118 protein-coding genes, 4 tRNA genes and 1 pseudogene (1 of these 123 only partly in view) are annotated in these 112,137 nt (G+C 67.4%); 84 read left to right on the top strand and 39 right to left on the bottom strand.

From position 1 onward, the window contains the following. Positions 1–2 precede the first annotated feature (2 nt). From ASD42_RS13110 to ASD42_RS13080, 7 genes are all read left to right on the top strand, one after another. Positions 3–1,055, top strand: a complete 1,053-nt coding sequence (locus tag ASD42_RS13110; RefSeq protein ID WP_056814599.1) for an NAD(P)-dependent alcohol dehydrogenase — start codon at positions 3–5, stop codon at positions 1,053–1,055. A 114-nt stretch (positions 1,056–1,169) separates the two neighbouring features. Then, positions 1,170–2,312, top strand: a complete 1,143-nt coding sequence (locus ASD42_RS13105; protein ID WP_056814596.1) for an AI-2E family transporter — start codon at positions 1,170–1,172, stop codon at positions 2,310–2,312. Between the two features lie 7 nt (positions 2,313–2,319). Further along, positions 2,320–3,051, top strand: coding sequence for a ZIP family metal transporter (locus ASD42_RS13100; protein ID WP_056814593.1), 732 nt, complete (start codon positions 2,320–2,322; stop codon positions 3,049–3,051). Positions 3,052–3,108: 57 nt separating this feature from the next. Then, on the top strand, positions 3,109–4,566 hold the full coding sequence (locus ASD42_RS13095; protein ID WP_056814590.1) for an alanine/glycine:cation symporter family protein: 1,458 nt from the start codon (positions 3,109–3,111) through the stop codon (positions 4,564–4,566). A gap of 15 nt (positions 4,567–4,581) precedes the next feature. Further along, positions 4,582–5,427: a PPK2 family polyphosphate kinase gene (locus ASD42_RS13090; RefSeq protein WP_056814587.1), complete on the top strand. Its 846-nt coding sequence runs from the start codon at positions 4,582–4,584 to the stop codon at positions 5,425–5,427. 74 nt (positions 5,428–5,501) lie between these two features. Further along, a complete protein-coding gene (locus ASD42_RS13085) occupies positions 5,502–6,272 on the top strand; it encodes a DsbA family protein (RefSeq protein WP_056814585.1) in 771 nt (256 codons plus the stop codon). After that, the gene (locus tag ASD42_RS13080; protein ID WP_442938652.1) at positions 6,272–6,835 is read left to right on the top strand and encodes a vitamin K epoxide reductase family protein; all 564 of its coding nucleotides are present in this window, start codon (positions 6,272–6,274) and stop codon (positions 6,833–6,835) included. The genes ASD42_RS13085 and ASD42_RS13080 overlap by 1 nt, the downstream gene beginning before the upstream one ends. Here the strand turns inward: ASD42_RS13080 and ASD42_RS13075 are convergent. The 4 genes from ASD42_RS13075 to ASD42_RS13060 form a co-directional block, all read right to left on the bottom strand. Then, on the bottom strand, positions 6,821–7,465 hold the full coding sequence (locus tag ASD42_RS13075) for a class I SAM-dependent methyltransferase (RefSeq protein WP_056814580.1): 645 nt from the start codon (positions 7,463–7,465) through the stop codon (positions 6,821–6,823). The two genes, ASD42_RS13080 and ASD42_RS13075, sit on opposite strands and share 15 nt — an antisense overlap. Further along, positions 7,462–8,706, bottom strand: a complete 1,245-nt coding sequence (locus tag ASD42_RS13070; RefSeq protein WP_056814576.1) for a saccharopine dehydrogenase family protein — start codon at positions 8,704–8,706, stop codon at positions 7,462–7,464. Before ASD42_RS13070 ends, ASD42_RS13075 begins: the two co-directional genes overlap by 4 nt. 22 nt (positions 8,707–8,728) lie before the next feature. Next, entirely contained in the window at positions 8,729–10,159 is a 1,431-nt protein-coding gene (locus ASD42_RS13065; protein WP_056816240.1) for an ABC1 kinase family protein, read from the bottom strand. 158 nt (positions 10,160–10,317) lie between these two features. After that, positions 10,318–11,004, bottom strand: a complete 687-nt coding sequence (locus ASD42_RS13060; protein ID WP_056816237.1) for a TetR/AcrR family transcriptional regulator — start codon at positions 11,002–11,004, stop codon at positions 10,318–10,320. Between the two features lie 339 nt (positions 11,005–11,343). Between ASD42_RS13060 and ASD42_RS13055 the strand changes: the two genes are divergently transcribed. The 6 genes from ASD42_RS13055 to purU all read left to right on the top strand — a co-directional run bounded on the left by ASD42_RS13055 (position 11,344) and on the right by purU (position 16,238). Then, positions 11,344–12,597, top strand: a complete 1,254-nt coding sequence (locus ASD42_RS13055; RefSeq protein WP_056816234.1) for a DUF445 domain-containing protein — start codon at positions 11,344–11,346, stop codon at positions 12,595–12,597. 113 nt (positions 12,598–12,710) lie between these two features. Next, positions 12,711–13,157 (top strand): helix-turn-helix domain-containing protein, encoded by a 447-nt coding sequence (locus tag ASD42_RS13050; RefSeq protein ID WP_056814574.1) that lies wholly within the window; start codon positions 12,711–12,713, stop codon positions 13,155–13,157. Further along, positions 13,157–13,822: a hypothetical protein gene (locus tag ASD42_RS13045; protein WP_056814572.1), complete on the top strand. Its 666-nt coding sequence runs from the start codon at positions 13,157–13,159 to the stop codon at positions 13,820–13,822. Before ASD42_RS13050 ends, ASD42_RS13045 begins: the two co-directional genes overlap by 1 nt. A 95-nt stretch (positions 13,823–13,917) precedes the next feature. Further along, the gene (locus ASD42_RS13040; RefSeq protein ID WP_235569396.1) at positions 13,918–14,196 is read left to right on the top strand and encodes a DUF2516 family protein; all 279 of its coding nucleotides are present in this window, start codon (positions 13,918–13,920) and stop codon (positions 14,194–14,196) included. Positions 14,197–14,274: 78 nt separating this feature from the next. After that, positions 14,275–15,327, top strand: coding sequence for an alpha/beta fold hydrolase (locus ASD42_RS13035; RefSeq protein WP_056814569.1), 1,053 nt, complete (start codon positions 14,275–14,277; stop codon positions 15,325–15,327). Between the two features lie 20 nt (positions 15,328–15,347). Continuing rightward, positions 15,348–16,238, top strand: coding sequence for a formyltetrahydrofolate deformylase (purU, locus tag ASD42_RS13030; RefSeq protein ID WP_056814567.1), 891 nt, complete (start codon positions 15,348–15,350; stop codon positions 16,236–16,238). 1 nt (position 16,239) lies between these two features. Here the strand turns inward: purU and ASD42_RS13025 are convergent, their stop codons facing one another. Beyond that, entirely contained in the window at positions 16,240–16,767 is a 528-nt protein-coding gene (locus ASD42_RS13025; RefSeq protein ID WP_056814565.1) for a GNAT family N-acetyltransferase, read from the bottom strand. Between the two features lie 115 nt (positions 16,768–16,882). Here ASD42_RS13025 and deoC point away from each other — a divergent pair, with 115 nt between their 5' ends. Next, positions 16,883–17,548 carry a deoxyribose-phosphate aldolase gene (gene deoC, locus ASD42_RS13020; protein ID WP_056814562.1) on the top strand — a complete coding sequence of 222 codons (666 nt, stop codon included), beginning with the start codon at positions 16,883–16,885 and terminating at the stop codon, positions 17,546–17,548. Between the two features lie 16 nt (positions 17,549–17,564). On the opposite strand, the gene ASD42_RS13015 is transcribed toward deoC, so the two are convergent. Continuing rightward, entirely contained in the window at positions 17,565–18,299 is a 735-nt protein-coding gene (locus ASD42_RS13015; RefSeq protein WP_056814559.1) for an LmeA family phospholipid-binding protein, read from the bottom strand. Between the two features lie 105 nt (positions 18,300–18,404). On the opposite strand from ASD42_RS13015, the gene ASD42_RS13010 reads away from it, so the two are divergent. After that, positions 18,405–19,013: a hypothetical protein gene (locus ASD42_RS13010; RefSeq protein WP_056814556.1), complete on the top strand. Its 609-nt coding sequence runs from the start codon at positions 18,405–18,407 to the stop codon at positions 19,011–19,013. Here ASD42_RS13010 and ASD42_RS13005 read toward each other — a convergent pair. From ASD42_RS13005 to ASD42_RS12995, 3 genes are all read right to left on the bottom strand, one after another. After that, positions 18,999–19,796, bottom strand: coding sequence for a hypothetical protein (locus tag ASD42_RS13005; protein ID WP_056814552.1), 798 nt, complete (start codon positions 19,794–19,796; stop codon positions 18,999–19,001). The genes ASD42_RS13010 and ASD42_RS13005 overlap by 15 nt on opposite strands. A gap of 7 nt (positions 19,797–19,803) precedes the next feature. Continuing rightward, on the bottom strand, positions 19,804–20,331 hold the full coding sequence (locus tag ASD42_RS13000) for a DUF2505 domain-containing protein (RefSeq protein ID WP_056814549.1): 528 nt from the start codon (positions 20,329–20,331) through the stop codon (positions 19,804–19,806). 64 nt (positions 20,332–20,395) lie between these two features. After that, a complete protein-coding gene (locus tag ASD42_RS12995) occupies positions 20,396–21,532 on the bottom strand; it encodes a UDP-N-acetylmuramate dehydrogenase (RefSeq protein ID WP_084787082.1) in 1,137 nt (378 codons plus the stop codon). On the opposite strand from ASD42_RS12995, the gene ASD42_RS12990 reads away from it, so the two are divergent. Beyond that, positions 21,531–22,019: a DUF2505 domain-containing protein gene (locus ASD42_RS12990; protein ID WP_056814547.1), complete on the top strand. Its 489-nt coding sequence runs from the start codon at positions 21,531–21,533 to the stop codon at positions 22,017–22,019. The genes ASD42_RS12995 and ASD42_RS12990 overlap by 2 nt on opposite strands. A gap of 174 nt (positions 22,020–22,193) precedes the next feature. After that, positions 22,194–23,327: a L,D-transpeptidase gene (locus tag ASD42_RS12985; protein ID WP_063054499.1), complete on the top strand. Its 1,134-nt coding sequence runs from the start codon at positions 22,194–22,196 to the stop codon at positions 23,325–23,327. A gap of 59 nt (positions 23,328–23,386) precedes the next feature. On the opposite strand, the gene ASD42_RS12980 is transcribed toward ASD42_RS12985, so the two are convergent. Further along, a complete protein-coding gene (locus ASD42_RS12980; protein WP_084787081.1) occupies positions 23,387–24,829 on the bottom strand; it encodes a DHA2 family efflux MFS transporter permease subunit in 1,443 nt (480 codons plus the stop codon). After that, positions 24,826–25,428 carry an NADPH-dependent FMN reductase gene (locus ASD42_RS12975; RefSeq protein ID WP_056814544.1) on the bottom strand — a complete coding sequence of 201 codons (603 nt, stop codon included), beginning with the start codon at positions 25,426–25,428 and terminating at the stop codon, positions 24,826–24,828. The genes ASD42_RS12980 and ASD42_RS12975 overlap by 4 nt, the downstream gene beginning before the upstream one ends. A 169-nt stretch (positions 25,429–25,597) precedes the next feature. Between ASD42_RS12975 and ASD42_RS12970 the strand changes: the two genes are divergently transcribed. Further along, complete coding sequence (locus tag ASD42_RS12970; protein WP_056814543.1) at positions 25,598–26,956, top strand: MFS transporter; 1,359 nt, start codon at positions 25,598–25,600, stop codon at positions 26,954–26,956. Positions 26,957–26,961: 5 nt separating this feature from the next. On the opposite strand, the gene mscL is transcribed toward ASD42_RS12970, so the two are convergent. Next, positions 26,962–27,423, bottom strand: a complete 462-nt coding sequence (gene mscL, locus ASD42_RS12965) for a large conductance mechanosensitive channel protein MscL (protein ID WP_056814542.1) — start codon at positions 27,421–27,423, stop codon at positions 26,962–26,964. Positions 27,424–27,714: 291 nt separating this feature from the next. Further along, complete coding sequence (locus ASD42_RS12960; RefSeq protein WP_056814541.1) at positions 27,715–28,449, bottom strand: SDR family NAD(P)-dependent oxidoreductase; 735 nt, start codon at positions 28,447–28,449, stop codon at positions 27,715–27,717. 90 nt (positions 28,450–28,539) lie between these two features. Between ASD42_RS12960 and ASD42_RS12955 the strand changes: the two genes are divergently transcribed. The 5 genes from ASD42_RS12955 to ASD42_RS12935 all read left to right on the top strand — a co-directional run bounded on the left by ASD42_RS12955 (position 28,540) and on the right by ASD42_RS12935 (position 33,872). Beyond that, the gene (locus tag ASD42_RS12955) at positions 28,540–29,358 is read left to right on the top strand and encodes an alpha/beta fold hydrolase (protein ID WP_056814540.1); all 819 of its coding nucleotides are present in this window, start codon (positions 28,540–28,542) and stop codon (positions 29,356–29,358) included. A 119-nt stretch (positions 29,359–29,477) separates the two neighbouring features. Continuing rightward, positions 29,478–30,491, top strand: coding sequence for an alpha/beta hydrolase (locus ASD42_RS12950; RefSeq protein ID WP_056814536.1), 1,014 nt, complete (start codon positions 29,478–29,480; stop codon positions 30,489–30,491). Positions 30,492–30,881: 390 nt separating this feature from the next. Beyond that, positions 30,882–31,871 carry an alpha/beta hydrolase gene (locus tag ASD42_RS12945; RefSeq protein WP_056814533.1) on the top strand — a complete coding sequence of 330 codons (990 nt, stop codon included), beginning with the start codon at positions 30,882–30,884 and terminating at the stop codon, positions 31,869–31,871. Between the two features lie 151 nt (positions 31,872–32,022). Further along, positions 32,023–33,381 (top strand): D-inositol-3-phosphate glycosyltransferase, encoded by a 1,359-nt coding sequence (gene mshA / locus ASD42_RS12940; RefSeq protein ID WP_200950447.1) that lies wholly within the window; start codon positions 32,023–32,025, stop codon positions 33,379–33,381. Then, positions 33,378–33,872: a YbjN domain-containing protein gene (locus tag ASD42_RS12935; RefSeq protein ID WP_056816220.1), complete on the top strand. Its 495-nt coding sequence runs from the start codon at positions 33,378–33,380 to the stop codon at positions 33,870–33,872. Before mshA ends, ASD42_RS12935 begins: the two co-directional genes overlap by 4 nt. Positions 33,873–33,922: 50 nt before the next feature. On the opposite strand, the gene ASD42_RS12930 is transcribed toward ASD42_RS12935, so the two are convergent. Then, on the bottom strand, positions 33,923–35,098 hold the full coding sequence (locus tag ASD42_RS12930) for a lipase family protein (RefSeq protein WP_082843574.1): 1,176 nt from the start codon (positions 35,096–35,098) through the stop codon (positions 33,923–33,925). Positions 35,099–35,285: 187 nt separating this feature from the next. On the opposite strand from ASD42_RS12930, the gene ASD42_RS12925 reads away from it, so the two are divergent. The 7 genes from ASD42_RS12925 to ASD42_RS12900 all read left to right on the top strand — a co-directional run bounded on the left by ASD42_RS12925 (position 35,286) and on the right by ASD42_RS12900 (position 40,068). Beyond that, positions 35,286–36,179, top strand: coding sequence for an ROK family protein (locus tag ASD42_RS12925; protein ID WP_056816214.1), 894 nt, complete (start codon positions 35,286–35,288; stop codon positions 36,177–36,179). 86 nt (positions 36,180–36,265) lie between these two features. Then, on the top strand, positions 36,266–36,442 hold the full coding sequence (locus ASD42_RS12920; protein WP_228537169.1) for a hypothetical protein: 177 nt from the start codon (positions 36,266–36,268) through the stop codon (positions 36,440–36,442). 27 nt (positions 36,443–36,469) lie between these two features. Continuing rightward, positions 36,470–37,207 (top strand): phosphoglyceromutase, encoded by a 738-nt coding sequence (locus ASD42_RS12915; RefSeq protein WP_056814524.1) that lies wholly within the window; start codon positions 36,470–36,472, stop codon positions 37,205–37,207. 133 nt (positions 37,208–37,340) lie between these two features. Then, complete coding sequence (locus ASD42_RS12910) at positions 37,341–37,688, top strand: DoxX family protein (RefSeq protein WP_056814520.1); 348 nt, start codon at positions 37,341–37,343, stop codon at positions 37,686–37,688. A 190-nt stretch (positions 37,689–37,878) separates the two neighbouring features. Beyond that, positions 37,879–38,013: a winged helix-turn-helix transcriptional regulator gene (locus ASD42_RS35840; protein ID WP_357136881.1), complete on the top strand. Its 135-nt coding sequence runs from the start codon at positions 37,879–37,881 to the stop codon at positions 38,011–38,013. A gap of 130 nt (positions 38,014–38,143) precedes the next feature. Then, a complete protein-coding gene (locus tag ASD42_RS12905) occupies positions 38,144–39,382 on the top strand; it encodes a sensor histidine kinase (RefSeq protein WP_056816211.1) in 1,239 nt (412 codons plus the stop codon). Beyond that, positions 39,379–40,068 carry a response regulator transcription factor gene (locus ASD42_RS12900; RefSeq protein WP_056814516.1) on the top strand — a complete coding sequence of 230 codons (690 nt, stop codon included), beginning with the start codon at positions 39,379–39,381 and terminating at the stop codon, positions 40,066–40,068. The genes ASD42_RS12905 and ASD42_RS12900 overlap by 4 nt, the downstream gene beginning before the upstream one ends. A 73-nt stretch (positions 40,069–40,141) precedes the next feature. On the opposite strand, the gene ASD42_RS12895 is transcribed toward ASD42_RS12900, so the two are convergent. Together ASD42_RS12895 and ASD42_RS12890 are read right to left on the bottom strand one after the other, a co-directional pair. Then, on the bottom strand, positions 40,142–40,471 hold the full coding sequence (locus tag ASD42_RS12895) for a hypothetical protein (RefSeq protein WP_056814512.1): 330 nt from the start codon (positions 40,469–40,471) through the stop codon (positions 40,142–40,144). A 70-nt stretch (positions 40,472–40,541) separates the two neighbouring features. After that, positions 40,542–41,366 carry a hypothetical protein gene (locus tag ASD42_RS12890; protein WP_056816206.1) on the bottom strand — a complete coding sequence of 275 codons (825 nt, stop codon included), beginning with the start codon at positions 41,364–41,366 and terminating at the stop codon, positions 40,542–40,544. 119 nt (positions 41,367–41,485) lie between these two features. Here ASD42_RS12890 and ASD42_RS12885 point away from each other — a divergent pair, with 119 nt between their 5' ends. From ASD42_RS12885 to ASD42_RS12850, 9 genes and pseudogenes are all read left to right on the top strand, one after another. Further along, positions 41,486–42,472: a Ppx/GppA phosphatase family protein gene (locus ASD42_RS12885; protein WP_056816203.1), complete on the top strand. Its 987-nt coding sequence runs from the start codon at positions 41,486–41,488 to the stop codon at positions 42,470–42,472. A 1,820-nt stretch (positions 42,473–44,292) separates the two neighbouring features. After that, positions 44,293–44,526 (top strand): annotated as a pseudogene (locus tag ASD42_RS33795) (hypothetical protein); the annotation flags it as partial. Positions 44,527–44,542: 16 nt separating this feature from the next. Continuing rightward, positions 44,543–45,427, top strand: a complete 885-nt coding sequence (locus tag ASD42_RS12875) for a sugar phosphate isomerase/epimerase family protein (RefSeq protein ID WP_235569394.1) — start codon at positions 44,543–44,545, stop codon at positions 45,425–45,427. 168 nt (positions 45,428–45,595) lie between these two features. Next, the gene (locus ASD42_RS12870; protein WP_056814502.1) at positions 45,596–46,462 is read left to right on the top strand and encodes a thioesterase family protein; all 867 of its coding nucleotides are present in this window, start codon (positions 45,596–45,598) and stop codon (positions 46,460–46,462) included. Between the two features lie 28 nt (positions 46,463–46,490). Further along, the gene (gene proC / locus ASD42_RS12865; RefSeq protein WP_056814499.1) at positions 46,491–47,309 is read left to right on the top strand and encodes a pyrroline-5-carboxylate reductase; all 819 of its coding nucleotides are present in this window, start codon (positions 46,491–46,493) and stop codon (positions 47,307–47,309) included. Positions 47,310–47,453: 144 nt separating this feature from the next. Beyond that, positions 47,454–47,735, top strand: a complete 282-nt coding sequence (locus ASD42_RS12860; protein WP_228537168.1) for a helix-turn-helix domain-containing protein — start codon at positions 47,454–47,456, stop codon at positions 47,733–47,735. 188 nt (positions 47,736–47,923) lie between these two features. Next, positions 47,924–48,025, top strand: coding sequence for a 30S ribosomal protein bS22 (locus tag ASD42_RS33790; protein WP_003402602.1), 102 nt, complete (start codon positions 47,924–47,926; stop codon positions 48,023–48,025). 237 nt (positions 48,026–48,262) lie between these two features. Continuing rightward, positions 48,263–49,297, top strand: coding sequence for an NAD-dependent epimerase/dehydratase family protein (locus ASD42_RS12855; protein WP_082843570.1), 1,035 nt, complete (start codon positions 48,263–48,265; stop codon positions 49,295–49,297). Next, the gene (locus ASD42_RS12850) at positions 49,294–50,310 is read left to right on the top strand and encodes a lysophospholipid acyltransferase family protein (protein WP_056814491.1); all 1,017 of its coding nucleotides are present in this window, start codon (positions 49,294–49,296) and stop codon (positions 50,308–50,310) included. Before ASD42_RS12855 ends, ASD42_RS12850 begins: the two co-directional genes overlap by 4 nt. Here the strand turns inward: ASD42_RS12850 and ASD42_RS12845 are convergent, their stop codons facing one another. Then, positions 50,311–51,336 carry an HAD family hydrolase gene (locus ASD42_RS12845; protein ID WP_371852035.1) on the bottom strand — a complete coding sequence of 342 codons (1,026 nt, stop codon included), beginning with the start codon at positions 51,334–51,336 and terminating at the stop codon, positions 50,311–50,313. It abuts the gene before it with no gap. Between the two features lie 88 nt (positions 51,337–51,424). Here ASD42_RS12845 and ASD42_RS12840 point away from each other — a divergent pair, with 88 nt between their 5' ends. The 5 genes from ASD42_RS12840 to ASD42_RS12820 all read left to right on the top strand — a co-directional run bounded on the left by ASD42_RS12840 (position 51,425) and on the right by ASD42_RS12820 (position 56,925). Then, a complete protein-coding gene (locus tag ASD42_RS12840) occupies positions 51,425–51,706 on the top strand; it encodes a glutaredoxin family protein (protein ID WP_056814485.1) in 282 nt (93 codons plus the stop codon). 207 nt (positions 51,707–51,913) lie between these two features. Then, positions 51,914–52,777 (top strand): redox-sensing transcriptional repressor Rex, encoded by an 864-nt coding sequence (locus ASD42_RS12835; RefSeq protein ID WP_056814479.1) that lies wholly within the window; start codon positions 51,914–51,916, stop codon positions 52,775–52,777. 76 nt (positions 52,778–52,853) lie between these two features. Continuing rightward, entirely contained in the window at positions 52,854–54,326 is a 1,473-nt protein-coding gene (locus ASD42_RS12830) for a glutamyl-tRNA reductase (protein WP_174551958.1), read from the top strand. Then, positions 54,323–55,354 (top strand): hydroxymethylbilane synthase, encoded by a 1,032-nt coding sequence (gene hemC / locus ASD42_RS12825; protein ID WP_056814475.1) that lies wholly within the window; start codon positions 54,323–54,325, stop codon positions 55,352–55,354. The genes ASD42_RS12830 and hemC overlap by 4 nt, the downstream gene beginning before the upstream one ends. After that, complete coding sequence (locus ASD42_RS12820; protein WP_056814472.1) at positions 55,351–56,925, top strand: uroporphyrinogen-III synthase; 1,575 nt, start codon at positions 55,351–55,353, stop codon at positions 56,923–56,925. Before hemC ends, ASD42_RS12820 begins: the two co-directional genes overlap by 4 nt. Before the next feature lie 56 nt (positions 56,926–56,981). Here the strand turns inward: ASD42_RS12820 and ASD42_RS12815 are convergent, their stop codons facing one another. Then, a complete protein-coding gene (locus ASD42_RS12815) occupies positions 56,982–57,260 on the bottom strand; it encodes a hypothetical protein (RefSeq protein ID WP_056814469.1) in 279 nt (92 codons plus the stop codon). 254 nt (positions 57,261–57,514) lie between these two features. Here ASD42_RS12815 and ASD42_RS12810 point away from each other — a divergent pair, with 254 nt between their 5' ends. From ASD42_RS12810 to ASD42_RS12790, 5 genes are all read left to right on the top strand, one after another. Beyond that, the gene (locus ASD42_RS12810; protein ID WP_056814466.1) at positions 57,515–58,693 is read left to right on the top strand and encodes a serine hydrolase domain-containing protein; all 1,179 of its coding nucleotides are present in this window, start codon (positions 57,515–57,517) and stop codon (positions 58,691–58,693) included. Positions 58,694–58,735: 42 nt separating this feature from the next. Then, positions 58,736–59,713: a porphobilinogen synthase gene (gene hemB, locus ASD42_RS12805; RefSeq protein ID WP_056814463.1), complete on the top strand. Its 978-nt coding sequence runs from the start codon at positions 58,736–58,738 to the stop codon at positions 59,711–59,713. Continuing rightward, positions 59,710–60,222, top strand: coding sequence for a hypothetical protein (locus tag ASD42_RS12800; protein WP_235569393.1), 513 nt, complete (start codon positions 59,710–59,712; stop codon positions 60,220–60,222). The genes hemB and ASD42_RS12800 overlap by 4 nt, the downstream gene beginning before the upstream one ends. 212 nt (positions 60,223–60,434) lie before the next feature. Beyond that, complete coding sequence (locus ASD42_RS12795; protein ID WP_056814461.1) at positions 60,435–60,698, top strand: hypothetical protein; 264 nt, start codon at positions 60,435–60,437, stop codon at positions 60,696–60,698. 76 nt (positions 60,699–60,774) lie between these two features. After that, a complete protein-coding gene (locus tag ASD42_RS12790; protein ID WP_131816986.1) occupies positions 60,775–60,999 on the top strand; it encodes a hypothetical protein in 225 nt (74 codons plus the stop codon). Here ASD42_RS12790 and ASD42_RS12785 read toward each other — a convergent pair whose 3' ends face one another. Next, positions 61,000–61,386, bottom strand: a complete 387-nt coding sequence (locus ASD42_RS12785) for a hypothetical protein (RefSeq protein WP_056814456.1) — start codon at positions 61,384–61,386, stop codon at positions 61,000–61,002. Positions 61,387–61,593: 207 nt separating this feature from the next. Here ASD42_RS12785 and hemL point away from each other — a divergent pair, with 207 nt between their 5' ends. From hemL to ccsB, 7 genes are all read left to right on the top strand, one after another. Then, positions 61,594–62,913 (top strand): glutamate-1-semialdehyde 2,1-aminomutase, encoded by a 1,320-nt coding sequence (gene hemL / locus ASD42_RS12780; protein ID WP_084787080.1) that lies wholly within the window; start codon positions 61,594–61,596, stop codon positions 62,911–62,913. A 77-nt stretch (positions 62,914–62,990) separates the two neighbouring features. Then, positions 62,991–63,650: a histidine phosphatase family protein gene (locus tag ASD42_RS12775; RefSeq protein WP_056816193.1), complete on the top strand. Its 660-nt coding sequence runs from the start codon at positions 62,991–62,993 to the stop codon at positions 63,648–63,650. Next, the gene (locus ASD42_RS12770; RefSeq protein ID WP_056814454.1) at positions 63,647–64,288 is read left to right on the top strand and encodes a TlpA disulfide reductase family protein; all 642 of its coding nucleotides are present in this window, start codon (positions 63,647–63,649) and stop codon (positions 64,286–64,288) included. Before ASD42_RS12775 ends, ASD42_RS12770 begins: the two co-directional genes overlap by 4 nt. Beyond that, the gene (locus ASD42_RS34365; RefSeq protein ID WP_131816568.1) at positions 64,285–64,521 is read left to right on the top strand and encodes a hypothetical protein; all 237 of its coding nucleotides are present in this window, start codon (positions 64,285–64,287) and stop codon (positions 64,519–64,521) included. Before ASD42_RS12770 ends, ASD42_RS34365 begins: the two co-directional genes overlap by 4 nt. Beyond that, positions 64,518–65,333, top strand: coding sequence for a cytochrome c biogenesis CcdA family protein (locus ASD42_RS12765; RefSeq protein WP_131816567.1), 816 nt, complete (start codon positions 64,518–64,520; stop codon positions 65,331–65,333). The genes ASD42_RS34365 and ASD42_RS12765 overlap by 4 nt, the downstream gene beginning before the upstream one ends. Next, the gene (gene resB / locus ASD42_RS12760) at positions 65,333–66,961 is read left to right on the top strand and encodes a cytochrome c biogenesis protein ResB (protein WP_056814451.1); all 1,629 of its coding nucleotides are present in this window, start codon (positions 65,333–65,335) and stop codon (positions 66,959–66,961) included. Before ASD42_RS12765 ends, resB begins: the two co-directional genes overlap by 1 nt. 31 nt (positions 66,962–66,992) lie before the next feature. Next, complete coding sequence (gene ccsB / locus ASD42_RS12755; protein ID WP_056814447.1) at positions 66,993–67,949, top strand: c-type cytochrome biogenesis protein CcsB; 957 nt, start codon at positions 66,993–66,995, stop codon at positions 67,947–67,949. Positions 67,950–68,028: 79 nt separating this feature from the next. Here the strand turns inward: ccsB and ASD42_RS12750 are convergent, their stop codons facing one another. Both ASD42_RS12750 and ASD42_RS12745 read right to left on the bottom strand, forming a co-directional pair. Next, positions 68,029–68,679 (bottom strand): hypothetical protein, encoded by a 651-nt coding sequence (locus ASD42_RS12750; RefSeq protein ID WP_056814444.1) that lies wholly within the window; start codon positions 68,677–68,679, stop codon positions 68,029–68,031. Between the two features lie 385 nt (positions 68,680–69,064). Continuing rightward, a complete protein-coding gene (locus ASD42_RS12745) occupies positions 69,065–69,274 on the bottom strand; it encodes a BldC family transcriptional regulator (protein ID WP_056814442.1) in 210 nt (69 codons plus the stop codon). Positions 69,275–69,489: 215 nt separating this feature from the next. On the opposite strand from ASD42_RS12745, the gene ASD42_RS12740 reads away from it, so the two are divergent. From ASD42_RS12740 to ASD42_RS12720, 5 genes are all read left to right on the top strand, one after another. Next, positions 69,490–69,816 carry a DUF4229 domain-containing protein gene (locus tag ASD42_RS12740; RefSeq protein ID WP_056814439.1) on the top strand — a complete coding sequence of 109 codons (327 nt, stop codon included), beginning with the start codon at positions 69,490–69,492 and terminating at the stop codon, positions 69,814–69,816. Beyond that, on the top strand, positions 69,813–70,898 hold the full coding sequence (locus ASD42_RS12735) for a PLP-dependent cysteine synthase family protein (RefSeq protein WP_056814435.1): 1,086 nt from the start codon (positions 69,813–69,815) through the stop codon (positions 70,896–70,898). The genes ASD42_RS12740 and ASD42_RS12735 overlap by 4 nt, the downstream gene beginning before the upstream one ends. A gap of 90 nt (positions 70,899–70,988) precedes the next feature. Next, positions 70,989–71,210, top strand: a complete 222-nt coding sequence (locus tag ASD42_RS12730; RefSeq protein WP_019049431.1) for a hypothetical protein — start codon at positions 70,989–70,991, stop codon at positions 71,208–71,210. After that, a complete protein-coding gene (locus ASD42_RS12725; RefSeq protein WP_056814432.1) occupies positions 71,210–71,785 on the top strand; it encodes a Clp protease N-terminal domain-containing protein in 576 nt (191 codons plus the stop codon). Before ASD42_RS12730 ends, ASD42_RS12725 begins: the two co-directional genes overlap by 1 nt. Positions 71,786–71,848: 63 nt before the next feature. Further along, the gene (locus tag ASD42_RS12720; protein ID WP_056814429.1) at positions 71,849–72,244 is read left to right on the top strand and encodes a phage holin family protein; all 396 of its coding nucleotides are present in this window, start codon (positions 71,849–71,851) and stop codon (positions 72,242–72,244) included. On the opposite strand, the gene ASD42_RS12715 is transcribed toward ASD42_RS12720, so the two are convergent. Both ASD42_RS12715 and ASD42_RS12710 read right to left on the bottom strand, forming a co-directional pair. After that, positions 72,241–73,113 carry a 1,4-dihydroxy-2-naphthoate polyprenyltransferase gene (locus ASD42_RS12715; RefSeq protein WP_056814424.1) on the bottom strand — a complete coding sequence of 291 codons (873 nt, stop codon included), beginning with the start codon at positions 73,111–73,113 and terminating at the stop codon, positions 72,241–72,243. The genes ASD42_RS12720 and ASD42_RS12715 overlap by 4 nt on opposite strands. Before the next feature lie 56 nt (positions 73,114–73,169). Continuing rightward, positions 73,170–73,634: an SRPBCC family protein gene (locus ASD42_RS12710; protein ID WP_056814421.1), complete on the bottom strand. Its 465-nt coding sequence runs from the start codon at positions 73,632–73,634 to the stop codon at positions 73,170–73,172. Positions 73,635–73,746: 112 nt separating this feature from the next. Here ASD42_RS12710 and ASD42_RS12705 point away from each other — a divergent pair, with 112 nt between their 5' ends. After that, positions 73,747–77,367, top strand: a complete 3,621-nt coding sequence (locus ASD42_RS12705) for an AfsR/SARP family transcriptional regulator (protein WP_156677432.1) — start codon at positions 73,747–73,749, stop codon at positions 77,365–77,367. A gap of 54 nt (positions 77,368–77,421) precedes the next feature. Here the strand turns inward: ASD42_RS12705 and ASD42_RS12700 are convergent, their stop codons facing one another. The 5 genes from ASD42_RS12700 to ASD42_RS12680 all read right to left on the bottom strand — a co-directional run bounded on the left by ASD42_RS12700 (position 77,422) and on the right by ASD42_RS12680 (position 82,037). Next, positions 77,422–78,246 carry an ABC transporter permease gene (locus ASD42_RS12700; RefSeq protein ID WP_056814416.1) on the bottom strand — a complete coding sequence of 275 codons (825 nt, stop codon included), beginning with the start codon at positions 78,244–78,246 and terminating at the stop codon, positions 77,422–77,424. Next, positions 78,243–79,229 carry an ATP-binding cassette domain-containing protein gene (locus ASD42_RS12695; RefSeq protein ID WP_056814411.1) on the bottom strand — a complete coding sequence of 329 codons (987 nt, stop codon included), beginning with the start codon at positions 79,227–79,229 and terminating at the stop codon, positions 78,243–78,245. Before ASD42_RS12695 ends, ASD42_RS12700 begins: the two co-directional genes overlap by 4 nt. Before the next feature lie 103 nt (positions 79,230–79,332). Then, positions 79,333–80,457, bottom strand: a complete 1,125-nt coding sequence (menE, locus tag ASD42_RS12690) for an o-succinylbenzoate--CoA ligase (RefSeq protein ID WP_056814408.1) — start codon at positions 80,455–80,457, stop codon at positions 79,333–79,335. 280 nt (positions 80,458–80,737) lie between these two features. Continuing rightward, on the bottom strand, positions 80,738–81,130 hold the full coding sequence (locus ASD42_RS12685; RefSeq protein WP_056814405.1) for a VOC family protein: 393 nt from the start codon (positions 81,128–81,130) through the stop codon (positions 80,738–80,740). Positions 81,131–81,143: 13 nt separating this feature from the next. After that, complete coding sequence (locus ASD42_RS12680; protein WP_056816187.1) at positions 81,144–82,037, bottom strand: 1,4-dihydroxy-2-naphthoyl-CoA synthase; 894 nt, start codon at positions 82,035–82,037, stop codon at positions 81,144–81,146. Positions 82,038–82,178: 141 nt separating this feature from the next. On the opposite strand from ASD42_RS12680, the gene ASD42_RS12675 reads away from it, so the two are divergent. The 3 genes from ASD42_RS12675 to menD all read left to right on the top strand — a co-directional run bounded on the left by ASD42_RS12675 (position 82,179) and on the right by menD (position 85,151). Next, positions 82,179–82,625 (top strand): DUF6918 family protein, encoded by a 447-nt coding sequence (locus ASD42_RS12675; protein ID WP_056814402.1) that lies wholly within the window; start codon positions 82,179–82,181, stop codon positions 82,623–82,625. A 364-nt stretch (positions 82,626–82,989) separates the two neighbouring features. After that, positions 82,990–83,250 carry a hypothetical protein gene (locus ASD42_RS12670; protein WP_056814399.1) on the top strand — a complete coding sequence of 87 codons (261 nt, stop codon included), beginning with the start codon at positions 82,990–82,992 and terminating at the stop codon, positions 83,248–83,250. Positions 83,251–83,519: 269 nt separating this feature from the next. Then, entirely contained in the window at positions 83,520–85,151 is a 1,632-nt protein-coding gene (menD, locus tag ASD42_RS12665) for a 2-succinyl-5-enolpyruvyl-6-hydroxy-3-cyclohexene-1-carboxylic-acid synthase (protein ID WP_056814397.1), read from the top strand. Here the strand turns inward: menD and ASD42_RS12660 are convergent. Beyond that, positions 85,148–85,378: a hypothetical protein gene (locus ASD42_RS12660; protein WP_056814394.1), complete on the bottom strand. Its 231-nt coding sequence runs from the start codon at positions 85,376–85,378 to the stop codon at positions 85,148–85,150. The two genes, menD and ASD42_RS12660, sit on opposite strands and share 4 nt — an antisense overlap. Before the next feature lie 181 nt (positions 85,379–85,559). On the opposite strand from ASD42_RS12660, the gene ASD42_RS12655 reads away from it, so the two are divergent. After that, positions 85,560–86,150, top strand: coding sequence for a TIGR03086 family metal-binding protein (locus tag ASD42_RS12655; RefSeq protein ID WP_056814392.1), 591 nt, complete (start codon positions 85,560–85,562; stop codon positions 86,148–86,150). Between the two features lie 60 nt (positions 86,151–86,210). Here the strand turns inward: ASD42_RS12655 and ASD42_RS12650 are convergent, their stop codons facing one another. Continuing rightward, positions 86,211–86,843 carry a TetR/AcrR family transcriptional regulator gene (locus ASD42_RS12650; RefSeq protein WP_056814388.1) on the bottom strand — a complete coding sequence of 211 codons (633 nt, stop codon included), beginning with the start codon at positions 86,841–86,843 and terminating at the stop codon, positions 86,211–86,213. A gap of 82 nt (positions 86,844–86,925) precedes the next feature. Between ASD42_RS12650 and ASD42_RS12645 the strand changes: the two genes are divergently transcribed. Continuing rightward, positions 86,926–87,969: an aldo/keto reductase gene (locus ASD42_RS12645; protein ID WP_056814385.1), complete on the top strand. Its 1,044-nt coding sequence runs from the start codon at positions 86,926–86,928 to the stop codon at positions 87,967–87,969. A 9-nt stretch (positions 87,970–87,978) separates the two neighbouring features. Here ASD42_RS12645 and ASD42_RS12640 read toward each other — a convergent pair whose 3' ends face one another. The 4 genes from ASD42_RS12640 to ASD42_RS12625 all read right to left on the bottom strand — a co-directional run bounded on the left by ASD42_RS12640 (position 87,979) and on the right by ASD42_RS12625 (position 94,860). Continuing rightward, positions 87,979–92,241, bottom strand: coding sequence for a bifunctional nitrate reductase/sulfite reductase flavoprotein subunit alpha (locus tag ASD42_RS12640; RefSeq protein ID WP_056814383.1), 4,263 nt, complete (start codon positions 92,239–92,241; stop codon positions 87,979–87,981). A gap of 198 nt (positions 92,242–92,439) precedes the next feature. Further along, complete coding sequence (locus ASD42_RS12635; protein WP_056814380.1) at positions 92,440–93,153, bottom strand: demethylmenaquinone methyltransferase; 714 nt, start codon at positions 93,151–93,153, stop codon at positions 92,440–92,442. Between the two features lie 51 nt (positions 93,154–93,204). After that, positions 93,205–94,347, bottom strand: coding sequence for a glycosyltransferase family 4 protein (locus tag ASD42_RS12630; RefSeq protein WP_056814377.1), 1,143 nt, complete (start codon positions 94,345–94,347; stop codon positions 93,205–93,207). Positions 94,348–94,419: 72 nt separating this feature from the next. Continuing rightward, a complete protein-coding gene (locus ASD42_RS12625; protein WP_056814374.1) occupies positions 94,420–94,860 on the bottom strand; it encodes a DUF3592 domain-containing protein in 441 nt (146 codons plus the stop codon). Positions 94,861–94,972: 112 nt separating this feature from the next. On the opposite strand from ASD42_RS12625, the gene ASD42_RS12620 reads away from it, so the two are divergent. Then, positions 94,973–95,470, top strand: coding sequence for a DUF2505 domain-containing protein (locus ASD42_RS12620; RefSeq protein WP_056814371.1), 498 nt, complete (start codon positions 94,973–94,975; stop codon positions 95,468–95,470). Positions 95,471–95,512: 42 nt separating this feature from the next. Here ASD42_RS12620 and ASD42_RS12615 read toward each other — a convergent pair whose 3' ends face one another. From ASD42_RS12615 to ASD42_RS12605, 3 genes are read right to left on the bottom strand one after another with little or no spacing between them, the layout of a single operon-like run. Then, positions 95,513–95,929 (bottom strand): VOC family protein, encoded by a 417-nt coding sequence (locus ASD42_RS12615; protein WP_056814369.1) that lies wholly within the window; start codon positions 95,927–95,929, stop codon positions 95,513–95,515. Positions 95,930–95,938: 9 nt separating this feature from the next. Next, a complete protein-coding gene (locus tag ASD42_RS12610) occupies positions 95,939–96,400 on the bottom strand; it encodes a helix-turn-helix transcriptional regulator (RefSeq protein WP_235569391.1) in 462 nt (153 codons plus the stop codon). A 22-nt stretch (positions 96,401–96,422) separates the two neighbouring features. Then, a complete protein-coding gene (locus ASD42_RS12605; protein WP_056814360.1) occupies positions 96,423–97,688 on the bottom strand; it encodes a geranylgeranyl reductase family protein in 1,266 nt (421 codons plus the stop codon). 145 nt (positions 97,689–97,833) lie between these two features. On the opposite strand from ASD42_RS12605, the gene ASD42_RS12600 reads away from it, so the two are divergent. Both ASD42_RS12600 and htpX read left to right on the top strand, forming a co-directional pair. Next, positions 97,834–98,856: a polyprenyl synthetase family protein gene (locus tag ASD42_RS12600; protein WP_056814356.1), complete on the top strand. Its 1,023-nt coding sequence runs from the start codon at positions 97,834–97,836 to the stop codon at positions 98,854–98,856. Between the two features lie 61 nt (positions 98,857–98,917). Further along, a complete protein-coding gene (gene htpX / locus ASD42_RS12595; protein ID WP_056814353.1) occupies positions 98,918–99,784 on the top strand; it encodes a zinc metalloprotease HtpX in 867 nt (288 codons plus the stop codon). Positions 99,785–99,903: 119 nt separating this feature from the next. On the opposite strand, the gene ASD42_RS12590 is transcribed toward htpX, so the two are convergent. After that, entirely contained in the window at positions 99,904–100,395 is a 492-nt protein-coding gene (locus ASD42_RS12590; protein ID WP_056814350.1) for a YajQ family cyclic di-GMP-binding protein, read from the bottom strand. Positions 100,396–100,570: 175 nt separating this feature from the next. Between ASD42_RS12590 and ASD42_RS12585 the strand changes: the two genes are divergently transcribed. The 10 genes from ASD42_RS12585 to rplA all read left to right on the top strand — a co-directional run bounded on the left by ASD42_RS12585 (position 100,571) and on the right by rplA (position 105,586). Continuing rightward, positions 100,571–100,653 (top strand) — tRNA-Tyr (locus tag ASD42_RS12585). Between the two features lie 240 nt (positions 100,654–100,893). Then, a tRNA-Thr gene (locus tag ASD42_RS12580) sits at positions 100,894–100,966 on the top strand. Positions 100,967–101,025: 59 nt separating this feature from the next. After that, positions 101,026–101,101 (top strand) — tRNA-Met (locus tag ASD42_RS12575). Positions 101,102–101,137: 36 nt separating this feature from the next. After that, positions 101,138–101,308 carry a 50S ribosomal protein L33 gene (rpmG, locus tag ASD42_RS12570; RefSeq protein WP_056814348.1) on the top strand — a complete coding sequence of 57 codons (171 nt, stop codon included), beginning with the start codon at positions 101,138–101,140 and terminating at the stop codon, positions 101,306–101,308. 163 nt (positions 101,309–101,471) lie between these two features. Next, positions 101,472–102,542, top strand: a complete 1,071-nt coding sequence (locus ASD42_RS12565) for a fused (3R)-hydroxyacyl-ACP dehydratase subunits HadA/HadB (RefSeq protein WP_056816184.1) — start codon at positions 101,472–101,474, stop codon at positions 102,540–102,542. Between the two features lie 194 nt (positions 102,543–102,736). Next, positions 102,737–102,809: transfer RNA gene (locus ASD42_RS12560), tRNA-Trp, on the top strand. Between the two features lie 31 nt (positions 102,810–102,840). Beyond that, on the top strand, positions 102,841–103,209 hold the full coding sequence (gene secE, locus ASD42_RS12555) for a preprotein translocase subunit SecE (protein WP_056814345.1): 369 nt from the start codon (positions 102,841–102,843) through the stop codon (positions 103,207–103,209). A 112-nt stretch (positions 103,210–103,321) separates the two neighbouring features. After that, positions 103,322–104,143: a transcription termination/antitermination protein NusG gene (gene nusG, locus ASD42_RS12550; protein ID WP_056816182.1), complete on the top strand. Its 822-nt coding sequence runs from the start codon at positions 103,322–103,324 to the stop codon at positions 104,141–104,143. A 216-nt stretch (positions 104,144–104,359) separates the two neighbouring features. Then, the gene (gene rplK / locus ASD42_RS12545) at positions 104,360–104,794 is read left to right on the top strand and encodes a 50S ribosomal protein L11 (RefSeq protein WP_056814343.1); all 435 of its coding nucleotides are present in this window, start codon (positions 104,360–104,362) and stop codon (positions 104,792–104,794) included. Between the two features lie 78 nt (positions 104,795–104,872). Beyond that, positions 104,873–105,586, top strand: a complete 714-nt coding sequence (rplA, locus tag ASD42_RS12540) for a 50S ribosomal protein L1 (protein ID WP_056814341.1) — start codon at positions 104,873–104,875, stop codon at positions 105,584–105,586. A 75-nt stretch (positions 105,587–105,661) separates the two neighbouring features. On the opposite strand, the gene ASD42_RS12535 is transcribed toward rplA, so the two are convergent. Next, positions 105,662–107,272 (bottom strand): MFS transporter, encoded by a 1,611-nt coding sequence (locus ASD42_RS12535; RefSeq protein ID WP_056814337.1) that lies wholly within the window; start codon positions 107,270–107,272, stop codon positions 105,662–105,664. Positions 107,273–107,688: 416 nt separating this feature from the next. Here ASD42_RS12535 and rplJ point away from each other — a divergent pair, with 416 nt between their 5' ends. From rplJ to rpoB, 4 genes are all read left to right on the top strand, one after another. Then, positions 107,689–108,252, top strand: coding sequence for a 50S ribosomal protein L10 (gene rplJ, locus ASD42_RS12530; RefSeq protein ID WP_056814334.1), 564 nt, complete (start codon positions 107,689–107,691; stop codon positions 108,250–108,252). A 62-nt stretch (positions 108,253–108,314) separates the two neighbouring features. Further along, complete coding sequence (gene rplL / locus ASD42_RS12525; protein WP_056814330.1) at positions 108,315–108,701, top strand: 50S ribosomal protein L7/L12; 387 nt, start codon at positions 108,315–108,317, stop codon at positions 108,699–108,701. A 234-nt stretch (positions 108,702–108,935) separates the two neighbouring features. Further along, complete coding sequence (locus ASD42_RS12520) at positions 108,936–110,015, top strand: ABC transporter ATP-binding protein (RefSeq protein ID WP_056814329.1); 1,080 nt, start codon at positions 108,936–108,938, stop codon at positions 110,013–110,015. 556 nt (positions 110,016–110,571) lie between these two features. Next, on the top strand, positions 110,572–112,137 hold the 5' portion of the coding sequence (gene rpoB / locus ASD42_RS12515; RefSeq protein ID WP_056814323.1) for a DNA-directed RNA polymerase subunit beta. 1,935 nt of this gene lie beyond the right edge of the window; the window shows 1,566 of its 3,501 coding nt (coding positions 1–1,566); the start codon lies at positions 110,572–110,574; its stop codon lies beyond the right edge, outside the window.

The raw sequence follows: 112,137 nt of genomic DNA, 5'->3' as shown, positions 1-112,137 counted from the left end.
CCATGAGCACCGCTGCCGCCTACGCCAAGCCCTCTCCTGACGGGGCCTTCGAAAAGGTCACGATCGAACGTCGTGAGGTCGGTCCCGACGATGTGCTGATCGACATCAAGTACGCCGGTATCTGCCATTCCGATATCCACACCGCGCGCGACGAATGGGGCGGCGCGCAGTACCCGTGCGTGCCAGGTCACGAGATCGCGGGCATCGTCGCCGCGGTCGGCTCGTCGGTGCGCAAGTACCAGGTCGGTGACCGGGTCGGCGTCGGCTGCCTGGTGAACTCGTGCGGGAAGTGTGTGCCGTGCCTGGCGGGCGAGGAGCAGTACTGCTCCAACGGTCCCACCTGGACCTACAACTCGCGCGTCCCCGAAACCGCGCAGCCGGGCGGGTACACGATGGGCGGCTACTCCACCCAGATCGTGGTGGACGAGAGCTTCGTCGTCGCGATCCCCGAAGGCATCGGCCTAGACGTCGCCGCGCCGCTGCTGTGCGCGGGCATCACGCTGTTCTCACCGCTGAAGCACTGGAACGCGGGACCGGGCAAGAAGGTCGCGATCATCGGGATGGGCGGGCTCGGGCACGTCGGGGTGAAGATCGCGGCGGCGCTGGGCGCGGAGGTGACGGTGCTGAGCCAGTCGCTGCGCAAGCGCGACGACGGCCTGCGTATGGGGGCCCACCACTACTACGCCACCAGCGACAAGGAAACCTTCCGTCAGCTGCGCGGCCGGTTCGACCTGATCATCAACACCGTCTCGGCCGACCTGCCCATCGACAGCTACCTGCGCCTGCTCGCCCTCGACGGCACCCTGGTGATTCTCGGCCTGCCGGAGAACCCGATGAGCGTCACCGGGCGCAACCTCGCCGGTTTCCGCCGGTCACTGGCCGGTTCGATGATCGGTGGCGTGGCGCAGACCCAGGAGATGCTGAACTTCTGCGCTTCGCACGGGATCGGCGCGGAGATCGAACTGATCTCCGCCGACGAGATCGACTCCGCCTACGACCGCGTGGTCGCCAGCGATGTCCAGTACCGGTTCGTGATCGATACCGCCACGGTGTAGCTGTCCGGGGCGGCGGTACGCGCGCCGACAGGCTGGTGGGCGCTCGTCCTGGGTACCGTGACATCTGTGGTTGCCCAGGACGAATCCGCTGAACCTGCCGCACGGTCCGGCGACATGAGAACCCTGCCTGCCTTCTGGTCGGTGCGAACACCACCGCGCTGGCTGCCGAGGGCGCTGCTGTACATCGTGCTCGCGGTGGCCGGGTTGATCGCGGCGTTCTGGGTGCTCGGCAAGATGCAGGGCCTGCTGACCGTGCTGCTGGTGTCGATCTTCTTGGCGTTCGCGATCGAACCCGCGGTGAATTGGCTTGCCGCGCGCGGTGTTCGGCGTGGGGCGGGCACCGGCGCGGTGTTCCTGGCCTTGCTGGTGGTGGTCGTCGCGTTCGTGTGGACGCTGGGCGCGCTGCTGGTCAACCAGGTGACCATGCTGGTGGCGAATGCCCCCGACTACGTTCAGGATCTGGTGAACTGGGTCAATTCGACCTTCCACCAGGATATTTCGGGTGACGACCTGACCAAATACGCCTCGGAGTGGAGTTCCACGATCGAGAAGTATCTGGTGGGTCTGGCCGGAAACGTCTGGGGCATCGGCACTGTCGCGATCGGCGCGCTGTTCCAGATGCTCGGGGTGCTGTTGTTCACCTTCTACTTCGCCGCCGACGGCCCGCGTTTCCGCACCTGGGTGTGTTCGCTGCTGCCGCCGAGACAGCAGAAGCATGTGTTGCGGGCCTGGGACATCGCGGTCGAGAAGACCGGCGGCTACATTTATTCGCGGGCCCTGCTCGCGCTGTGCTCGGCGATCGCGCACTATGTCGCGCTGCGGGTGCTCGATGTGCCGTCGGCGTTCGCCTTGGCGCTGTGGGTCGGCGTCGTCTCCCAGTTCATCCCGACCGTCGGTACGTATTTGGCCGGCGCGCTCCCGGTGCTGGTCGCGCTGGTGCACGACCCGATCACCGCCCTGTGGATCCTGCTGTTCATCGTCGCCTATCAGCAGTTCGAGAACTACGTGCTGCAACCGCGCATCACCGCGACCACCCTGGACATGCACCCGGCGGTGGCCTTCGGGGCGGTCGTCGCGGGTGCCGCGTTACTCGGGCCGACCGGCGCTCTGCTGGCGATTCCCGTCACCGCCACGCTGCAAGGTTTCGCGGGCGCGTATGTGCGCCGCTACGAGGTCACCGAAGAGGTGGACGCGCCACCGTCGAAGAAGAAGAAGCGCAAGAAGGCCGAGTCCGAAGCCGCATCCGCCGACGAATAGGCAGCTCATGGCGATCCTGTTGTCCCTGGTGTCGATGTTGTCGACGCTGTTCGGCGGTTTCGTCGCCATGCGGATCGGCGACCGCAAGCACCTGGTTCTCGGCTTGGCCGCCGGGGTGATGTTCGGCGTGGTCGCGTTCGACCTGATTCCCGAGGCGCTCGAACAGACCGACGGCATGTTCCGCGGTATCCCGTATGTGTTGATCGCCGCGGTCCTCGGCTTTCTCAGCCTGCACGTGATCGAGCGGGCGGTCGCCATCCATCGTGGCCACGAGCAGGAATTCGGTACGCACAAGCACGGTTTCGAGTCCGTCGGTCTCCTGGCCGCGGGCGGCCTGATCTTTCACAGCACCCTGGACGGTTTCGGTATCGGCCTCGGGTACCAGGCGGGCGCGGCCGTCGGCATGTCCGTCGCGATCGCGGTGATCTGCCACGACTTCGCCGATGGCTTCAACACTTTCACCATTCCCACCGTCTACGGCAGTGCCCGCAAACGCGCTCTCACCCTGTTGGCCCTCGACGCCGTCGCGCCCGTAGTAGGCGCCGTTCTCGGCACCGTGATCCACGTACCGGAGCACTGGATCGGCCTCTACATGGGCTACTTCGCCGGGTTCCTCCTCTACCTCGCCACCGCCGACATCCTCCCCGAGGCCCACGCGGGCCACCCCTCCCGACTGACCCTGTTGTGCACCCTCTTCGGCGTGGCCGCCATGTTCGTCGTCGCCGCCCTCAGCCACTGAGCAACATGAGGCGCGGCCTGACCGGTCACGGCGCGCGACGGCGGTAGCGTTCGCCGGATGGACACCCTGAACTCGGTGATCGTCGATGTCAACGATGTGTTCTGGAACTGGCTGCTGATTCCGCTGGTCGTCGTGGCCGGGGTGTACTTCACGGTGCGCACCGGCGTGGTGCAGGTGCGGATGCTGCCCGAGATGTTCCGGGTGGTCACGGAGAAGGGGCCGACGGCCGCCGACGGGAAGAAATCGGTGTCGGCGTTCGGAGCTTTCAGTATCTCCGCGGCGGCGCGGGTGGGGACCGGCAATATCGCGGGGGTCGCGACCGCGATCACTGTCGGCGGGCCGGGGGCGGTGTTCTGGATGTGGGCGATGGCCACGGTCGGCGCCGCATCGGCGTTCGTGGAATCCACGCTCGCCCAGCTCTACAAGCGCCGCGAGAACGAGCCGGGGACTTTTCGCGGCGGCCCCGCGTACTACATGGAATACGGGCTGCGGCGTCGTTGGCAGGGGTTGGCGTTCGCGGTGATCATCACGGTGACCTTCGGGTTCGTGTTCAACGCGGTGCAGGCCAACACCATCGTGGCGACCGCGCGGGCGTCGCTGTCGGCGCTGGACGGTGACTGGTTCGCCCTGGTGGTGGGGCTGTGTCTGATCACGCTGCTCGGGCTGGTGATCTTCGGTGGCGTGCGCCGGATCAGCCACATCACCGAGGTGCTGGTGCCGCTGATGGCGATCGTGTACCTGCTGCTCGGCATCGCGGTGGTGGCACTCAACATCACCGACCTGCCTCGGGTGCTGGCCGATATCGTCGGCGGGGCGTTCGGGGTGCGTGAGGTGGTCGGCGGCGGGATCGGTACCGCGCTCGCGCAGGGTATTCGGCGCGGGATGTTCTCCAATGAGGCGGGGCTCGGTTCCTCGCCCAACGCGGCTGCGGCAGCGAATGTCTCGCATCCGGTGAAGCAGGGTCTCGTCCAATCGCTCGGCGTCTACTTCGACACCCTGCTGATCTGCTCGATCACCGCCTTCATCATTCTCACCACCGACCCCGACCTGTCCGAGCGGCGCAGCGCCGACCTCACCCAGAGCGCGCTGCAGGCGTCGCTGGGCGATTGGGCCGGGCACGTGCTCACCGCGGTGGTGTTCTTGCTCGCGTTCAGCTCGATGATCGGCAACTTCTACTACGGCCGCGCCAATATCGAATTCATCACCACGCGTCCACAGGTGCTCACCGCGTTCCGAATCCTGGTGCTGGTGGCCGTCTTCGGTGGCGCGCTCGGCTCGGTGAGCCTGATCTGGAATCTCGCTGATGTGTTCATGGGCGTGATGGCGCTGGTGAACCTGGCCGCGATCATTCCGCTCGGCGCCGTCGCTTTCCGTCTGCTCGCCGACTACCGCGCCCAGCGTGGCGCCGGCGAAGACCCCGTGTACGCGCACAGCGCCGACATCGCCGACCCAGCGGGCGTGCAGTGCTGGCAGGCAACGATTGCGTCGAGCTTGCCCGGTAAACCCACCCAGTAGTGGTAGGCATGGGAAATGGCGAAAACCTGGACCGAACCGGCTGAGATCGCGCTGCGCGCCGACGGTCAGCGCGTCGCTGATCTCGACACCGCGAGCACGCCGGGCTTCACCGGCGGCAAGCGCCTCGGCAAGGAACTGCTGGCCGAACGGGCGACGGTGCTGTCGGTCTTGCAGGAGAAGCTGTTCGCGCACGGTCGCACCGGTGGACAGCACAGCGTGCTGCTGGTCCTGCAGGGTATGGATACCGCGGGTAAGGGCGGCATCGTGCGCCACGTCATCGGTTCGGTCGACCCGCAGGGCGTCGATCACGCGTCCTTCGGCGTGCCGACCGAGGAGGAGTCCCAGCACGACTTCCTGTGGCGCATCCGCAACAGGCTGCCCGCGCACGGTCAGATCGGCGTCTTCGACCGCTCCCAGTACGAGGACGTACTGGTGGTGCGGGTACACGAGCTCGTGCCGCAGGCGGAGTGGGAGCAGCGCTACGACCAGATCAACGCCTTCGAGAAAGAAGTCGTCGACGCGGGCACCACCATCGTGAAGGTCGCCATGTTCGTCTCCCTCGACGAACAGAAGCGTCGGCTGCGCGAACGGCTCGAGCGCCCGGACAAGTACTGGAAATTCAACCCCTCCGACATCACCGAACGCGCCCACTGGCCCGAATACCAGAAGGCCTACCAGGCTGTTCTCGATCGCACCAACACCGATTACGCGCCCTGGTATGTACTGCCCTCCGACAACAAGTGGTACGCGCGCCTGGCGGTCACCGAGTTGCTGATCGCCGCACTGTCGCAGTTGGAACTCGATTGGCCGCCCGCCGACTTCGATATCGCCGAGCAGTTGCGCCGACTCGACGAGTCCTGAAAACGAGCTTTGCGGAAACTCTCAGGTTCGGCCCGCATGATGTTCCCGGTGGGGAGCCAACGAGCGAAAGGCGTGTGACGACGGTGAGCACGGGCAAGAGTCCCTCCGGCAGGAATCCGCTGGCGGCGGCCGAGGCGGCCGACAAGAAGCGCAAGATCGCGATCCAAGTCGGCGTCGCCGCGGTCCTGGTGGCGCTGGTCGCGGCCATCGGCATCGGAATCGCCGTGAACAAGTCCGATTCCGACAAGGAATCGTCGACTACTTCGGCGGCGCAGTTGCCCGCGACGGGCGGGGCGGTCACCGAGACCGGCACGGTCGTGATCGGTAATCCCGATGCCAAGGTCAAGGTGCGCGTGGTCGCCGACCTGCAGTGCCCGGCCTGCAAGCAGTTCGAGGCGGCCAACGGGGAGACACTCGCCAAGGCCGCCGCCGACGGCACCGCGTCCGTGGAGTACCAGATCATCTCCTTCCTCGACAAGGCCTCGACCAACCAGTACTCCTCGCGCGCGGCCAACGCGTCGTTCTGCGTGGCGAAGTCCGATACCACCAAGTACCAGTCCTGGTTGCAGACCATGTTCGAGAAGCAGCCCGCCGAGGGCGGCGCGGGCCTGAGCAACGACGAGCTCATCCAGATCGCCACCGACGTCGGGTACACCGATCCCGCCGTGGCGACCTGCATCAACGACAAGCCGTACAACGATTACATCCAGCAGATCACCCAGACCACGCTGCAGAGCGGCGTGAAGTCGACGCCCTCGGTGTACATCAACGGTCAGCTGAACCAGTCCGACGCGATCTTCACCGAGAACGGCTTGGCCCCCGTGATCGCTGACGCGGCGAAGTGATCACCGCCCCCGCCCGCTCGGCCTGGCTGCTGCTGATCGCCGGGCTGGCGGGCTGGCTGGCGTCGTTCACGCTCACCGTCGAACGGTTCAAGCTGTTCGTCGACCCGAACTACGTCACCTCGTGCAGCATCAACTCGGTGCTGTCGTGCGGGTCGATCATGAAGACCGACCAGGCCGCGGTCTTCGGTTTCCCCAACCCGCTGATCGGCGTCGTGGGGTTCTCGGTGGTGGTGACCCTCGCGGTGCTGTCGGTGGTCGGTATCGGATTCCCGCGCTGGATCTGGGGCGGGCTGTGGATCGGGACCGTCCTCGGCATCGCCGGACTGTGCTGGCTGATCTTCCAGAGCATGTACCGGATCAACGCGTTGTGCCCGTACTGCATGGTGGTGTGGGTGGCCGTGCCGGTGTTGTTCGCGGTGACCACGCAGGAGCTGTGGGGTCGCTCGCGTGGGGCGATGGGGATCCTCGCCGAATGGCGCTGGACCCTGGTGGTGGTGTTCTACGCGGTGGTGCTGCTGCTGGTGTTCCTGAAGTTCCAGGACTACTGGCTAAGCCTGGTCTGAAATCGGCTTGGTGGCGTCCACGTACTGCATGAAACGGTGGACGCGCTGGTCGATTTCGGTCAGGCCCGCCCTGGCGAACAGCTTCGGGAAGATGTCTCGGTCGAACAGGCGCAGACCGCTCAGGCTCGCGGCCAGGCTGCTCGCCGACCCGAAGAGGTTGTCCTCGGCGTAGCTGGTGCTGATCGCGATGCGGCCGCCGGGGGCCAGGACGCGGATCATCTCGCGGGTAGCGACCAGCGGGTCGGGGATCAGGTACAGGGCGCCGAAACAGCAGACGGCGTCGAAGGTTCCGTCGGCGAACGGCAGCGTGCGGGCGTCGCCGCGGACGTAGCCGACGCGAGGGCTCGCGTTGTCGACGGCGGCCTTGGCCAGCATCGGGGCGGAGTAGTCGAGACCGGTGACGAAACCGTCGCGGGTGAGATATTCGCTCAGGTATCGCGTGAAATTGCCTGGGCCGCAGGCAAGGTCGAGCACTTTCATGGGACCGCTCAGGCGCAGCCGATCGACCGCGTCGCGGCGGTCGGTTCCGGTGGTCCGGCCGCTGGCGAGGTAGAACAGCGTGGGTCGCCACGCGTGCTCGTACACCGCCGCCAGCGCCGGGGCGTTCATCGTCTTGCGAGCGAGATTCACTGTCGCGCGACCTCGATGGTCATGCCCGCCTCGCGCAGCCGCGCGGTGAGCGCCTCGCCCATCGCGGAGGCGGGGGTGAGCACGCCCGCCCGCTCGGGCAGGGTGTCGAAGGCCAGGCTCAGGCCGCTCTGGCCGAGCAGCACGGCGGTGGCCTGGTAGCCGGGATCGCCGGTGCCGGAGAAGGTGGCCTGGTACTTGGCGCCGGAGCTGGTGCGGGCGAAGGTCTTCATGGTGAACCAGCCACTGCGGCGGGCCTTTTCGTTGGGGCCGGTGCCGGGCTTGGGCAGGATCCGGTCGAGGAGCTTGCGACCGAGCGAGACGCGTGAGAGGACTGCGCCCGAAGCCATTCCGGCCACGATGCCGCCCGCGATTCCGGCGGCGACCAGCGGCGCGGCGGCCGAGGTACCAGCGTTCATCACCTCGCGGTAGCGGAACTGCTTGCCGTAGGCCCAGCCGAGCAGGCCGTTTGTGCGGCGCACGACCTTGGTGTTGTGCGAGGCCATCACGAACGTGGTAACCCAGCCGTCGAGGCTCGCGTCGATGCTGTCGGCGCGGGCCAGCGCCTGATCGGACTGGCGACCCACATCGGGTTCCATGCTGCGGTCCGGGCTCAGCGAATACGGGTGGGCCAGGATCTTGCCGCGCGAGGAATCGGCCGCGATGTCTTCCATCATCGCGCGGCCGGAGTCGATGGTGCCCCCGCTCGCACCGCCCTTGAGATAGGCGACCAGGGTGGTGTCCTCCAGCTCGCCGGTGTCGTCGGCGATGCTGGCGCGGTAGATCTCGTACACGCTCAGGTCCGACGGAATCGAGTCGTAACCACAGGAATTCACGATCTTCGCCCCCGAGTCGACCGCAGTCTGTTCGAACTTCTCGATGGCGTCGTGGATGAACAGCGGCTCGCCGGTGAGGTCGGCGTAGTGGGTGCCCGCCGCGGCGCACGCGCCGAGCAGCGGCAGGCCGTAGCGCAGGTACGGGCCGACAGTGGTGACCACGACCTTGGTGCGCTCGGCCATCGCCGCCAGCGAGGCCGGATCGCTGGAATCGGCGACGACGAGTTCCCATGTCGCGGCGGCCGGGCCGAGCTCGTCGCGGGTGGCGGCGAGCTTGTCCGCCGAGCGTCCCGCCAGGGCGATCTTGGCGTCGGCCGGGGCCGCGGTGAGCAGGTATTCGGCGGTGAGTTTGCCGACGAAACCCGTTGCGCCGAACAGGATCAGGTCGAACTCGCGGTGCTGCGGCATTGCGCGCCTTTCGAAAAGGTGATCAGGGCTTGGTGGCTGGTGCGCTCGTCTTGCGGGCGCGGGTCTTCTTCACCGGCTTCGGTGGGTGGGTAGTGAGCCAATCGCGGTGGGCCAGGCCGAGTTCGGTGATCGGCGGATCGCCGTAGAGCCATTCCCTGGCGATCAGATGCCAGTTGTTGGTGCTGTCGAGCTGGCCGAGCATGCCGAAGGTGAGGAAGTCGGCGCGGCGGGAGAACAGGTGCTCCGGCGGCAGGTTCTGCTGCTTCATACCGGTGAACTCGCTGGCCCTCGGGTCGACGGCGAGCAGGAACGCGCCGCTGGCCAGTTCGGGGGTGATGGTGAGCTCCTCGTCGACCAGACACCATTCCGAGGCGGCGAGCACGTATTCGAGGCATTCCTCGGCGCCGATCTCCTCGGGCGAATCGATCACGCCGCGGTCGATCATCAACTGGCGCAGGTCTTCGGCGCGATCCTCGGCGGCCGCGCGCAGGCACTGGATTTCGAAGCCGACCAGCTTGGGATCCATCCGGTTGAACAGCCCGAAGTCGAGGAACGCGACCCGGCCGTCACGGGCGAGCAGCACATTGCCCGGATGCGGGTCGCCACAGAACTCGTTGAAGCTGAACAGCGAGCCCACATAGAAGCGGTAGATGATCTCGCCGACCCGATCGCGTTGCGCTGCCGGCATTTTCCGGATCTCGTCGAATCCGTCGCCGTCGATGAACTCGCTGACCAGCACGCGGGTGGTCGACAGCTCGGGCACCGAGGAGGGCACCACGATGAACGGGTGGTCGCGGTACAGGTGCGCGATCTCGGCTTGGGTGGCGGCCTCGGCCTGGTAGTCGAGTTCGCTCTCCATGTTCAGTTTCAGCTCGTCGAGCACCGCGGGGGTGATCCACGGCATCGCCGAGGCCAGCACCCGGCGGAACATGGTGAGGTTCTTCAGGTCCGCGCGCACGGCGGCGTCGACCCCGGGGTACTGGACCTTCACCGCGACGGCGCGGCCGTCGTGCAGGGTGGCCCGATACACCTGGCCGATCGAGGCGGCGGCGATCGGCTCCGGATCGAATTCGGCGAAGATCTCCGCCAGCGGAGCACCGAAATCCTGCTCGATCACCGTGCGCATGGACTCGAACGAGACAGTCGGCGCCGCGTTGCGCAGTACGGCGAGACGCTGCTGGAACCGCTCACGATGATTCTCGGGCACCAGATCCAGATCCAGCACCGACATCATCTGGCCGAGTTTCATGGCCACGCCCTTCATGGTGCCGAGCACCATGACCACCTGTTCGGTGGTGCGGATCATCGACTCCTCGGCCATCCGTGCGCGCACCGCCTCCGAGCGGCCGCGCATCGAGAGCCTGGTCTTCTTCGAGCGGATGACCGAACCCGCCGCGACCGCCCCCAGTTTCGTCCCGCGGGCAAGCCGGGAAGTCGGCACGTTCTTCGCCATCGAGGTACCTCCGTTGGTGCCGACGTGCGCGGCGGTGTCGACGCGCAGCGTCACACGACCACCCGCGGTGACGCAAGCCACAGCGCCCCGCTCGGTTCAGCGTAGCCAACCGCGCGGCGTTGTCGAGCCCGGCTCCCTCAAAGGGAGGGAGAGCCTGGTCAGGGTGCCTGCGGCGGCATCTCGGGGAGCGGATGCGGCTGTGCGGTGAAGATCTCGGGTGAGCCGCCCGCGCGGGCCATGCCCTCGATCGCGCTCCAGGCCATCATCGTGAGGTAATCGATCACGTCCTGGCGAGGCATGGCCTTGTCGGTGGTGGTCCACCAGTGGGTGGCCAGCTGGATGCCGCCGACCAGCACGTACGACCACAGCATCGCGCCCTCGGTGCGGATGCCCTTGGCGCCCGCCCGATCGACGAGCACGGTGGTGACCACCTCGGCGAACAGCCGCTCGAACTCCGCCAGCGAGGACTTGTCGCCCGCGGCATTGCTCATGATGAACCGGTAGACCTCGGGGTCGTCGTCGACGGTGCCGACGTATTCGGTCATCGCGGCGCGCACCAGCTGGTACTCGTCGGCGTCGAGGCTGATCGCGCCGTACACCCGGGGCAGCAGGGTGGTTTCGATGAAGCGCTGCATGGTGGCGTGGACCAGGTCGTTCTTGTCCGCGAAGTAGCGATACAGCACGGTCTTGGACACGCCGATCTCGGTGGCGATCTCGTCCATGCCCGCCTGGCTGCCCCGCGCGCGGATGGCGTTGAGGGTGCCGTCGACCAGCTCCTCGCGGCGGTCGATCTTGTGCTGCCGCCACCGACGTTTGCGGCCGTCGGCTTGGCCGCCGCCGCGCACACTGGCTCGGCTCGACTGCTCGCCGATCTCGACAAGGTCTTCGGTGGACAGAACAGCCCCCTCGTGATCGATGTTGGCGTCTTTAGTCAACAGCTTAGGCGCGCCGGTGTGGGGTGGCGCTCCTTTGGGCCACGTTGGGGCATTTACCACACTCCGGTGCTTACGCGCGCGTACGAAAACCAGGCGGTTCGCCGTGTCGTGGGAGCCGCCACGCGGGGTTGGCGGCGGCGCACTCGCCGCGCGCACAGCAGAATGGGGGCTATGGAGAAATCTCCCGGCAACACGGCGGTTCTCACGCCGCGCACCGAGCCCGCCGCACAGCCCGCCGGCTTCGCGGTGATGACCGACGAGGCGGGCAAAAAACGTGACCTGTTCAAGATGAAGGCGCTGGCGACCAGTTTCCTGGTCGTGGCCAGCGTGATCTACCTGTTGTGCCGCTGGCTCGAATCGCGTGGCGGCGGTGGCGAGTGGGTGGGCTATGTCCGCGCGGCCTCGGAGGCGGGCATGGTCGGCGCACTGGCCGACTGGTTCGCTGTCACCGCGCTGTTCAAACACCCACTGGGTCTGCCGATCCCGCACACCGCGATCATCCGCAAGAAGAAAGACCAGCTCGGCGAGAGCCTCGGCGCCTTCGTCGGCACCAACTTCCTCGCTCCCGATGTGGTCTCCGCCCGCCTGGACTCGGCGCAGATCTCGCTGCGCGTCGGGCGGTGGATGGCCGATCCGGCGCACGCGGTCAGGGTGGCGAAGGAGAGCGCGACGATCCTGACCGCGGTGGTCAATACCCTGCGTGACGAGGACGTCGAGCAGATCATCGACAACACCATCGTCAAGCGGATCGCCGAACCGCTGTGGGGGCCGCCGCTGGGTCGGGTGCTCTCGGAGATGATCGCCGACAACCGGCAGCGGCCGCTGATCGATCTGCTGGCCGAGCGCGCGCACCAGTGGGCGCTGGGCTCACAGGACACGATCGATCGGATCGTGGTGCGCGATGCGCCGCAGTGGGCGCCGAAATTTGTCAATACATTGTTGTCGGAGCGAATTTATCGGGAACTCGTCGAATTCACCTGGAAGGTGCGCTCCGATCCCGATCATGAATTGCGCAAGGCCGCCGATCGCTTTCTCCAGGATTTCGCCGAGGACCTGCAACACGACGACGCGATGATCGCCAAGGCGGAGAAGGTCAAGGCCGAGATCATGGGCCGCGAGCAGATCACCGGAATGGCCGAGGCCACGTGGCGAGCGGCGAAGCGGTTGATCTTGGAGTCGGCCGAAGATCCTGATTCCACACTTCGGCGCAAGGTGGCCGAAAATGTGCAACAGCTCGGCGAGCGCCTTCGTGACGACCCGGAGATGCGTGGCAAAGTGGACGGGTGGATCGATCGCGGTGCTCGTTATCTGGTCGGCAACTACTCCGCGGAGATCACGACACTGGTGACCGATACGGTCGCGCGCTGGGACGCCGACGAGGCGAGTAGGAAGATCGAATTGCAGGTCGGTCGGGATCTGCAATTCATCAGAATCAACGGCACGGTGGTCGGCTCACTCGCCGGCCTGGCGATCTACACCGTCTCGCAGCTGCTGTTCCACTGAACGACCTGGTAGCCGGAGCTGCGTACGTGTCAGCCGACCGGGTGCTAACTGTAGTGCTTGCAATAGCTAGCACCCTGTTCTACTATTGGCCTTACAACGCCAGAAGGTGAGCGATGACAGACCAACCCGAGAGTCGTGTAGCGCACGCGGCTCAAGATATCGGAGGTTTCATCAGGGCACAGCGCGAAGGCGCGCAGGTGTCCCTGCGTCAGCTCGCCGCTCTGGCGGGGGTAAGTAATCCGTACCTGAGCCAAATCGAACGCGGATTACGTAATCCCTCCGCCGAAGTACTCGGGCAGATCGCCAAGGCGCTGCGAGTTTCCTCGGAGGTGTTGTATGTGCGGGCAGGATTTCTGGAACAGCGCCCGCACAGCCCGGTCCGTGACGCCCTGCTGGCCGACACTTCGGTGTCCGAGCGGCAGAAGCAGGTGTTGCTGGAAATCTATGAGTCGTTTCGCCGGGAAAACGGGGAAGAAACCGGCTCAGGGGGGAACGAACGAGACAGTGACGTTTCGTTCACGACAACTGACACTCCGCCACACCAGGAGAATGAAGACTGATGACCGAAAAGACCGCCACTGTCACCAAGCCGCTGTTCGCCACCGTCGGCGCCGGTGATGCCATCTACGCCGCCGTGAACGACGTTGTCGCCGACGTCCGCGGCCGCGTTGTCGCCACCGATGCCAAGGCCCGCGTCGAAGAGGCCCGCGAGCGCATCGCGAACGTGCCCGCCGACGTGCAGGCCCAGTTCGACACCCTGCGCGACCGCATCTCCGGCCTGCCGTCGGAGCTGCCGGAGGATCTCGCCGAGCTGCGCGAGAAGTTCACCTCCGAAGAGCTGCGCAAGCTGGCCGAGCAGTACTACCGCCAGGCGCTCGACATCTACGCCGATCTCGCCGTTCGCGGCGAGGAGACCGTCGACCGGCTGCGTGCCAACCAGGCCGTCGACGAGCAGATCGGTCGCGTCGAGACCCTCTACAAGGATGCCTCCGCTCGCGCCGAGGACGCCCTGACCAAGGTCAACGACCTGCTGGGCCGCACCAAGGCCGAGGCCGAGGCTGTGGCCGACAAGGTCGAGGCCGTCGTCGATGCCGAGGTCGTCGCCGTCACCACCGAGCCCGCTCCGGCCAAGCCCGCCGCCGCGGCGCCGGCTCCGGCCCCGAAGAAGGCTCCGGCCGCCAAGAAGGCCGCTCCGGCCAAGAAGGCCGCGCCGAAGAAGATCTGATTCGCCTTCGCGCATCACCGCTGACAGCGGCCCCGTACACCAGGTGTGTGCGGGGCCGCTGTTCGTATGATGGGGGTGTGAACATGGTGAATGGGATGACCTCGCTGATTCTGCTGATCCTGTGGATCGGCGCCTTCGGCGCGACGGTGTTCGCGCTCATTCACGCTGTGCGTCAGCGTTCGGATGCCTTCACCGCCGTCGACAAGATGACCAAGCCCATCTGGCTGGCCATTCTCGGCGGTGCGCTGGTGTTCCTGCTGATCGGCATCGGTGGGCTGGGGATGCTGTCGTTCATCGCGATCATCGCGACCGGTGTGTACCTGGCCGACGTGCGTCCGAAGGTCGATGAGGTGCAGCGCGGCCCGCGCTGGTAGAAAAGTCGGCCCAAAGGGCTCGCAGGTGAGTGGTACGCGGTGTTACTGTATCTGTCAGTAACACAAAGGAGTGTGCCGATGCGCGCAAAGTTGCCGACGGCTCTGGTGAACCTGGTCGGCCGGGTTTCCACCGTGGTCGAGACCACCCTCGCGGCCCACCGGGCCGACCTGCGGACACGGACGCACGGGATCGCGGCCTTCGATCCGCCGCGGATGCCCTACGACGTGATTCCGGTGGTCACCGCCGATGGCGCCCGCCTGCGGGTGCACGCCTACGGACCGGTCGACGCGCCCGTCATCGTGTTCGCCCACGGCTGGACGTGCTCGCTCGAGTACTGGAACGCCCAGATCAACGCCTTCGCCGGCGAGTACCGCGTGGTCGCCTACGACCAGCGCGGCCACGGCGAGAGCACCAACGGGTACGCCCGCCCGAGCACGAATCTGCTCGCCGACGACCTGTGTGACGTGCTCGACGCCGTGTTGCTGCCGGGTCAGCGCGCGGTGCTGGCCGGGCACAGCATGGGCGGGATGACGCTCATCGCCTGGGCGGGCCGCTACCCCGAGCGCGTCGCCGAGCAGGCCGCCGCGGTGATCCTCACCAATACCGGCGCGCACTCGCTGGTCGAGGTGTCGACCATGGTTCCCGGCCTCAACGTGCCGCTGCGGATTCTGCGCGGCCGGTCGATGCCGACGCCGGACTGGCTCGGCAGGCTGATCCTCGGCACCCCGGTGGTGTTCCCGCCGATCAAGCCGGTGCGCTGGATCTTCGCCCGTCAGGTGATGACCCTCGACACCTCGCGCGAGAAGCTGGACTACGCGCTGTCGGTGGTGCGCGGCTGTCCGATGATGACGCGTTCGCGCTACGGGTTCCTGCTCACCGCGCTGCACCTGGGCGATGACGCGAAGAATTTCTCGGTCCCGACCACCGTGCTCGCCGGCGACCGGGACGACATGACCCCCGCGATCCACGCCGAGCGCCTGGCCGCGCTGTTGGCGGAAGCGGGCACGCTCGCCGGGTTCAAAGTGCTGCCGACCGGGCATCTGGGCAACGTCGAACGCTTCGACCTGTTCAATGCCGAAGTGGCCCAGGTACTCTCCGCCGTCCGCGAGCCCGTGCGCGCCCTCGCCTGATCGCCTGCGAGAATCGGCGGATGAGTTCTACCGCTGTGACCTCGGACGACCGTCGGTTCGTGCTGACCCTCGGCTGCCCGGACCGGCCGGGCGTCATCGCCCGGATCTCCTCGTTCATCGCCGAGTTCGGCGGCTCGATCGTGGAGGCCGGGTACCACTCCGACGGTGACATCGGGTGGTTCTTCACCCGGCAGGCTGTGAAGGCCTCGACGGTGCCGTTCTCCATCGACGAGCTCCGGGAGCGCTTCGCCGAGGTGGCCGCCGAGTTCGGTCCCGAGACCGATTGGCAGCTCCACGATTCCGGTGCGCCGCGGCGGGCGGTGCTGCTGGTGAGCAAGGACGGGCACTGCCTGCACGACCTGCTCGGACGCGCGCAGGCCGGTGAGCTGCCCGCGACCATCGAGGCCGTGATCGGCAACCATCCCGACCTCGCGGGGATGACCGAGGCGCACGGGGTGAAGTTCCACTACGTGCCGTTCCCGAAGGACCCGGCCGAGCGCGGTCCGGCCTTCGAGCAGGTGCGCGCACTGGTCGACTCCCATGATCCGCACGCGGTGGTGCTCGCCCGGTTCATGCAGGTGCTACCCGCCGAGCTGTGCGAGTACTGGGCCGGGCGGGCGCTCAATATCCATCACAGCTTCCTGCCCTCGTTCGTCGGCGCGCGGCCCTATCACCAGGCGTACGCGCGCGGGGTGAAGCTGATCGGGGCGACCTGCCACTACGTCACCGCCGAGTTGGACGCCGGGCCCATCATCGAGCAGGACGTGATCCGGGTCGATCACGCCGACGACGTGCGCGACATGGTGCGCCAGGGCCGTGACATCGAGCGGGTCGTGCTCGCGCGCGGGCTGCGCTGGCACCTCGAGGGCCGGGTGCTCGTGCACGGTCGGCGCACGGTCGTCTTCGAGTGATCTACAGGTCGTAGAACGGTGCGGCGTAACGGAATTCGCCGGTGACGGCGGAGTCGTAGGCCGTGAGCGGGCGGACCTGGAAGTACGGCCCCCATTCGGCCTCGTCGGGCACGATGCCGAGGCGCGCGCCGGGGACGAAACCGAAGCGGGCGTAGTAGTCGGGGTCGCCGACCAGGCCGACGACCGATTCGTCGAGGGCATCGGCGGCGCCGAGGGCGGCGTGGACCAGCGCCGAGCCGACGCCGGACTTCTGCTTCTCCGGATCGACGCCGAGCGGGCCGAGCGCCAGCACGGGGAACGGACCGATACCGGCTCTGGTGAGACAGATGTGCCCCACGACGGTGTCGTATTCGAGCGCGACCAGTGACAGCGTCGGCATCCACGACTCGTCGGTGCGTAGCGTTTCGACGAGGGCGGGTTCGGGTGGTTCGGTGACGGCCGGATCGCCCGCGTAATGCGGGGCGAAGGCGGCGCGGTGAATCGCGGCGATCGCCACCGCGTCCGCTGGGGTCTCGCGACGGATCAGCACAGGCTTAAGTCTCCAGGATTTGGGTAGGCGAGCGCAATGATGTGCGGTCGCCGATGTCCGGATACGGCGATGCCCTCTGCGCCGGACGGTGCCGCGCGTATGCCATGCTCGGCAAATGACTTCCGCGCCGCTGACCCGGGCCGCCGTGGCCGACATGATCGACCACACCCTGCTCGCTCCGGAAGCCACACCGGCCGAGGTCGACGCGTTGATCGCCGACGCGCGCGAACTCGGGGTGTACGCGATCTGTCTGTCGCCCTCGATGCTGCCGGTGCGCGCGCCGGGACTGGTGGTGGCCACCGTCGCCGGCTTCCCGTCCGGCAAACACCACTCGCTGGTGAAGGGCGCCGAGGCGCGGCTGGCCGTGGATCAGGGCGCCGCCGAGGTCGACATGGTGATCGACGTGGGCGCCGCGCTGGCCGGTGACTTCAATGCCGTTCTCGCCGACATCATCACCGTGCGCGAGGCGACCAGGGAACGGGCCGTGCTCAAGGTGATCATCGAATCGGCCGCACTCACCGACGAGGCGATCGTCGGCGCGTGCCGGGCGGCCGAGCAGGCGGGCGCCGATTTCGTGAAGACCTCCACCGGTTTTCATCCGGCGGGCGGTGCGAGCGTGCACGCGGTGCGGTTGATGGCGGAGACCGTGGGCGGGCGGCTCGGGGTGAAGGCCAGTGGCGGGATCCGCACCGCCGAGGACGCCGCCGCGATGATCGAAGCCGGGGCTACGCGGCTCGGGTTGTCGAAATCGGCCGCCGTCCTCGCCGGATTTCCCGAGTAGCCACCGCCTCGCAGGATCAGCAGGTGAACTCGGACTGCTGGCCGGACGGGGCGCTCTCGAGTGCGGTCTTGCCACCTGAAAGGTGCACGTTCACACCGTCATCGGTGACCTTGACCTCCTGCGCGCGCAGGCCGAGCGGATAGCTCTGCAAGCTCTCGGTGAAGGTCTCGACGATGCCCTGCACGAGGTCGGTGGGCAGGCCGATGCCGAGTAGCTGCGCCGACTTCGTCTCCACGACGATGTTGCCGTCGCGGACCAGCGGCTGCACCTCCAACTGGGCGAGGCCGCCGAGCACATCGAGAGTCAGCACTCCGGTGCTCGCCGACGAGCTCACGCCGCTGACCATGGTGCCGAGGGTCTCGCGGATACCGTCGTTGTTCCAGGTCACATCGGCGGTGGAGCTTTCGATGGTGCCGCCGCCTCGGCCCCGGTCGACGAGTTCGATGTCGTTGAATTTCGCGTGCACGACCATTCCGACAGCGGGGCCGAACTGGTTGTCCTCGCTGTCGACGGTGATCGTGCCGACCTTGCCGTCCGCATACGACAGCAGGATCGGGCGCAGGCCGAAGCCCACGTCGATGCTCGAACCCATCTGCTGCTCGAACGCGCCGCTGATGCAGCTCGAGATCTTGTGCCGGGCATAGGCTTCGGTTCCGGCGATGGCCGCGACGAGTAGGGCTGCGACCACGGCCAACGCGATCACCAGAGAGCGCCGACCGATCCTGGGGCGTGGGGATTTTTGTGTGGTCATGGCATCGGATTCTTCCCGATCTTTCTGTGTCCGCTCTGAGGACGTGGTGAAAGCCTTCACAGCAAAATGTGACCTGGCACACTGGACCGGGCGTAACCTGGACCCATGACTGGCGAGGACGCGCGCCGGGTGGCGGGGACAGCGGATCATCGGTGGCGGGTGCTGCGGCGCCTCGCCGGGCGGCACGCGGGCTTCTTCACCACGCGTCAGGTGTTGCGTACCGGCTGCGAATCGCAGGTCAGGGCGGCCCTGGGGGACGGGTCGGTGACCAGGGCCGGGGTCGGGATGATGCGGCTGGGACAGTGGCGGGTGGGGCCGCTGGACGAGTACGCGATGTGGGCGGCGTGGTTCGACGGCGCGGCGGCGGTGTCGTATCAGAGTGCGGCCGAACTCCACGGGCTCGGCAGGTTGCAACCGCGATTTCTGCATCTGTCGGTGTCGGCGGGTCGCCCACCCGTGACGCCGCGGTTGGTGCTGACCCGACGCAAGCTCTGCGGGGCGGACGTGGAGTCGGCCGGGCCGTTTCTGGTGACGACGCCGGTGCGGACGGTCCTCGATCTGGCCGAGACCGAGATCTCGCAGTCGGCGTTGGACGAGGTGGTGGCCGACGCGGTAGCGATCCACCGGTGCGATACCGACGAGATCTGGTGGGGTGGGCAGCAATTGGCGCCGCGCGCGTCGACGCGGGTGCGGCGGGCGTTAAGCCGGGTGTGACGGGGCGACGACGTCCCAGGGCACCGACAGCACGCAGTCGCGCATTCGCCGGTGATACGGGCGCAGCGGGAAACCGTTGGCGCGCAACATCTGCGCAGCTTCTCGCCAGCGGACGCGGGGGCCGTACGGCGCCATGGCCGCGGATCGCTCCCAGGCCTGGTCGGCCGCGGTGAGCAGGGTGTGGATCCGTTCACCGGCAATGTTGCGGTGGATCAACGCTTTCGGCAGGCGCTCGGCGATGTCGGAGGGTCGGTCGACGGTGAAGGGATCCCAGGCCAGCGTCAGGGACAGCGGGCGGTGGCGGTCGAGCAGCACCCAGGCGCAGCGGCGGCCGAGTTCATCGCAGGTGCCGTCGACGAGCAGGCCGTCGGGAGCCAGATTGGACTGGATTCGGGACCACGCGTCGGGGACGGCTTCCTCGGGGTATTGGCGCAGGACGTTGAACGCGCGGACGAGGGTCGGTCGCAGTCCGGCCAGTTCGAAGCCGCCACGGGCGAAGCGGACGCCGTCGCGGGGTTCGACGACGCGGGCCGGGTCGATTTCCAGACCGACCACCTCGAGGTCGGGGCGGACGGTGCGCAGGCGAGCGGCCAGCTCGAAGGTGGTCCAGGGGGCGGCGCCGTAGCCGAGATCGACAACCAGGGGCGAGGTGGCCGCACGCAGTGTCGTGCTGACGAGTTCGTCGTTGACGAGCCAGCGGTCGCTGCGGCGGAGGCGGTTGACGCCCGTGGTGCCGCGGGTGATGGTGCCGACCGGCGGGACGGCCTTGCGGCTCGGGGCCACGGGTGGGTCAGACGGTCTTCTCGGCGGATTCTCGATCCAGGTAGCGCAGGGTTTCCTCCTGCTCGGCGCGGAACAGGTCGACGAGATTCACCAGCATCAGCTGCTCCAGGCGCGGGCCGACCATGGGGATGAAGACCTTGGCGGTGGGGGAGAAGCGCATGGTGGCGCCGGTTTCGGTGGGGAAAAGGCGGATGGTGCCGGTGAGGCTGCCGGGGCCTGCGGGGATCGAGGCGGAGAACTTGCCCTCGGTCTCGTCGTGGTCGAACGGACCCCAGCTCTCCTTGCGGGTGATCACCATGTCCTTGCGCATGACGGTCTGGGCGATCTCGGGGAGCATCTCGCGGGGCAGGGTGTGGTGCAGGACCACGTCGATGCCGTCATCGGAGACGTCGAGGCTGACCACTTCGTTGTTGGGCGCGTACTTGCGCATCTCGGCGACGCGGGCTTCCCAGTAGTCCCTGCTCTGGAGGGCTGCGTACAGCTCTTCGGTGGTGTGCAGGGGGTAGCGAGCGGAGTAGTCCAGTCTGCGTGCCATGGCAGGACACGTTACGTGGTTGGGGTGTGGGCGGCGGGAAGTGGTGGGTTGTCTGTGCTCGGTCCTATAAATCGATGCCGATGGTTACCGGTTCCGGCTCCAACGTCACGCCGAACCTTTCCTGAACGCCCGCGCGGACGGTGCGGGCCAGGGCGACGATGTCGGTGGCGGTCGCGGCGCCGCGATTGGTCAGGGCCAGGGTGTGCTTGGTGGACAGGCGCGCGGCGGCGGCGTCACCGGGGAAGCCCTTCGCGAAACCGGCTCGTTCGATGAGCCAGCCCGCCGAGAGCTTGGTGCCGTCGGGTGCGGGATAGGTGGGCACGGTGACGTCGTCGCCGACGTGCGCGGCGATCGCGGCCAGTACCCGCGGCAACCGCTCCTCGGTGACGACCGGGTTGGTGAAGAAGGAACCGGCACTCCAGGTGTCGTGATCGGCCGGGTCCAGGACCATGCCCTTGCCTGCCCGCAGGCGGAGCACTTGCGCGCGCACCTGCTCGACGGGCAGGGTCTCGCCGTCGCCCGCGCCGAGCGCCTTCGCCAGTTCGCCGTAGCGCAACGGCGCGCTCATCCCGCTCGGATCCAACGCGAACTCGACCGCGAGGACCACGGCGTCGTCGCTGTGCTTGAGCACACTGGTCCGGTAGCCGAAGCCGAGTTCGGTGGGCTCGACCCAGCGCACGTCCCCGGTCTTGCGATCGAGCAGCCGCACCCGGCGCAACAGCGACGCGACCTCGACGCCGTAGGCGCCCACGTTCTGCACCGGCGTCGCGCCGGCCGAACCCGGAATCCCGGACAGGCACTCCAGCCCGCCAAGCCCGGCCGCGACGGTCGCCGCGACGACCTCGTCCCAGTTCGCGCCCGCCTCGGCCACCACGCCGTCGGCGCTCAGCTCGACACCGGTCGTGCCGACCCGGACGACCACGCCGTCGAAGCCCGCGTCGTCGATGAGCAGGTTCGACCCGCCCGCCACCAGCAGGACCGCGATACCGGCCGCATCCAGGGCCTTCACTGTGGCCACCAGGGCCTCGGTGCTCGCGCATTCGGCCAGCAGCGCGGGGCCGCCGACCCGCAGGGTCGTCAATTCGGACAAACGCACCGAATCGCTGACCTTCGCGCCGGTATCGGCAAGCAGGTCACGCAGCTGATCGGAGGACACCACCCGTGTTGTACGCACGTCCGCAGACGGTACCGTGTCGAGCATGGCTACACCTCTGGCGTTCACTGCCGGCTACACGCATTCCGTCGATGCGGTGCGCGCCGCGTACTCCGACGAGCAGTACTGGAAGGCCCGGATCGCCGAGGTCGGCGGCCCCGGTGCCCGGCTCGACGCCTTCGCCGTAGACGGCGACCAGGTCCGCGTCCAGATGGTGCAGTCGATCCCCGCCGATCAGCTCCCGCCCGCCATCACCGCCGTGCGCCCCGGTGACCTGATCATTCCGCGCACCGAGACCTACACCGGCACCGGCGGCATCTTCGAAGCCCGCGTGGACGGCGCCCCCGCGGTGGTCCGCGGCACGGTCACCATGGCCCCCGACGACGGCACCGGCTCCACCACCGCGATCAACGGCACCATCGAGGTGAAGATCCCGCTGTTCGGCGGCAAGATCGAGGCGGCCATCTCGGAGCACCTGATCGAACTCCTCGCCAACGAGGCCGCGTTCACCGAGGAATGGCTCAACCGCCAGTAGTGGTTGTGGTGAGACCGCGCTCACGGGGTGCGGGTCGATAGCTCGGCGTACATTCGATGCGTGAGCAAACATTCGGTAACCGGTCTGTTGCGCGCGCGGAAGAACGCGCGTCGTAGTTCGTCGGCGCCACGCCGTGACATCGGCGTTCGTGGTGGTCGATCGGTGATTGCGGCGATGTTGCTGGCGGTGCTCGTTGTGCTCACCGGATGCACGATCGACCGGCCGGGCAAGGACGCCGAGGCGGCGACGCCGGTCGCGCAGGTGACCATCGCGCCGACGCCGGGAGCCACCGATGTCGATCCGGTCGCGCCCGTGTCGGTGACGGTCACCCACGGCACGATCGACCAGATCGCCCTCACCAATGCCGGCGGCAAGCAGATCACCGGTCAGCTGAGCCCCGACCGCACCACCTACAAGGTCTCCGAACCGCTCGGTTACGGCGCGTCGTACACCTGGGCGGGGACGGCCATCGGGGCCGATGCGAAACCGGTCCCGATCGACGGCACCTTCACCACGATCAGCCCCCAATCGACCATCCCGGCCACGATCAACATCGGCGACGGCCAAGAGGTCGGGATCGGGGCGCCGATCATCCTGAAGTTCGCGGGGCCGGTCACCAACAAGGCGGCCGTGGAGAAGGCGCTCACCGTCACCACCGACCAGGGCACCGAGGGATCCTGGGCCTGGCTGCCCGACGACGACGGCTCGCGGGTGCACTGGCGTCCGAAGAACTACTGGACCCCCGGCACCACCGTGCACGTCGCCGCGAAGCTCTACGGCGTCGACCTCGGCGGCGGCGCCTACGGCGACTCCGATGTCACCTCCGACTTCACCATCGGCCGCAGCCAGATCGTCATCGCGAACGCCCCGAGCCACCGCATGCAGGTCGTGCGCGACGGCGCCACGGTCTTCGACTTCGCGGTCTCCTACGGCGAAGGCAACGAGCCGCGCAATGTGACCCGCTCGGGCGTGCACGTCGTCACCGAGAAGTACGAGGACTTCATGATGTCGAATCCGCCGTACTACACCAACGTGCGCGAACGGTGGGCCGTCCGCATCTCCAACAACGGCGAATTCATCCACGCCAACCCCGAATCCCTCTCGGCCCAGGGTTCGTCGAACGTCACCAACGGCTGCATCAACCTCTCGCCCGGCGATGCTCAGGCCTACTTCCCGACCGCGCTCTACGGCGATCCGGTGGAGGTGACCGGCACCTCGATCGAGTTGTCCCAGGCCGACGGCGACATCTACGACTGGGCCATCGACTGGTCGACGTGGACGTCGATGTCCGCCTTGCCGGCCGGATAGATCCGACCCCTGCCGGCGTGCCGCGGTGCGATGTCCACGGCACGACGGTTCGGTCTGCGCTAGCGGCGGGGCAGGAGTAGGGCCGGGACGAGCGCCAGCGCGATCATGACGGGCGCGATCAGATAGGTGTGCTGGAACGCGTCGGCCAGAGCGGGGGCGAGTTCGGCTCGCTGATCCGCCGTCATGGCGTGCAGCGCCTGGAGTCCACCCGCCACCGGGAGCAGCGCGCCCAGTGTCACCGAGGCCACCGCCGTGCCGATCGCCATCGACGTGGTGCTGATCATGTTCAGCACCGTCGACCCGGCGGGCTGCTGCTCGCGGCTCAGCGTCCGGGTGGCCGTGGTCATCACCGGCATCATGGTTCCGCCGCCGCCCGCGCCCATCAGCACCATCGTCAGGCACAGCGCCCAGTACGGCGCGTCCGCGTCGAGTTGGACTACGAACAGTACGAACCCGGTGAGCGCCACCGTGATCGACGCGGGCAGGTACCGGCCGGGCGGGATCCGATCGATCAATCTGCCCGCCACCTGCATCGTCGCGCCCGACGCCAGGGCGAACGGAATCCCCAAAGCGCCTGCCACCAGCGCTGACTCGTCGCGCACCACCTGGAAGTACAACGGCAGCAGCAACATCGAGCCGAAGTAGCCACTCGCGAACACCGCGAGCAGCACCGCGGAGGTGCCGGTGATCCGGTTGCCGAGCACGCGCAGATCCAGCAGCGGCACCGAGGTGGTCAGCGAACGGCGCACGAACGCGGCGATCAGGCCGATCCCCACCAGCAGCGGCACGAGCACCGCGGGCGTGGCGAACCCGGCACTCTCGCCCGCGGCGGTGACGCCGTAGATGACCAGCGCCAACCCGGGCGACATCAGCAGCAGCCCGCGGATGTCGAGCGCCCGCGGCGGCTCCGGCGTGTCGTCGGGCACCACCCGTACCGCCAGCAGGAGCACCAACGCGCCCAGTGGCAGGTTGATGAAGAACATCCAGCGCCACGACACCTCGTCGATCAGGTATCCGCCGATCACCGGGCCGAGCAGCGGGCCGACCAGAATGGCCAACCCGAGCGTGCTCATCAATTGCCCCAGCCGCTCTGGTCCGGCCGCGCGCAGCAGGATCGTCATGGCGACCGGCATCAACAGCCCGCCGCTCGCACCCTGGATCAGTCGAAAAGCGATGAGTGACTCGATGTTCCACGACAATCCGGCCAGCACCGAGCCGACCACGAACGCGCTGATCGCGATCAGATACAACCGCTTGGCGCCGAATCGGCCGACCAGCCACGCCGAGGTCGGCACCACGGCGCCGAGGGCGAGCGAGTAGCCGGTGGCGACCCATTGGATCGTGCTCAGGCCCGCGTGGAATTCCATCGACAACTTGTTGATGGCGACATTCACGATGGTCTGATCGAGCGTCGCCATGATCATGCCGACCACCAGGACCAGGGCGACCCGCATCGGAGTGCGGCTGGTGGTCGGTTCGACGGTGGTGATCACGGCGGTCACTTCCCGTACGGCTGGGCCAGGCGGGCGGCGCGCAGTGCTTCGCCCCACCAGGTCAGCTGATCGAGCATGGTCGCGGCAGCGGCATCGGCGTCGTTGGGAGCGGTGAGCTCGCCCGCGTCGTCGAATCGGCCCCACGGATTCGGGAAGCAGACCGAGTCGCGGACGGTGACCGCATGGAGTTCGGCGAAGACCGGGCGCAGGTGTTCCACGGCGCGCAGCCCGCCGGAGATGCCGCCGTAGGAGACGAAGCCCACCGGCTTGGCCTGCCATTCGGCGTGGTGGGTGTCGATCAGGTTCTTCAGCGAACCCGGGTAGCTGTGGTTGTACTCGGGTGTCACCACCACGAACGCGTCGGCGCGCGAGAGCTTTTCGGTGGCTTCCGCGACAGAGGGATGGTCGGTGGCGGCGCCGAACGCGTGCGGCAACTCGATGCTCGCGGTGTCGACGACATCGACGGTGACGGTGTCGCGCAGTGCCGCCTGTCGGACGAACCAGTTCGCGATCGTCGGGCCGAAACGCCCCTGCCTGGTACTGCCGATGACGACCGCGAGCCGCAGCGGGCTGATATCGGTTCGGACGTGGTCAACCGTGGCGCTCATGACGTTCCTCTTCGTCGGTGACGGCCCTCGGCCGCCGCTGCGCTCTACCGTCCTACCTCAACTGTCCTCGAGGTCAAGCCGAAGAAGATTTCGGTGGTCCGGGAATACTCACGGCATTAAGCTGCTTATTGCATTCATACGCAGATAAGCAGTCTTGAAAGGGCAGGCCATGACCACCTCGCTGTTCGCTCACCGCGACTACCGACTGCTGTTCACCGCCCAGGTCGCGGCCCTGTTCGGCACCGGACTCACCACCGTCGCGCTCGGTCTGCTCGCCTACGAACTGGCGGGCGGCAACGCGGCCATCGTGCTCGGTACCGCGTTGACGCTGAAGATGGTCGCCTATGTCACCGTCGCGCCGATCGCGGGCGCCTACGCGGGCCGACTGCCGCGCAGGCAGTTCCTGATGGCGCTCAACGGAATTCGTGGCGCGATCGTGCTGGCGCTGCCCTTCGTGGACCAGATCTGGCAGATCTACGTGCTCATCACGCTGCTACAGATCGCCTCGGCCGCCTACACGCCCACCTACCAGGCGGTGCTGCCCGATATCTTGCCCGACGAGCGCGACTACACCAAGGCGCTGTCGGCGGCTCAGCTCGCGGCGACCATGGAAACACTGCTCAGCCCGATGCTGGCGGCGCTGGCGCTGAGTCTGATCAGCTTCCACTGGCTGTTCGTCGGCACCGGTCTCGGCTTCGCGGTGTCGGTCGCGCTGGTGCTGGCCGCGCGTATCCCGAACGCGGTGGTCGGCGAGGGTGCGATCGCCGAACGCCTGGCCTCCGGGCTGCGGCTGTTCGCGGCGACTCCGCGACTGCGTGGGCTACTCGGGTTGAACCTGGTGGTCGCCGCCGCGGGCTCGGTGGTGATGGTCAACACCGTGAACTACGCCCGGGACGTGCTGGGCGGCACTCAGTCCGGCGTCGCGCTGTTGCTGGCGGCGAACGGCCTCGGCACCATGGTCATCGCCCTCGCCCTGCCCCGGATCCTGGACCGCCGCGGCGAACGTCCGGTCATGCTCGCCGGTGCCGCTGTTCTGCTCGTCGGCCTCGCCGCCGCGCTCGCGCTGTCGATCTTGCCGATCGGCGAGTGGCACTGGTCCGCCGCCCTCGCCACCTGGGCCACCATCGGCGCGGGCACCGCGCTGGTCCTCACCCCCACCGGCCGTGTCCTGCGTCGTTCCGCTCGCGCGCAGGACCGCCCCGCCCTGTTCGCGGCCCAGTTCTCCCTGTCCCACCTCGCCTGGCTGATCACCTACCCGATCACCGGCTGGCTGGCCACCACCGCGGGTTTCACCGCCACCTGGGCGACCCTGGCGGTCATCGCCGGCCTCGGCGCCACCGCGGCCATCCGGCTGTGGCCACGCCATGATCCGGCCGAGATCACGCATGTCCACGAACTCGGCTCGGTCGACCCGGCGATCCTGGCCGACGCGATCCAGATCGGGCCACGGCACTTCCAGCACACCCACGCCTACGTGATCGACCCCAACCACCCGCGCTGGCCGAGCAGGACTCCGGCCTACGTCTGAACTGGCTACGCCTCGACGGACTCGCTGGCGCGATCCTTGCTCAGCGCGACGGTCTCGTCGGTGGTCAGACCCTGCTGCTTGGCCAGCAGATCGCGGATCTCGATGAGCAGTTCGGTCTCGGTGGGCTCGGCGTCCTTGGTGGTGCCGAACTTGTTCTTCAGCGACTTCATCGGCAGCATCAGCACGAAGTACAGGACCGCGGCGACCATGAAGAAGTCGATGAACGCGGTGATGATCGGACCGAACGCGATGAAGGTCGCTGGCTTGTCGGCGATCAGCTGAACGCCGAGGCCCAGTTCATTGGTCGAACCGAACACCGCGAGCAGCGGATTGATGAGCCCCTTGCTGAACGAGGTGACCACCGCGGTGAACGCGGTACCCATCACGACCGCGACCGCGAGGTCGATGACGTTCCCGCGCATCAGGAAATCTTTGAACCCACCGAAAACGGACTTGATACCGAGCATCGAACATCTACTCCTCATACTGGCTATCGACAAACGGCCATGTTAAAGATCAGTCGCTCGGCATGGCGAATTCGCAGCAACGCCCGAGCGATCCGCTCCCAGTATCAATTCCCGCCGCCCGCCCCGCTACTCGAACGACCACCGATCTTGGATTCGCCTACCCCGCCCTGGAATTCAGGTACCCGATGGGATGCCGCGCGAAGCAGATCGACCGAAGAGCTCGACGCCCAGGAGTGTCGAGCCTCACGTTTACCGGGCGAGGAGTGGGTCGAGTATGGGTATTCGCCGTCCTCAGGAGCGGCGGGCGAAGGAGCCGGGCCCTGCCTGGTCGCGGGGTTTGACGACGATGGTGTCGAGGTTGACGTGGGGCGGGCGGGTGGCCACGAAGCCGACGATTTCGGCGATGTCCTTGGCGTAGAGGGGGTCGATGCCCTCGTAGACCTTGGCGGCGCGGTCGGCGTCGCCGTCGAAGCGGACCAGCGAGAACTCGGTTTCCACGGCGCCGGGGGCGATCTCGGTGAGGCGGACCGGTTGGCCTAGGAGTTCGCCGCGCAGGGTGCGGTGGGCAACCGCCTGGGCGTGCTTGGCGGAGGTGTAGCCGGAGCCGTTGTCGTAGGTCTGCAGGGCGGCGATGGAGGTGATGGTGACAATCAGTCCGTCGCCGGAGGCGATCAGTTTCGGCAGCAGGGCCTTGGTCACGCGCAGGGTGCCGACGACGTTGGTCTCCCACATCCAGCGCCAGTCGTCGAGGTCGGCGTCGAGGACCGTGGCCATGCCCTTCGCGCCGCCCGCGTTGTTGACCAGCACGTCGACGTGGTCGATCGCGTCGGTGAAGGCGCGCACCGATTCCTCGGAGGTGACGTCGAGTTCGAGCGCGGTGCCGCCGATCTCGGCGGCGAGGCTTTGCACCCGGTCGAACCGACGGGCGCCCACATAGACGTGATAGCCCTGTTCGGCCAGTTCCCGGGCGGTGGCTTCACCGATTCCCGAGCTGGCTCCGGTGACGACAGCGGTGCGAATGCTCATGGTGGTGGATCTTATTCGCCCCGGATTTGCGGGCGCCATGGCTCCGATCACCGTGAGGTCAGACGCAGCGCCGCCGATTAGCCTGTCGGTATGGCTATTCGCGATGCTGTCAGTGCCGATGGAACGAGGATCGTCTACCAGGTGAGCGGTACCGGTAGACCGCTGGTGCTGTTGCACGGGTGGGCGGGGAATCTGCGCTGCTGGGGTGCTGCCGCGGCTGATCTGGCCGAGCGATACCGGGTGATCGCGGTCGACCTGCGCGGGCACGGGTACTCCGACGATCCCGGCGACGGTTATGACGATCCCAAGGCTTGGGCCGGCGATGTGGCCGCGGTGCTGGCCGCCGAGGGCATCGACTCCGGTGCGGTGCTGCTCGGCTGGTCCTACGGCGGGATCGTCGCCACCGACTACCTCGCCACCTACGGCACCTCGGCTGTCGCGGGCGTCGTCTACTGCGGTGCGCCCGCCCATATCGGCCGCGATGTGCCCGGTGCGGCTCCCGGGCCCTCGATGGAGAAGGCGATTCCAGGGGTGTTCGACGAGGCCGCCGGGCGCGCGGTGCGTGCCTTCTCGGTGTTCGGCAATGCCAATACCGGGCCGGGCGCGGACAAGGGCGTCGACGCGCAGCGGTTGTTCGGCGGCAGTCTCGCGACCCCGCCTTCGGTACGCAAGGCGCTGTTCTACCGCACGATCGACAACACCGAAACGCTGCGCGCCCTGGATGTTCCGGTGTTCGTGCTGCACGGCACCGACGACCCGGTGGTCCCGGCGGCCAACGGTCAGTACATCCTCGACAATGCCCCTGACGCCCGCGGTTCCTTCTGGGAAGGGGCCCAGCACGGGCTCTTCATCGAGGACCGACCGCGCTTCTTTGCCGAGGTCAGCGCGTTTATCGACGCGCTGGAGTGAGTTCGGTGCACCCCGCCAGCTCTGAATCGGCAATGTTTCAGAAACATGTCCGAGGCAGGTGAGGGCGACTTACTCTGAGCTCGACGGCCTTGTCCCGCGGCCGGGCATGGAGGTGGCGCATGAGCGTCTTGACGCGTTGTGTGCTGGTTCTCGCGGCGGCCCTGACGTGCGCTGCTCCGGTGGCCGGAGCGAGCCCGGCCACCGACGCCACGCGGCTGATTTCCGTCACGCCGGGTCCGGGCCGGGTCGTCGAGCTGGTGGTGCACTCCGCCGCCATGGCGAAGTCGGTGACCGTGGCGGTGTTGCCCGCGCCCGATGGCACGGCGACGGCGCCGGTGCTGTATCTGCTCAACGGCGTCGACGGTGGCGTCGGCCCCACCGGTGAATGGCGCGACGGCGGCAACTGGCTCACCCGCACCGACGCCGATGCCTTCTTCGCCGACAAGCAGGTCACCGTCGTGATGCCGATCGGCGGCGCGGGCAGCTACTACGCCGACTGGCGGGCCGACGATCCCGTCCTCGGTCGTCAGCGCTGGACCACCTTCCTCACCCGCGAATTGCCCCGCGTCATCGACGCCGAGTTCCACGGCGACGGCGTCAATGCCGTCGCGGGGGTGTCGATGGCGGGTACCGCGGCCTTCCAGCTGGCGCTCGCCGCACCCCAGCTCTACAAGGCCGTCGGCTCCTACAGTGGCTGCGTCTCCACCAGTGGTCCGCAGGGACACGCCATCGTCAATACCGTTGTCTCCGGTCAGAACGGCGACCCTGTGAACATGTGGGGACAACCCGGCGACCCCCTCTGGGCTGCCAACGATCCCTTTCTGCACGCCGAGCGTCTACGCGGCCTCGCCATCTACGTCTCCTCCGGGACCGGCCTTCCCGGTGGGCTCGACACCGTCGACGGACCCGGGCTACACGGTGATTCGATGAAGCTGGTGGACCAGCTGATCGTCGGCGGCGCCCTCGACGCGGTCACCGGCCTGTGCACACAACAGCTCGCCACCCGCTTCCGCGACCTGGCCATCCCCGCCACAATCAACTTGCGCCCCAACGGAACTCACTCCTGGGGCTATTGGCGCGACGACCTCCGTCACTCCTGGCCGCTGTTCGCCGCGGCCCTGCGGGTCGGCTGAGCCTGCCGTCTGCTCGCAGGCCGCGTCAGCCCGCTGGTTCGGCGCTGATCATGAGATGCGAATAACTTTGCATGCTTGTTGTGTCATATTTCGCAATTAGCGGAATAGGTCGAACGGGTCCGACCGGTCTATTTCCGCCGATGAAATCGGGCAACGGTGTGCGCGGATGAGGCATAACAGCGCAGGTAGAGTCGGTGATGTGATTGGTCTGCGGTGCCTATGTGATCGGCCCGTGATTGTTCTGGGTAACCAAGGAGAATGAACGTACAGATTTCGGGTAAGTCTTCTAGGAATCGTCACAGACTTCCGCTGAGATCGTGTGTAGCGTTCTGGAATGTCGTTGGATCGTATGTGGAGAAGAGGATTCGGCGTCGAGAACGGAGTTCGATGATGTTCGGTCGAGCAGTGGGCGCACGGGTTGTAGTGGCCGTGTCGGTCGTGTTGGCCGGTCTTGTGGTCGGGGCGCCCGCGGGCGCGGAGCCGACAGCGCGGATCGAGGATCAGCGGGTCGAGCCGGATCGCACCATCGATGTGGGCGTGTACTCGCCGGCGATGGACATCGTCACCAGGGTGCGGGTGTTGCGGGCCGCGGATCCGAATGCGCCAGCGCCGACGCTGTATCTGCTCAACGGGGTCGGCGGGGGCAGCGACGGCAACTGGTTGGATCGAACCGATGTCGTCGAGTTCTTCAAGGACAAACAGGTCAATGTGGTGATCCCGTTCGGCGGTGCCGGTAGCTATTTCGCGGACTGGAAAACCGACGATCCGGTGCTCGGCAAACAGCGGTGGACCACGTTCCTCACCAAGGAACTTCCGCCCGTGATCGACAAGGAGTTCGACGGCACCGGCGCCAATGCCATTGCCGGACTGTCGATGGCGGGGACCTCGGTGTTCCAGCTCGCGCTCTCCGAGCCGGGGCTGTACCGGGCGATCGGCTCCTACAGCGGGTGCGTGCGCACGAGTGATCCACGCGGACAAGCGATCGTGCGAACGGTGGTGGGCAGCAGGCTCGGCAACGCGGCCAATATGTGGGGCCCACCCACCGATCCCGAGTGGTCGGACAACGACCCGTACCTGCACGCGGAATCGTTGCGCGGCACCGACGTCTACATCTCCTCCGGCACCGGCATCCCCGGTCCGTACGACAGCATCGCCACCACCCAGGGCGACCCGGTGCAGCTGACCATGCAGTTGCTGTTCGGCGCCGGGCTCGAGGCCGTCACGAATCTGTGCACCCAGCAGCTGCGCGATCGGCTGCAAACGCTCGGCATCCCCGCCACGGTGGACATGCGCCCCAACGGCACCCACTCGTGGGGCTACTGGGAGCAGGACATGCACAAATCGTGGCCCGTGTTCGAGGCAGCGCTGCACCGGGCGTGACAGCCACCGCGCTGTCCGAAATCCGCTCGCGCTCCGGCGCCGGATCGGGCAGGCTCGACCGCGACAAGTCCGTGAACTCACTCACGAAGACGCTGTGACGGCCGTCACCGAACCCGGTAGGGGTAACGGTGGCGGCGTCGCGGCGTGCACACTGGAAGGTGTGAGCCAGCGTCATCCCGAACTCTTGCCCCATCGCATCGCGGTGCTATCGGTGCATACCTCGCCGCTGGCGCAGCCCGGCACCGGGGACGCGGGCGGGATGAATGTCTACGTGCTGCAAACTGCGCTCGAGCTGGCCAAACGGGGCACCGAGGTGGAGATCTTCACCCGCGCGACCTCGTCGGAGCTGCCGCCGGTCGCCGAGGCCGGACCCGGCGTGATCGTGCGCAACGTGGTCGCGGGCCCGTTCGAGGGACTCGACAAGCACGAGCTGCCCACCCAGCTGTGTCCGTTCACCGCCGAGGTCCTGCGCCAGGAAGCGCGCCACCTGCCCGGCCACTACGACCTCGTGCACTCGCACTACTGGCTCTCCGGACAGGTCGGTTGGCTCGCGCGCGATCGCTGGCGGGTGCCGCTGGTGCACACCGCGCACACCCTCGCCGCGGTGAAGAACGCCGCGCTGGCCGAGGGCGATACCCCCGAACCCGAAACCAGGGTGATCGGCGAGAAGCAGGTGATCGCCGAGTCCGACCGGCTCGTCGCCAACACCGGTGACGAAGCCCATCAGCTCGTCGACCTCTACGGCGCCTCACCCGACCGCATCGACGTGGTGCCCCCCGGCGCCGACCTGACCCGCTACCGCCCCGGCGACAAGCTCGCCGCGCGCACCGAACTCGGTCTGCGCGCCGACGAGCAGATCGTCGCGTTCATCGGCCGGATCCAGCCGCTCAAGGCCCCCGATGTGCTCGTGCGGGCCGCGGCCGAGCTCCTGAGCCGGGATCCGAGCCGCAAGCTGCGTGTGTTGATCGTGGGCGGGCCGTCCGGTACCGGACTGGCCAAGCCGCACGCGCTGATCGAACTGGCCGCCGATCTCGGCATCGCCGACCGGGTCACGTTCCTGCCGCCGCAGCCCGCCGACAACCTCGTGCAGGTCTATCGCGCGGCCGACGTGGTCGCCGTGCCCAGCTACAACGAATCCTTCGGCCTGGTCGCCATCGAGGCACAGGCCAGCGGCACTCCGGTGCTCGCCGCCGATGTCGGCGGTCTCGGCACCGCGGTTCGCAACCACGAATCCGGCCTGCTGGTGCCGGGGCATCGCACGCCCGACTGGGCCGACGCGCTGGCCGCCCTGCTCGACGATCCCGACCGGCTGACCCGCATGGGCGCGACCGCCGTCGAGCACGCGAGCCGGTTCTCCTGGGCGCACACCGCCGACGGGCTGCTCGACAGTTACGCTGCCGCGATGGCCGGATTCCGCGCCGAACGCGGACCGATCGCCCTGCACGCGGGCGAGACAGGTCAGGCCAGATCACGGGCGCTGTGGCGGCGCCGGACGGGAGCGCGCAGGTGAGCGCCGTTTCACAGATCATCGACGACACGCTGCGCGATCGCGAGATCGAATACACCCGCCACGGTGACGACACGTTCATCGTCGTGCTGCCGGGTGAGCGCAAGCTGAAGACCACGGTGATGCTGACCGTCGGCAAGCACGGGGTTCGCATCGAATCCTTCGTCTGCCGCAAGCCCGACGAGAACTTCGAAGGCGTCTACAAATACCTGCTGCGGCGCAACCGCCGCCTCTACGGGGTGGCCTACACCCTCGACAATGTCGGCGACATCTACCTGGTCGGCCGCATGTCCGCCGAGTCGGTCACCGCCGACGAACTCGACCGCGTCTTCGGTCAGATCCTCGAAGCCGTCGACAACGACTTCAACATCCTGCTCGAGCTCGGTTTCGCCGAATCCATTCGCAAGGAATGGAAGTGGCGCGTCTCGCGGGGTGAGTCGCTGAAGAATCTGCGCGCCTTCGAGCACATCATCGACGACGCCGACAAGGTCTGAAAACAAACGATGCCGGACAGGAGAGTTCCTGTCCGGCATCGTTTCTCAGCTCAGCAGTTGGTCGGGACCGGTTCGTTGCGGAAACGGGCCTCGACGTAGTTCCAGGCATCGGGGAAGCCCGCCACGGCGGCGGTCATGTGCTCGGAGATCTCGACGGTGTTCAGCTGCACCGGCGCACCCGCACCGCACCAGCGGGCGATGGTCTCGGCGACCGGCGCGTACGGGGTGAGGATGTCGTACTTGCCCTGCCAGATGTAGGTGGGTGCGGTCGGCGCGCCCTGGAAGTGCACGAGGCTGTTCTCGCGCAGAACCCCACGTGCCACCTGGCTGCCCAGCAGTTCCTTGGACGCCGCCATCTGGTCGGCATTGCGCAGGGCGCCGTGGAACAGCAGGAAGCGACGGCACGCGTCCTTGGTGAATTCCCGGAACCACAGACCGTTTTCGTTGAGCTGGTCCGACACCGGCACCTGATCGGGGTACTCGCGCTCGATACCCATCGCGGCGGCGAAGGCCAGGCCGAAGCCGGGGTGCGGCGCGAAACCCAGTGCGTCGGCCATCAACTCGAGGTCGGCGGGGATGCCACCGGACACCACGGCCGCGAGCTTCAGCTCCGGCGCGTAGGTGGGCTGCAGTGCGCCCGCCCACGCGGTGGCCATGCCGCCACCGGAGTAGCCGGCGATCGCGACCGGCGAGGAACCCACACCCAGCTCGGCGACCTTCTGCACGGCCCGCACGCTGTCGAGGGTGACCATGCCGCTGAGCTTGGCCGCACCGTAGGCCACCGTCGGGCCGAGGTAATCGGGCACCGAGATCGCCCAGCCGCGCGCCAACGGCAGCATGGCTCCGGGCGCGTCCTGCAGTTCGCCGTTGAACAGCGACTGCGAGGGGTTGCAGCGGGTGCCGATGGAGTTGATCAGCGCCTGGTAGGACACCAGCGGCGGGTTCTTCACACCGACCGGCATGAGCACGGTGGTGATGCCCATGATCGCGTCGCCCGCCGAATTGGTGGAGCGGAACGCGACCTGGTGGCCTTCGGTGCCCGGGTACATCCAGGTGTCGATGTGGCGGGTCCGCACGACATCGCCGGGTGCCAGCGCGCTGATGTCAGCCGGTGCGGTGAAGAACGGATCCGGATCCGGCGTCGGATAAAGCGGGTTCGCACCCGCAGGTGCGGCGAACAAGCCCACCGATAGCAGACTCAACACCAATACAGCGATTTTCGACACAGCTTTCCTTCATCAACAGTAGTGCTGCCCAACGAAACGACCCGACCCGTGCAGAAGTATCTAACGAAAACCGGTGATCTGTACCGACCAGTAGTCAAAGTGTCGCGTGCCACACCTTGTGACGCTTCACATCAGCGATGGGCGCAACCGGCGCTGGTCAGGCCCGATGCAGTAAATAGGAGTGGTGATGGCGGTGCTTGCGCTCGATATCGGGGCGACGAAATTTGCCGCGGGAGTTGTGGACCCGCACTACGGGCTGCACGGGGTGCGCCGAGCGGCCGCCGCCTCGGCCGACCCGTGGGCGACCTGTCGGCAGCTTCTGGTCGCTGTGGCAGGTGACAACGAGGTGAGCGCGGTCGGGATCGGTTCGGCCGGACCGGTCGACGTGCCCGCCGGGGTGATCCGGCCGTTGAACCTCGCGGCGTGGCGGGACGGGTTCGCGATCGTCGAACAGGTGCGGGCGCTGTTCCCGAATGCGGTGGTGCGGTTGGCGATCGACGGCGCGTGTCTGGTGCTGGCCGAGCATCGAGTCGGTGGGTTGCGTGGGGTGGACAACGGGTTGGCCCTGACGGTGTCGTCGGGGGTCGGTGGGGGGATCATCGCCGACGGGCGAGTCGTGATGGGGCGCACGGGCAATGCCGGTCACCTCGGGCACATCGTGGTGCCCGGCGACGACACCGCTTGTCCCTGTGGGGGAGTCGGGTGCGTGGAGGCGGTGGCGAGCGGTATGTCGTCGGTGCGGTGGGCGCGTGCGCGTGGCTGGGTGGGCGGCAGCGGCGTCGAGCTCGCCGAGGACGCGCGTGGTGGTGAGCCGATCGCGCTTGCCGCCTTGGCTCGAGCGGGAACCGCCTTGGGGCAGGCGATCTCGTCGGCGGCCGCGCTGCTGGATGTGGATCGGGTGGTGATCAGCGGTGGGTTCGCGCATTCGGGGGAGCCGCTCTGGGGGCCGTTGCGGGCTGCCGTCGCCAGGCATTCGCGGCTCGAGTTCATCGAGGAGCTGTCGGTGGAACTGTCGACGCTGAGCGAGGGGGCAACGCTCGTCGGTGCGGGGGTGCTCGCGGTCGAAGCAGCCGAGAGCTGAGGCGGTGTGAGGACTCTTCGGTCCGACCGGCGATGCTCTCGGCGCGTTCGTTATGCCTGGTCGTCGGCGCGCGTAGCCTCGATGAGGTGGCTGCCGACTACGTGCCGGGCGATGTCGTCCATATTCCGGAGGGTCCGTTCCAAGGGGTGTGCGCCGTAGTGCGCGAAGTCGACTCGGTGGCGTCGCGATTACAGGTCGACGCGCTGGTCAAAGGCGGACCCTACGAGCTGAGCATCGGCTTCGACGAGGTGGAGTGGGCCTGACATCGTCGAAATGTCAGAATGACCCCTATGACCTACACCCTCGTGCTGCTGCGCCACGGCGAGAGCGAATGGAACGCCCTCAACCTGTTCACCGGCTGGGTGGACGTGCAACTCACCGACAAGGGCATCGCCGAGGGTAAACGGGCCGGAGAGCTGCTCAAAGAGGCAGGCATCCTGCCCGACATCGTCTACACCTCGCTGCTGCGCCGCGCGATCAGCACCGCCGACAACGCCCTCGGCACCGCCGATCGGCTGTGGATCCCGGTCGTGCGCGACTGGCGCCTCAACGAGCGTCACTACGGCGACCTGCAGGGCAAGAACAAGGAGCAGGTCCGCGAGCAGTACGGCCAGGAGCAGTTCATGCTGTGGCGTCGCAGCTACGACACCCCGCCGCCGCCGATCCAGCCCGACAACGAGTACAGCCAGGAAGGCGACCCGCGCTACACGGGCATCGAGGTCCCCGAGACCGAGTGCCTGCTCGATGTGGTCAAGCGGATGGTCCCGTACTGGGAGGACACCATCTCCGCGGAGCTGCGCACCGGCAAGACCGTACTGGTCGCGGCGCACGGCAACTCGCTGCGCGCGCTGGTGAAGCACCTCGACGGCATTTCGGACGAGGACATCTCCGGCCTGAACATCCCCACTGGCATCCCGCTGGTCTACGAGCTGGACGAGAACATGCGTCCGGTGAAGGCCGCCGAGTACCTGGACCCGGCTGCCGCTGCCGCCGGTGCCGCCGCTGTCGCCAATCAGGGCGGCAAGTAACTCCAACGCCTCGGCCCCACCCCGTTCGACGGTGTGGGGCCGTTGTGCTGTCCGGGGCGATGTCACACTCGCGTCGGCTGTGTCGTCACCTCGGTAGATCCGCGAAACGCGCGGTTGCCGAAGGAGTTACGCCATGTTCACCGCCTACGTCATCGTCACCGTCGTCGCCGCACTGTGGGTGGGGTTCTCGGCGTTCTCACTGCTGCGCCGGGCCCCGTTCGTAGTGGAGCCGCTGGTGGAATACGGCGTCCCGCAGACCTGGTGGACGCCACTGGGAATCGCCAAGGCCCTCGGTTCGGTGGGGCTGCTGGTGGGGTTGTTCGTACCGGTGATCGGCGTACTCGCCGCGATCGGGCTGATCCTGTACTTCGCCGGCGCGGTGGTGACGGTGTTGCGGGCGCGCTCGTACAAGACGGTGGCGTTCCCGGTGCTGTACCTGGCGCCGGTCGCGGTGGCGCTGGGGCTCGGGATCGCGGCGTAGTCGACGACTCGGTCTATGGATCTGTTCGCTGATGCGTGGCTGCCGGTGGTGGTGCGCCTGGTGCGCGATGGTCCGCAACGTCACAGCCAACTTCTCGGGGGGCGCGGGTGGGATCGGTCAGGAGACGTTCACCCGAACGTTGCGGCGGATGGAGCGGATGACGATCGTACGCAGGCGGTGGTAGGCCGAAGTGCCGCCACGGGTCGGATACGAACTCACCGAAGCGGGCCGTGATCTGCTCGTTCCGATATATGCGCTCGGCGCATGGGTTGAGCGGCACGGGCCCGCGGTGGCCACCGCGAGGTACGGCGAACCGCCGAACTGACACGCCCGGCGGAGCCTCAGGTGCCTGCCGGGTGAACGGCAAAAGAACGCCATACCAAGTGCCTGTGACCTGCGTGAAACTTCGCCGACCCGCCGACGTTATGTTGGTCCGCACTCGTACGATCAATCTTGTGAGTGTTCCGCAGGCAGTGCTGTTGGCAGTCCTCGCGGCTGTCGTCGGGCTGGCAGTCGGGGGCCTGCTGATCCCGTTCGTCAATGCCAGGCAAGCCGCCCGTACCCAGGAAGACACCGGGCTGACGATGTCGCAGGTGCTCGACCTGATCGTGCTCGCGTCCGAATCCGGCATCGCCGTTGTCGACGAATACCGCGATGTGGTGCTGGTGAATCCGCGCGCCGAGGAACTCGGGTTGGTCCGCAACCGGTTGCTCGACGAACGCGCGTGGGCGGCCGTGGAGAAGGTGCTGGCGACCGGTGAGTCCGCCGAATACGACCTCACCGCCAAGAACCCGCTACCCGGCCGCGGCCGGATCGCCGTGCGTGGCGTGGCCCGCAAACTCTCCCGCGAGGAGACCAGCTTCGTCGTGCTGTTCGCCGACGACGATTCCGAGCAGGCCCGCATGGAGGCCACCCGGCGCGATTTCGTCGCCAATGTGAGCCATGAACTCAAGACCCCCGTCGGCGCGATGAGCCTGCTGGCCGAGGCCATGCTGGAATCGGCCGACGATCCCGAAGCCGTGCGCCACTTCGGTTCCCGTGTGCTCGGGGAATCGCGGCGCCTGGGCAAGATGGTGACCGAGCTGATCGCGCTGTCGCGTTTGCAGGGCGCCGAGAAACTGCCCGATCTGGCCGTGGTCGACGTCGACACGGTGGTGCAGCAGGCGGTCGACCGCTCGCGCACCGCCGCCGAGGCCGCGGGCATCACCGTCAGCACCGACCGGCCGAGTGGGCTGGAAGTGCTCGGCGACGAAACGTTGCTGGTTACCGCGCTGTCGAATCTGGTGGAGAACGCGATCGCGTATTCGCCACAGGGTTCGCATGTGTCGGTGAGCCGGTCGCTGCGCGGCGATCATGTCGCGATGGCGGTCACCGATCGCGGCATCGGGATCGCCAAGGAAGATCAGGAACGGGTGTTCGAGCGGTTCTTCCGCTCCGACAAGGCCCGTTCCCGATCGACCGGCGGCACCGGGCTCGGCCTGGCCATCGTGAAACACGTGGCGGCCAATCACAACGGTGAAATCACCCTGTGGAGCAAACTGGGCACCGGCTCGACGTTCACGCTGCGCATCCCCGCCCATCTGGAAACCGATGGTGACGAGGACGCGGAACAGACGCCGGAGTCCACCACGAGAGAAACCACCGTCCCGCGCACTCTCGCGGGACGAACGAACGGTGTGGAGGCACGCAGATGACGAGTGTGTTGATCGTCGAAGACGAGGATTCGCTGGCCGAGCCGCTGGCGTTCCTGCTTCGCAAGGAAGGCTTCGACGTCACCGTCGTCGGCGACGGTCCGTCCGCGCTGGCCGAATTCGACCGCTCCGGCGCCGATATCGTGCTGCTCGACCTGATGCTGCCCGGCATGAGCGGCACCGACGTGTGCAAGCAGTTGCGCACGCGCAGCGGCGTGCCGGTGATCATGGTGACCGCGCGTGACAGCGAGATCGACAAGGTCGTCGGACTGGAACTTGGCGCCGACGACTACGTCACCAAGCCGTACTCGGCGCGCGAGCTGATCGCGCGGATCCGGGCCGTGCTGCGCCGCGGCGCCGGTGACGAGCTGGATTCGGGCAGCGAGAACGGCGTGCTCGAGGCGGGACCGGTGCGGATGGACGTGGACCGGCACACCGTGCACGTCAACGGTGGTCAGGTCACCTTGCCGCTCAAGGAGTTCGACCTGCTCGAGTACCTGCTGCGTAACTCCGGTCGCGTGCTCACCCGCGGCCAGCTGATCGACCGGGTCTGGGGCGCCGACTACGTGGGCGACACCAAGACCCTCGACGTGCACGTCAAGCGCCTGCGCTCGAAGATCGAGGCCGACCCGGCCAAGCCGGAACACCTGGTGACTGTGCGAGGACTGGGCTACAAGCTCGAAGCTTGATCTCAACTCCCCAACGAAAAGGTCCCGTCGGATTTTCCGACGGGACCTTTTCGTTCATGGTCGAGATGCCTGGCTACAGCACGCTCCATGCCGTGCCGAGGGGGGTTTCGATCTTCTTCAGGGAGACCACTTCGACGCCGTCGAACTGCTTGCAGTCGTAGATCGGCACGTCGGCGCCGTTGCCGCGGCAGCCGATGGGCGAGGAGGTGCCCATCGTGGAGATGATGATGTATTTGCCGTTCTTGGCGGCGTCGATCGCCGCCGGGTCGTTGTAGTTCACGAAGTCGGCCGTGAAGTCCGCGTACGCGGCCGGATCACCGTTCGGTTCGGCATTGGCCAGGCCGGTCATGGAGAGGGTCGCGCCGATCGCGAGGGTCGCTGCGTAGATCGCTTTCTTGGACATGGACAGCTATCCAACCCGAGTTCTGTGACAGATGCACGACCTACAGATGAACCGAATGGTTACGAGGTTTTCACTCCGAGTGATTCGATCCGTGAGATCCGGGGTTCATCCGCTCGGCTTCCACCGTGGCCGGATGCACCGCGACCAGCCCGAGACCCTCGCGTCGGCGGCAGTGCCGGGAGAGTTCGTCGTAGGCGGGCGCACCGAGCAACTCACGCAGCTCCGGGCCGTAGGACTGCCAGACCGGCTTCGCGCCGACGTGGGCGTCGGGGGAGCCGGTGCAGTACCAATCCAGATCCAGGCCGCCCGGACCCCAGCCGCGCCGGTCGTATTCGGTGACCACGGTGCGCAGGATCTGCACGCCGTCGGGGCGCTCCACCCAATCCTGGGTCCGCCGGATCGGCAGCTGCCAGCACACGTCCGGCTTCACTTCCAGGGGTTCGATGCCCTTGCGCACCGCCATGATGTGCAGCGCGCAACCGGGGCCGGCGGCGAAACCGGGCCGGTTGAGGAAGATGCAGGCGCCGTCGAAGCGGCGGGTGCGCAAGGCCGGTTCGTCCTCGAGTTCGTCGAGTTCGAGGTAACCCTTCTTGACGACTTTGCCGTGCTCGGTGGCCTCGCCCATCAGCTGCCAGTCCTCGGGTGTGAGCATCTTCACAGCACCGTTGAGGCGTTTGCGATCGTCCTTGTCGGCGAGGAACGCGCCGTGCGAGCAGCAGCCGTCGTCGGGGCGTTCGGCGATGATGCCCTGGCAGGCGGGCGTGCCGAACACACACGTCCAGCGCGACAGCAGCCACGTCAGATCGGCGACGATCTGGTGCTCGTCGTTTGCTGGGTCGGTGAACTCGATCCACTCCCGTGGGAAATCGAGCTCGACTTCCGGGGCAGGATCGATCTTTCGCCCAGGTCGTAGCCCGGTCTCCGCGGTGCCAGATGCGCCTTCGGTCACAGCTGCTGACGCTAACAGTTCAGTCGCCTGGCCTGTGGTACCGGATCACCAAGTACCGTATTCGTGTGCGGCTTGGTGTTCTCGATGTCGGAAGCAATACCGTCCACCTGCTCGTGGTGGACGCCCATCGTGGTGGCCACCCGATGCCGATGAGCTCGTCGAAGTCGGCGTTGCGCCTGTCGGAGAGCATGGACTCGATGGGCCGGATCACCGAAGAGGGCGAGGCCCGACTGGTCGCGACCATCCTCGAGTTCGCCGATCTGGCCCGCAATTCCAAATGCGTCGAGCTGATGCCGTTCGCCACCTCCGCCCTGCGTGAGGCGACCAATTCCGAGGAAGTACTCGCTCGCGTGCGGTCCATGACCGGAGTCGATCTGCAGGTGCTCACCGGCGCGGACGAGGCCCGCCTGACATTCCTCGCGGTGCGCCGCTGGTTCGGCTGGAGCGCGGGGCGGATCATCAATCTCGACATCGGCGGCGGCTCGCTCGAGCTGTCCAACGGCGGCGACGAAGAACCCGATGTGGCGCTGTCGCTGCAACTCGGCGCGGGCAGGCTCACCAGGGAGTGGCTGCGCGACGACCCGCCGGGCAAGCGCAAGATCGCGGTCCTGCGCGACTGGCTCGACGCCGAACTGGTGGTCCCGTCCAAGACCCTCGTCGAGGCAGGCAAACCCGACCTGGCTGTCGGTACCTCGAAGACATTCCGTTCGCTGGCCCGGTTGACCGGCGCGGCACCCTCGGCCGCCGGCCCTCGGGTGCGACGTACACTGACCAGCTCCGGTCTGCGCCAGCTGATCGCGTTCATCTCTCGGATGACCGCCTCGGACCGCGCGGAACTGGAGGGCGTGAGTTCGGACCGGTCCCAGCAATTGGTGGCCGGAGCATTGGTCGCGGAGGCGAGTATGCGGGCGTTATCGCTCGACAGCATCGAAATCTGCCCATGGGCGCTGCGCGAAGGCCTTATCTTGCGCAAACTGGACTCCGAGCCCAACGGAGGTGGACCGGCCGCGGTGCCGCCGGTCACGCCGGTCGCGGAAGTGGAGTCGGCATGAGCAGTGAGGATTCGAAGCAGCTATCGGTCGCCGAGCTGCTGGCTCGCAATGCCGCGCAGGGGGCCGCGCCCGCTGCTTCCGGCGGCGGTGGACGACGGCGGCGCAGTGGTCGCGGGCTCTCGGTCAATGATCTGACCGGCGAGAACGCGGCGGTGAAGCCGAATTCGCACGCCGCGCCCGCCCCGCCCGCGCCGGAACCCCCGCCCGCCTATGTCCCCGCGCCGACCTACGCACCCGAACCCGCGCCGACCTACGAGCCGCCCGCGAGTTATCAGCCCGCCCCCTACCCGCCGCCCGGCCCGGCCGAACCGGCCTTCTCGCCGATGTCGGGCCCGATCACCCGATTCGATCCCGACGCGGGGTACTCCGCGCCCGATCCACTCGGTCTCGGCGAACAGCGACCGTCGTCGGATCCGTTCGGTCCGTTCCGCGCCGAAGCCCGCGACACCGGCTCTCGCGCGGGCCGTGGTCCGGGTCGGCTCGGCGTGCCGGGCGGGCCCTCGCAGCCGGTCGATCCCGGTATCGCCGAGATGTTCGGCTCCGGTGCGCTGCCCGCTGTCGGTGGCGGCAGACGGCATCGGCCGGACGAGTCCGACGCCGCCCCGTATCCCGAGCCGCCGACGCCGCCCCCGGTGACCGGTGGGCGGGCGGCGCGCAGGCGGGCCGCCGAAGCCGCGGAGGAGGCCAACGAGCCTGGCCCGGCCCCTCGCCCGTCGTTCGACGCGCCGCTGTACGAGGCGGGCATCGACGCGCCGCAGGCATTCATGGGTCGTCCGGGGCAGTCCCGCGGACTGGACGATCTCGCCGATCTCGGCCCGGGCTTCGACAGCCGCTCCGGATCGGGCTTCGACGAGCGTCGGGGCGCCGGATCCTTCGACGGCCGACCCGCGTCGGGGTTCAACGGCCGACCGGGCGAGTCGTTCGACGGCCGACCCGCGTCCGGGTTCAACGGTCGACCGGGCGAGGCGTTCGATCCGCAGCCTGGCGCCGATAGTTGGCCGGGCCCTGAGCCGGCCAGAGGTTTCAACGGGCCGGGCCGCAACGACCCGACGCCGGGTTTCAACGGGCAGCCCCCGGTACCCGGGTTCAACGGGTTTCCGCCGCCGAATGCCGAGGCCACGCAGGCCTACAACCTGGCGCCGGGCGTCGAGGCCCCACCGGCACGCGGTGCGGATCAGCGCCCGTCGCTGGATCGCAGGCGGGGGGAGCCGAAATCCGGTGGGCTGCCGTCGTGGTCGGCGCGCAGGCATCGTCCGGACAAGGCGGCGCCCGCCCCGGAGAGCGGTGGTTTCCCGACGGCCGCGTGGTCGCCGGTCAGCCAGGAGCAGCCGCTGGTGTCCGGGCAGTCGGTGGCCGGTGACCTGCTGCGGCAGCGGGCCGATCGCGGCGACGCCGACGCGCACACCGAGATCGTGTATCGGGTCGGCGCGGACCAGGCCGACGACGAGGACACCGACGACTACGCCGAGTCCGATTACGTCGATCGCGACTACGTCGACAACGACTACTCCGAATCCGATTACGACGACGCGCCTTTCGACGATGACGACGACTACGACGACGACTACGAACCGAAGCCGACCAGGGCGAGCAGGCGCGCCGCGACCAAAGCGGCCGCGGCGAAGGTGGCAGACCGGGCCAGGTCGAAGGTCGCGAACCGAGCCAAATCGAAGACTACGGGCCGCGCCGACTCGCGGACCGCGAGCCGGATGGCAGGCAATCGCGCCGGCGGTGCGGTAGTCAGCCGAGCCGCCCGCGTTTCGGCGATGGCGCGCGGCAACGGCGACGACACCAACCGTCGCCAGTGGATGATCCTCGGCGCGCAGAGCGTGGGCGCGGCGGTCGCCGGAATGTTGCTGTTCAAGGGTTTCGAGACGATGTGGGAAACGCTGCCGTGGGTGGCGCTGGCCCTGGCGATGGTGGTGATCCTCGGTCTCGTGGCGCTGGTTCGCGTCCTGCGTCGCACCGACGACATCTTCAGCACGGTGATCGCCGTCGTCGTAGGCGTCTTCGTGACGCTGGGACCGCTAGCCTTTCTCCTCAGTACCAGCTGAATACAGGGAGTGGGCTGTGGGGAACGCACGAGCGGACATCGCGATCGGCCTGTCGACGGCCTCGGTATATCCGGAGAACACGCAGGCGGCGTTCCGTTATGCCGCCGAATTGGGTTACGACGGTGTGGAATTGATGGTGTGGGCCGAGCCGGCCAGCCAGGACATCGCCACCGTGCAGTCCTACGCCAAGCGCTACGGCGTGCCGGTGCTCGCCGTGCACGCGCCGTGTCTGCTGATCTCCCAACGGGTGTGGGGCGCCGACCCGGTAGCCAAGCTGGAACGCAGCGTGCGCACCGCGGAAGCGCTCGGCGCCGACACCGTGGTGGTGCACCCGCCGTTTCGCTGGCAGCGTCGCTACGCCAGGGGATTCGCCGATCAGGTCGGTGAGCTCGAGGCGCATCACCCGGTCAAGGTCGCGGTGGAGAACATGTTCCCGATGCGGGCCGACACCCTGTTCCGCGACGGCGCGGTGCGCAGGCTGGAACGGCGCGCGGGCCCCGGACGCGCGGTGAGCGCGTTCAGCCCCTCCTACGATCCGACCGACACCGGCTTCGACCACTACACCCTCGACCTCTCGCACACCGCGACCGCGGGCGCCGACGCGCTCGAGCTGGCGCGCCGGATGGGCGACGGCCTGATCCACCTGCACCTGGCCGACGGGCGCGGCGCCGCGCACGACGAACACCTGGTGCCCGGCGACGGCACCCAGCCGTGCGCGCAACTGTGTGAACACCTGATACACACCGGTTTCCGTGGTCACGCGGTCGCCGAGATCAACACCCAGAACGCGCGAACCACCGCCGAACGCTCCGTGCAACTGGCGCGCACTCTCGAATTCGCGCGCCGTCACCTCACCGGTGCGACGCCGGACCCTCAGCCGCGCCACGCCGACCTGCCGTGACCGTGGTGCGGCGGGGACATCGTCTCACCGCCTGGGCGCGGCCGTGATCGCGCGGAGCGGCCCGCCTGTACCGACATGGCCGCGCCCGCGTACGCGGCGCGGAATAGTTGCGGCCGCCGCGTGCTTGTACGCTGTACGAATTGTAGTGCCCCCCGACCAGGAGTGACGATGACGCGAGAACTCGCGACCGACGCGCCGTTCAGCCAGGTTCTCGACCTGACCGAGCTCACCACCACCGATGCCGAGACCGGTCGCTACGCCGGCGTCATCGCGCCCACCTGGACCATCGGCCCCAAGGTGCACGGCGGCACCATGGTCGCGGCCACCGCCGCCGCGGCGACCCGTTGGCTCACCGAAGCCGACGAATCACTGGCCCAGATGGCGCCCATCGCGGGCAGCACCGACTTCCTCGGCGCCCCCGATCCCGGCGAGGTCGAATACGCGGTACACATCCGGAAGAAGGGCCGCCAGATCTGCCTGGCCGACGTCGACCTGATCCAGAACGGCCGCACCCTCGTCCGAACCGCGTTCACCTTCGGCCACCTCGACTCCGCGCAGACTCGCTGGACGGGTCCCGACACCGACATGCCCGCCGAGCCGGGCGATCAGGCCTTCCAGTACACCCCCGATTCGCCGATGGGCAAGATCGTGCACGTGAGCCAGGGCGCCCACATGGTGATCGATCCGACCTGGGGCGAATTCCTGCGCGGCGAGACCGGCCCGCCTCGGTTGCGGCTGTGGATCCGTCCGTTCGACGGCGACGAAGCCGATCCGCGGGCGCGCGCCGCCTTCGCGATGATGGCCGCCGACATCAGCCCGCCCGTCCCGATGAACCTGGGCCACTTCGGCTGGTCGCCGACCGTCCAGATGACCACTTATCTGCGCCGCGTCCCCGCGCCCGGTTGGCTGCGCGTCGTCGCGACCGCCCGTGAGGTCGGTGAGCGGATGTTCGACGAGGACCACCTGGTCATCGACTCCACCGGTGCCGTTGTCGCCCAGAGCCGCCAGCTGGCCCTGATCCCGGCGGCACGCTGAGGCCACCGGGCCAACTAACCTTGTTCTCATGACGAGAATTGCGGTGGTCGGTGGCGGTCGGATCGGTGAGGCGCTGGTGGCCGGATTGTTGGAATCCGGCAGGGCGATCAAGGATCTGGTTGTTGTCGAGCCGGTCGCCGCGCGCGCCGCGCAGCTGGCCGAGCGGTTCAAGGTGCGGGTGAGCGGTTCGGTCGCCGACGCCGTCGAGGGCGCCGACATCGTGGTCATCGCGGTGAAGCCCGGCGTGGTCGACTCGGTGCTCACCGACCTGTCCAAGGCCGATCTCGAAAACGGTCGCGATCAGGTGCTCGTCTCGCTGGCCGCCGGTATCTCCACCGCCCGGCTCGAGTCGAAACTGCCCGCCGGTTTCCCGGTGGTGCGGGTGATGTCGAACACCCCGATGCTGGTTGGGCAGGGGATGAGTGTGCAATCGCCCGGTCGCTACGCCAAACCGGAGCAGTTGGAGCAGGTCGGCGAGATGCTCGAAGCCGTCGGCAAAGTGGTGACGGTGCCCGAGGCGCAGATGGACGCGGTCACCGCGGTATCCGGTTCGGGACCGGCGTATTTCTTCCTTGTCGTCGAGGCGATGATCGATGCCGGTGTCGGCCTCGGTCTCACCCGCGAGGTGTCCAGCGAACTGGTCGTGCAGACCATGATCGGCGCGGCGGCGCTGCTGGACGAAACCGGGCAGAGCGCGGCCGAACTGCGGGCCGCGGTCACCTCACCCGGCGGCACCACCGCCGCTGCGCTGCGCGAGCTGGAGCGTGGCGCGCTGCGCTCGACCTTCACCGAAGCGCTACACGCGGCGAAGCGGCGGTCGGCCGAACAGGGCGCAACGAACGAGTGACGATCGGGTACCCGGTTCGAGAACCGATTTCTCACACCCGTCGCAGTAATCCCACTGGTCCCGCTAAGCTCGTAGAAGCACGTGCGTGTCTGTTCCGCTGGTGGGGAAGCCGGCGGCGCGGGCGTGCCGGAGGTCAATGGTGCCATGATGTCTGCGAACAGAATGTCAAGTAATCCATCGGCGTCGGGCGGTGGTTCGGGTTCGCCCGCACCACGGGTCGGCGCCACCCCGCAAACGGTGATCGGCGGTGGCACTCAATTTCTCACCGTCGCCGAAGTCGCCGATCTCATGCGGGTGTCGAAAATGACGGTGTACCGGCTCGTGCACTCGGGTGAACTGCCTGCGGTGCGTGTCGGGCGCTCGTTCCGAGTGCACGCGAAGGCGGTGCACGACTACCTGGAGACGTCGTACTTCGACGCCGGATGACGTAGTTCGGCCAGGTACAAGGGCGGTTTCGTTGCTGCTCGGGTGCCCCGGTAGCATGGACAACTGGTTCGTGTCCGCCTGCCGGTGGCACCGTTCGTGGTGTCCGGTTGCCCCGGCGGCGCGGACGCCAAACGACGCACGTGAACACCGCGTGTGTATGCCGAGTAGAGAGAACGCGAGGAAACCCTATGGGTTCTGTGATCAAGAAGCGCCGCAAGCGTATGTCGAAGAAGAAGCACCGCAAGCTGCTTCGCCGCACGCGTGTTCAGCGGCGCAAACTCGGCAAGTAAGCCTGCGTGCCTGCGACGAGCCCGTCACCCTTCGAAGGTGGCGGGCTCTCGCTGTGAAAAGCCCGGGTTTGTGAATCTCGCTATGCGGGGACGGGTCGTCCTCGTTAAATGCTTGTAGATCGTGACGGTGAGTGGCGCGAATGCGGCTACTCTGGTACGCGAAACACGATGAGCAGGGGGCTTTGAGTGGGGTCAGGTACGAGTTCCGATACACGGGAACGACACGCGCCGAGAGTTGTGCTGGTCACTGGTGCCAGCCGCTTCTTCGGTGGCAATGTCGCGGCACGCCTAGCTGCCGAACCCGGCGTCGAACGTGTCATCGCCGTGGATACCGTCACTCCCAGCCGTGAGCTTCGTCGAAAAATGGGTAGTGCCGAGTTCGTGCGCGCCGATATCAGGAATCCGCTTATTCGCAAGGTCGTCGAGGGCAACGACGTCGACACTGTCGTGCACGCGGCCGTGCTCACTCGTCCGCCCGCCGGTGGCGGTCGTGCGGTGATGAAGGATCTCAATGTCCTCGGCGCGATGCAATTGCTCGCCGTGTGTCAAAAAGCGCCGTCGGTGCGGCGCGTGGTCGTGCGATCGTCCTCGGCGGTATATGGATGCAGTGCCAAGGATCCGGCGAAATTCACCGAGGAAATGGGCGCGCGCACTCCGCCCGCGGGGTGGTTCGCGCGCGACATGATCGATATCGAGGCGCTGGTGCGTGGAATGGCGCGGCGCAGGCCCGATATTTCCGCATCGATTCTGCGTTTCGCGCCGATCGTCGGGCCGCGCCTGGCCGATCGAGGCGTGCAATATCTGCGTTCGCCGATCACGCCGACTGTTCTCGGTCGCGAAGCCCGACTGCAATTGCTGCACGAGGAAGACGCGGTCGCGGTGCTCGTGCACGCGGCGCAGCGTGCCCACGGTGGCACGGTCAATATCGCCGGTGACGGCGCGTTGGCCATGTCGCAGGCGATCCGGCGGGCCGGGCGCATTGTCGCGCCGGTGCCGTTCTTCGTCTTCCGCACGGTCGGTCGCTCGCTGATGGGCCCGATCATGCGCGGATTCAGTGGCGAACAACCCGACTATTTCTATTTCGGCTGCGGGCTCGACACCACCCGTATGCGAACCGAGCTCGGCTTCACCCCACGCTGGACCACGGTCCAGGCGTTCGATGACTTCATCGCGGGCGCAGCGTTGCGGCCAGTCTTCGATCCGGCATGGATCGACGCCGCGGAACACAAACTGCTCGGCCTCATCGGGGCCGGATCAGGAGCGCATAAATGAACGAGGGAGCGAAAGTCATTCGTCTCGACGTGAATGTCGAGGCCCGACAGCGACCGCAGACCCGGCGATGGCCGGATCAGCCGATGCAGGCGATGCCGGTCACCTCTCTCAGCGAGCGTCGGCCGGGAATGCCCGCGCTGCCGCCGAAATCGCTCACCGACATCGTGCGCGATGCCGTCGGCGAGCAGATCGAACGGACCGCGGAATTCGCGCGCCGCAGGCTCACCGGGGACTACCAGGTGGACGAGTTCGGCTACGACCGGCACCTACTCGAATCGGTCATCCTGCCCACACTGCGACCGTTGTCGGAGTACTGGTTCCGCGCCGAGGTCACGGGCATCGAGAACGTTCCCGCCGTCGGTGGCGCGCTGCTGGTCGCCAATCACGCGGGCACCGTGCCGCTCGACGGTCTGATGCTGCAGCTGGCCGTGCACGACAAGCACCCGAATCAGCGGGCGCTGCGGCTGCTGGCCGCCGACCTCATCTTCGAGATGCCGCTGTTGGGTGCGCTCGCGCGCAAGGCCGGGCACACGATGGCCTGCCACCCCGATGCCGAGCGGCTGCTGCGCTCCGGGCACATCGCGGGAGTGTTCCCCGAAGGATTCAAGGGCGTCGGCAAGAACTACGCCGACCGGTACAAGCTGCAGCGGTTCGGGCGCGGTGGTTTCGTGTCGGCGGCGGTGCGGGCCGGGGTGCCGATCATCCCCGTGTCGATCGTCGGCTCCGAGGAGATCTACCCGAAGCTCGCCGATATCAAGCCGCTGGCCCGCCTGCTCGGGCTGCCGTACTTCCCGGTGACGCCGCTGTTCCCGCATCTGGGGCTGCTCGGCGCGGTGCCGATGCCGTCGAAGTGGTACATCGAGTTCGGTGAGCCGATCGCGACCACGGCGTTCGAGCCGGAAGAGGCCGATGACCCGATGACGATGTTCGAGGTCACCGACCAGGTCCGCGAGACCATCCAGCAGACCCTCTACAAGCTGCTGGCCAAGCGCCGGAACGTGGTGCTGGGTTAATTAGTTGTCGCGGTGGCGGGCTACGACAGCCGCTACCGCTCCGCCCGCCGCGCCGAGTGCCAGCGCGGTGGGCACACCGATCTTCGCCGCCTTGCGGCCGGTGCGGAAGTCGCGGATTTCCCAGCCGCGGTTCTTCGCCACCTCGCGCAGGTCGGAATCGGGGTTGATGGCCACCGCGGTACCGACCAGCGACAGCATGGGGACGTCGTTGTGGCTGTCGGAATAGGCGGTGCAGCGCTTGAGATTGAGACCTTCGCGAATCGCGAGGGTGCGCACCGCGTGTGCCTTGCCCAATCCGTGCAGGATGTCGCCCACCAGGCGGCCCGTGAATTTGCCGTCGACGCTTTCGGCGACCGTGCCGAGGGCGCCGGTCAGGCCGAGGCGTTTGGCGATCACATTCGCCAGCTCGACCGGAGTGGCCGTGACCAGCCAGACCTGCTGGCCGGCGTCGAGGTGCATCTGGGCGAGCGCGCGGGTGCCGGGCCAGATCTTGTCGGCGATGATCTCGTCGTAGATCTCCTCGCCGAGCGCCGCGAGCTCGGCGGTGGGGCGGCCCGCGATGAAGCTGAGCGCCTTCTCCCGGCCCGAGACCATGTCGGAGGAGTTCTCCTTGCCGGTGACCCGGAACTTCACCTGTTTCCAGGCGACGTCGACCAGGTCGGAGGTCTTGAAGTACTTGCGCGCGGCCAACCCTCGGGCGAAGTGGACGATCGAGGCACCCTGGACCAGGGTGTTGTCGACGTCGAAGAACGCCGCGGCGGTGAGGTCGCGAGGGACCTCGGGGCCCGCGTCGGCGCCCTGTTCGGCGAGATCGGCAACGTGCAGCTCGAGCGCCGCGTCGGCACTTGCCTCACCGGCGAGGTTGGCGCGTAGCTCTTCCTCGCTCGGCCCGAACGGGCTGCGTGGCAGCCGTGCGAACTGTTCCTGTAGTTCCTGACCGAGGCGGCTGGGCTGCCACCGCGCAGGGAACTCCCCGAATCGCCCTGCGACGAATCCGGCCCTAGTCACCTTCGAACGTTCCGGCACCAGTACCCTCCGCTAGTCGCGCGAACCATGTCCACAGTAACCGGCTGCACCGACAACTCGCTGAGGGCTCGAGGATTAAATAGGGCTCATGACTAATCCCACACCGACGGTGACCCTGTTGACCCGCGCTGGTTGCGGCTTGTGCGGCACCGCGCTGGCGCAATTGCAGACGATCTGTGGTGATTTCGGTCTCCCGGTAGCCACCTTGGACGTCGACGAAGCCGCGGTCGAGGACCCGGAGCTGCGTGCTGAATACGGAGATCGCCTGCCAGTGGTCCTGTTGAACGGCCGTGAACACAGCTATTTCGACGTGGACGAGCCCCGTTTGCGGGCCGACCTGAGCCGGATCGCTGGTCGCGACGGAAAATGAGGCCGAATTCACCGACTTTGTGAACGCCTGCACAAGCGGTTACGGTGGTGACACGCAATCCGCACCGCCCCTGGCACGCAGCGGCGGTGGCCGGGTTTGTACCGCCCCTATGGCACCGGTCGCGCTCTCGTAATCGCAGCGACCCACACCGGTGAACGAAACAGAGGATCCGGACCGCGATCAGGCCCGGAACGAGGAGCCGACGACGTGACAGAGCAGCACGAGACGCCGAGTGGCGTCTCCGGCAAGGCTCTTGTGCGGGACATTCCGCAGGCCACGGTGACTCGTCTCGCTACCTATCTCCGGGTTCTCGCTGGGTTGGCCGACGAGGGTGTAGTCATCGTATCGAGTGAGGAACTCGCTGTCGCGGCGGGTGTCAATTCGGCGAAGCTGCGCAAGGATCTTTCCTTCCTCGGACCCAACGGTGTGCGGGGTGTCGGCTATGACGTAGCCAAGTTGCGCACCAGGATCGAAGATGTGCTCGGACTGTCACAGGGACATCGGGTAGTGCTGATCGGCGCGGGCAATCTGGGCCGCGCGCTGGTCGGTTACGGCGGATTCGGGGTACGAGGCTTCACCGTGGTCGGGATCTTCGACAACCACCCTTCGGTGATCGGCCAGTCGTACGCCGGTCTCGTCGTGCGCGATGTCGAGCAGCTGACCGCCCAGATTCCGGCGCTGACGCCGACGATCGCCGTGGTGGCCGTGCCCGACGAGGCCGCCCAGGATGTGTGCGACCGGCTCGTCGCCGCCGGACTGCCGTCGATATTGAGCTTCGCGCCGCTGGAACTGCGCGCGCCCGCCCATGTTCAGGTCCGCCGCGTCGACCTGGCGATGGAACTGCAGATGCTGTCCTTCGATGCCGCGCGCAACGACGCGCCCGCGCTGCCCGAGATCGCCGAGGTCGGCTCCAGCCGCGTCGCGCGCCGGGTAGCGCCGCCGAACCACCTCACACATGCCGCGCCGGTCGAACCGGCTCGCGGCAGGCCGTCGCGTCGCACCGCGCCGCGTTCGGTCACGCCCCACTCGGCAACGGAGCCAAGCACCAAGGGATCGGTGATCACGCCATGAGCGAGCGCCAGCGAGCTAAACAGCGACACGGCGTGGGGACGCGCATGACACGACACAGCGTCGGCGAGGTGCGGTCATGAGTGTTCTGCTGGTCGGGATTTCGCATCGGAGCGCCCCGGTATCAGTGCTGGAGAAAGTCGCCATCAGTGAGTCCGAACGGCCGAAACTGGTGGATCGGCTGCTCTCCTCGAGCCATGTGTCCGAGGCGATGATCGTCTCCACCTGCAACCGGGTCGAGGTCTACGCGGTCGTCGACGCCTTCCACGGCGGGCTCGGCGAGGTGAGCGAGCTGCTCACCAAGCATTCCGGACTGCCGCTGGGCGATCTCACCAAGCACGCCTATGTGCGCTACAGCGAGGCCGCGGCCGAGCATCTGTTCGCGGTCGCCAGCGGCCTCGACTCGATGGTCGTCGGCGAGCAGCAGGTGCTCAGCCAGATTCGCAGCGCCTACGCCAGCGCCGACGGTCAGCAGGCGGTCGGACGCACACTGCACGAGTTGGCCCAGCACGGGTTGCGGGTCGGCAAGCGCGTGCATTCGGAGACCGGGATCGACCGGGCCGGCGCCTCGGTGGTGTCGGTGGCGCTGGATCGGGCACGTGGTGTCGTCGGCGATCTCGCCGGGCGGACCGCGGTGGTCGTCGGTGCGGGCGCGATGGGCGGGCTGGCCGTGGCGCATCTGTCGCGGGCCGGGATCGGGCGCATCATCGTCGTCAACCGGACCCTCGAACGCGCACAGCGTCTCGCCGAGACCGGGCGCACCATGCACGGTGTCGATGCCGAGGCGGTCGAGATGTCACGGCTCACCGAGGCCATGGCCGGCGCCGATGTCGTGATCACCTGTACCGGCGCGGTCGGGTCCGTGGTCACCCTGGCCGACACCCACCGCGCACTCGCCGGCCGGGCCCGCACCGACGTCGCCGAGCGGCCGCTGGTCTTCTGCGATCTCGGCCTGCCCCGCGATGTGGAGCACGCCGTGGCAGGCCTGCCCGGCGTCGCCGTCATCGACATCGAATCGCTGCAGCGCGATCCGGCCGCGGGCGCCGCGGCCGACGACACCGCCGCCGCGCGCCTCATCGTCGCCGACGAACTCGCCAAATACCTTGCCGGGCAACGCATGGCGGAGGTCACCCCCACGGTGGCCGCACTTCGCCAGCGTGCCGCCGATGTGGTGGAGGCCGAACTGCTCCGCCTCGATTCGCGGCTGCCCGACCTGGCCGACCCGGCCCGCGACGAGGTGGCGCGCACGGTGCGCCGCGTCGTCGACAAGCTGCTGCACGCGCCGACCGTGCGGGTGAAGCAGTTGGCATCGACGCCGGGCGGCGACAGCTACGCCGAAGCGTTGCGTGAGCTGTTCGAACTGAAACCCGGTGCGGTACAAGCGGTTGCCGCGCCGATGGAGGTCTCCGCGGGCGAGTCCGCGCTGGCCGACGACTTCACCGCAGGCCACCTCGGCGATGGGCCGTCACGCTTGACCGAGTCAAGACCCGACACAGGCAGCATGCGAAACCACGCAGCGCCGCTCGGGCATGCGCAGGAGGAAACCGCATGACCACGACAGTGCAGGAAGAGGACACCGTGACCGCAGGCAGCGCCAGTGCGCCGTGGCGGATCGGCACGCGCGGCAGCCTGCTCGCGCTGACACAGGCGGGCACCATCCGTGATGCGCTGATCGCGGCGGGGCAGCCCGCCGAACTGGTGGTCATCAAGACGCCGGGCGATCTGTCGTCGGATCCGGTGCAGAAGATCGGTGTCGGGGTGTTCACCTCCGCGCTGCGCGACGAGCTCGCCGCGGGCGGCATCGACATCGCGGTGCATTCCTATAAAGACCTCCCCACCGCGCAGGACCCGCGCTTCACCATCGCCGCGATCCCGCCCCGCGAGGACCCGCGCGACGCGCTGGTGGCTCGCGACGGCATGGTTCTCGGCGAATTGCCCGCCGGCGCCCGCGTGGGAACCTCGGCCCCGCGCCGTGCCGCGCAGCTGCGCGCCCTGGGTCTCGGCCTCGATATCCTCCCGCTGCGCGGCAATATCGACTCCCGCCTGCGCAAGGTGAGCGAGGGCGAGCTCGATGCCATCGTCATCGCCCGCGCCGGCCTGTGCCGGATCGGGCGCACCGACGAGATCACCGAATCGCTCGAACCGGTGCAGATGTTGCCCGCCCCCTCGCAGGGCGCCCTCGCGGTCGAATGCCGCAGTGACGACCCGCAATTGATCGAGGTACTCGCCGGTCTGGACGATGCTGCGACCAGAGCCGCGGTGCTCGCCGAGCGTTCGCTGCTCGGTGAGCTCGAAGCAGGCTGCACCGCACCGATCGGAGCACTCGCCGAGATCGTCGAGTCGATCGACGAGGACGGCCGGATCTTCGACGAACTCTCGCTGCGCGCCTGTGCCGCCGCGATCGACGGCTCCGACGTCTTGCGCGCCTCGATCGTCGGCGCGCCGAAAGACGCGGCCGAACTCGGTCGCACGCTGGCGCGCGAACTGCTGGACCTGGGTGCTCGCGCATTGCTGAGCGTCACAGACGAACCGGCGCCCACCGACTTCACTAATTCCAGCCCGATGGAGAACAACCGATGAGCAGCAGCCGAGCTACCAAGAAGCAACCAGGGCGGATCCTTTTCGTCGGATCCGGCCCCGGCGACCCGGCCCTGCTGACCGTGCGCGCCCGTGAGGTGCTCGAGCGGGCGATGCTGGCGTTCACCGACCCCGATGTCGACAAGGGCGTACTCGCCCTGATCGGCATCGCGCACGAGGTGGGCGAAAACGGCGAGAGCCCGGTCGACGTGCGGCCCGCTCTCGGCGAACCCGCCGAGGTGGCCAAAACGCTGATCGCCGAGGCGCGCAACGGTCACGACGTGGTCCGCATCGTCACCGGCGACCCGCTGACCACCGATTCGGTGATCAACGAGGTCAACGCCGTCACCCGTTCGCACATGGTGTTCGAGGTGCTGCCCGGCCTGCCCAACGGCTCGGCCGTACCCAGCTACGCGGGCATCGCGCTGGGCTCCGGGCACACCGAGGCCGATGTGCGCGGCGAGGTCGACTGGTCGGCGCTGGCCGCCGCCCCCGGCCCGCTGGTCCTGCACGCCACCTCCGGGCACCTGGCCGAGACCGCGAGCGCGCTGGTGGAACACGGTCTGGCGCCGCAGACTCCGGTCGCGGTGACGGTGCGTGGCACCACCCGTCAGCAGCGCACGATCGAGGCCACGCTGGCCTCGCTGAACAACGCCGCTTCCGAGCTGGTCGGCCCGCTGGTCGTGACGGTCGGCAAGGAAGTCGACAAGCGCGCCAAGATGTCGTGGTGGGAATCGCGTGCCCTCTACGGCTGGACCGTGCTGGTGCCGCGCACCAAGGATCAGGCGGGGGAGATGAGCGAGCGGCTCGTCACCCACGGCGCGATCCCGATCGAGGTGCCGACCATCGCGGTGGAGCCGCCGCGTAGCCCCGCCCAGATGGAACGGGCGGTCAAGGGCCTGGTCGACGGGCGCTACCAGTGGGTGGTGTTCACCTCCACCAACGCCGTGCGCGCGGTGTGGGAGAAGTTCGCCGAGTTCGGTCTCGACGCTCGCGCCTTCTCCGGTGTGAAGATCGCCTGCGTCGGTGAGGCCACCGCGGAGAAGGTGCGCTCCTTCGGTATCAACCCCGAACTGGTGCCCAGTGGCGAACAGTCCTCCGAGGGCCTGCTCGCCGACTTCCCGCCCTACGACGACGTGTTCGATCCGGTGAACCGGGTGCTGCTGCCCCGCGCCGACATCGCCACCGAGACCCTGGCCGAGGGCCTGCGTGAGCGCGGCTGGGAGATCGACGACGTCACCGCCTACCGCACGGTGCGCGCCTCGCCGCCGCCCGCGGAGACCCGCGAGATGATCAAGACCGGCGGTTTCGACGCGGTGCTGTTCACCTCGTCCTCCACGGTCCGCAACCTGGTCGGCATCGCGGGCAAGCCGCACGCGCGCACCATCGTGGCGTGCATCGGCCCGAAGACCGCCGAGACCGCGATCGAGTTCGGTCTGCGCGTGGACGTGCAGCCCGAGTCGGCACAGGTCGGCCCACTGGTGGAGGCACTGGCCGAGCACGCGTCGCGCCTGCGCGCCGAGGGCTTGCTGCCCCCGCCGCGTAAGAAGAGTCGCCGCAGCAGCAGCCGCTGAACTCGGTAGATACCCCGAAAGCCCGCCCGCGACGGCGGGCTTTCGGCGTATCAGGGTCATCGGCTGTAGCGCAGCAGCGTGCGCACGAGCCGGCAGGTGGCATCCGACGGCGGGCGGATGTCGATCTTCTCGGCGGTGCGTCGGATGGTCTCGTTGGTGGCCTGATTGGGTAGGTACACACCGGAATCCAGCAGCGCGATCGTCAACCGCATGGCCTTGAGCCGACGATTGTGCGTCACGTACCAGCGGCGCGGACGGCCCGCGGGCAGTCGCTTCTTCTCGAGCGGCACGTACGGCGCGGTGATGAAAGTGGTCTGAGCGGCAATGGCGTTCATTCGGCGTCCTCCCGTTGCGTTTGGGTCCCGCCCCCGATTGTCGGAACCCTCGAACACGCTTTCGATTATAGCGAGAGGTGCCGACAGGTTTCGTCGATCTCGCGCGGAAGCCATTGAGCTCCAGTGTCTTTCGATGTTATCCACAGGTTCGCCGTGACAGGTCGGCGACCTCGGCGAAGCACTGCGGGTGGCGATTCGCCGGTAGCTGTCGGACCGCTGTGGTCTAGTAGCGCAACGCAACCCGAGGAGAGGCGATGACGGTGGACGAGATCGACAAGCGGCTCGGCGCGCACGTCGCGGCCGACGAGCTGCTCGGCCTGGCCTGGCTCGTCGCGGTCGGCGACGACGTAACAACCGGCGCCATCGGCCATCTCGACGCCGCGCGCGACGCACCGGTGCGCACCGACACGATCTTCCGGATCTCCTCGATGACCAAACCGCTCACCGCGGTCGCGGCCTCGATCCTGATCGACGACGGTGTCCTCGACCCGACCGAACCGGTCGATCGACTGCTACCCGAACTCGCCGACCTCCGGGTGCTCGCGAACCCCGCCGCCGAACTCGCCGACACGGTCACGGCGAACCGCCCGATCACCGTCGAGGACCTGCTGACCTTCCGCCTCGGCTGGGGAATGGATTTCGCCGACTTCTCACCCAAACCACTCGACGCCGCCTGGAGCGAACTGGGCCTCGGCTGGGGCCCGCCGACGCCCGCGCAGATGTTGCCGCCGGACACCTGGATGCGGCGACTCGGCACCTTGCCGCTGCAATATCAGCCCGGCGAACGCTGGCTCTATCACGTCGGCGCACCCGTCCTCGGCATCCTGATCGCCAGGGCAGTGGGCGCGCCGTTCTCGGAATTCCTGGCCGACCGCGTCCTGCGTCCGCTCGGTATGACCGACACCGGCTTCTCCGTCTCGCCGGACGAGCTGGCCCGACTCGGCCCGCACTACGCGGACATCGACGGCGTCCGTACCGTCTTCGACCCTGCCCTCGGCCAATGGAGCACCCCACCCGCCTTCGAAGGCGGCGGCGACGGCCTGGTCTCCACCCTCGCCGACTACCACCGCTTCGCCCGCATGCTGCGCGACGGCGGCGAATTCGACGGCACCCGCATCCTGTCCGAACGAGCCGTCACCGCCATGACCACCAACCACCTCACCGCCGAGCAACTCGACCGCGGCGGGCCCGCCCCCGACGGCAGCGCGGGCTGGGGATACGGCGTCGGCATCCAGCTGCGCGACCAGCCCGACGGCCCCCGCGCAGGTGCCTACGGGTGGGACGGCGGCCTGGGATCCACCTGGTCCAACGACGGTGCGGCGACGGCGATCCTGCTCACCAACCAAGCCTGGAGTTCGGCGGGCCCCTCGCCGGTCTTCGCAACCTTCGAGCAGATTCTGGGCGAACTGGCCCGCGGTTCCGGCCCGCTGTAGGCGCTGCCACGACCGCCCGGCGAGAGGCGTATTCTGCGGGCTATGACCGCTTTCGACCGCCCGCGGCGGTTGCGTAGGACACCCGCATTACGTCGACTCGTCGCCGAAACCACGCTGCAGCCGCGTCAGCTGGTGCTGCCGATGTTCGTCGCCGATGGTCTCGACGAGCCGCGGGAGATCAGCTCGATGCCCGGGGTGTACCAGCATTCGCTGGACTCCCTGCGCAAAGCCGCGGCGGAGTCGGTGGCCGCCGGGGTCGGCGGGCTGATGCTGTTCGGTGTGCCGCTGTCCGAGGACAAGGACGCGACCGGTTCGCAAGCCAGTGATCCGAACGGAATCCTCAATCGTGGTCTGCGCGCGCTGGCCGAGGAAGTCGGGGACGCGACGGTCATCATGGCCGATACCTGCCTCGACGAATTCACCGATCACGGCCACTGCGGTGTGATCGGCACCGACGGCGCGGTCGACAACGACGCGACCCTGCACCGCTACGTGGAGATGGCGCTGTCGCAGGCCGAAGCCGGCGCCGATCTGCTCGGGACCAGCGGGATGATGGACGGCCAGGTCGGCGCGATCCGGCGCGGACTCGACGCGGTCGGCCGGACCGACACCGCCATCCTGGCCTATGCGGCCAAGTACGCCTCGGCCTTCTACGGCCCGTTCCGTGAGGCCGTCGGCTCGTCGCTGGAAGGCGATCGCCGCACCTACCAGCAGGATCCGGCCAACCGTCGCGAATCGCTGCGCGAACTCGATCTCGACCTCGCCGAGGGCGCCGACATCGTCATGGTGAAGCCCGCGATGTCCTACCTCGACATCCTGCGCGACGTCGCTGATCGCTCGACGGTCCCCGTCGCGGCCTATCAGATCTCCGGTGAGTACGCGATGATCACCGCCGCCGCCGAGCGTGGCTGGATCGACCGCAGGGCCTCGATCCTGGAGTCGTTGATCGGCATCCGGCGGGCAGGCGCGGACATCGTGCTCACCTACTGGGCGACCGAGGCAGCACACTGGCTGTCGTGATCGTTCCGCCGAACAAACCCGAAACCCTTCCCATGCCGGAAGACGTCGGCACCGCCCGTCAATTGTGGTGGGCGATCGCCGGCCTCGGTGTGATCTACACCTTCGCCAGCGTCATCACCATGACCGGGGAGCGCGACGAGCTCAGCAAGCAGTTCCTCGACGAGATGCACAAGTCGGATCCGAACTTCCCGGCATCCACCGTCGACGCGATGGTGCTGGTGGCTTTCGCGCTGACCGCGCTGGTCGGCGTGCTGCTGGCCGGGGTCACCGTGGCCATCGCGCATCAGCTCGGCCGCGGCAAGTCCTGGGCGCGCACGGTGCTCACGGTCGTCGCGATCTGGCTCGGGCTCGGCGCCGTCGCGACCATGTTCGCCTTCTCCGCCGTCGCCAATGCGGCGACGATCGTGGCGGGTGGCTCGGCGATCGTGCAGGGCGTGCTGGCCGCGGGAGCGGCGTTCCTCAGCTACCGGCCGGAGTCGACGAAGTACTTCCAGTCCCACCGGAAGTAACACTGCACAGTGTAAGGTGAGGATTATCACACCGGCGTGGCGCCGGGGGAGCGGAGGCAATGATGCGCGTGGTGATCGAGCAACCACACAGCCTGCGGCGCGACCTGTTGGTCATCGGGTTGATGGTTGTCCTCACCTTGGCCGTCATCGCGCTGTTGTTGGTACCGAGCCTGGTCAGCTGATTCGATCTCGCCCCTGGCAGGATCGCAGGAATGAGACGCTGGATCGCGCTGTTCGAACTCGGCTTCGCCGTGCTCTTCCTGGCCTGCGCGGTCGTCAGCTGGCAGGCGGCGCGGCGCACCACCGAGTTCGTTGGCACCGATGAACATCCCGGCTTCGAGGCCGTGCGCTACGTGCCGCCGTTGCTGTTGCTGGCCTGCGCGCTGGTGACGGTGGGTGGGCTGCTGGTGATCGATGCCCTCGCCAGGATCTACGCCAGATCTGTAGCACGTCGCCACGTCGAACCGATGATCTAGAGGAAGCCGAATTCCGATGTGCGCGTGGGGGTTCGGGACACGAGCCCGCACCGCGGGCTCCCTCGAGGAGGAATCGATGACCAGACTGACCGCAGGAATCTGTACCGTCGCCGCCGCCGTGGCGACGATCGCGCTGGCCGCCGCGCCCGCCCAGGCCGCCCCCGGCCTGCCGCTGACCCCGCTGACCGCCGAGCCGGCCGCCGACGGTTTCGCCCCGGAGACCGGCTCGAGCGGGATCTACAACGGCATCATGTGCCAGCTGCACACGATCTCCGCCGAAGTGCCCTGCATGTACACGTAATCAGTCGGTCCACTGCTGGTAGACGTCGACAACGCGCCCGCCCCGCGTGCCGGGCGCGTTCAGGAATACGGAGACGGTGCCGTCGGGATGGGCCGCCGCCTCCGTCACCACCTGGCGCAAGGTGGCACGGATGCCGCCGTCGGCGTCACGGTACAGATCGGTATCGGTGTGTAGACCCGCGCCGATCCGATTGGGGGGTACGAGCATCGCGGTGATCGCTGGAATCGGCCCCGCCCCGAGTGTCACGGTCTCCTCGTGGCTGAGTTGGGCGCCGATCCGATCGGGCTGGACCTGCGGTGCGAAGGCGGTGGCCGAACCCGCGCCCAGAAGCACTCCCGCCGCGACGAACCCTGTGCCAAGGGCAGTGCTGGTGACGCCGAAACGCATGAAATACCCTCTCGCTGATAGCTGATTTCTCTGCGGCTCAGGTGCTGAGCCGCACGGAGCGTAGTCGCAGGCCAATGGGCCTAGATCGAATTCTTCCGCCGATAGGGGCGGCGTGTCGGGCGTGTCGTCGGTGGGTCGCTGCGGTCTGGGTCACTGTGCTCCACCCTGTCGTCCGGCGTGCCGAGGCGAGCTGAGAGACTGGAATCCGTGAGTCCTACGCAGGTACCGGTTTCCGCCCAGCTCTTCGAGCGGGCAGCCTCGGTGATCCCGGGTGGCGTCAATTCCCCGGTTCGTGCGTTCAATTCGGTGGGCGGTACGCCGCGGTTCATCACCTCCGCGAGCGGCTACACGCTCATCGACGCCGACGGCAACGACTACGTCGATCTGGTGTGCTCGTGGGGTCCGATGATCCTCGGGCACGCCCACCCCGCCGTCGTCGAGGCCGTGCAGAAGGCCGCGACCAGCGGACTGTCGTTCGGTGCGCCGACCGAGGCCGAGATCGAGCTCGCCGAGGCCATCGCCGCCCGCGTCGACCCCGTCGAGCGGGTCCGCCTGGTGAACTCCGGAACCGAGGCCACGATGAGCGCGGTCCGCCTGGCCCGCGGCTTCACCGGCCGATCCAAGATCATCAAATTCTCCGGCTGCTACCACGGCCACGTCGACGCGCTGCTGGCCGACGCGGGCTCGGGCGTCGCGACGCTCGGCCTGCCGACCTCGCCCGGCGTCACCGGCGCGCAAGCCGCCGACACCATCGTGCTGCCCTACAACGACCTCGCCGCCGTCGCCGCCGCCTTCGAAGCGCACCCCGGCCTGATCGCCTGCGTCATCACCGAGGCCGCCGCGGGCAATATGGGCGCGGTCGCGCCGCTGCCCGGCTTCAACGAAGGCCTGCGCGCGCTGGCGCACGACAACGGCGCGCTGCTGATCATGGACGAGGTGATGACCGGTTTCCGGGTCAGCGCGTCGGGTTGGTACGGGCGCGAAGGCGTCGCCGGTGACCTCTACACCTTCGGCAAGGTGATGAGCGGTGGCCTGCCCGCCGCCGCGTTCGGCGGTCGCGCCGAGATCATGAACAACCTCGCTCCGCTCGGCCCGGTCTATCAGGCGGGCACCCTGTCCGGTAACCCCGTCGCCGTCGCGGCGGGCCTGGCGACGCTGCGCGCGGCCGACGCCGACGTGTACGCGGCGCTGGACCGCAATGCCGATCGTCTCGGCTCGCTGTTCGCGAAAGCCCTGACAGAGGCCGGTGTCGAGCATCAAGTCCAGTTCGCAGGCAATATGGTGAGCGTGTTCTTCGCCGAGCGCCCGGTGACCGACTACGCCGCCGCCAAAGCGAGCCAGACCTGGCGTTACCCTGCCTTCTTCCACGCCCTGCTCGACGCGGGCGTGTACGCGCCGCCCAGCGCGTTCGAGGCATGGTTCGTCTCCGCGGCACTCGACGAGGACGCGTTCGACCGTATCGCCGCCGCTCTGCCCGCCGCCGCCCTCGCGGCCGCGGCCGCAACCCCCGAAGGATCCCCAGCGTGAGCTCCGACCAGCCCGACGCAGAATTCGCCCCAGTCCCGGCGGATAGCGACGAGGCGCCTCATCCTGTCCCCGCCGCCGTGCCGCCCGCCCTCGACGACGATCCGTCGACCGTCGAAACCATCGTGCATGTGCTGCGCCACGGCGAGGTGCACAACCCGAACGGCATCCTCTACGGCCGCCTGCCCGGCTTCAGCCTCTCGGTGGCCGGTCGCTCGCAGGCCGGTGCCGTCGCGCGCTCGCTGGCCGATCACGACATCGCGATGGTGATCGCCTCTCCGCTGCAGCGCGCCCAGGAGACCGCGGCGCCGATCGCGGCCGCCCACGACCTGATCGTGCGCACCGACGAGAACCTGATCGAAGCGGGCAACACCTTCGAGGGCCTGCGCGTCTCCGTCGGTGACGGTGCTCTGCGCAAGCCGAGGCATTGGTGGAAGCTGCGCGACCCGTTCACCCCGTCCTGGGGCGAGCCGTACCTGCAGATCGCTCATCGCATGCTCGCCGCGGTGAACAAGGCCCGCGTCGAGGCCGCCGGTCACGAGGTGGTGCTGGTCTCGCATCAGCTGCCCGTGTGGACGCTGCGTCGCTTCCTGCAGGGCCAGCGGTTGTGGCACGACCCGCGCAACCGGCAGTGCTCGCTCGCGTCGCTGACCTCGCTGGTCTATCAGGGCGATACGCTCGTCGACATCGTCTATTCCGAGCCTGCAGGCGCGTCGGACCCGTCGGTACACGGCGCATGACACGCTGGTCCTCATCGGGATCCGCCCGTGGCCGTCGGCCGCGGGCGCTGACCGCCGTTCTGTCCGCCCTGCTGGTGATCATCACCGCGGCGGGCTGCTCGACGGGTACCGATGCGGTAGCCACCGGTGGTGGGACCTTCGAATTCGTCTCACCCGGTGGTAGAACGGATATCTACTACGATCCGCCCGCGACGCGCGGGACGATCGGCACGCTCTCGGGGCCCGATCTGATGAACGAGGGAAAGACCGTTTCGGTCGACGATTTCCCGAACCAGATCGTGGTCGTGAACCTGTGGGGACAGTGGTGTGGCCCGTGCCGCGCCGAGTCGCCCGCTCTCGAAAAAGTCTTCGCGGCGACCAGAGATCAAGGCGTCGCGTTCCTGGGGATCAACGTCCGTGACCATCAGCGCGACAAAGCCCAGGACTTCGTAGTGGACAACAAGATCGAATACCCGTCCATCTACGACCCGTCGATGCGGACCTTGCTCGCTCTCGGCGGAAACTTTCCCACCAGTGTTATTCCGACCACGTTGATCCTGGATCGTCAGCACCGGGTCGCCGCGGTCTTCCTTCGCTCGCTACTGGCCGAAGACCTTCAGCCCGTGGTCGAGCGCATCGCCGCCGAGGAGAAGCAGTGAGCAGCCGTCGTCGTCCAGGAAATCTGACCGCGTGTCGTCCCCGTCAGGGCGCCCGCCGAATGGGTGCGGGCTGGACGGTCGACGACCGTTGGGCCGGCATCGCGACCGTGCCGCGCAGCGTCGCCGGTGCCGGTCTGTTCGATTTCGGCCCCGCTGAACCGGCCGAGACCGAGCGCACCCTGTCGTTGCCGCGCGACGAGCAGCAGGACATGGATACGGACACCGACGAGTGATACCGCTCGCCGCAGTCGGGGATTCCTTCCAGCAGACGGCGGCATCGGGTCCGCTTTTGCTGGCGCTGGGAGCCTGCCTGCTCGCGGGCCTGGTGTCGTTCGCTTCACCGTGTGTCGTGCCGCTCGTCCCCGGCTATCTGTCGTATCTGGCCGGGTTGGTCGGTGCCGAGGCGCCGCCCGCCACCAACGCGCAGGCGAGCACGCTCACCGCGCAGCGCCGTAGCGCGAAGATGCGGGTGGCCGGTGCCGCCGGGCTGTTCGTCGCCGGGTTCACGGTGGTGTTCGTGCTGGCCACGGCCACTGTTTTCGGCGTGATCCAGACCCTCAATGTGAATCGGGAACTCCTGCAGCGCATCGGCGGTGTGGTGACGATCCTGATGGGTCTGGTGTTCATCGGCCTGGTCCCCGCCCTGCAGCGCGACACGCGGATGGAGCCGCGCAGGCTCACCAGCATCCTCGGCGCGCCGCTGCTCGGCGGGGTGTTCGCGCTCGGCTGGACACCGTGTCTCGGGCCGACGCTGTCGGGTGTGATGGCGGTGTCCGCGGGTACCGAGGGCACCACCGCGGTGCGCGGAGTGACGTTGATCGTCGCCTACTGCCTCGGCCTCGGACTGCCCTTCGTGGTGCTGGCCTTCGGGTCGGCCGGTGCGTTGCGCGGGGTCGGCTGGCTGCGGCGCAATTCGCGCACCATTCAGGTAATCGGGGGTTTTCTGCTCGTCGCCGTCGGCGTCGCGCTGGTCACGGGGGCATGGGATCAGTTCGTCAGCTGGGTGCGTGACGGGTTCGTCTCCGAGGTGACTCTTCCGATCTGATGACTGACACGCTGACTACTCCGATCACCCCCACCCCGCCCGTCCGGCAATCGCTGCTGGGCCGGGTCTGGGCCCTGGTCCGCAATTCGTGGCGCGGCCTGACGAGCATGCGCACCGCGCTGGTGCTGCTGTTCCTGCTCGCGCTGGCCGCCATCCCCGGCGCACTGCTGCCGCAGCGCAGTCTCAACGCGCAGAAGGTCGACCAGTACATCGCCGACCGTCCGACGCTGGGCCCGTGGATGGACCGGGTCGAGCTGTTCGACGTGTTCGGCAGCTTCTGGTTCACCGCCATCTACGTGCTGCTGTTCATCTCGCTGGTCGGCTGCATCCTGCCGCGCTGCTGGGACCACTACCGGGCCCTGCGCACCCCGCCGGTGCCCGCGCCGCGCAACCTCAGCCGGTTGCCGCACCACTCCAGTGAGACCGACGACCGGACGCCCGACGAGGTGATCGAGGCCGCCAAGGCTTCCTTGCGTGGGTGGCGGACCGAGGTTCGTCCCGGTCAGCGCGACGGTGAGGTGACGCTGTCCGCCGAGAAGGGCTATCTGCGCGAGTTCGGCAACCTGGTGTTCCACCTGTCGCTGGTGGGGCTGCTCGTCGCGATCGCGCTGGGCAAGCTGCTCGGCTACGAGGGCAATGTCATCGTGATCGCCAACGACGGTCCCGGTATCTGCACCACCTCGCCCGCGGTCTTCGACTCGTTCCGGGCGGGCAACACCAATGACGGCACCGGCATGACGCCGCTGTGCATCAAGGTGAAGGACTTCAAGGCCGACTACCTGCCCACCGGTCAGGCCGAGATGTTCCACTCGAACATCGAATATCAGGCCGGTGCCGACCTCAGCACCGACACCTGGCGCAGCACCGAGCTCCAGGTGAACCATCCGTTGCGCGTCGCCGGTGATCGGGTCTACCTGCAGGGACACGGCTTCGCGCCGACGTTCACCGTCACCTTCCCCAACGGGCAGACCCGCACCGAGACCATCCAGTGGCGGCCCGACGACGCTCAGACCTTCCTGTCCAGCGGTGTGCTGCGCATCGACCCGCCCGGCGGCATGTACGCCACCGACGAGGAACGCAGGCAGAACCAGATCGCCATCGAGGGTCTGTTCGCGCCGACCGCGATGTTCCACGGCAGCCTGCTCACCTCGTCGTTCCCCCGGATGGATGACCCGGCGGTCGCGGTCGATGTCTATCGCGGCAATACCGGTCTCGACACCGGTCGCTCGCAGTCGCTGTTCTCGCTGGACCCGGAGATGATCAAGCAGGGTCGGTTGACCAAGGAAGCGCGGGTCAACCTGCGTCCCGGCGAGTCGACCACGTTGCCGAGCGGAGCGAAGGTCACCTTCGACGGCGCCGAGGAATTCGTCAACCTGCAGGTCTCGCACGACCCGGCCCAGCAGTGGGTGCTGGTGAGCGCGCTGACGATGATGGCCGGTCTGCTGGTGTCGCTGTTGCTGAAACGGCGACGGATCTGGATCCGGGCGTACCCAGTCGAGGCCGCGGCAGGTACCGTGGGTCAACGACGCGCCGTAGTAGAAATGGGCGGCCTGGCCAGAAGTGATCAAGCGGGCTGGGGCGCCGAGTTCGATCGACTGCGGACACGGCTGCTGGGAGCGGAGAAGTGATCCGCGCACTCGACATGGAGACGGAATCCTGATGCAGATCGACGAAACGCTGGCACGGTACAGCGACTTCGCGTTCATGTCGGCCATGGCCATCTACGCTCTGGCCACGGTCCTGCTGATCGTGCAGTACGCCTCGGCGCGCGCCAAGCAGGTCGCCGCGCGCGAACTCGTCCCCGCGGGCGACCCGGGGTTGCCCGGCCGCATCGAGACCCCGGAGGCCAAACCGCTCGCCGAACGGCTGGGCAACATGGCCTTCTCGGTGCTGGTGGTCGGCGCGGTGCTGCACATCGGTTCGATCGTGCTGCGCGGCTTCGCGACCCACCGCTTCCCACTGGGCAACATGTACGAGTTCACCACCATGGCCACCGCGGCTGCCGTGGTGATCGGCCTGATCTTCCTGCGCGATCAGCGCTACCGCGCCATGTGGGCGTTCCTGCTGGTCCCCGTGCTGATCCTGATGTTCCTGGCAGGCACGGTCCTCTATGCCGACGCCGCGCCCGTGGTCCCGGCTCTTCGGTCGTTCTGGCTGCCGATCCACGTCACCATCGTCAGCATCGGCAGCGGCGTCTTCCTGGTCTCCGGCGTAGCCAGCCTGCTCTACCTGTTCCGCATGCGTCAGCCCGCGGGCGAGGAATCCACCGGCATCCTCGGCACCATCGCCCGCCGCCTCCCCGACGCCCGCACCCTCGACCAGCTCGCCTACAAAACCACCATCATCGGCTTCCCGCTCTTCGGTGCGGGCGTCATCCTCGGCGCCATCTGGGCCGAAGCCGCCTGGGGCCGCTTCTGGGGCTGGGACCCCAAGGAGACCTGCTCCTTCATCGCCTGGGTCCTCTACGCGGCCTACCTGCACGCCCGAGCCACCTCCGGCTGGCGAGACACCAAGGCCGCCTGGATCAACATCGCCGGCTTCGTCGCGATGCTGTTCAACCTCTTCATCATCAACATGGTGATCAGCGGCCTGCACAGCTACGCCGGGCTGACCTAGCCGTTCTGCCGCGCCCTACTGCGGACATGCATAAGGCCCAGAGGCTCCGACGAGCTTCTGGGCCTTTGTTGTTCGCGGATCAGCAGTAGTAGCAGATCTTGTTCGCCGGGAGTTCTACGTGGCAGTTCAAGCAGACCGGTTTGCGGACCGGTTCGGGCTTGGGGATGGCTGCTGTGCTGCGGCGGGCGGCGGAGGGGCGTTTGACGGCTGCCTCGGCTGCTTCGGCGGTGGCCAGGTCCGCGGAGGTGGACTGGCGGATGGCGGCCACCTTCGGGGGGAGGGTGGGCAGGCCGCCGTCGGCGGGGAGGTCGGTGGCGAAATGCTGGTAGCACTGCCAGCGGGCCGCGGCGGCGTGCATTTCGAGGTCGTCGGGGATGGGCAGGCCCGCGAGTTCGAGGATGTAGCGGTAGCCGGTGCCGACGGTCTGGTTCTTGCGCACGCACAGCGCGCTCAGCGGCGGCTCGTTGTTCTGGTGACAGTGCTCGGCGACCTTGTCCAGCACGACGGGCAGCCAGTGCTGCCACTTCACGGCGGTGCGGATGCCGGACTCTTCCTGGACCAGCTCGGCCAGCTCGGTGTTGACGATGAAGTTGTTGAACCGGGTGGCGGTATCGGCCAGCACTTCATGTGCGGCGCGAGTCCACTCCAACCGGGCCTCGGTGAACGTCACGGCGCTGCCGTCGGCCGCGCGCCAAGTGGTCGGGACAGAACCTTGCTGCACATCAATCACCGGAATACGTTATCTACCCAGCTCTTTCGACGCGCAACGGGGGTATGTGCGACAGCTCACGGCGACGCACATCGCGAGGTCACTCGGTAGGACCGGAGTCGTCGCGAGGTTGTTTGCCGAGGCGCCAGAGGAATTCTGGATCGTCGTCAGGACCGAGAACCGGTCTGCGCGGGGGTGGGCCGGAATTAGGGCGCGGCAATTCGGGGCCGAACGCCTTCCAGCACAACACTGCGATGGCAACGATCGCGATGAGTGCCAATAGGAACGTCACGTCGCTCACCTCCTGCTATCGAGGGTAGCCGTGTCCGCGCCGTGTGCACATCCGCAACGGGAGGGAAATTTTTGGCAAACGCGAGCCCGCGGTGGGCTCGCGTCGGCCGGCGAGTCAGCGCGGTGCTGCCTCGGTGGTGAGCGACCTGAGCAACTGCAAGACCTCGGACTCGCGGAAACGGCGATGTCCGCCCGGTGTGCGCAGCGAGCCGAGCCTGCCGGCATGAGCCCACCGGGTGACGGTCTTGGGGTCTACATGGAACATGGCGGCCACTTGGCCTGGTGTCAGCAGAGTGTCCTGAAGGCCGACGGTGATCGCAGTCATAGCTAACCTCTCCGTTTCGACAGTTCCCTCATCAGTGGCGTCATCGTCGCACTACGACCCCCACGTAGTCGAACCACCTACTGTTGGTAAAGGGGAAGTAATAGACAAAAGCCGCGAACGGGCCGTATCGAAGCGTTCCGCGCCGGGCCTACGCGCACCTCGGGCCGTGCGCGGCTGATGAACAGTGTCGCGTCGGCGCCCATTAGGCTGTAGTCGTGAGTGAAGCAACAGGTCAGCAGGGTTCTGGCGCCGGGAAGCGGCTGGTACGCAATCTCGCGCTCTACACGCTGGCTCGTCTCGGGCTGGTGGTGGCGATCGCCGCGCTGATCGTCGGCGTCGCCAAGCTGATCGGCGTCGACGTGCCGGTCATCGTCGCGGCGCTGTTCGCGTTGATCGTCGCGATGCCGCTGTCGCTGACGCTGTTCAAGAAGCTGCGGGTGAAGGTGAACGAGGACATCGCCGTCGTCGACGCGCGCCGCCGCCAGGACAAGGCGCAGCTGCGGGCCCGCTTGCGGGGTGACGACGACGGTACGTCGGCGTGAAGTACCTCGATCGCAGCGCCCCGCGTGACTGGGTCGACAACGCCGTCCGGCTGATCGACGCCGACACCCAGCGCTCCGCCGACACCCACCTGCTGCGGTATCCGCTGCCCGCCGACTGGCCGGTGCAGCTCTACCTCAAGGACGAATCGACCCACATCACCGGCAGCCTCAAGCACCGGCTGGCGCGGTCGCTGTTCCTGTACGCGATCTGCAACGGCTGGGTGACCGAGGGAACGACCGTGGTCGAGGCGTCGTCGGGTTCCACGGCGGTGAGCGAGGCGTATTTCGCCAAGCTGCTCGGTCTCGACTTCGTCGCGGTGATGCCGGCGAGCACCTCGCCGCAGAAGGTCGCGCTCATCGAAGCGCACGGTGGCCGATGTCATTTCGTCGATCGACCGCCGGATATGTACACCGAGGCCAAGCGTCTCGCCGCCGAATCAGGCGGGCACTTCATGGATCAGTTCACCCACGCCGAGCGGGCCACCGACTGGCGCGGCAACAACAACATCGCCGAATCCATCTACGAGCAGCTGGCGCTGGAGAACCACCCGGTGCCGGAGTGGATCGTGGTCGGCGCCGGAACCGGCGGCACCAGCGCGACGATCGGTCGCTACATCCGTTATCGCAGGCACGCGACGCGGCTGGCCGTGGTCGACCCGGAGCACTCGGCGTTCTACGGCGGCTACGAGACCGGCGACGCGGGCTATGAAACCGGAATGCCTTCGCGCATCGAGGGAATCGGCCGTCCCCGCGTGGAACCGTCGTTCGTCGGCCAGGTGGTCGACCGCATGATCATGGTGCCCGACGCGGCTTCGATCGCCACCGCCCGCCACGCGAGCACCGCGCTCGGCCGTCGCGTCGGCGGTTCGACCGGCACGAACCTGTGGGGCGCCTTCCATCTCGTCGCCGAGCTGGTCGCTGCGGGCCGCAGCGGCAGCGTGGTCACCCTGCTGTGCGACGGCGGCGACCGGTACGCGGGCACCTACTTCAACGACGACTGGGTGGCAGCCCAGCACCTCGATCTGACCGGTCCAGCGGACATCCTCGCCGAATTCGCGGCCACCGGTCGCTGGAACGGCTGACGCCTCCCGCACCTCTCCTCAGGGTCCTTCTGCGGCCAATGGCGTCAATTTTTGTTGACAAAGTCGGCAACGTCAATCAAAATTGACGCCATGACCGATGCAACAACCCTCGCCTCAGCGGCAGGCAATCCCGACCCGGCGGTCGGGCTGCGCGCCGTGCTCGCACTGCGCAGATTGGCCGACCGCCTCGAAACGATCCAGGTGGCCAACGCCAGAGCCAACGGATGGTCGTGGCAGGCCATCGCGGAGGCACTAGAGGTGAGCAAGCAAGCGGTCCATCAGAAACACAATCGGAAAGGTGGAACCCGCTGATGTTCGAAAAATTCAGTCGCGAGGCCCGAATCGCGGTGGTCAGCGCCCAGGACGACGCCAAAGAGCTGGGCGCGAAGCGGATCGGGCCGGAGCACGTCCTGCTCGGCACCCTGTCGAACGCCGAACCCGGACTCCAGGCGGTGCTCGACGCGCGCGGCATCACCGCCGACGGGGTACGCACCGCTCTCGCCGCCCGCACGGACGAGCCGCCGCTCGGCGCCGATGACGCCCAGGCCTTGCGCTCGATCGGCATCGACCTGGACGCGGTGCAGGCCAGCATCGCCGAGAACTTCGGGCCGCAGGCCTGGGACCGGGCCGAACCGGAGGCCAAACGCGGCATGCTCGGGCGACTGCTCGGCTCCGGGCACATCCCGTTCACCGGCCCGGCCAAGAAGACGCTGGAACTCGCGCTGCGGGAGGCGATCCACCGCAAGGATCGCGAGATCACCTCGGTCTACCTGCTGCTCGGGATCCTGCGCGGGGCGGACCAGACCACTGTCGATCTGCTCGGCGGGCGCGACGCGGTGTCGGGTGTGCGCGCAGATCTCTACGCGATGCTGGACCGCGCCGCGTGAATTCCACGTCGGGTGTGTGTCAGACCCGCCGCGATGTCCGTTTCCCGGCCTAGCATTGCGTGTATGCAACTAGCAATCCGGTTGGTCATCAACGCCATAGCCATCTGGGCTGCGGCCGCGTGGATCGACAAGATCGATATCTACGTGCCGCCCGAGTGGTCAGCGGAGTGGGGCAACTGGGGCAAGGCCCTGGTCCTGCTCATCGTCGCGCTCGTGTTCACGGCGGTCAACGCCGTGATCAAGCCGATCGTGCAACTCCTGTCGCTGCCGTTCGTGATCCTCACGCTCGGCCTGTTCCTGTTGGTGGTCAACGCGGGGATGCTGTGGCTCACCGCCAAGATCACCGAGATCACCGACTACGGCCTGCGCGTCGACGGCTTCTGGGCGGCGTTGTGGGGTGGCTTGATCATCACGTTGGTCAACTGGGTGCTCGGCATTCTGGTACCCGACGGCGACTAGCCGGCGAGCCCGACGGCCAGCGCGCTCAGCGCCGACCACGCCAGCAGGGCCAGCCCTGAATCACGGAGGGCCGGAATCAGTTCCAGCCCACCCTTGCCGGTCCGCACGGGGGCGTTGGCCCGGATCGCCAGCGGCAACGCGAGCAATCCGACCAGCGCCCACGGCGTGCTCGCGATCAGCGCCAGGCTGATCACGAAAGGCGTCGCGAGCAGCACCACGTGCAGGGTGCGGGTGCGGGCGTCGCCGAGTTTCACCGCGAGGGTGACCTTGCCTGCCTCGGTGTCGGTCGGGATGTCACGCAGGTTGTTGGCCACCAGCACCGCGCTGGAGAACGCGCCGACACCGATCGCGAGCAGCAGGCCGACCCAGTCGACCCGCAGCGCCTGCACGTATTGGGTACCGAGCACCGCGATCAACCCGAAGAACACGAATACCGCGATCTCGCCGAAACCGCTGTAGCCGTAGGGCTTGCTGCCGCCGGTGTAGAACCAGGCGCCCGCCAGGCACACCGCTCCGATCAGCACCAACCACCATGCGGTGGTCACGGCCAGCACGAGCCCGGCGACCGCGCCGATCGCCAGGCTGAGCACCGCGGCGGTGCGAACGGCCTTCGGGGATGCCAGCTTCGAGCCGACCAGCCGCAGCGGCCCGACTCGCACGTCGTCGGTGCCGCGAATGCCATCGGAGTAGTCGTTGGCGTAATTCACCCCGACGATCAGCGCCAGCGAAACCAGCAGCGCCAGAATCGCTTTCCACCAGACGGCCCCGTCGACTGACGCGGCCGCGCCGGTGCCCGCGAGTACCGGCGCGATCGCGTTGGGCAACGTCCGCGGCCGGGCGCCCTCGATCCATTCCGCTGCTGTAGCCATGGATCGAAGCCTAATCCGACATCGGTGGGAGGGCGCGGGTGCGCCTGGTCACGGTGTCAGGCCGGGGTGGATTCGGCGATCGTCTTGAGCCGGGCCAGACCCTTGTCGAAGTCCTTGCCGATGAGGTTGTCGATCGGGAACACCTTGCCGAGCACGCCCATCATGCCGGAGTGGGTGCCGGTCATCTTCCAGGTCACCTCGGTACCACCGGCCACCGGAGCGAGCGTGAAGGTGACGAAATTGGTGGCTTTGAACGGCTTCTCGAAGGTGAGCTCCACCCCGATCTCGCGTTCGGCGTCGGCCTTGATCTCCATCGTGCCCGCACCGGCTTTGCGGTTGCCACGCCACGCGTAGCGGGCGCCGACGCCGGATTCCGGGCCGGTGTAGGTGCGGGCGAGCTGCGGATCGGCGTCTTCCCATGGCGACCACAGCCGCCACTGGTGGAAGTTGTCGATCAGTGCGTGAATCCGTGCTGGTTCGGCGGCGATGGCGGTGCGCCGCGACACCTCGAAGTTGCCCATGCGCGTGAGCCTAAGGCGAGGCGGGGACAAATCGCGGGACACATCGACCTCGGGTGTCGCGGCGAGTGCGAATCGGGAACCCGACGCCGCGCTCGCCTACGATGACATCGGCATGTCTGTACAGCATCGCGGCCCCGAGGGGTCGCTCTCCGAGGCTCTCTCCCGCGTTGTCGTGGGGGTGCTCGGCGTGATCGCGATCCGCCGCGACGAGGCCATGATCGCGCTGCCCGGCGCCCGCGCCAGGCTACTGCTTGCCGCCCTCGCTGTTCACCCTGGCCGGGCCCGCAGCGCCCAGGCGTTGATCGACGAGGTCTGGGGCGACCAACCACCCCGGGCGCCGATGAACGCGCTGCACACCCAGGTCTCACGACTGCGGGCGATGCTGCCCGACGGCGCGCTCGAGATCGGCCCCGCGGGCTACCGGCTGACCCTGCCCGCCGACAGCGTCGACCTCACCGCGGTCGCCGCGCTGGCCCGGCGAGCCGACGAACACCTGGCCGCGGGCAACACCGCCGACAGCCTCGCCGCGATCGCACTGGCCCGCACCCTCTGGCGCGGCGAACCGGGCGCCGATCTTCCCGATTCCACCCCCGCCGACGATCTACGCGCGGCCGCCGTCGACCTGCGCCGCCACCTCGATCACACCGAACTCGCCGCCCACACCGCCCGGCGCGATGTCACCGCCGCCCTCCCGCTGGCCCGCGCCGCCGCCGCGACCAACCCCTTGGACGAATCCGCCCACACGACCCTGATCCGCCTGCTCGCCGCCGCGGGCCGTACCAACGAAGCCCTCGAAGTCTTCGCCACGTACCGCCTGCGCCTGATCGAGGAACTCGGCGCCGACCCAGGTCCCACCCTGCTCGCCCTCAACACCGCCATCCTGCGTGGCGAACCGATCGAGCTCCCTGGAACCCGCACGGCGCGGCCCAACCGAGAAGCCGAGCCGAGTGCCTCGACGTCCGCACACCGATCCGCCGACTCGTCGGCCCTCGGTGTGGACAACGGCGTCGGTAGACCGGGCATCGACACCGGACCAGGCCCCATCGACGCGCGCTATTCGGCTGCTGCCGCCCGGTACGAGGGTGCCGAGACAGATCTGGTCGACTCGACCAGCGACGGCGGCTCGCGGCGGACCGGCGCGTCACCCGTGGAGCTGGACGAGCGGGAGCAGCCGAACACATTGCCCGCCGAAGCGGCGAACGGCAGCGCACCTGACCGATCGAACCACGCCCCGATGCCACGCACGGCGGTCGGCCTGCGTGCCGCACCCAATGAATTGCTCGGTCGCACCGCCGATCTCGACGCGATCACCGATCTGGCGCACCGCTCCAGGGTGACCACCGTCCTCGGACCCGGTGGCACCGGCAAGACCAGGGTCGCCAACGCGGTGGGTGAACGGCTGGCTCGTTCGGTGCCGGTGGTGCTCGTCGAATTGGCCTCGGTGCAGCCCGAATCGGAGGTGGGCGCCGAATCGCGCACCGGTATCGAGGTCGTGATCGGGCAGGTGATGGGCCTGGGCGAGGTGATCCGTGACCCCGGCGCCATCCGGCAGGGCAGGCAGATCGATGCGCGCACCCGCCTGCGTGAGGCGCTCGCGGCGCGGCCGATGGTGCTGATTCTGGACAATTGCGAGCACGTGATCGACGCCGCGGCCGAGGTGGTCGCCGATCTCGTCGGCAGTTGCGCCCAGCTGACGGTGCTCACCACCAGCCGCTCACCGCTGGCGATCACCGCCGAATCCGTCTATCCGCTCGCTCCTTTGGCGATCGACGCGGCAGGTTCACCCGCCACGGAACTGTTCTCGGCACGTGCACGGGCGGTGCGTCCCGATGTGCGCCTCGACCCCGACACCGTGGCCAGGTTGTGTCGCACCCTCGACGGTCTCCCGTTGGCGATCGAGCTCGCGGCCGCACGGGTGCGCACGATGAGCGTCGCCGAGATCGAGACCAGGCTCGAACATCGTTTCGCCCTGTTGCGCAGTGGTGATCGGTCCGCGCCGCATCGGCATCGCACGCTGCACGCGGTGATCGCGTGGAGCTGGAATCTCCTCGACCCCGATCAGCAGGTGACCCTGCGCAGGCTGAGCCGGTTCCCGGCCGGATTCACCCTGTCCGCGGCCGAGATCGTCGCCGCGGGCCCGGATGTGGCCGCCGCGGTGGACGGGCTGGTCGGCCAGTCCCTGCTCACCGTCTTGGACGACCCCGACGGCGCGGGCATCCGCTATCGCATGCTCGAAACGGTTCGTGAGTTCGGCGCCGAACAGATCGCCGCCGTCGACGTGGCGACCGACGGCGCCGAATCGGTGCTGGTGCTCGACAGAATGTTCTGCTGGGCGAGGGAATTCGCGCTGGCGTCGTTTCGCGGCTACCGCGGCGGCCATCAGGTGCGGGCGGTGCTCGCGGTGACCGCCGACCTGGACAACCTCGTCGCGGTACTGCGCATTGCCGTCGATCGCGCCGACGCGCACACCGCCTACTCGGTGTTCCCGGTGGTCGCGATTGCCTGGGTGATGCGCGGCGCACACCTGGAATTCACCGGGTGGGCCATGCGATTGGTCGCTCTCGTACCGCCGCCACCGGCCTCGGGCGACGCCGCCGACCTACAGATGATCGCGCATCTGCTGACCTGCCTGCACATGCTGTTCCTCAAGGACGGTGGCGTCCGCGCGACGGCGATCGTGCGCATGCGCGCGCGGCGGTTGGTGACGAACCCCGATCTCGATCCGGGCTTGTCCTTCCTCGGTACGGTGATCACCGTTCGGCCCGAAAAGTTCCGGTTGGGCAGGCTGTTCGCCCGTGGCGCGCGTTCACACCATCAGCAAGTCCGGATCGCCGCGCTGATCGCTCGCGCCAACCTCTGGGAGAACGCGGGCAACGTCGCGGGCTCGACCCGCGACTCCTTACGCACACTCGACGACATGGACCCGGCGGAAGTGTGGGGCATGGCGACGGTGAGCCAGCACCTGGCCCAGCTGTCCGGTCAGTCGGCGCACTACGCCGACGCCGTGAACTATTACCGCCGCGCGCTGGAGTTGATGGGCAAGCTCCGTGTGCACGAAGAGATCATGGAGAGCCGCTGCTACCTGGCGGCTTCCCTGGTCGGCTGCGGTCGACTCGAGCAGGCCCGCGCCGAACTCGACTTCGCACTACGCCCTGACGATTCCGGCGTGAGCCCGGTCGACGATCCCAGCGTTCGCCGCAATCACCGGCTGGCGAACGCGGCCACCGCCCTCGCCGAACTCGAGATCGCCGAGGGCGATATCGACGCCGGACTGCGCCATTTCCGCCGCGGGCTGGAGCTGCTCGGGTGGCCCGATTTCGAACCGACGCCCGGCCCCGGTTCACTGATGATCGCGGCGGGCACCGTGAGCGCCCATGTGCTGCACGGCCGGGCGTCGGTGGCCGGCGCTCTGGTGGCCGAGATGATCGAGACCGCCGATCAACGGTTGGCGCAGTACATCGACCTGCCGCAGATCGGCGCGGTGGCGTGCGCACTCGGTTCCTACCTGCTCACCACCGAGAACGGGCGTACCGACGGTCTCGAACTGCTCACGCTGGCAGGGACATCGATGGCCAGACAGGACAGCCCGTCGATGGAACTGGCCGCGCACATCGCCTTGCATCGGAGCGTGGTCGGCGATGCCGCGATGGACGCCGCGCTGCACCGCGCGGCGGGTACGCGTCGTCTCGATGCCGCGATGCGCGTCATCGAGATCATCGCCGGACGGCACTGACACAACAACGGCACCCGACCCCATGGATCGGATGCCGTTGCGGGACAGCGGTGTTCAGGCGCGGCGCATGTAGGCCCGGACCGCGAGCGGCGCGAAAATCGCGATCACCACGAGCGAGCCGACCAGCGACCAGACGAGGTCGGTGCCGTAACTGTTGGAGTTCATCAGCTCCCGGCAGGTGTTGACCATGTAGTACACCGGGTTGGCATGGTTGAGTCCCTGCATCCAGCCCGGCATGGTGCTCACCGGGGCGAAGGCGCCGGACATGAACGTCAGCGGGAACATCACCATCATCGAGATGCCCTGCACCGACGCGGCGCTCTTGCCGGTGACGCCGACCAGCGCCCAGATCCAGCTGACCGCGAACGAGCACACCACGACCACCAGGCAGGCCGCGACCACGCCGACCAGACCGCCGCCGGGCCGGTAGCCCAGGCACAATCCGACCAGCACGGTCAGCGTCGAAGCGATGGCGTAGCGCACCATATCGGCCAGCAGCGCGCCCGCCAGCGCCGAAACCCGGGCGATGGGTAGGGATTTGAAGCGGTCGAACACGCCCTTGTCCATGTCCTCGCGCAGCTGCGTGCCGGTGACCACCGAGGTCAGCACCACGGTTTGCACGAGGATGCCCGGGATGAGCACCGGCAGATAGCCGGACACGCTGCCCGAGATCGCGCCGCCGAAGATATAGGTGAACAGCGCGGTGAACAGGATCGGCTGCACCGTCACGTCGAAGAGCTGTTCGGGATTGTGTTTGATCTTGAGCAGGCCACGATAGGCCATGGTGAACGAGGTGGCGATCGTCTCGCGCAGGGCGATCCGGTCGCTGGCCTCGGGGAGTTTGTCGATGGATTCGGGAGCGGTGAGTACTGCGGTCATGCCGCGCTCCGTTCGGTGTCGTCGGATTCGTCGGCCGGATGGCCGGTGATGGTGAGGAAGACTTCGTCCAGCGTCGGTTTGCTGACGGTGATCTCGTCGACCCCGATCTCCCAGTCGCGCAACCGGATCAGCAGGTCAGCGGTGAGATTGGGGTCGGGCAGCGGCGCGGTGAGCCTGCCCGCTTCGGGGCTGATCTGCACGCTCACGTCGAGGAAGTCGCCGATGATGCGGCGGGCTTCGTCGAGCTGCTCGGAATCGACCAGTGTCAGGTGGACCGAGGCGCCGCCGATGGAGGCTTTGAGCTGGTCGGCGGTGCCGTCGGCGATCACCTTGCCGCGGTCGATCACCGCGATCCGGTCGGCCAGTTGATCGGCCTCGTCGAGGTATTGGGTGGTGAGCAGCACCGTCGCGCCTTCGCGAACCAGCCTGCGGATGGTTTCCCACATCTGCGCGCGAGTGCGCGGGTCGAGGCCGGTGGTCGGTTCGTCGAGGAACAGCAGCGGCGGGGTGGAGATGAGGCTGGCGGCGAGATCGAGGCGCCTGCGCATGCCGCCGGAGAAGTTCTTCAGCGGCTTGGAGGCGGCCTCGGCGAGGTCGAACTCCTCGAGTAGCTCGACCGCCTTGCGCCGGGCATCGGACCTGCTCAGGCCGAGGAGGCGGGCGAAGATGATCAGGTTCTCGGTGGCGGTGAGCTCCTCGTCGACCGAGGCGTACTGGCCGGTGACACCGATCAGCGAGCGCACCGCGTTCGGTTCGGCCACGACGTCGCGGCCGAAGATCCGGGCGCTACCGCCGTCGGGGCGGAGCAGGGTCGCCAGCATCTTGATGGTCGTGGTCTTGCCCGCGCCGTTCGGTCCGAGCACGCCGTATACGGCGCCGCGCGGCACCGTCAGGCTCACCCCGTCGACCGCGCGCTGCTTGCCGAACACCTTGACCAGCCCGTCCGCCTCGACGGCGAGGGATGAAGTGGGTGTGTAAGTCATGAGCACTACCGTGCCCACCCCGACTTGCACGCGCCTTGCACGGCTCTGTCAGCGCCTTGCGCCTGGAGGCTTTACCGAGAACACGCGCGCGCCAGCGCGCCGGTTATTCAGCCAGGAGAAGCTTGCGCAGGGCCGCGCGGTCGGGCTTTCCGGGGCCGCGTAGCGGGATCTCCGACAGCACGGCCAGCTCACGCGGTGCGGCGATCGAGTCGAGCTCGGCCACCACGTGGGCGCGCAGTTCGTCCAGCGTCGGCGCGGCACCCGCTGTCGGCACGATCGCGACCGCGACCCGCTGACCCAATCGTTCGTCGGGCAGGCCGAGCACGATGCATTCGCTGATGCCGGGGTGGTTGGACAGCACAGCCTCCACCACCTGCGGAATCACCAGCAGCCCGCCGGTCATGATGGCCTCGTCGAGGCGCCCCGTGATCGAGAGCACACCGTCTTCGAAGGAGCCCGCGTCTTCGGTCCGGAACCAACCAGGCTCGGCGAAGGCCGGATGGTCGGGCAGATTGCGGTAACCGCGCGCGATCATCGCACCGCCGAGGATGACGCGACCGTCCTCGATGCGCAGCTCGGTGCCGTCGAGCGGCACGCCCTCGTAGACGCACCCACCGCAGGTCTCACTCATCCCGTACGTCCGCACCACGGTGATACCGAGGTCACGCGCCCGGTCGAGGACGGGCGCGGGCGTGGCCGCACCGCCGACCAGGACACCGTCGAGTTCGGCCAGCGCCTTGGCCGCCACCGGCGAATCCAGCGACTTGATCAGCTGCGTGGGTACCAGCGCGGTGTAGCGACGCGGTCCACGCATCGCGCCGACAGCCCCGGCCAGCGCCTCGGGCAGGAACCCGCCCGACACGTCGAGCACCGTCGGCTCGGTGCCGGCGAGGATGCTGCGCAGCAACACCTGGATACCGGCGATGTGATGGGTCGGCAGCGCCAGCAGCCAGCTACCCGGACCGCCGAGACGATCGTGCGTGGCGTTGCCGCTGGCACGCAGGGCTTCGGCGCCGAGCAGCGCGCCCTTGGGGATTCCGGTGGTGCCCGAGGTCGTCACGACCAGCGCGACATCGTCGTCGATCGGATCGCCGGGCTTGAGCGCGTCGGAAAGCCTGCGCGCCTCCCGACGATCGGTGGTCGGAATCGGTAGCCACGCCGGGCCGCTGCCGTCGAGGGCTTGGCGCAGGTGGGGCATCACTTCGCTGACCCCGGAACCGGTCGGCATCTGCAGCGTCCGCAGGGTTCTACTCACCCCACCACCTCCGGAAACAGCTTGCCGCGCGCCCTCACGGCTTCGATCGTGTCATGCGACCGACAAGACCCGGCCAACGGGTCGGTTTGTCGGGAAACGGGTCGGCAAAGCCAGACATAGCGACTGCGATTCAGTAGATGGACAACACCACTCGCACTGCGGTCCGGACGACGTCGGTCGGGCGCTTGCTCGCAGCTATCGTGCGCGGCCGAGCCGTCATCGGCAACTCGGCTCGGCCGCGGGCACGGCCCTCTCACTCCGGCGACCAGCGCTGATCCCGCCGGATCGGATGTTCGGCGGGAACCTGCACCAGCACGATGGCGACGCCGTCCGGATCGCGCAGCCACATCTCCCACAGACCCCAGTGTTCGAGCACCGGTGCGCGCTCGATCTCGATTCCCTTCAGCGCCAACTCCGCCGCCGCGTCGTCGACATCGCGCACCTGCAACCAGATCGCGCCGTCGAAGCTGCCCGACTGCCCGCTGCCACCGTGCGCGGCGACCTCGAGCAGCGACTGCCCCGCGAAGAACACCGTGCCGCCGGGGTACTCCCGTGCGATCGCCAAGCCGAGGCCGTCGCGGTAGAACGCCAGCGTGCGACCGTAATCGCTGGGGCGCAAGATGATCCGGCTGTTGAGAATCTCCATGGGATGTCCGTTCTCAGAAGTACCAGGGGTAGGGCGTCCAATCGGGCTTGCGCTTCTCCAGGAACGAGTCTCGGCCCTCGACCGCTTCGTCGGTCATGTACGCCAGGCGAGTCGCCTCACCGGCGAACAGTTGCTGACCGACCAGACCATCGTCGAGCAGGTTGAACGCGTACTTCAGCATGCGCTGCGCCTGCGGCGATTTGCCGTTGATGTCGGCGGTCCACTCCAACGCGACGTTTTCCAGCTCGTCGTGGTCGACGACCTTGTTCACCGCGCCCATCTGGTGCATCTCCTCGGCCGTGTACGGCCTGCCGAGGAAGAAGATCTCGCGGGCGAACTTCTGGCCGACCATCTTCGCCAGATACGCGCTGCCGTACCCGCCGTCGAACGAGCCGACGTCGGCATCGGTCTGCTTGAACCGCGCGTGCTCGCGTGAGGCGAGCGTCAGATCGCAGACCACGTGCAGGCTGTGCCCGCCACCGGCGGCCCAGCCGTTGACGAGCGCGATCACCACCTTGGGCATGAAACGGATCAGGCGCTGCACCTCGAGGATGTGCAGTCGGCCCGCGCGCGCCGCGTCGACCGTGTCGGCGGTCTCGCCGTCGGCGTACTGGTAGCCGTTGCGGCCGCGGATGCGCTGGTCGCCACCGGAACAGAACGCCCAGCCACCGTCCTTCTCGCTCGGACCGTTGCCGGTGAGCAGCACCGCGCCCACGTCAGGGCTCATCCGCGCATGGTCGAGCGCGCGGTACAGCTCGTCGACGGTGTGCGGGCGGAACGCGTTGCGCACCTCGGGCCGGTCGAATGCGACCCGCACCGTGCCCTGCTCGATATGGCGGTGATAGGTGATGTCGGTCAGGTCCTCGAACCCGGGGACGGGCTGCCACAGCTTCGGATCGAAAGTCACGAACACGATTATTGCCCTACCTTCCGACGCCGCGGTACGAGGTCGTAACACCGCAGCTCGAGCGGTCGCCGCATACTCTGAGCACCTGGTGCGTATAGTTGCGCCTGCTCGTACATCGAACCGATCCGGAGGAACCTGAAAGTGGTTGCAGCACTGTCTGAATCCCTGCTCGACGACGCCAAGCGTCCGGCTTTCCTTGCTGACGCCGTCGAGGTGCTCGACGCCGAGGTCTCGGACAAAGGTGGTGCGTCCGGCCTTGCCGTGAAGGGTGGCTACGCGGCGGTCAAGAAGATCAGCCCGACCATCGTTCCCGACGGCCTCGCGTCGCTGGCGCCGAAACTGCTCGATCAGCTCCAGCCGTACTGGGCGGAATTCACCACCTCCGGCACCGGCACCTTCGCCGATCTGCTGGCCGCGAAGTCCGATGAGGTCGCCGAGTCGCTGCTGGCCGTCACCGACGCCCGTGCCGAGTCGTCCACCCGGCCCGCGCTGAAGAAGGTGTACTCGTCGATGCGTGGTTCGGCCAAGAAGCACGTCATCGAGGCACTGCCGCGCGTCGGCGATCTGGTGCAGAAGCACGCAGGCTGAGCGGTATAGCGGGGTAGCCCCCGCTGTGATCGTGAACGAGGCCGGTGCGTGTTCGGGTAACCGAACCGCACCGGCCTTTTCGCGTTCGTGGGTGACCACCCTCACGTAACGGGGGCATGCGGTGGCCTCGGACACATCGATTCCCGGTCGGCGGTAAATTCCGTGACAGCCGGTGTGAGGAAAATTACCGCCACGGTGAACGCCAGGATAATTGCGGGTTGCCGCTAATTCGACGAGAGCGCGCCAGTCATCGGCGCGATTGACAACCACCCTGCCTTATCGGATACGTTGCCAATCAAGCGATCCGGAAATCGAATTGCTTTTAGATGACTGCATTGCAAAGGTCGAAAGGAAGTTTGCTCACATGATCTCTCGTAAGACCCTCGCCGCCACCGGTGCTGCCGCTGCTGCCGCTGTCATGTTCTTCGGTCCCGCCGTCGCGAGTGCCGACGCCACCGGATCCGCCGAGGCCGCAACGGGCTCGGCTGACGTGCTGACCGGCTCGTCCGCTGGTTCGGGCGTGCTGGAGTCGGGCAGCGCCGCGGTCGACAGCGCTACCTCGGCCGTCCTCAACATCATCGAGTCCGTCACGGGCATCCAGGATCTCACCGCACCCGCGGAGTGAGCTGAATATTCGTTCGACCAACCTTTTGTCGGGTTGGCGGAAATTCCGGCGGCGGGCAGATAGCCCGTCGCCGGATTTCTGTCTTCTGTTGTTCTCTTTGCGATTTCATGAATGTCGGTTGCCCCGGTATATGAATGTCGGTTCATCGCGCCCCCGGTATCCCGGCAATCGGTCGCATAGTCGAATACTGGTGCGCTGGTCGCACTCGGTGACGCAGACAACGCGGGCCGGGGGCAGACGGGTGCGCGCCGGTCTGACAGGCTGTGATTGTGAATCCGTCTACTGCGCAGGCACGAGTGGTCGTCGACGAGCTCGTCCGCGGCGGCGTCGGTGAAGTGGTGCTGTGCCCCGGATCGCGCAACGCGCCACTGGCCTTCGCGCTGCAGGCCGCGGACGCGGCCGGGGAGCTTCGGCTGCATATGCGCGTCGACGAGCGCACCGCGGGATTTCTGGCGATCGGTCTCGCGGTGTCGTCGGGGCGGCCGGTTCCGGTCGTGATGACCTCCGGCACCGCGGTGGCGAACCTGGGTCCGGCCGTACTCGAGGCCAACTACGCGCGGGTGCCGCTGATTGTCGTCAGCGCGAACCGGCCCTACGAGATGCTCGGTACCGGCGCCAATCAGACGGTGGAGCAGCTCGGCTTGTTCGGGTCGCAGGTGCGCGCCACGATCAGCCTCGGGCTGGCCGAGGCCGAGGTGGGGGAGTCGGCCTACCCACGACAGAACAGCGTGTGGCGCTCGTCGGTATGCCGGGTGCTCGCGGCCGCGCGCGGAACCCGTTCCGGTAACGCGGGTCCGGTGCAGTTCGACATCCCGCTGCGTGAACCGCTGGTCCCCGAGCTGTCCGACGATCCGCTCCCCGTGGGTCGCGAGGGGGAACGGCCATGGACGGCAACCCAATACGCCACCCTCGACGTGCCGCTCGACATCGACCTGACGCCCGATACCGTCGTCATCTCCGGCCATGGCGCGCGGTTGCTGCCCGAACTCGCCGCGCTGCCGACGGTGGCCGAGCCGACCGCGCCGATGCACGGCCCCGCCCTGCACCCGCTCGCGCTGTCGCTGCTGAAGCCGACCCAGGCGATCATCACCGGACGTCCGACCCTGCACCGGCAGGTCTCGCGGGTGCTGGCCGATCCGGACGTCACCGTGTTCGCGCTCACCACCGGTCCGCGCTGGCCCGATGTCTCCGGCAATGTCGTCGGCACCGGGACTCGCGCGGTGACCACCGGTACACCCGATCCCGCCTGGTTGGCGCGTTGCTCGGAACTGAACCAGCAGGCCGAGTCGGTGGTGCGGGCCGAGTTGGCCGCGCATCCGAAGGCGACCGGTCTGCACGTGGCGGCCGTGGTCATGGACGGCTTGCGAGAAGGCGATCAACTGCTGCTCGGCGCGTCGAACCCGGTGCGCGACGCCGCCCTGGTGTCGTATCCGCGCCCGGGCATCCGGGTGCTGTCCAACCGCGGTGTCGCCGGTATCGACGGCACGGTCTCCGGCGCCGTGGGTGCCGCCCTGGCGCATCCCGGCCGCACCGTGGCGCTGATGGGTGACCTCACTTTCCTCCACGATGCGTCCGGCCTGCTGATCGGGCGCGGCGAACCGCGCCCGGACAATCTCACGATCGTCGTCGCCAACGACGACGGCGGCGGCATCTTCGAGCTGCTCGAACAGGGCGATCCGCAGTACGCGGGGGTGTTCGAGCGGGTATTCGGCACGCCCCACGGCATGGATCTGGCCGCCCTGTGCGCCGCCTACCGCATCCCGCACCGTCAGGTCGATCCCGCCGAATTGGCTGTGGAACTGGCCGCCGACGCGCACGGCCTGCGGGTGCTCGAGGTCGCGACCGAGCGTTCCAGCCTGCGTGAACTGCACGCGGGTCTGCGGGCCAAGATCGCCGGTTAGGCGCCGGTGAACCCCTCGTCGGCCTCGTCGAAGGGGACGGGGATGGTCTGTTCGATCACGTCCGCCGGATTCGCGGTGTCGGCCTCGCGGGCGATATCGGCCGCCATCGCGGCGTCGGAGTAGGCCGGATCGTCGGGGTCGTCATCGCGGAAGGCGGACTGTTCCTGCTCGATGCGATCGGCCTCGGGGACCTCGTCCAGTGGGCGAGCGGGTTCGTCATCGATCATCGGTGCTCCTCGTTCGTCGGCCTGCTCGATCGGTTGAGCCTCGGACGTGATGTGCGCTGATCGGGTCCTGCGCTGTCCAGGGTGCGCCGATCCGGCGCGCGCGGCAAGCCGCACCGATGACTTCGGGGCGATGGGTTCGTCTGCATGAGTGCGACCGCGAAGTCATCGACGAGGAGTACTCATGGAACCGCAGTTCGATTTCGAACCCGCCGCTCGATCGCTCGCCGCGGTCGTCGACGGCATCACCGACGACCAGCTCGCCGACCCGACGCCATGTGTCGAGTCGACGGTGCGCGACCTGCTCGCCCACGTGGTCGGGCTCACCGAGGCGTTCCGACAGGCTGCGACCAAGGAATCGGTCGGCCGGTCCGTGCCGCCGCCCGCCGGTTCCGACAGCCCGCTGCCCGATGACTGGCGCACCCGCATCGCCGCGCAGCTCGAGACGCTGACGACGGTGTGGCGGGTGGCGCAGGCATGGGACGGCGATACCGAAGCCGGTGGGGTCGAGCTGCCTGCCTCGGTGATGGCGATCGTCGCGCTCGACGAGATCACCATCCACGCGTGGGATCTCGCCGTCGCGACGGGACAGGAGTTGACCGTTACCGCCGTGGACCTGGCGATCCTGCACGAGTTCCTGCGCGAAACCGACCCTGCGGGCACACCCGGCTTGTTCGGCCCGATCGTCGAGATCCCGGCCGACGCACCGGCATTCGATCGACTGCTCGGCCTCACCGGCCGTGATCCCGCGTGGCGCTCCGCCGTCGCATCGTGAAACTGACCCCCGATACCTTGCGGCGCCTGGCTCGGCCTGCGTGGGCGAACTTGTCGGGAGTCAGGCGCTGACGTCGTCGGGCGTGACGACGAACGTTCCCGCGGCGGTGGCGATGGTGGCGGCCTTGGCCGACCGGTCGGCGATGTCGTCGTCGATGGGATCGCCGCTGGCCAGTAGTCGGTAGTAGAGCGGAGCGGAGACGGCGGAGAGCACGGCGCGCGGGTCGGTGCCGACAGGTGCTTCACCACGGAGGACGGCGGCTTCGACGCACGGCGCCCACTCGTTGAGGCGGGTGTCGTAGAAGGTATGCAGCGCGGCGGCGGTGGCATCGTCGCAGGTGGCGGCCGCGATCACGGCGCGGAAGAGGTTACTCTGGCGGCCGTCGGCGAGGGTTTTCGCGACCAGCCGGGCGTTGGCTGTCAGGTCGTCGAGCAGTGAGCCGGTATCGGCGCGAGGCAACGACTGCTCTGCCATATCGACGAGCAGGTCGGCGACCAAGCCGGCAGGGGTGCGCCAGCGGCGGTAGACGGTGGTTTTGCCGACCCCGGCGCCGGTGGCGACCTCGGTCAGATCGAGATGGGCGAATCCGCGGTCCGCGAGCAGATCACCGGCCACTTCCAGGACGGACTCGCGCACGCGAGCAGTGCGTCCACCAGGCCGAACAGAGCCCGGCCAAGCGATGTCGTGATCCATAACGGAACTCCCGTTTCATTTAGCGCGCAGCGGGTGTAGTGTCGGTTCTGTTAACGAAACAATAGACCCTTTAGGAGCTCTCATGGAATACCGGCGGCTCGGCGCATCTGGTCTTCTCGTTCCGGCGCTCGGCTTCGGCGCAGGCACCTTCGGCGGGCGCGGTGCGCTGTTCAGCGCGTGGGGTGATACCGATGCCGCGCAGGCCAGGCGCTTGATCGACATCAGCCTGGAGGCTGGTGTCACCCTGTTCGACACGGCCGATGTGTATTCCGACGGCGCGTCGGAGGAAGTGCTCGGCGCGGCGATCAAGGGCAGGCGCGAGCAGGTGCTGCTGTCGACGAAATCGGCGCTGCCCACCGGTCCCGGCCCACACGAGGCGGGCTCGAGCCGCGCCAGGCTGATCCGTGCCGTCGACGCCTCGCTGCGCCGCCTCGGCACCGATTACCTCGATCTGTTCCAGCTGCACGCCTTCGATGCGGGCACCCCGCTGGCGGAAACCCTCACGGCCCTCAACGATCTCGTGCGCGCGGGCAAGATCCGCTACCTCGGCGTCTCCAACTTCGCCGGCTGGGAGTTGATGAAAACGCTCGCCACCGCGGAGGCGCTCGGCCTGGAAAAGCCGGTGGCGCACCAGGTCTACTACTCGCTGGTCGGTCGCGACTACGAATGGGAACTGATGCCGCTCGGCGCCGACCAGGGCGTCGGCTCCATCATCTGGAGCCCGCTCGGCTGGGGCAGGCTCACCGGCAAAGTTCGCCGTGGACAACCACTTCCGGCAGGCAGTCGGCTGCACGAGACGGCCCAGGCCGGCCCGCCCGTCGACGATGAACGACTCTACGATGTCGTCGATGTGCTCGATCGCATCGCCGCTGAAACAGGTCGCAGCGTCCCGCAGATCTCCCTGAACTGGCTGCTCACCCGGCCCACCGTCGCCTCCGTGTTGATCGGCGCCCGCAACGAGGAACAGTTACGTCAGAACCTCGGTGCGGTCGGCTGGCAGCTCGAACCCGAACACCTGGCCGCCCTCGACGCCGCGAGCGCGACCACGCCGCCGTACCCCTACTACCCGTACCACCGGCTGCCCGACTTCGCCCGGCTCAACCCGCCCGCGATCCGCGCGGCCTGATCGGGCCGATCAGTACACGTCGCGCACGTACCGCTTCTCGGCCACGAGCTGCTTCTTGAAGGCCAGCGCACCCGCCTCGTCCAACTTTCCGTGGATCTGCGCGATCCGCAGCAGGGTGTCGTCGACATCCTTGGCCATCCGGGCGGCGTCACCGCAGACGTAGAAGTGGCCGCCGTCGCGCAGCCACGACCACAGCTCGGCGCCGTGCTCGATCATCCGATGCTGGACATAGACCCGCTCGCGCTGATCGCGAGAGAAGGCCAAGTCGAGGCGGGTGAGGAAGCCGGAGCGGAACATGTCCTCGAGCTCGGCGCGGTAGTAGAAGTTCTGGGCGGCGTGCTGGTCGCCGAAGAACAACCAGTTGCGGCCGGTCGCGCCGATGGCCCGCCGCTCGTGCAGGAATCCGCGGAAAGGAGCGATACCGGTACCCGGCCCCACCATGATCATCGGGGCATTCGGATCCAGCGGCGGACGGAAATGCGGTGCCCGCTGCAGAAAGATCGGGACCTCGGTGGTGCCCCGGTCGGCCAGGAACGTCGAGCACACCCCACCACGCCGCGCCGAGGTGCCCACCGGATCGCCGTAGCGGACCACGCCTACTGTCAGCTGCACCTCGTCCGGGGTGGTCAAGGGGCTAGAGGAGATCGAATACTGCCGGGGTTGCAGCTTTTTCAGTGCTCCCAGCCAGTCGACGAGATCGGTCCGCACCGGGAAGTCGCGCAGCACATCGACGGCCTGGCGGTCCCACAGGTAAGAGGCGAGCTCATTGCGGTTGTCGCGGCGCAGCAGCTTGGCCAGCTGCGGGTGTGGGTTGCGCTCGCCGATGAAGCCGAGCAGATCCTGGCTCACCTTGGTGATGTCGTAATGCGTGCGCAGGGCATCGGTGAGCGTGAGTTCGCGGTCGTCGACTTCGATCGTGCGCCGACCGTCGAGCCCGGCGCAGGCGAGCCATTCGTCGACGAGGTCGGGGCAGTTGGCGGGCAGCACGCCCAGCGAATCGCCTACTTCGTACCCGGCATCGAGGTCGTGGAGGTCGAAACCGAAGCGCCGCACCTCTTTCGGCGAACCGGGCGCGCTCAGGATCTCGTTGCGCATCAGGGTGGCGCGGACCGGGGACTGGCGGGTGAACGGAGCGGCGGTGGTGCGCTGCGTCCGGGAGGGGGCCGGCGCGAGCTGCCGGTCGAGCACGGTCGTGCCACCGCGCCCAGCTGATGGCGGCATCATGTGGGACGAATTCGCTTGGGGAACAGCACTGTTAGCGCCGATCGGAGCTCGGCCATTCGTTGCGCCAACGAGCGAACCGTCGCGATCTCGTGGAGTGCCGCCGGTCGGACCGCCGTCGTCGGGTGAACCGCTGATGATCGCGACCAGGACATCATCGAGCCACTGATCGGCGACATCGGCGAAATCGGGTTCGCTGTCCACCCTCGGCAGCAGTCGCTTCGCGCCACGTTGGGCGAACAGCGTGTCGAGCTTGCGGCCATGGCCACAGAAATCGTCGTAGGAGGAGTCGCCGAGCGCGAATACCGCGTAGCGAACGCCGTTGAGGCGAATGATGCTGTCTTCGAGCCTGGTCCAGAAGTCGGCGCCGTTGTCCGGCGGCCCACCGTCACCGAACGTGCTGGTGATGATGAGGACGTCACCGGTGATCGAGGTCAGCTCGCACGAATCCATATCGAGCAACGACGGCGTGAGGCCGGCTTCCGAGAGCCGGGCCGCGACGGTGGCGGCCAGTTCTTCGGCATTGCCGGTCTGGGAGGCCCACAGCACGGTGACCGGGTGGGGCGCTGGGCTGTCGGTCGCTTCGGCGGTGATGGCGCCGACATTGCGGGAGTACATGCCGGCCAGCAGACCGTCGACCCACAGGCGTGACTGTGTCGACAACGGTGCGCTCACCGGCAGCACCGGTTGCCCGGTCACCGGCAGCGACTGCAGGGCGGCGAGATAACCGCCGAGGTAGATGCGCTCGGTCTCGCTGAGCGTGGGCGAGGTCCCGGCATCGAGGCCGAGAATTCCGGCCAGTGGATGCGCGGCCGGTTGGGCGGGCAGCTGCGCGGGCTGGGCGGGCGCGTGCTCGGGAGTGGCGGCGGGGCCGACCCGGCGCAGTGCCACCGCGCACGCCTTGAACTCCGGCTGCAACGAGGCCGGATCCACCGCGTCATTGGTCACCGCGTTGATCGTCAGATATTCGCCCTGTTCGTCATTCCAGTGGAAGGGAGCAAAACAATCACCAGGTCGCACCCGGTCGCTGATGCGCACCGACAGCACAGCCCGGCCCCGGCGCGACGCGATCTCGAGCTGATCGCCCGGCTTCAGATCGAGTCGTTCGGCATCGGTGGGATGCACTTCGACGAACGGTTCCCCGGTCAGCTTGGTCAGCTTGGTCACCTTGCCCGTCTTGGTCATGGTGTGCCACTGATGTTGCAGCCGACCGGTATTCAGCAGGAAGGGGTAGTCGTCGTCGGGCAGTTCGGCGGCGGGCAGATGGGGACGAGGGAAGAACACCGCGCGCCTACTCGGGGTGGCGAACGCGAGCCGCGGGGTGGTGCCGTCATCGGCCACGTGCAACGGCTGATGGGTGCCGTCGTTGACATAGCGGATCGGGTTGCGCGGTGTGTCGGCGTCGTTGCACGGCCACTGCATCGGGCCTTGCGCCAGACGCTCGTAGCTCATACCGCTGAGGTCGTAGCCGGTGGCCGGATTGGTGAACTGCCGCACCTCGTCGAACACCTCGGCGCCGGAGGTGAAGTCGAAGCCGGGGAAACCCATGGCCGTGGCGACCTGGGCGATCAGCAGCCAGTCCGGTCGCGCGTCGCCGATCGGGTCGACCGACTGTTGCAGCAGGGTGACGTTGCGCTCCGAATTCACCATCACCGCATCGGCTTCGGCCCACAGCGCGGCGGGCAGCAACAGATCGGCGTAGGCATTGGTCGCGGTCTCGGCGTAGGCATCCTGCACGACGACCAACTCGGCCGCTTCGAGACCCGCGATCACGGTTTTGCGATTGGCCACGGTGGCAACGGGATTCGTGCAGATGATCCACGCGGCCTTGATCTCGCCGTCGGCCAGGCTGCGGAACATGTCGATGGTGCCGGGGCCCGACTCGGTGCGCAGGGTGCCCTCGGGCAGGTCCCAGGCAGTTTCGACGAAGGTGCGGTCGGCGGGGGAGAGCAGGCTGCGCTGGCCGGGCAGGCCGGGGCCCATGTAGCCCATTTCGCGGCCGCCCATGGCGTTGGGCTGGCCGGTGAGCGAGAAGGGCCCACTGCCCGGCCTGCAGATGGTGCCGGTCGCCAGGTGCAGGTTGACCAGAGCGTTGGTGTTCCAGGTGCCGTGCGTGGACTGATTGAGCCCCATCGTCCACAGCGACATCCACTCGCCCGCCTCGGCGATCATCGTGGCCGCGGTGCGGATATCGGCCTCGGCCAGGCCGGTCAACTCGGCGACGCGGGCCGGGGGATAGTCGGCGAGGAACTCGGGCATCGCCTCCCAGCCCTCGGTGTGCTCGGCGATGAACGCGGTGTCGATCGCGCCGTCGGCGACCAGCAGGTGCAGCAGTCCGTTGAGCAGGGCGAGGTCGGTACCCGGTGCGATCTGCAGGAACAGATCGGCGCGGGCGGCGGTATCGGTGCGGCGTGGGTCGACCACGATCAGCTTGGCGCCTGCCTTGAGCCGGTCGGCCATGCGCAGATACAGGATCGGGTGGCAGTCGGCCATGTTCGCGCCGCTGACCAGGAACAGGTCGGCATGTTCGAAATCGTCGTAGGAACCGGGCGGACCGTCCGCGCCGAGCGACTGCTTGTAGCCGGTGCCCGCGCTGGCCATGCACAGGCGCGAGTTGGCTTCGATGTGCTTCGTCCGCAGGTAGCCCTTGGCCAGTTTGGTGGCCAGGTATTGGGCTTCCAGCGACATCTGTCCGGAGACGTAGAGGGCGATCGCGTCGGGGCCGTGCTCGTCGAGGATCGCGCGCAGGCGGGTGGCCGTTTCGTGCACGGCCTCGTCGACCGGCAGCGGGACCGGGACCTGGCCGCGTTCGGGGCGCCGGTAGGCGGTGTCCATCCGGCCGGGCGCGGCCATCATCTCCGCGTGGGTGGCGCCCTTGGTGCACAGTCTGCCCGCGTTCGCCGGATGCAACTTGTCGCCGCTGACCTTGGCGATCAATCGCGCGCCAGACTGATCAGTCTTTGTCTGGACGTTTATGCCGCAGCCGACGCCGCAATACGAGCACTGTGTACGCACAGTGTCCGTGCCGCGGCCATCCGCTTCGCCTGTCATGACTCGATCATCCGCATTGGTCGTTGCGCTCGATTTACCGAACGTTATGTCCAGGTGACAATCGACCTCACAAGTCGAAATCCCGACTGTGAGGAATCGGCCCGGATATCACCCCTGATCAGGGCGCATTCCGAGCGGTGGGCAGGTAACCGCCGACGAACCGGGGTGACGGGACTCACCCCGGCTGTCGAGGGCATTTCAGCTCAATTTGTAGCCGCGGTGCAGCGCCACCACGCCACCGGTGAGGTCACGCCACTGCACCGAGTCCCAGCCGGCGTCCGCGATCCGGCGGGCCAGCCTGCGCTGGTTCGGCCACGCGCGGATCGACTCGGCCAGATACACGTACGCGTCGGGGTTGGAACTCACCGCGCGCGCCACCCGGGGCAGCGCCCTCATCAGGTACTCCATGTACACGGTGCGGAACGGCCCGAACACCGGAGTGGAGAACTCGCAGACCACCACCCGTCCGCCCGGTTTGGTCACTCGCAGCATCTCGCGCAGTGCCACATCGATGTCGGCGACATTGCGCAGCCCGAACGAGATGGTCACCGCGTCGAACGAATCGTCGGCGAACGGCAGTGCCATCGCATCGCCCGCCACCATCGGTACCTGCCGGAACCGGCCCGCCGAGAGCATGCCCTGGGAGAAGTCGGCGGCCACGCACCAGGCGCCGGACTTGCCGAGCTCCACCGTCGAGACGCCCGTGCCCGCGGCCAGGTCGAGGACCCGCTCGCCGGGCCGCAGCCCGAGAGCACGTCGCGTCGCCCACCGCCAGTACCGATCCTGGCCACCGGAGATGACCGTGTTGGTGAGGTCGTAGCGCTTCGCCACACCGTCGAACATCGACGCGACCTCGTGGGGTTGCTTGTCCAGCGAAGCCCGAATCGGTTCTCGCTGCTCTGTTGTCGCCACGAACCGAGCTTAGAGTTTTTTCGCCGCGATAGCGCGGGTGGGTTTCACCACTCAGGCCGACCGTGGCAATCGCGCGCGCGTCCCGGTGACATCGGCGTAGTGGCCCATCAGCTCGGTGCAGACCGCGGGCCAGGTGCGGTGCAGCACCGACTTGCGTGCCGCCGCCGCGAACAACCCGCGCTGCCCGGCATCACGCAGGGCCGACACGGCGCTCGGCAGCAATTCCGTGAACCGGTCGACCGGCAGCAGGTACCCGTTGCGGCAATGAGAGACGAGGTCACGTGGCCCACCGGCGTCGGGCCCGATCACCGGCACGCCAGAGGACAGCGCTTCCTGCACGCCCTGGCAGAACGTCTCGTGCTCGCCGGGATGCACCATCACGTCCAGGCTGGCGTAGTGCGTGGCCAACTCGCTGCCACCCAGCTCGCCGGTGAACACCGCGTCCGGCATCAACCTGCGCAGTCGTGCCCGTTCCGGTCCGTCGCCCACCACGACGAGCTGGATCGACGGGTCACCGGCCAGCGCGGCCAGCCGCTCCACGTGCTTTTCCGGCGCGAGCCTGCCCACGAACCCCACGACGAGTCGCTCACTCGACCCCAGCCAGCTCGCCCGCAACTCGGCACTGCGCGCGGCCGGGTTGAACCGGGCGATATCCACGCCACGGCCCCACCGATGCACTCGCGGGATGCCGTGCTCGGCGAGGTCGTGCGCGGCCGCCGACGACGGCGCCAGCGTGCGGGTAGCGCCCTCGTGAATCCGGCGCGTCCATGCCCACGCGGCCCGCGCGGCCAACCCGAGCCCGTAGCTCTTGGCGAACCCCGCCACATCGGTCTGATACACCGCGACGGTCGGCAGATCCAACCGCGTCGCCGCGGCGAGCCCGCCGGCGCCGAGCAGAAACGGCGAGGCCAGGTGCACCACATCGGGATCGAAATCGGCGATGGCCGAGGTGATTCCCGGTTGCGGCAGACCCACCGGCAGTGAACTCACCTTCGGCACCATCATCGCGGGCACGCGGTGCACCGGGAAGCGGCCGTGAAAACGTGGTGCCGGTGGGGCGCCGCGCAGGGTATCGGGCGCCACGATCATCGCGTCGTGCCCGTGCTGGTCCAGGTGGTCCAACACCCGAAGCACGGAGTTGACGACGCCGTTCATGTTCGGCAGGAAAGACTCCGAGACGATGGCTACGCGCACTCTCTCAGGGTGACCGCCACACCGCGCGCCACACCCACACCGACGTGAAGCCGGGACGAACAGCAAGCGAAGTTACAACTCGCGCTGCTTGCGGCGCACGATCCACAGCACCGGCAGAGCCATCGCCCACGCCACGAAGATCACCGACGCCGCCGGGATGATCGCCACCCGCGCGTCGCGCCCGGCCACCCGGACCAGGTCGGGATCGCGCGTGCTGTACTCCACGTTGATCCGTTGACCAGCGGTCAGGTTCGTCGGATACAGGATGCCGACCTTCGGATTGTGGGTCACGCTGTCGGGCGTCACGTAGGTCACCGCCGAGCGCAACCGGCCTGCGGACAGCACTTCGCCGGAGGTCACACCGCGATGGCGCTCGATCTCGAAATCGTTGCGCCAGGCCGCGAGTACCAGCAACACCATCAGCACGCTGACCACGGCAGCCGCACCGACCACCCACACCCGAACCCGTCGCAGGCGCTTGTTCCGCCGCTCCGACAGGCTGGTTTCCGACACCCCCACACAGTACCGGCTGTTATCCCGGCGGCTGGTGCCGCTCCGGAACGAGGCGACCGAGAACCACGGACTGCCGCAGCCTGGCACAGCGAATACGCCTAGCATTTTCGGCATGTCCCGCAAATTCAGCTTCACCGTGCCCTATACCGTCCCGGTCGAAGAGCTTCACCGGGCACTCGTCGACGATGCTGTCTGGCAGGCGCGTTTCGCCGCCGCCGAGACCGCGACCATCGAACTCTCCCATCCCGACGGCCCCGACTCGATCACCATCCATATGACCGAAACACCAGGTAAGGACAAAGTTCCCGCCCTCGTGCGCAAGGTGCTCAAGAGCGATCTCGTGCTGGTGCGCACCGACAACTGGCAGCCGCTGCACGGCGAGACCGCCAAGGGCAGTTTCACCGGCAACACCAGCGGCATCACCACCGAGATGTCGGGCACCTACGAACTGCGCCCCACCGCCGAAGGCAGCGAAATCGAGGTCGTCGGCACCGTGAAGGTCAAGGTTCCCCTGGTCGGCGGCGCCATCGAGCCCTTGGCCGAGCAGCTGCATCAGCGCGTCCTGCACAGTGAACGCAAGTTCATCGAGAACTGGTTCGCCAAGCTCTGAGCCGGTGCGACGGGTGCCGCTCCGGCGAGCGGCACCCTCGCCTCAGCCGCGATTCTCGACCAGAACCAGCCAGTTGCCCGAGTTGTCGCGGATGATCGCCTCGGTGCCGTACGGGCGTTCGGACGGTGGCTGGATGAACTCGACCCCCTTGGCCGTGAGTTCTTCGTAGGTCTTCTGACAGTCGGCGGTGCGCAGCCCGAGGGCGCCGTGGGTACCGTCGGCCAGTGCCCGCCGGATCGCGTCGGCGAGGTCGTCGGTGAGCGGTGGCCCCGGCACCATCAGCGTCACCTCGAGCTCGCGATGATCGGGGTGGGCGATGGTGACCCAGCGGAACCCGTTGTCGCCCATGCTCACATCCGCGGATTCGACGAAGCCGAGCTTGTCGATGTACCACTGCTTGGCGGCATCCTGATCGGTGACGTACACGGTGACCAGGGAAACGTTCGTGATCGTTGTCATGGTTGCAGGCTATGGCCGCGCGGTGTCATCCGGCTTCTCCGAAATTGCGGTGTCGCGGCGGACGCGGTCGGAGAGCCCGTGCATGAAGACGTAGCAGCCCGGAATGTGCGGCGCTCCGTCGGCGAATTTCGCCTGATACTCGCTCGGCGTGACCCCGACGAGCTGACGGAACTTCGCGCTGAACGAGCCGAGGCTCGAATAGCCGACCATCATGCACACCTCGGTGACGGTCAGGTTGGTCGACCGCAACAGATCCTGCGCCCGCTCGATCCGCCGTTCGGCCAGATACACCGCCGGTGTGCGCCCGTACACCGCGGCGAACGCGCGCAGGAAGTGATACTTGGAAACACCCGCGGCGCGGGCGAGTTCGTCCAGGTCGAGCGGTTCGGCGTACCGTCGGTCGACCAGGTCGCGAGCCTTGCGCAGGTGCGGCAGCAGGGCGAGCACCGGACGACGCCCCGCCCCGCTCACGACGCTCGCCCGCGCTCGGTCATCAGCTGAACGGCGGGAGTTCGTCGGCGCGGAGCGAGGCTCGTCCCGCCGCACGCCAGGCGCGGGCGGTGAGGTCGAGGTCCTCGTCGGTCACCAGATTGCCCATCACACGAACCGCCGTGCGCTGCAGATACTTCGAGCGCATCACCGGCGGCCCACCGAGCGGGACCATCCTCGGCTGGGTGGCCAGGCCGGCGAGCCTGCGCGCCACCGAGAAGGTGCGTCCGTAGTGGTCGCGCAGCAGTTGCGGCCACGCCTGGCTCAGATCGGGCTCGTCGAGCAGGTCGGCGAGCATGTGCCCGCCCTCCAAGCCGTAGTCGATGCCTTCGCCGTTGAGGGGGTTCACGCAGCCGGCGGCGTCACCGACCAGCACCCAGTTCGGGCCCGCCACGTTCGAGACCGCACCGCCCATCGGCAACAGCGCCGAGGCCACCGCGCGTAGTTCGCCCTCGAGTTCCCATTCCTCGCGGCGTAGCCGGGTGTAGTGCTCGAGCAGCGGCTTGAGCGCGACGTGCGAGGGCCGCGCCTCGGTGGCCAGCGAGCCGACGCCGATGTTCACCTCGCCGTTGCCGAGCGGGAAGATCCAGCCGTAGCCGGGCACCAGTTCGTCGGCGGCGTTGCGCAGTTCCAGGTGCGAGGAAATCCATTGGTCGTCGCTACGGCCGGACTTGATGTAGGCGCGGGCTGCCGTGCCGTAGGCGTAGCGGCGATGCCAGGTGCGGCCCAACTGCTTTCCGACGGGGGAGCGCACGCCGTCGGCCACCACCAGCACCCGGCAGCGCACCGTGTGGGTGTTCTCGCCGATACGCACCGACACGCCGGTGACCTGTTCGCCTTCGCGCAGGACCTCGGTGACCTTCGCACCGTCGACCATCCGCGCACCGGATTTGATCGCGGTCTCGCGCAGCTTGTCGTCGAGTTCGGTTCGTGGAACCGCACTTCCGTAGGTGGGGAACGACCCGCCCGGCCACGGCAGCAGCGATTCCTTGCCGAAACCCGCCATCCGCAGGCCGTGGTTCACCGTGTGCGCGCGCAACCATTCGCCCAGACCCAGATGCTCCAGTTCGGCGGTGGCGCGCGGCGTCAGCCCGTCGCCGCAGGTCTTGTCGCGCGGGAAAACCGCCGAATCGAGCAGCAACACATCGCGTCCGGCGCGCGCGGCCCAAGCCGCCGACGCGGAACCGGCGGGCCCTGCCCCGACCACCAGTACCTCGACGGTGGCAGGCAGGGGAGCGCGGTCGGCAGGGGTGAGATCCGGTGAACCCATGGCTCAATACTGGCACTGTCGGCCGCTGTGCGAGAGTGTCGGGTACACCGGGAATTGTCACTGTGTGACGGGGTTCATCGGCCATAGTGCCGGAACACGCTAGGTTGCTACCCGTCGGGGTCGGACGCATCGCTGGGAGAAGATAATGAGCACATCGGCTGTGAGCGACGAGAGCACCGTGGTTGCCGGGGTAGATCTTGTCGATCCCGAACTCGCTGTCATCGTGCGCGACGGACTGGCCGCGGTCGAGAAACTGCTCGTCGACGAACTCTCCGACGGCGCGGAATTCCTGCAGGAAGCCGCGCTGCACCTGGCCAGGGCAGGCGGTAAGCGGTTCCGGCCGCTGTTCACCGTGCTCACCGGCCAGCTCGGCCCCAATCCCACCGATCCGGCGCTGGTCACCGCGGGCACGGTCGTGGAACTGGTGCACCTCGCGACGCTCTATCACGACGACGTCATGGACGAGGCGTCCCAGCGCCGCGGTGCGGAGAGCGTCAACTCGCGGTGGGGCAACAGCATCGCGATCCTGGCGGGCGACTACCTGTTCGCCCATGCCTCGCGCCTGACCTCCACCCTCGGCCCCGACGCGGTGCGCATCATCGCCGAGACCTTCGCCGAGCTGGTCACCGGCCAGATGCGGGAAACCATGGGCGCCAAGCAGACCCAGGATCCGGTCGAGCACTACCTGCGCGTGGTGTGGGAGAAGACCGGCTCGCTCATCGCCGCCGCCGGCCGCTTCGGAGGCACTTTCTCCGGTGCGGGCCTGGAGCATGTCGAACGCCTGGCCCGCCTCGGCGACGCCGTCGGCACCGCCTTCCAGATCTCCGACGACATCATCGACATCTCGTCCTCGGCCGAGCAGTCGGGCAAGACGCCGGGCACCGACCTGCGCGAAGGCGTGCACACCCTGCCGGTGCTCTACGCCCTGCGCGAGATCAGCGCCGACGGCGACCGCCTGCGCACCCTGCTGGCCCGCCCACTGGAAACCGATGCCGAGGTAGACGAGGCACTGGAACTGCTGCGCCGCTCACCCGGCATGGCGCTGGCCAAGGAAAAGCTCGCTGAATACGCCGACCTCGCCGACACCGAACTCGCGGCCCTGCCGGCAGGCCCCGCCAACGACGCCCTCACCCGGCTGGTCCGCTACACCATCGAACGCGTGGGCTGAGACGGAAGGTCGAGGCGTCTTCTCCTCGGAACTTTCGACCCTCGATTCGCGTTGCTCATTCATGCCCAATGGGATCAAAACCTTCGGTTTGATGGTTGGGATGTCGGCGCTGATCGTCGCCATCGGGGCGATGTTCCGCAGCCCGACGATCCTCATCATCTCGATCGTGCTGGCCGTCGGCATGAACGCCTACGCCTACTTCAACAGCGACAAGCTGGCGTTGAAGGCGATGCACGCGCAACCGGTGAGCGAACTCGAGGCGCCGGTCATGTACCGGATCGTGCGCGAACTCGCCACGACCGCGCGCCAGCCGATGCCCCGGCTCTACATCAGTCCGACCAGCGCCCCCAACGCGTTCGCGACCGGCCGCAATCCGCGGCACGCCGCGGTCTGCTGTACCAGCGGCATTCTGCAACTGCTCGATGAACGGGAACTGCGGGCGGTGCTCGGGCACGAGCTGTCCCACGTCTACAACCGCGACATCCTGATCTCGTCGGTGGCGGGCGCGATGGCCTCGGTCATCACCGGCTTGGCGAACATGGCGTTCTTCGCGAGCTCGTTCGGCAGCAGAGACGGAAACGGCCCGAACATCATCGGGGTGCTGTTGGTCTCGTTGCTCGGCCCGATCGCGGCGGGCCTGATCAAGATGGCGGTCTCACGATCGCGGGAATACCAGGCCGATCAGTCCGGGGCCGAACTCACCGGCGACCCACTGGCCCTGGCCTCGGCCCTGCGCAAGATCGAACGCGGCGTGCAGGCGGCCCCGCTGCCGCCGGACCCGAAGATCACCAGCGAATCGCACCTGATGATCGCCAACCCGTTCCGCGCGGGCGACCGCGTGGCCCGCTGGTACTCCACCCACCCCCCGATGGACGAACGAATCAAGCGCCTCGAAGACCTGGCCAGGGGCGATACCCATCAGCACTGACCGCCACGGTTCGCGGCCCGCCTCGCGGTCGAGGGCCGAGACGGAACGCCGCTGGCGCTGTATCGGTCCTCGACCGTGAGGCACACGGGGGCCGCGAACCCGCGGCACCAGCCGCTGAACTATCTGTAGTTGACGAACTGCAGGGCGATGCCGAAATCCTCGCCCTTGAGCAGCGAGATCACTTCCTGCAGATCATCACGCTTCTTGCTGCTCACTCGCAGCTCCTCGCCCTGGATCTGCGCCTTCACGCCCTTGGGGCCCTCGTCGCGGATCTTCTTCGAGATCTTCTTGGCCTTCTCGGTGTCGATACCCTGCACCAGCGTGCCGGTGATCTTGAACACCTTGCCCGAGGGCTGCGCCTCGCCGGCGTCGAACGCCTTGAGCGAGATATCGCGACGGATCAGCTTCTCCTTGAAGACGTCGAGCGCCGCCTGCACCCGCTCCTCGGCATTGGCGGTGAGCACGATGGCTTCCTCGCCCGACCACGCGATGGACGCATCGGTGCCTTTGAAGTCATAGCGCGAGTTCAGCTCCTTCTCCGCCTGATGCAGAGCGTTGTCGACCTCCTGGCGATCGACCTTGCTCACGACGTCGAATGACGAATCAGCCACACTGCGCTCCTGTCCTGTGAAGGTCCGGCGAACTCCGGCCGGGGTTCTACCGGCCACCGAGACAGTTGTACCCGCATAGGCGGCCAACCGGTGCTCGCAGGGGGTCTGTACAGGCGTTTTGATAGTCCGGGTGGGTACGTTGTAAGCTGCTCAGCGCACCGGAAACGGCGCACACGGCAGATTGCCCGAGCGGCCAATGGGAGCGGACTGTAAATCCGTCGGCTTATGCCTACGTAGGTTCGAATCCTACATCTGCCACCTCGAACCCCGTCGATCATGAAGATCGGCGGGGTTCTTTGGTTCGAGTGGGTCGCCCGGCGCGCAGCCGAGGTAGCCTCGGGAGGAACCGCGTGCCAGACTGGTTTCGATGCCGTGAAAACGGGCCTTGAGCTGCCGATTTGGTGGTGTCGGGTGCGAGTGTGTAATCTCGTTCAGGACGCCGGAGCACGGGGTCACGCTGATCGGCTTGCCGATACAGACTCTGTGCCACGTTGTCATGCCCCCTTAGCTCAGTCGGTAGAGCGTTTCCATGGTAAGGAAAAGGTCAACGGTTCGATTCCGTTAGGGGGCTCGCCGGATTGCCGGTGGTGAGCGGCTAACCGCGGCATCATCGGGATATTAGTCCGCCGTGGCGGTGTAGCTCAGTTGGTAGAGCAAACGACTCATAATCGTTGTGTCGCCGGTTCAAGTCCGGCCATCGCTACCAATTTCAACTCAGCCCAGACCGGAAAGAAGGCAAATCGTGGCCGCGAAGTCCACCGATGTCCGGCCAAAGATCACCTTGGCCTGCGACGAGTGCAAGCACCGCAACTACATCACCAAGAAGAACCGGCGTAACGACCCGGATCGCCTCGAGCTCAAGAAGTTCTGCCCGAACTGCGGAACCCACCGGGCGCACCGCGAGTCGCGCTAGTTTTCAACAGCATCTGCCGAAGGCCGGACGAGAGTCCGGCCTTTGTGCTTTTCCCGGTAAGTTCATGCGAAGTTCGGGGCCGATACACTACTCGGACAGGTCACGTTTTGCACCGGTCGACTTCGGTGCTGTCTTACAGGTGAGTAAGGTCCACGTTGTGACAGTGAACACCGGAACTCACGAAGCGGTCCCTGCCGCAGCCGCCGAATTCGATCCCGCCGCCCACGCGGCGTCGATGGTCGGCCACCACTATCGCGTCGACGACTACTACGAGGTCGGCCGCGAGAAGGTGCGCGAATACGCCCGTGCGGTGCAGGACTACCACCCGGTGCACTGGGAAGAGGACATCGCGCGCGAGTACGGCCACCAGGGCCTGGTCGCCCCGCTCACCTTCATCTCCCTGGTCGGCATCCTCGCCCAGCGCAAACTGTTCGAACAGATCGTGACCGGGTACGACCTGAGTCAGATCATGCAGACCGACCAGATCCTGGAGTTTCACCGCCCGATCAGGGTCGGCGACCAGTTGACCTGCGATGTGTATCTGCATTCTTTCCGCCAGGCTTTCGGCGGCGACATCATCGTGACCAAGAACATCGTCACCGCCCAGGACGACGAGTTGGTGCTCACCACCTACACCACCCTGATCGGCCGCAGCGGCGGTGACATCGACCCACGGATGTCGGACGCGGTGCGCAATGTGCTCATGCACGGCCTCGGCGACGAGGAGCCCACCCACCACGCGCCGTCCGAGCTTTCCGTCGGCAGCGCCGTCGACCCGGTCACCAAGCAGCCGGAGCCGACGGTCAGCGTGCACGCCCTGTCCTTCGACAGCGTGTCGGTCGGCGACGAGCTGCCCGCGCGCGTGGCGCGACTCACCCGCGGCGACCTCGTCAACTACGCGGGCGTGTCCGGCGACGCCAACCCGATCCACTGGAGCGACGAGGTCGTGAAGCTGGTCGGCCTGGACAATGTAGTCGCGCACGGCATGCTCACGATGGGCCTCGGCGGCGGTTTCGTCACCTCGTGGCTGGGCGATCCCGGTGCGGTGAAGGAATACAACGTCCGCTTCACCAGCCCGGTCTATGTCGGTTCCGACGTCCCGGCCGAGGTCGAATACACCGGCAAGGTGAAATCGGTCGACCCGCAGACCCGCACCGCCGTGGTCGCCATCACGGCGAAATCGGCGGGCAAAAAGATCTTCGGTCGCGCCACGGCAACCGTTCAGCTGTCCTGACCTGGTCGAGTGTCCCGGATTGGCGATAACCGCGCGCGGTGACGTATAGTCGGGTCTCTGGGGTCATGAGGTGCTGCGCGCTGATCTTCCCGAGGGGTTAACCCCTCATGGAAGCGGCGCGCGTGTTGTGTGACACTGGAGACAACCGAATATCGAATGTGGTTGGGCACTACAGCTCAGGCTGGTCCAACCGAAGGGGCGTAGCTCAATTGGCAGAGCAGCGGTCTCCAAAACCGCAGGTTGCAGGTTCAAGTCCTGTCGCCCCTGCCCTGAATGCCAGCGACGAGAGAGGATCGACGTGAGCGACGAGCGGGATACTCGCGAAGACGGCGAGGACACCGCCGCTGCCACTCGACCGAGTGGCAAGCGGTCTGCTCGTCGTGTGCGCGCGTCGGATGCTCCGGCAGACAACGGCTCGGTGGCCACGCTCGATCGGCCGTCGGCATCGCGAAAGGCAGACAAGTCTGCCGGCACGGGCAACCCGTTCAAGCGGCTGCTCAAGTTCCTGCGAGAGGTCATCGCGGAACTGCGCAAGGTGATCTGGCCCAACCGGAAGCAGATGGTCACCTATACGGCCGTCGTTCTGGTGTTCGTGGTCTTCATGGTCGCGTTCATCGCCGGGATCGACGTAGCGTTCGTCAAGGGTGTCGACTGGCTGTTCGGCTGATCGCCGACACCCACGCCGGTAGCCGATCGCGGGCCGGAACGGCGGAGTGTGCCTCCGCGCGCCCGACCCGGCCCAGAGGATGTACGTGACGACACAGGAAGCGAGTGCCTCAGTGAGCACCCCGGAGAACGACACCAACGACGAGTTCCCGGTTGACGACACTGTCGTGGCGGAAACCGCCACCGACGAGGTCGAGGCCGCCGAGCTCGCCGACACCGACGAAGCCGCTGCAGAAGAGGCTGTCGTCGACGAAACCGTGATCGAAGAAGTCGCCACCGAGGACGACCCCGAGGCCGACCCGATCGAGTCGATGAAGACCAAGCTGCGCCGCGTGCCCGGCGACTGGTACGTCGTGCACTCCTACGCGGGCTACGAGAACAAGGTCAAGACCAACCTCGAGACCCGTGTGCAGAACCTCGGCCTCGAGGACTACATCTTCCAGGTCGAGGTGCCGACCGAAGAGGTCACCGAGATCAAGAACGGCCAGAAGAAGAACGTCAACCGCAAGGTGCTGCCGGGCTACATCCTGGTCCGGATGGAACTGAACAACGAGTCGTGGGGCGCGGTTCGCAACACCCCCGGCGTCACCGGCTTCGTCGGCATGACCGGCGGTGGCCCCGGCGCCAAGCCGACCCCGCTGACCATCAACGAGGTCGTGAAGTTCCTGGTCCCGGCCGGTGCGCAGGCGCAGAAGAAGGCCGCCGCGGCCGCCGCCGGTGGTTCGGATGCCGGTAGCTCGGCTTCGGGCAAGCCCACCATCGAGGTCGACTTCGAGGTCGGCGAGTCGGTCACCGTCATGGACGGCCCGTTCGCGACCCTGCCCGCGTCGATCTCCGAGGTCAACGCCGAGCAGCAGAAGCTCAAGGTGCTCGTGTCGATCTTCGGTCGCGAGACCCCGGTCGAGCTGAACTTCACCCAGGTCTCCAAGATCTGAGTTCTCCCGCTTTCACGGAACGGCACCGCTCATCGGCGGTGCCGTTTCGTGTTTGTGCTGGTCGCCACCCGATTGCTAGGTCATGACCTATGTCAAGTAGAGTGTGATGGTTCGTGTTCTGACTTCCCCGCAGTACCTGTCGGGGCCTAGTCGTGCGCGGATACGAGGCTTACGGCAACCGTAAGGAACCGAACCCCAGAAAGCCAAGGAAGAAAGATGCCCCCCAAGAAGAAGAAGCTCGCCGGGATCATCAAGCTGCAGATCCAGGCCGGCGCAGCCAACCCGGCACCGCCGGTCGGCCCCGCGCTCGGTCAGCACGGCGTCAACATCATGGAGTTCTGCAAGGCGTACAACGCCGCGACCGAGTCGCAGCGTGGCAACGTCATTCCGGTCGAGATCTCGGTGTACGAGGACCGGTCGTTCGACTTCAAGCTGAAGACCCCGCCTGCCGCTCGTCTGCTGCTCAAGGCCGCCGGTGTGCAGAAGGGCTCCGCTGAGCCGCACAAGACCAAGGTCGCCAAGGTCACCATGGACCAGGTCCGGGAGATCGCCAAGACCAAGGCCGAGGATCTCAACGCCACTGACATCGATCAGGCCGCGAAGATCATCGCCGGTACCGCGCGTTCGATGGGTATCACCGTCGAAGGCTGAGCGAATCTCGCTCCATGTGGGAGGGCCGGCCAGGCCCGACAACCACATCTGAACTCGAAACTCTAAGGACAGAAAATCATGGCAAAACGAAGCAAGGCGTACCTCGCCGCTGCTGAGAAGGTCGATCGCGACAACCTGTACTCCCCGCTGGCCGCCACGCGCCTGGCGAAGGAGACCGCGACCACCAAGACCGACGCGACCGTCGAGGTCGCCGTCCGTCTCGGCGTGGATCCCCGCAAGGCCGACCAGATGGTCCGTGGCACCGTCAACCTGCCGCACGGCACCGGTAAGACCGCTCGCGTCATCGTGTTCGCCGCGGGCGAGAAGGCTTCCGAGGCCGAGGCTGCGGGCGCCGACGCCGTGGGCGCCGAGGACCTGATCGAGCGGATCCAGGGCGGCTGGCTCGACTTCGACGCCGCGATCGCCACCCCGGATCAGATGGCCAAGGTCGGCCGCATCGCGCGTGTCCTCGGCCCGCGTGGTCTGATGCCGAACCCGAAGACGGGCACCGTCACCAACGATGTGACCAAGGCCGTCAACGAGATCAAGGGCGGCAAGATCAACTTCCGCGTCGACAAGCAGGCCAACCTGCACTTCGTCATCGGCAAGGCGTCCTTCGACGACGCCAAACTGGTGGAGAACTACGGCGCCGCGCTGGACGAGATCCTGCGTGTGAAGCCGTCGACCGCCAAGGGTCGCTACGTCAAGAAGATCACGGTTTCGACGAACACCGGACCGGGCATCCCGGTGGACCCGAACCGCACCCGCAACCTCCTCGACGAGGATGCGTGAGCTTCGGCTGACCGCTAGCTCCTAGAGCAACCACGAGGGTGGGAACGCACTGCGTTCCCACCCTCGCGGCTTTTGTCAGGACTGTTCGGGAGTCTTGTCCCGCCAGCCGAGCAGCACCGACTCACCGCTCTGCGGCTTCCACGGCAGGAAGACGGCCACGATCACCGCGCACACCAGCACAGCGCCGGTGGCGACCAGTGAGGCCGCGTGCGCGCCCTGCAGCGTCGCGGTCTTCATGGCGACGATCAAGTTCTCGCGTTGAGTCTCGAAGAACGGCGCGAGCTCGCGTTTACGCAGTTCCAGCACGCTGAGTGGACTGGCCTTGACCAGGCTCTTCTCGTTGTCGTTCATGATGCCCATCGGGATCGCGTCGATGCGGGCGCCGATCCGGCTGGTGTAGTACGAGGCCACGATCGACCCGAGCACCGCGACGCCGAGGGTGCCGCCGATCTCGCGGGTCGTGTCGTTGACGGCCGAGCCCGCGCCCGCCTCGTCCAGTGGCAACGAGGACATGATCGACTCGGTGGCCGGTCCCTGCACGATGCCGAGGCCCAACGCCATCAGCACCATCGAGGGCAGCACGCCGATCAGGTAGCTGCTGTCGACGGTCACCTGTCCGCCCAGGTAGAGACCCGCGCCGATGAGCAGCAGGCCGAGTACCAGTACCGCGGTGGTACCGACCCGTTGCGCGAGCAGCGTCGCGACCGGTGCGCCGATCGCGACCGAGACGGCGAACGGCAGTGAGGCGATACCGAATTCGAGTGGGGTGTATTCGCGCACGCCCTGGAAATACTGGGTGATCAGGAACAGGAATCCGAACATCGAGAAGTAGCCGATCGCGATAGCCAAGGCGGGCAACGAGAATCGGCGATTGCGAAACAGTCGCATATCGAGAATCGGTGCGGCGGTGCGCAATTCCCACGTGACGAAGCCGGCGAGCATGGTGGCGCCGAGGGTGGCGGTGCCGAGGGTGGTGAGGGAGAGCCAGCCATTGTGCGGTGCCTCGATGATCGCCCACACCACCAGCGTGATGCCGGCGATCGAGAGACCGATGCCGACCAGGTCGATCTTGCCGACCTGCGCCGCGCGCGATTCCGGCACCCAGATCAGGGTCGCGATCAGGGCGATCAATGCCACCGGCACATTGATCCAGAACACCGAGTGCCAGCTGAAGTGTTCGAGTAGCCAGCCGCCGGAAATGGGCCCGATCGCGATGGCGAAGCCCGCCATCGCGGTCCAGGCGGCGATGGCGAGTGCGCGTTCGCGCCGGTCGGTGAAGATGTTGATGATCAGGGCGAGGGTGGCGGGGAAGACGGCCGCGGCGAAGATGCCCATCGCGGCGCGGGCGGCGATGACCTGGGTCATCGAATCGGCGAGTGCGCCGCCGACCGACATCACCGCGATGCCGACGAGGCCGACGATCATGATGCGACGGCGCCCGTAGCGGTCGCCGAGGTTGCCCGCGGCGAGGAGTAGTCCGGCGAAGGTCAGGGTGTAGGCGTCGACGATCCATTGCAGGCCGGAGACGCCGGTGGCGAGTTGGACGCCGATGGACGGCAGCGCCACGTTGACGATGGTGTTGTCGAGTACTACCAGCAGTTCTGCCAGGCAGATGACGGCTAGCGCGATGAATCGCTGCGGGCGTCGGCCCAGCAGCACTGGTGGAGCGACTATGGAGGTTGCCATAGCATTGGAGTGAACCAGGTTACTGTCACCGTGCGTAACACCTTTCCCCTGGGATTCCGGCCACATTCGACCTTCAAATGTGAGCTGGGACACATGAATTCGGCCCGATTCGAGCGTTTCCGACCCGTTTTGGCAGATGGGGGTAGGTGCAGGTACAGTGGTCAACGGTCATGCGGGATGTGCATACATCTTCGAAGGCCACACCCATTCGTTCTACCGAAGACCGTTGGTCGTTGACGCCGAATTTCACGGTGTCGATCGAAGGTCCGGCGACATTGCCGGCGACCCACGCAGGGAGAGCTGAGGCCGAAGCTATTTTGCGCCCCGGTACGCCTTGCGTCCGGGGCGTTCGTTTTGTCGCCGGCCCCTGATTCGGTAGTGCACCAACGAAACCGACATCAGAGAGGAGGCGAAGTATGGCGAAACCTGAAAAGGTCACCGCTGTCGCGGAGATCGCGGAGCAGTTCAAGAACTCCACGGCCACTGTTGTCACGGAATACCGTGGCCTGTCGGTCGGCAAGCTCACCGAGCTGCGTCGTGTGCTCGGCGCCGACGCCACGTACTCCGTCGCCAAGAACACCCTGGTCAAGATCGCTGCCGGCGAAGCCGGTGTGGCGGGTCTCGACGAGCTGTTCGTCGGCCCGACCGCTATCACCTTCATCCAGGGTGAGCCGGTCGATGCCGCCAAGGCGCTCAAGCAGTTCGCCAAGGACAACAAGTCCCTGGTCATCAAGGGCGGATACATGGACGGCCGCGCGCTGTCCGTGTCCGAGGTCGAGCGCATCGCTGACCTCGATTCGCGTGAGGTGCTGCTGGCCAAGCTGGCCGGTGCGTTCAAGGCCAAGCCTTCGCAGGCTGCCGCCCTGTTCGCCGCTCCCGCTTCGCAGGTCGCCCGGCTCGCCCAGGCGCTGCTCGAGAAGCGCACGAGTGCCGAAGGCGCTCCTGCTGCCGAAGAAGCACCCGCGGCTGACGCCGAATAAGACATCTATTACCCGCCTCGGGGTGCGTATGCGCTGCGAGGTACACCACGAAAGGAACCACCATGGCAAAGCTGAGCACCGAAGAACTGATTGGCGCCTTCAAGGAGCTGACCCTGCTCGAGCTCGCTGAGTTCGTCAAGGTCTTCGAAGAGACCTTCGACGTCACCGCCGCTGCCCCCGTCGCGGTCGCCGCCGCCGGTGGCGCTGCTGCGCCGGCCGACGCCGCCGAAGAGCAGGACGAGTTCGACGTCATCCTCGAGGGTGCCGGCGACAAGAAGATCCAGGTCATCAAGGTGGTCCGTGAGATCGTCTCGGGCCTGGGCCTGAAGGAAGCCAAGGACCTGGTCGAGGGCGCCCCGAAGCCGATCCTGGAGAAGGTCGCCAAGGATGCCGCCGAGGCCGCCAAGGCGAAGCTCGAAGAGGCCGGCGCCAAGGTTTCCGTCAAGTAATTCGGAACCAGTGCTGTTGTTGTGAACGGGCGGTCCTTTCCGGGCCGCCCGTTTGCTATTTGTCCGGACATGCGAAAGTGATCCGGGTCGTAGGAACCGCGCCAGGTTACTCTTCAGTCATGTAGGGGTGTGCCCCGTCTCACTGATGGGTTACAGTGACCGGACCCACAGAGTCGTAGCGCACCGCCGTGATGTGAGCGCGCGGGAACGCCGGTGGGGTGCTCGCAGGGATCAATGGAGGTAGCAGTGGGCGTCGAGGTCAGGACCGAGGGTGTAACCAAATCCTTCGGTTCACAGCGAATTTGGCAGGACGTGTCGATCACGCTCCCTTCGGGTGAGGTCAGTGCGTTGCTCGGACCTTCGGGTACGGGTAAGTCGGTGTTCCTGAAGTCGCTCATCGGTCTGCTGCGACCCGAGCGCGGGTCCATCTTCATCGATGGCACCGATATCATGACCTGCTCCAACAAGGAGCTCTACGAGATCCGCAAACTGTTCGGCGTCCTTTTCCAGGACGGCGCGCTGTTCGGCTCGATGAATTTGTACGACAACATCGCCTTCCCGCTTCGTGAGCACACGAAGAAGTCGGAATCCGAGATCCGCCGTGTCGTCATGGAGAAGCTCGAGCTGACCGGTCTGCTCGGCGCCGAGGGCAAGCTCCCCGGCGAGATCTCCGGCGGTATGCGCAAGCGCGCCGGTCTGGCCCGCGCGCTGGTCCTCGACCCGCAGATCATCCTCGTCGACGAGCCCGACTCGGGTCTGGACCCGGTGCGTACCTCGTACCTGGCGCAGCTGCTGCTCAACATCAACGCGCAGATCGACGCCACGATCCTGATCGTGACCCACAACATCAACCTGGCCCGCACCGTGCCGGACAACATCGGCATGCTCTTCCGCCGCAACCTGGTGATGTTCGGCCCCCGCGAGGTGCTGCTCACCAGCGAGGAGCCGGTGGTCAAGCAGTTCCTCAACGGCCGCATGATCGGTCCGATCGGCATGTCGGAGGAGAAGGACGAGGCGCAGATGGCGCGCGAGCAGGCGCTCGTCGACGCCGGTCACCACCACGGTGGCGCCGAGGAGATCGACGGCATCATCCCGCAGATGAAGGCCGAGCCCGGTATGCCCGCCCGCCAGGCCGTGTTCCGTCGGCAGGCGCGCGTGCGCGAGATCATCCACACCCTGCCGCACGCGGCACAGGTGGCGATCCGCGAGTCGCTGGATTCCTCCGATGACACTCAGGTGATGGCGGCCTACGGCGGCAACGACCAGCCCACCGAAACGTTCAAGGCCGTTCCGCACGGCCAGATCAACAGCTGAGCGACTTTCACCTCCTGAATGAGCCCCGGCCCACGGCCGGGGCTCATTTGCGTTACGGGCCGGAAAACAGCCGCTGACCGGCCGCCCCGCCGGTTGGCGCACACGGCGTGTCGCGGGTAAAATAGCCGCGGTTCGAGGCCGGGGAAGTCCAGCGGCCCAGGCGATCTCACTTCGCGAACAGACCGTCCCGCGGCACTTGACGAGGCGCGCGGGAACCGTCACCCTATCTACAGCAGCACAAGCTGTTAAGGGGCACCAGCGGCCAGCTGATAGTTGGCCCGGCGCCGAGGGAACCCGACGCGGCCAGCGTTCCGGGGCTTCGGCGCGTTATCCGTGCGAGCGGTCACACGGATGGTATGTTGACACTCCCTTGTCTAGGGGTGTAAGTTTGGACGTTGCGCTGGCTGCCTCCTGTCCACACCTTGATTCGCACTCGAAAGTTCCACCCTTCCGGTGTTACTTCCGCTGCTGCTTGTTCTGGTTTCGTTCGGGCTGTAACCAGCGGAATTCGTAGCAGACAAGCGACGGTCGCGGACCACCACGCGACGCGCGTGAGGTGCTGGAAGGACGCATCTTGGCAGTCTCCACCCAGACCAAGGCTGGTATCCCCGGAGCCCCGTTGAGGGTTTCGTTCGCGAAGATCCGAGAGCCCTTGGAGGTGCCCGGACTTCTCGACCTACAAACGGACTCGTTCGCCTGGTTGGTCGGTACTCCCGACTGGCGCGAGAAGGCAGCCGCTCGCGGCGACGTCGGTCTCGCAGGCGGCCTCGAGGAGGTGCTCGAAGAGCTCTCTCCGATCGAGGACTTCTCCGGGTCCATGTCCCTGTCGTTCTCTGATCCGCGCTTCGAAGAGGTCAAGGCCTCCATCGACGAGTGCAAAGAGAAGGACATGACCTACGCGGCGCCGTTGTTCGTCACCGCGGAGTTCATCAACAACAACACCGGCGAGATCAAGAGCCAGACGGTGTTCATGGGCGATTTCCCCATGATGACCGACAAGGGCACCTTCATCATCAACGGCACCGAGCGTGTCGTCGTCTCGCAGCTGGTCCGTTCCCCGGGCGTCTACTTCGATCACAACATCGACAAGACCACCGAGAAGGACCTGCACAGCGTGCGCGTGATTCCGTCGCGCGGCGCGTGGCTGGAGTTCGACGTCGACAAGCGTGACACCGTCGGTGTCCGTATCGACCGCAAGCGTCGTCAGCCGGTTACCGTGCTGCTCAAGGCGCTGGGTTGGACGACCGAGGAGATCGTCGAGCGTTTCGGCTTCTCCGAGATCATGATGTCCACCCTGGAGAAGGACAGCACGCCCGGCCAGGACGAGGCGCTGCTCGACATCTACCGCAAGCTGCGTCCGGGCGAGCCGCCGACCAAGGAGTCCGCGCAGACTCTGCTGGAGAACCTGTTCTTCAAGGAGAAGCGCTACGACCTGGCCCGCGTCGGTCGTTACAAGATCAACAAGAAGCTCGGCATCCACGTGCACGAGCCGGTGACCTCCTCGGTTCTCACCAAGGAAGACATCGTCGACACCATCGAGTACCTGGTGCGTCTGCACGCCGGTGACCGCACGATGACCGCCCCCGGCGGTGAAGAGGTCCCCGTCGAGATCGACGACATCGACCACTTCGGTAACCGTCGTCTGCGCACCGTCGGTGAGCTCATCCAGAACCAGATCCGCGTGGGCCTGTCCCGCATGGAGCGTGTCGTTCGTGAGCGGATGACGACTCAGGACGTCGAGGCGATCACGCCGCAGACCCTGATCAACATCCGTCCGGTCGTCGCGGCGATCAAGGAGTTCTTCGGAACTTCGCAGCTGTCGCAGTTCATGGACCAGAACAACCCGCTGTCGGGTCTGACCCACAAGCGCCGCCTGTCGGCGCTGGGCCCCGGTGGTCTGTCCCGTGAGCGTGCCGGTCTGGAAGTTCGTGACGTCCACCCGTCGCACTACGGCCGCATGTGCCCGATCGAGACCCCGGAAGGCCCGAACATCGGCCTGATCGGTTCGCTGTCGGTGTACGCGCGGGTCAACCCGTTCGGCTTCATCGAGACGCCGTACCAGAAGGTTGTCGACGGCAAGGTCACCGACGAGGTCAAGTACCTGACCGCCGACGAGGAAGAC

It is taken from the genome of Nocardia sp. Root136 (assembly GCF_001427185.1).
GTDB classification, from domain to species: domain Bacteria; phylum Actinomycetota; class Actinomycetes; order Mycobacteriales; family Mycobacteriaceae; genus Nocardia; species Nocardia salmonicida.
The sequence above is the reverse complement of the archived record's forward strand: the minus strand, read 5'-3'. Positions and strand labels throughout refer to the sequence as shown.

Bases quoted from the DNA above. Each gene is read 5' to 3' on its own strand.
- ASD42_RS13110 (WP_056814599.1), top strand. From the start codon at position 3: ATGAGCACCGCTGCCGCCTACGCCAAGCCCTCTCCTGACGGGGCCTTC.
- ASD42_RS13105 (WP_056814596.1), top strand. From the start codon at position 1,170: ATGAGAACCCTGCCTGCCTTCTGGTCGGTGCGAACACCACCGCGCTGG.
- ASD42_RS13100 (WP_056814593.1), top strand. From the start codon at position 2,320: ATGGCGATCCTGTTGTCCCTGGTGTCGATGTTGTCGACGCTGTTCGGC.
- ASD42_RS13095 (WP_056814590.1), top strand. From the start codon at position 3,109: ATGGACACCCTGAACTCGGTGATCGTCGATGTCAACGATGTGTTCTGG.
- ASD42_RS13090 (WP_056814587.1), top strand. From the start codon at position 4,582: ATGGCGAAAACCTGGACCGAACCGGCTGAGATCGCGCTGCGCGCCGAC.
- ASD42_RS13070 (WP_056814576.1), bottom strand. From the start codon at position 8,706: ATGCCGCAGCACCGCGAGTTCGACCTGATCCTGTTCGGCGCAACGGGT.
- ASD42_RS13065 (WP_056816240.1), bottom strand. From the start codon at position 10,159: ATGGCGAAGAACGTGCCGACTTCCCGGCTTGCCCGCGGGACGAAACTG.
- ASD42_RS13055 (WP_056816234.1), top strand. From the start codon at position 11,344: ATGACCGACGAGGCGGGCAAAAAACGTGACCTGTTCAAGATGAAGGCG.
- ASD42_RS13050 (WP_056814574.1), top strand. From the start codon at position 12,711: ATGACAGACCAACCCGAGAGTCGTGTAGCGCACGCGGCTCAAGATATC.
- ASD42_RS13045 (WP_056814572.1), top strand. From the start codon at position 13,157: ATGACCGAAAAGACCGCCACTGTCACCAAGCCGCTGTTCGCCACCGTC.
- ASD42_RS13040 (WP_235569396.1), top strand. From the start codon at position 13,918: ATGACCTCGCTGATTCTGCTGATCCTGTGGATCGGCGCCTTCGGCGCG.
- ASD42_RS13035 (WP_056814569.1), top strand. From the start codon at position 14,275: ATGCGCGCAAAGTTGCCGACGGCTCTGGTGAACCTGGTCGGCCGGGTT.
- purU (WP_056814567.1), top strand. From the start codon at position 15,348: ATGAGTTCTACCGCTGTGACCTCGGACGACCGTCGGTTCGTGCTGACC.
- deoC (WP_056814562.1), top strand. From the start codon at position 16,883: ATGACTTCCGCGCCGCTGACCCGGGCCGCCGTGGCCGACATGATCGAC.
- ASD42_RS13015 (WP_056814559.1), bottom strand. From the start codon at position 18,299: ATGACCACACAAAAATCCCCACGCCCCAGGATCGGTCGGCGCTCTCTG.
- ASD42_RS13010 (WP_056814556.1), top strand. From the start codon at position 18,405: ATGACTGGCGAGGACGCGCGCCGGGTGGCGGGGACAGCGGATCATCGG.
- ASD42_RS13000 (WP_056814549.1), bottom strand. From the start codon at position 20,331: ATGGCACGCAGACTGGACTACTCCGCTCGCTACCCCCTGCACACCACC.
- ASD42_RS12990 (WP_056814547.1), top strand. From the start codon at position 21,531: ATGGCTACACCTCTGGCGTTCACTGCCGGCTACACGCATTCCGTCGAT.
- ASD42_RS12995 (WP_084787082.1), bottom strand. From the start codon at position 21,532: ATGCTCGACACGGTACCGTCTGCGGACGTGCGTACAACACGGGTGGTG.
- ASD42_RS12985 (WP_063054499.1), top strand. From the start codon at position 22,194: ATGTTGCTGGCGGTGCTCGTTGTGCTCACCGGATGCACGATCGACCGG.
- ASD42_RS12975 (WP_056814544.1), bottom strand. From the start codon at position 25,428: ATGAGCGCCACGGTTGACCACGTCCGAACCGATATCAGCCCGCTGCGG.
- ASD42_RS12970 (WP_056814543.1), top strand. From the start codon at position 25,598: ATGACCACCTCGCTGTTCGCTCACCGCGACTACCGACTGCTGTTCACC.
- mscL (WP_056814542.1), bottom strand. From the start codon at position 27,423: ATGCTCGGTATCAAGTCCGTTTTCGGTGGGTTCAAAGATTTCCTGATG.
- ASD42_RS12960 (WP_056814541.1), bottom strand. From the start codon at position 28,449: ATGAGCATTCGCACCGCTGTCGTCACCGGAGCCAGCTCGGGAATCGGT.
- ASD42_RS12955 (WP_056814540.1), top strand. From the start codon at position 28,540: ATGGCTATTCGCGATGCTGTCAGTGCCGATGGAACGAGGATCGTCTAC.
- ASD42_RS12950 (WP_056814536.1), top strand. From the start codon at position 29,478: ATGAGCGTCTTGACGCGTTGTGTGCTGGTTCTCGCGGCGGCCCTGACG.
- ASD42_RS12945 (WP_056814533.1), top strand. From the start codon at position 30,882: ATGTTCGGTCGAGCAGTGGGCGCACGGGTTGTAGTGGCCGTGTCGGTC.
- ASD42_RS12925 (WP_056816214.1), top strand. From the start codon at position 35,286: ATGGCGGTGCTTGCGCTCGATATCGGGGCGACGAAATTTGCCGCGGGA.
- ASD42_RS12915 (WP_056814524.1), top strand. From the start codon at position 36,470: ATGACCTACACCCTCGTGCTGCTGCGCCACGGCGAGAGCGAATGGAAC.
- ASD42_RS12910 (WP_056814520.1), top strand. From the start codon at position 37,341: ATGTTCACCGCCTACGTCATCGTCACCGTCGTCGCCGCACTGTGGGTG.
- ASD42_RS12900 (WP_056814516.1), top strand. From the start codon at position 39,379: ATGACGAGTGTGTTGATCGTCGAAGACGAGGATTCGCTGGCCGAGCCG.
- ASD42_RS12895 (WP_056814512.1), bottom strand. From the start codon at position 40,471: ATGTCCAAGAAAGCGATCTACGCAGCGACCCTCGCGATCGGCGCGACC.
- ASD42_RS12870 (WP_056814502.1), top strand. From the start codon at position 45,596: ATGACGCGAGAACTCGCGACCGACGCGCCGTTCAGCCAGGTTCTCGAC.
- proC (WP_056814499.1), top strand. From the start codon at position 46,491: ATGACGAGAATTGCGGTGGTCGGTGGCGGTCGGATCGGTGAGGCGCTG.
- ASD42_RS12860 (WP_228537168.1), top strand. From the start codon at position 47,454: ATGATGTCTGCGAACAGAATGTCAAGTAATCCATCGGCGTCGGGCGGT.
- ASD42_RS33790 (WP_003402602.1), top strand. From the start codon at position 47,924: ATGGGTTCTGTGATCAAGAAGCGCCGCAAGCGTATGTCGAAGAAGAAG.
- ASD42_RS12850 (WP_056814491.1), top strand. From the start codon at position 49,294: ATGAACGAGGGAGCGAAAGTCATTCGTCTCGACGTGAATGTCGAGGCC.
- ASD42_RS12840 (WP_056814485.1), top strand. From the start codon at position 51,425: ATGACTAATCCCACACCGACGGTGACCCTGTTGACCCGCGCTGGTTGC.
- ASD42_RS12830 (WP_174551958.1), top strand. From the start codon at position 52,854: ATGAGTGTTCTGCTGGTCGGGATTTCGCATCGGAGCGCCCCGGTATCA.
- hemC (WP_056814475.1), top strand. From the start codon at position 54,323: ATGACCACGACAGTGCAGGAAGAGGACACCGTGACCGCAGGCAGCGCC.
- ASD42_RS12820 (WP_056814472.1), top strand. From the start codon at position 55,351: ATGAGCAGCAGCCGAGCTACCAAGAAGCAACCAGGGCGGATCCTTTTC.
- ASD42_RS12815 (WP_056814469.1), bottom strand. From the start codon at position 57,260: ATGAACGCCATTGCCGCTCAGACCACTTTCATCACCGCGCCGTACGTG.
- ASD42_RS12810 (WP_056814466.1), top strand. From the start codon at position 57,515: ATGACGGTGGACGAGATCGACAAGCGGCTCGGCGCGCACGTCGCGGCC.
- hemB (WP_056814463.1), top strand. From the start codon at position 58,736: ATGACCGCTTTCGACCGCCCGCGGCGGTTGCGTAGGACACCCGCATTA.
- ASD42_RS12795 (WP_056814461.1), top strand. From the start codon at position 60,435: ATGAGACGCTGGATCGCGCTGTTCGAACTCGGCTTCGCCGTGCTCTTC.
- ASD42_RS12790 (WP_131816986.1), top strand. From the start codon at position 60,775: ATGACCAGACTGACCGCAGGAATCTGTACCGTCGCCGCCGCCGTGGCG.
- ASD42_RS12785 (WP_056814456.1), bottom strand. From the start codon at position 61,386: ATGCGTTTCGGCGTCACCAGCACTGCCCTTGGCACAGGGTTCGTCGCG.
- ASD42_RS12770 (WP_056814454.1), top strand. From the start codon at position 63,647: ATGACACGCTGGTCCTCATCGGGATCCGCCCGTGGCCGTCGGCCGCGG.
- resB (WP_056814451.1), top strand. From the start codon at position 65,333: ATGACTGACACGCTGACTACTCCGATCACCCCCACCCCGCCCGTCCGG.
- ccsB (WP_056814447.1), top strand. From the start codon at position 66,993: ATGCAGATCGACGAAACGCTGGCACGGTACAGCGACTTCGCGTTCATG.
- ASD42_RS12745 (WP_056814442.1), bottom strand. From the start codon at position 69,274: ATGACTGCGATCACCGTCGGCCTTCAGGACACTCTGCTGACACCAGGC.
- ASD42_RS12730 (WP_019049431.1), top strand. From the start codon at position 70,989: ATGACCGATGCAACAACCCTCGCCTCAGCGGCAGGCAATCCCGACCCG.
- ASD42_RS12725 (WP_056814432.1), top strand. From the start codon at position 71,210: ATGTTCGAAAAATTCAGTCGCGAGGCCCGAATCGCGGTGGTCAGCGCC.
- ASD42_RS12720 (WP_056814429.1), top strand. From the start codon at position 71,849: ATGCAACTAGCAATCCGGTTGGTCATCAACGCCATAGCCATCTGGGCT.
- ASD42_RS12715 (WP_056814424.1), bottom strand. From the start codon at position 73,113: ATGGCTACAGCAGCGGAATGGATCGAGGGCGCCCGGCCGCGGACGTTG.
- ASD42_RS12710 (WP_056814421.1), bottom strand. From the start codon at position 73,634: ATGGGCAACTTCGAGGTGTCGCGGCGCACCGCCATCGCCGCCGAACCA.
- ASD42_RS12705 (WP_156677432.1), top strand. From the start codon at position 73,747: ATGTCTGTACAGCATCGCGGCCCCGAGGGGTCGCTCTCCGAGGCTCTC.
- ASD42_RS12700 (WP_056814416.1), bottom strand. From the start codon at position 78,246: ATGACCGCAGTACTCACCGCTCCCGAATCCATCGACAAACTCCCCGAG.
- ASD42_RS12695 (WP_056814411.1), bottom strand. From the start codon at position 79,229: ATGACTTACACACCCACTTCATCCCTCGCCGTCGAGGCGGACGGGCTG.
- menE (WP_056814408.1), bottom strand. From the start codon at position 80,457: ATGCCGACCGGTTCCGGGGTCAGCGAAGTGATGCCCCACCTGCGCCAA.
- ASD42_RS12685 (WP_056814405.1), bottom strand. From the start codon at position 81,130: ATGGAGATTCTCAACAGCCGGATCATCTTGCGCCCCAGCGATTACGGT.
- ASD42_RS12670 (WP_056814399.1), top strand. From the start codon at position 82,990: ATGATCTCTCGTAAGACCCTCGCCGCCACCGGTGCTGCCGCTGCTGCC.
- ASD42_RS12660 (WP_056814394.1), bottom strand. From the start codon at position 85,378: ATGATCGATGACGAACCCGCTCGCCCACTGGACGAGGTCCCCGAGGCC.
- ASD42_RS12655 (WP_056814392.1), top strand. From the start codon at position 85,560: ATGGAACCGCAGTTCGATTTCGAACCCGCCGCTCGATCGCTCGCCGCG.
- ASD42_RS12650 (WP_056814388.1), bottom strand. From the start codon at position 86,843: ATGGATCACGACATCGCTTGGCCGGGCTCTGTTCGGCCTGGTGGACGC.
- ASD42_RS12645 (WP_056814385.1), top strand. From the start codon at position 86,926: ATGGAATACCGGCGGCTCGGCGCATCTGGTCTTCTCGTTCCGGCGCTC.
- ASD42_RS12640 (WP_056814383.1), bottom strand. From the start codon at position 92,241: ATGACAGGCGAAGCGGATGGCCGCGGCACGGACACTGTGCGTACACAG.
- ASD42_RS12620 (WP_056814371.1), top strand. From the start codon at position 94,973: ATGTCCCGCAAATTCAGCTTCACCGTGCCCTATACCGTCCCGGTCGAA.
- ASD42_RS12615 (WP_056814369.1), bottom strand. From the start codon at position 95,929: ATGACAACGATCACGAACGTTTCCCTGGTCACCGTGTACGTCACCGAT.
- ASD42_RS12605 (WP_056814360.1), bottom strand. From the start codon at position 97,688: ATGGGTTCACCGGATCTCACCCCTGCCGACCGCGCTCCCCTGCCTGCC.
- ASD42_RS12600 (WP_056814356.1), top strand. From the start codon at position 97,834: ATGAGCACATCGGCTGTGAGCGACGAGAGCACCGTGGTTGCCGGGGTA.
- htpX (WP_056814353.1), top strand. From the start codon at position 98,918: ATGCCCAATGGGATCAAAACCTTCGGTTTGATGGTTGGGATGTCGGCG.
- rplK (WP_056814343.1), top strand. From the start codon at position 104,360: ATGCCCCCCAAGAAGAAGAAGCTCGCCGGGATCATCAAGCTGCAGATC.
- rplA (WP_056814341.1), top strand. From the start codon at position 104,873: ATGGCAAAACGAAGCAAGGCGTACCTCGCCGCTGCTGAGAAGGTCGAT.
- ASD42_RS12535 (WP_056814337.1), bottom strand. From the start codon at position 107,272: ATGGCAACCTCCATAGTCGCTCCACCAGTGCTGCTGGGCCGACGCCCG.
- rplJ (WP_056814334.1), top strand. From the start codon at position 107,689: ATGGCGAAACCTGAAAAGGTCACCGCTGTCGCGGAGATCGCGGAGCAG.
- rplL (WP_056814330.1), top strand. From the start codon at position 108,315: ATGGCAAAGCTGAGCACCGAAGAACTGATTGGCGCCTTCAAGGAGCTG.
- ASD42_RS12520 (WP_056814329.1), top strand. From the start codon at position 108,936: ATGGAGGTAGCAGTGGGCGTCGAGGTCAGGACCGAGGGTGTAACCAAA.